The sequence below is a fragment of the Caballeronia sp. LZ035 genome (assembly GCF_031451175.1).
Taxonomy (GTDB): Bacteria; Pseudomonadota; Gammaproteobacteria; order Burkholderiales; family Burkholderiaceae; genus Caballeronia.
Map to the genome: position 1 here is coordinate 327230 of NZ_JARUXS010000001.1, position 112725 is coordinate 439954.

The 112725-nt window shown below is 64.0% G+C and carries 102 protein-coding genes and 2 tRNA genes (1 of these 104 running past the window's edge); 49 read left to right on the forward strand and 55 right to left on the reverse strand.

Annotated elements, in window-relative coordinates; translation table 11 throughout:
• Window positions 1-523: 523 nt before the first annotated feature.
• From QCE88_RS01570 to QCE88_RS01580, 3 genes are all read left to right on the forward strand, one after another.
• Window positions 524-748, forward strand: a complete 225-nt coding sequence (locus QCE88_RS01570) for a hypothetical protein (protein ID WP_309898607.1) — start codon at window positions 524-526, stop codon at window positions 746-748.
• Between the two features lie 20 nt (window positions 749-768).
• On the forward strand, window positions 769-3087 hold the full coding sequence (locus QCE88_RS01575) for a hypothetical protein (RefSeq protein ID WP_309898609.1): 2319 nt from the start codon (window positions 769-771) through the stop codon (window positions 3085-3087).
• Between the two features lie 469 nt (window positions 3088-3556).
• Window positions 3557-3988, forward strand: coding sequence for a VOC family protein (locus QCE88_RS01580; RefSeq protein WP_309898611.1), 432 nt, complete (start codon window positions 3557-3559; stop codon window positions 3986-3988).
• Here the strand turns inward: QCE88_RS01580 and QCE88_RS01585 are convergent.
• Entirely contained in the window at window positions 3978-4520 is a 543-nt protein-coding gene (locus tag QCE88_RS01585; protein ID WP_309898613.1) for a YaeQ family protein, read from the reverse strand. The genes QCE88_RS01580 and QCE88_RS01585 overlap by 11 nt on opposite strands.
• A 259-nt stretch (window positions 4521-4779) precedes the next feature.
• Window positions 4780-5124 carry a surface attachment protein Sap1 gene (sap1, locus tag QCE88_RS01590; protein ID WP_309829863.1) on the reverse strand — a complete coding sequence of 115 codons (345 nt, stop codon included), beginning with the start codon at window positions 5122-5124 and terminating at the stop codon, window positions 4780-4782.
• Between the two features lie 401 nt (window positions 5125-5525).
• On the opposite strand from sap1, the gene QCE88_RS01595 reads away from it, so the two are divergent.
• Complete coding sequence (locus QCE88_RS01595; RefSeq protein ID WP_309898616.1) at window positions 5526-6152, forward strand: LysE family translocator; 627 nt, start codon at window positions 5526-5528, stop codon at window positions 6150-6152.
• Entirely contained in the window at window positions 6134-6619 is a 486-nt protein-coding gene (locus tag QCE88_RS01600) for an SgcJ/EcaC family oxidoreductase (protein WP_309898618.1), read from the forward strand. The genes QCE88_RS01595 and QCE88_RS01600 overlap by 19 nt, the downstream gene beginning before the upstream one ends.
• 2 nt (window positions 6620-6621) lie before the next feature.
• Here QCE88_RS01600 and mnmE read toward each other — a convergent pair whose 3' ends face one another.
• Window positions 6622-8010, reverse strand: a complete 1389-nt coding sequence (gene mnmE / locus QCE88_RS01605; protein WP_309898620.1) for a tRNA uridine-5-carboxymethylaminomethyl(34) synthesis GTPase MnmE — start codon at window positions 8008-8010, stop codon at window positions 6622-6624.
• Window positions 8011-8318: 308 nt separating this feature from the next.
• Here mnmE and QCE88_RS01610 point away from each other — a divergent pair, with 308 nt between their 5' ends.
• Window positions 8319-8735 (forward strand): transcriptional regulator, encoded by a 417-nt coding sequence (locus QCE88_RS01610; RefSeq protein ID WP_309829868.1) that lies wholly within the window; start codon window positions 8319-8321, stop codon window positions 8733-8735.
• A 125-nt stretch (window positions 8736-8860) separates the two neighbouring features.
• On the opposite strand, the gene yidC is transcribed toward QCE88_RS01610, so the two are convergent.
• From yidC to rpmH, 4 genes are read right to left on the reverse strand one after another with little or no spacing between them, the layout of a single operon-like run.
• The gene (gene yidC, locus QCE88_RS01615) at window positions 8861-10528 is read right to left on the reverse strand and encodes a membrane protein insertase YidC (protein WP_309898622.1); all 1668 of its coding nucleotides are present in this window, start codon (window positions 10526-10528) and stop codon (window positions 8861-8863) included.
• A gap of 8 nt (window positions 10529-10536) precedes the next feature.
• Window positions 10537-10872, reverse strand: a complete 336-nt coding sequence (gene yidD, locus QCE88_RS01620; protein ID WP_309833637.1) for a membrane protein insertion efficiency factor YidD — start codon at window positions 10870-10872, stop codon at window positions 10537-10539.
• A gap of 57 nt (window positions 10873-10929) precedes the next feature.
• Entirely contained in the window at window positions 10930-11433 is a 504-nt protein-coding gene (gene rnpA / locus QCE88_RS01625) for a ribonuclease P protein component (protein WP_309898624.1), read from the reverse strand.
• A 56-nt stretch (window positions 11434-11489) separates the two neighbouring features.
• The gene (rpmH, locus tag QCE88_RS01630; protein WP_006998755.1) at window positions 11490-11624 is read right to left on the reverse strand and encodes a 50S ribosomal protein L34; all 135 of its coding nucleotides are present in this window, start codon (window positions 11622-11624) and stop codon (window positions 11490-11492) included.
• 415 nt (window positions 11625-12039) lie between these two features.
• On the opposite strand from rpmH, the gene dnaA reads away from it, so the two are divergent.
• From dnaA to QCE88_RS01650, 4 genes are all read left to right on the forward strand, one after another.
• The gene (gene dnaA, locus QCE88_RS01635; protein ID WP_309898625.1) at window positions 12040-13614 is read left to right on the forward strand and encodes a chromosomal replication initiator protein DnaA; all 1575 of its coding nucleotides are present in this window, start codon (window positions 12040-12042) and stop codon (window positions 13612-13614) included.
• A gap of 274 nt (window positions 13615-13888) precedes the next feature.
• Window positions 13889-14992: a DNA polymerase III subunit beta gene (gene dnaN, locus QCE88_RS01640; protein ID WP_309898627.1), complete on the forward strand. Its 1104-nt coding sequence runs from the start codon at window positions 13889-13891 to the stop codon at window positions 14990-14992.
• Window positions 14993-15105: 113 nt separating this feature from the next.
• Window positions 15106-17589 carry a DNA topoisomerase (ATP-hydrolyzing) subunit B gene (gyrB, locus tag QCE88_RS01645; RefSeq protein ID WP_309898629.1) on the forward strand — a complete coding sequence of 828 codons (2484 nt, stop codon included), beginning with the start codon at window positions 15106-15108 and terminating at the stop codon, window positions 17587-17589.
• A 90-nt stretch (window positions 17590-17679) separates the two neighbouring features.
• Window positions 17680-18603, forward strand: a complete 924-nt coding sequence (locus tag QCE88_RS01650; protein ID WP_309898631.1) for a phosphorothioated DNA-binding restriction endonuclease — start codon at window positions 17680-17682, stop codon at window positions 18601-18603.
• A 9-nt stretch (window positions 18604-18612) separates the two neighbouring features.
• Here the strand turns inward: QCE88_RS01650 and QCE88_RS01655 are convergent, their stop codons facing one another.
• Window positions 18613-18999: a DUF488 family protein gene (locus QCE88_RS01655; protein WP_309898633.1), complete on the reverse strand. Its 387-nt coding sequence runs from the start codon at window positions 18997-18999 to the stop codon at window positions 18613-18615.
• Between the two features lie 213 nt (window positions 19000-19212).
• Here QCE88_RS01655 and QCE88_RS01660 point away from each other — a divergent pair, with 213 nt between their 5' ends.
• Complete coding sequence (locus QCE88_RS01660; protein WP_309898635.1) at window positions 19213-20601, forward strand: MFS transporter; 1389 nt, start codon at window positions 19213-19215, stop codon at window positions 20599-20601.
• Window positions 20602-20607: 6 nt separating this feature from the next.
• Here the strand turns inward: QCE88_RS01660 and dbpA are convergent, their stop codons facing one another.
• On the reverse strand, window positions 20608-21990 hold the full coding sequence (gene dbpA / locus QCE88_RS01665; protein WP_309898637.1) for an ATP-dependent RNA helicase DbpA: 1383 nt from the start codon (window positions 21988-21990) through the stop codon (window positions 20608-20610).
• A gap of 6 nt (window positions 21991-21996) precedes the next feature.
• A complete protein-coding gene (locus QCE88_RS01670) occupies window positions 21997-22191 on the reverse strand; it encodes a hypothetical protein (protein WP_309898639.1) in 195 nt (64 codons plus the stop codon).
• Between the two features lie 185 nt (window positions 22192-22376).
• Here QCE88_RS01670 and QCE88_RS01675 point away from each other — a divergent pair, with 185 nt between their 5' ends.
• Complete coding sequence (locus tag QCE88_RS01675) at window positions 22377-23258, forward strand: AraC family transcriptional regulator (RefSeq protein ID WP_309903313.1); 882 nt, start codon at window positions 22377-22379, stop codon at window positions 23256-23258.
• Between the two features lie 60 nt (window positions 23259-23318).
• On the opposite strand, the gene QCE88_RS01680 is transcribed toward QCE88_RS01675, so the two are convergent.
• Window positions 23319-23394, reverse strand: a tRNA-Lys gene (locus tag QCE88_RS01680).
• A gap of 165 nt (window positions 23395-23559) precedes the next feature.
• Between QCE88_RS01680 and QCE88_RS01685 the strand changes: the two genes are divergently transcribed.
• From QCE88_RS01685 to QCE88_RS01695, 3 genes are read left to right on the forward strand one after another with little or no spacing between them, the layout of a single operon-like run.
• Window positions 23560-23967 (forward strand): PaaI family thioesterase, encoded by a 408-nt coding sequence (locus QCE88_RS01685; protein WP_309903315.1) that lies wholly within the window; start codon window positions 23560-23562, stop codon window positions 23965-23967.
• On the forward strand, window positions 23968-24843 hold the full coding sequence (locus QCE88_RS01690; RefSeq protein ID WP_309898640.1) for a patatin-like phospholipase family protein: 876 nt from the start codon (window positions 23968-23970) through the stop codon (window positions 24841-24843).
• Between the two features lie 10 nt (window positions 24844-24853).
• Window positions 24854-25330, forward strand: a complete 477-nt coding sequence (locus QCE88_RS01695) for an OsmC family protein (protein WP_309898642.1) — start codon at window positions 24854-24856, stop codon at window positions 25328-25330.
• 6 nt (window positions 25331-25336) lie between these two features.
• Here QCE88_RS01695 and QCE88_RS01700 read toward each other — a convergent pair whose 3' ends face one another.
• Entirely contained in the window at window positions 25337-26353 is a 1017-nt protein-coding gene (locus QCE88_RS01700) for a D-2-hydroxyacid dehydrogenase family protein (RefSeq protein WP_309898644.1), read from the reverse strand.
• 482 nt (window positions 26354-26835) lie between these two features.
• Here QCE88_RS01700 and QCE88_RS01705 point away from each other — a divergent pair, with 482 nt between their 5' ends.
• Window positions 26836-28707: a phosphoenolpyruvate carboxykinase (GTP) gene (locus tag QCE88_RS01705; RefSeq protein ID WP_309898646.1), complete on the forward strand. Its 1872-nt coding sequence runs from the start codon at window positions 26836-26838 to the stop codon at window positions 28705-28707.
• 362 nt (window positions 28708-29069) lie between these two features.
• Complete coding sequence (locus tag QCE88_RS01710; RefSeq protein WP_309898648.1) at window positions 29070-30158, forward strand: LysR family transcriptional regulator; 1089 nt, start codon at window positions 29070-29072, stop codon at window positions 30156-30158.
• Between the two features lie 472 nt (window positions 30159-30630).
• Here the strand turns inward: QCE88_RS01710 and QCE88_RS01715 are convergent, their stop codons facing one another.
• From QCE88_RS01715 to dprA, 3 genes are all read right to left on the reverse strand, one after another.
• On the reverse strand, window positions 30631-33285 hold the full coding sequence (locus tag QCE88_RS01715) for a DNA topoisomerase III (RefSeq protein WP_309898650.1): 2655 nt from the start codon (window positions 33283-33285) through the stop codon (window positions 30631-30633).
• Between the two features lie 240 nt (window positions 33286-33525).
• The gene (locus QCE88_RS01720; protein ID WP_309903316.1) at window positions 33526-33903 is read right to left on the reverse strand and encodes a thioredoxin family protein; all 378 of its coding nucleotides are present in this window, start codon (window positions 33901-33903) and stop codon (window positions 33526-33528) included.
• A 617-nt stretch (window positions 33904-34520) separates the two neighbouring features.
• On the reverse strand, window positions 34521-35726 hold the full coding sequence (dprA, locus tag QCE88_RS01725) for a DNA-processing protein DprA (RefSeq protein WP_309898652.1): 1206 nt from the start codon (window positions 35724-35726) through the stop codon (window positions 34521-34523).
• A 201-nt stretch (window positions 35727-35927) separates the two neighbouring features.
• Here dprA and def point away from each other — a divergent pair, with 201 nt between their 5' ends.
• The 14 genes from def (at window position 35928) to QCE88_RS01795 (ending at window position 48606) form a co-directional block, all read left to right on the forward strand.
• Window positions 35928-36431 carry a peptide deformylase gene (gene def / locus QCE88_RS01730; RefSeq protein WP_309898654.1) on the forward strand — a complete coding sequence of 168 codons (504 nt, stop codon included), beginning with the start codon at window positions 35928-35930 and terminating at the stop codon, window positions 36429-36431.
• 3 nt (window positions 36432-36434) lie between these two features.
• Complete coding sequence (gene fmt / locus QCE88_RS01735) at window positions 36435-37412, forward strand: methionyl-tRNA formyltransferase (protein ID WP_309898656.1); 978 nt, start codon at window positions 36435-36437, stop codon at window positions 37410-37412.
• A 70-nt stretch (window positions 37413-37482) separates the two neighbouring features.
• Window positions 37483-38130: a LysE family translocator gene (locus QCE88_RS01740; protein WP_309898658.1), complete on the forward strand. Its 648-nt coding sequence runs from the start codon at window positions 37483-37485 to the stop codon at window positions 38128-38130.
• A 132-nt stretch (window positions 38131-38262) separates the two neighbouring features.
• Window positions 38263-39117 (forward strand): zinc metalloprotease HtpX, encoded by an 855-nt coding sequence (htpX, locus tag QCE88_RS01745; protein WP_309898659.1) that lies wholly within the window; start codon window positions 38263-38265, stop codon window positions 39115-39117.
• Between the two features lie 165 nt (window positions 39118-39282).
• Complete coding sequence (gene rsmB, locus QCE88_RS01750; RefSeq protein ID WP_309898661.1) at window positions 39283-40737, forward strand: 16S rRNA (cytosine(967)-C(5))-methyltransferase RsmB; 1455 nt, start codon at window positions 39283-39285, stop codon at window positions 40735-40737.
• Complete coding sequence (locus tag QCE88_RS01755) at window positions 40734-41330, forward strand: DUF4390 domain-containing protein (RefSeq protein WP_309898663.1); 597 nt, start codon at window positions 40734-40736, stop codon at window positions 41328-41330. Before rsmB ends, QCE88_RS01755 begins: the two co-directional genes overlap by 4 nt.
• 22 nt (window positions 41331-41352) lie before the next feature.
• Window positions 41353-43782: a PAS domain-containing sensor histidine kinase gene (locus QCE88_RS01760; protein ID WP_309898665.1), complete on the forward strand. Its 2430-nt coding sequence runs from the start codon at window positions 41353-41355 to the stop codon at window positions 43780-43782.
• Window positions 43783-44496: a response regulator transcription factor EsaR gene (gene esaR / locus QCE88_RS01765; RefSeq protein WP_309898667.1), complete on the forward strand. Its 714-nt coding sequence runs from the start codon at window positions 43783-43785 to the stop codon at window positions 44494-44496. It abuts the gene before it with no gap.
• A 121-nt stretch (window positions 44497-44617) separates the two neighbouring features.
• A tRNA-Phe gene (locus QCE88_RS01770) sits at window positions 44618-44693 on the forward strand.
• Window positions 44694-45111: 418 nt separating this feature from the next.
• A complete protein-coding gene (gene queC / locus QCE88_RS01775) occupies window positions 45112-45846 on the forward strand; it encodes a 7-cyano-7-deazaguanine synthase QueC (protein WP_309898669.1) in 735 nt (244 codons plus the stop codon).
• Between the two features lie 28 nt (window positions 45847-45874).
• A complete protein-coding gene (gene queE / locus QCE88_RS01780) occupies window positions 45875-46507 on the forward strand; it encodes a 7-carboxy-7-deazaguanine synthase (RefSeq protein ID WP_309898671.1) in 633 nt (210 codons plus the stop codon).
• A gap of 6 nt (window positions 46508-46513) precedes the next feature.
• A complete protein-coding gene (gene queD, locus QCE88_RS01785) occupies window positions 46514-46960 on the forward strand; it encodes a 6-carboxytetrahydropterin synthase QueD (protein ID WP_309898673.1) in 447 nt (148 codons plus the stop codon).
• Between the two features lie 186 nt (window positions 46961-47146).
• Entirely contained in the window at window positions 47147-47929 is a 783-nt protein-coding gene (locus QCE88_RS01790) for an aldolase/citrate lyase family protein (RefSeq protein ID WP_309898675.1), read from the forward strand.
• Window positions 47926-48606, forward strand: a complete 681-nt coding sequence (locus QCE88_RS01795) for a tetratricopeptide repeat protein (RefSeq protein WP_309898676.1) — start codon at window positions 47926-47928, stop codon at window positions 48604-48606. Before QCE88_RS01790 ends, QCE88_RS01795 begins: the two co-directional genes overlap by 4 nt.
• An 18-nt stretch (window positions 48607-48624) precedes the next feature.
• On the opposite strand, the gene rodA is transcribed toward QCE88_RS01795, so the two are convergent.
• The 5 genes from rodA to QCE88_RS01820 all read right to left on the reverse strand — a co-directional run bounded on the left by rodA (window position 48625) and on the right by QCE88_RS01820 (window position 55108).
• Window positions 48625-49773, reverse strand: a complete 1149-nt coding sequence (gene rodA, locus QCE88_RS01800) for a rod shape-determining protein RodA (protein ID WP_309903319.1) — start codon at window positions 49771-49773, stop codon at window positions 48625-48627.
• A gap of 23 nt (window positions 49774-49796) precedes the next feature.
• On the reverse strand, window positions 49797-52064 hold the full coding sequence (mrdA, locus tag QCE88_RS01805) for a penicillin-binding protein 2 (RefSeq protein WP_309898678.1): 2268 nt from the start codon (window positions 52062-52064) through the stop codon (window positions 49797-49799).
• A gap of 122 nt (window positions 52065-52186) precedes the next feature.
• The gene (gene mreD, locus QCE88_RS01810; protein ID WP_309898680.1) at window positions 52187-52699 is read right to left on the reverse strand and encodes a rod shape-determining protein MreD; all 513 of its coding nucleotides are present in this window, start codon (window positions 52697-52699) and stop codon (window positions 52187-52189) included.
• A complete protein-coding gene (gene mreC, locus QCE88_RS01815; protein WP_309898683.1) occupies window positions 52696-53826 on the reverse strand; it encodes a rod shape-determining protein MreC in 1131 nt (376 codons plus the stop codon). Before mreC ends, mreD begins: the two co-directional genes overlap by 4 nt.
• 238 nt (window positions 53827-54064) lie before the next feature.
• Entirely contained in the window at window positions 54065-55108 is a 1044-nt protein-coding gene (locus QCE88_RS01820) for a rod shape-determining protein (protein ID WP_004189550.1), read from the reverse strand.
• Between the two features lie 377 nt (window positions 55109-55485).
• Here QCE88_RS01820 and gatC point away from each other — a divergent pair, with 377 nt between their 5' ends.
• The 5 genes from gatC to QCE88_RS01845 all read left to right on the forward strand — a co-directional run bounded on the left by gatC (window position 55486) and on the right by QCE88_RS01845 (window position 60591).
• Window positions 55486-55785, forward strand: a complete 300-nt coding sequence (gene gatC / locus QCE88_RS01825; RefSeq protein ID WP_309903321.1) for an Asp-tRNA(Asn)/Glu-tRNA(Gln) amidotransferase subunit GatC — start codon at window positions 55486-55488, stop codon at window positions 55783-55785.
• A gap of 92 nt (window positions 55786-55877) precedes the next feature.
• On the forward strand, window positions 55878-57374 hold the full coding sequence (gene gatA / locus QCE88_RS01830; RefSeq protein WP_309898685.1) for an Asp-tRNA(Asn)/Glu-tRNA(Gln) amidotransferase subunit GatA: 1497 nt from the start codon (window positions 55878-55880) through the stop codon (window positions 57372-57374).
• The gene (gene gatB, locus QCE88_RS01835; RefSeq protein WP_309903323.1) at window positions 57374-58846 is read left to right on the forward strand and encodes an Asp-tRNA(Asn)/Glu-tRNA(Gln) amidotransferase subunit GatB; all 1473 of its coding nucleotides are present in this window, start codon (window positions 57374-57376) and stop codon (window positions 58844-58846) included. The genes gatA and gatB overlap by 1 nt, the downstream gene beginning before the upstream one ends.
• A gap of 82 nt (window positions 58847-58928) precedes the next feature.
• A complete protein-coding gene (locus QCE88_RS01840) occupies window positions 58929-59768 on the forward strand; it encodes a PPK2 family polyphosphate kinase (protein WP_309898688.1) in 840 nt (279 codons plus the stop codon).
• Between the two features lie 37 nt (window positions 59769-59805).
• Window positions 59806-60591, forward strand: a complete 786-nt coding sequence (locus QCE88_RS01845) for an exodeoxyribonuclease III (protein WP_309898689.1) — start codon at window positions 59806-59808, stop codon at window positions 60589-60591.
• A gap of 21 nt (window positions 60592-60612) precedes the next feature.
• Here the strand turns inward: QCE88_RS01845 and QCE88_RS01850 are convergent, their stop codons facing one another.
• The 6 genes from QCE88_RS01850 to argB all read right to left on the reverse strand — a co-directional run bounded on the left by QCE88_RS01850 (window position 60613) and on the right by argB (window position 66554).
• On the reverse strand, window positions 60613-61527 hold the full coding sequence (locus QCE88_RS01850) for a M48 family metallopeptidase (RefSeq protein WP_309898691.1): 915 nt from the start codon (window positions 61525-61527) through the stop codon (window positions 60613-60615).
• Complete coding sequence (locus QCE88_RS01855; protein WP_309898693.1) at window positions 61524-62810, reverse strand: AmpG family muropeptide MFS transporter; 1287 nt, start codon at window positions 62808-62810, stop codon at window positions 61524-61526. The genes QCE88_RS01850 and QCE88_RS01855 overlap by 4 nt, the downstream gene beginning before the upstream one ends.
• Window positions 62811-62854: 44 nt before the next feature.
• Window positions 62855-63463, reverse strand: a complete 609-nt coding sequence (metW, locus tag QCE88_RS01860) for a methionine biosynthesis protein MetW (protein WP_309806948.1) — start codon at window positions 63461-63463, stop codon at window positions 62855-62857.
• On the reverse strand, window positions 63460-64605 hold the full coding sequence (locus QCE88_RS01865; RefSeq protein WP_309898696.1) for a homoserine O-acetyltransferase: 1146 nt from the start codon (window positions 64603-64605) through the stop codon (window positions 63460-63462). Before QCE88_RS01865 ends, metW begins: the two co-directional genes overlap by 4 nt.
• A gap of 232 nt (window positions 64606-64837) precedes the next feature.
• Entirely contained in the window at window positions 64838-65587 is a 750-nt protein-coding gene (locus QCE88_RS01870) for a pyrimidine 5'-nucleotidase (protein ID WP_309829977.1), read from the reverse strand.
• Between the two features lie 67 nt (window positions 65588-65654).
• Window positions 65655-66554, reverse strand: a complete 900-nt coding sequence (gene argB, locus QCE88_RS01875; RefSeq protein ID WP_309806951.1) for an acetylglutamate kinase — start codon at window positions 66552-66554, stop codon at window positions 65655-65657.
• A 154-nt stretch (window positions 66555-66708) separates the two neighbouring features.
• Here argB and QCE88_RS01880 point away from each other — a divergent pair, with 154 nt between their 5' ends.
• From QCE88_RS01880 to QCE88_RS01900, 5 genes are all read left to right on the forward strand, one after another.
• Window positions 66709-66936 carry a cysteine-rich CWC family protein gene (locus QCE88_RS01880; protein ID WP_309898698.1) on the forward strand — a complete coding sequence of 76 codons (228 nt, stop codon included), beginning with the start codon at window positions 66709-66711 and terminating at the stop codon, window positions 66934-66936.
• Between the two features lie 136 nt (window positions 66937-67072).
• Window positions 67073-68362 carry an ATP-binding protein gene (locus QCE88_RS01885; protein ID WP_309898699.1) on the forward strand — a complete coding sequence of 430 codons (1290 nt, stop codon included), beginning with the start codon at window positions 67073-67075 and terminating at the stop codon, window positions 68360-68362.
• A gap of 42 nt (window positions 68363-68404) precedes the next feature.
• Complete coding sequence (locus tag QCE88_RS01890; protein WP_309806955.1) at window positions 68405-68947, forward strand: response regulator transcription factor; 543 nt, start codon at window positions 68405-68407, stop codon at window positions 68945-68947.
• Window positions 68948-69942: 995 nt separating this feature from the next.
• A complete protein-coding gene (locus QCE88_RS01895) occupies window positions 69943-71499 on the forward strand; it encodes a methyl-accepting chemotaxis protein (RefSeq protein WP_309898702.1) in 1557 nt (518 codons plus the stop codon).
• A gap of 394 nt (window positions 71500-71893) precedes the next feature.
• Window positions 71894-73195, forward strand: a complete 1302-nt coding sequence (locus QCE88_RS01900; RefSeq protein WP_309898704.1) for a solute carrier family 23 protein — start codon at window positions 71894-71896, stop codon at window positions 73193-73195.
• Between the two features lie 51 nt (window positions 73196-73246).
• Here QCE88_RS01900 and QCE88_RS01905 read toward each other — a convergent pair whose 3' ends face one another.
• Window positions 73247-74914, reverse strand: a complete 1668-nt coding sequence (locus QCE88_RS01905; protein ID WP_309898706.1) for a Na+/H+ antiporter — start codon at window positions 74912-74914, stop codon at window positions 73247-73249.
• A 387-nt stretch (window positions 74915-75301) separates the two neighbouring features.
• Between QCE88_RS01905 and QCE88_RS01910 the strand changes: the two genes are divergently transcribed.
• Complete coding sequence (locus QCE88_RS01910) at window positions 75302-76621, forward strand: EAL domain-containing protein (RefSeq protein WP_309898708.1); 1320 nt, start codon at window positions 75302-75304, stop codon at window positions 76619-76621.
• 18 nt (window positions 76622-76639) lie between these two features.
• Here QCE88_RS01910 and QCE88_RS01915 read toward each other — a convergent pair whose 3' ends face one another.
• The gene (locus QCE88_RS01915; protein WP_309898710.1) at window positions 76640-80218 is read right to left on the reverse strand and encodes an indolepyruvate ferredoxin oxidoreductase family protein; all 3579 of its coding nucleotides are present in this window, start codon (window positions 80216-80218) and stop codon (window positions 76640-76642) included.
• 247 nt (window positions 80219-80465) lie between these two features.
• Between QCE88_RS01915 and QCE88_RS01920 the strand changes: the two genes are divergently transcribed.
• Entirely contained in the window at window positions 80466-81110 is a 645-nt protein-coding gene (locus QCE88_RS01920; protein ID WP_309898712.1) for a glutathione S-transferase, read from the forward strand.
• Between the two features lie 36 nt (window positions 81111-81146).
• Here QCE88_RS01920 and QCE88_RS01925 read toward each other — a convergent pair whose 3' ends face one another.
• The 9 genes from QCE88_RS01925 to QCE88_RS01965 form a co-directional block, all read right to left on the reverse strand.
• On the reverse strand, window positions 81147-81392 hold the full coding sequence (locus tag QCE88_RS01925) for a hypothetical protein (protein ID WP_309806962.1): 246 nt from the start codon (window positions 81390-81392) through the stop codon (window positions 81147-81149).
• 50 nt (window positions 81393-81442) lie between these two features.
• Window positions 81443-81664, reverse strand: coding sequence for a hypothetical protein (locus tag QCE88_RS01930; RefSeq protein WP_309898714.1), 222 nt, complete (start codon window positions 81662-81664; stop codon window positions 81443-81445).
• Window positions 81665-81741: 77 nt separating this feature from the next.
• Window positions 81742-82653 (reverse strand): carbohydrate kinase, encoded by a 912-nt coding sequence (locus QCE88_RS01935; protein WP_309898716.1) that lies wholly within the window; start codon window positions 82651-82653, stop codon window positions 81742-81744.
• 5 nt (window positions 82654-82658) lie between these two features.
• The gene (locus QCE88_RS01940) at window positions 82659-83912 is read right to left on the reverse strand and encodes an AGE family epimerase/isomerase (protein ID WP_309898718.1); all 1254 of its coding nucleotides are present in this window, start codon (window positions 83910-83912) and stop codon (window positions 82659-82661) included.
• The gene (locus QCE88_RS01945) at window positions 83909-84964 is read right to left on the reverse strand and encodes a LacI family DNA-binding transcriptional regulator (RefSeq protein WP_309898720.1); all 1056 of its coding nucleotides are present in this window, start codon (window positions 84962-84964) and stop codon (window positions 83909-83911) included. The genes QCE88_RS01940 and QCE88_RS01945 overlap by 4 nt, the downstream gene beginning before the upstream one ends.
• Window positions 84965-85163: 199 nt before the next feature.
• Window positions 85164-85775, reverse strand: coding sequence for an SAM-dependent methyltransferase (locus tag QCE88_RS01950; protein WP_309898722.1), 612 nt, complete (start codon window positions 85773-85775; stop codon window positions 85164-85166).
• Window positions 85772-86575, reverse strand: a complete 804-nt coding sequence (locus tag QCE88_RS01955) for a PIG-L deacetylase family protein (protein WP_309898723.1) — start codon at window positions 86573-86575, stop codon at window positions 85772-85774. Before QCE88_RS01955 ends, QCE88_RS01950 begins: the two co-directional genes overlap by 4 nt.
• Window positions 86563-87612, reverse strand: coding sequence for an acyl-CoA dehydrogenase (locus QCE88_RS01960; RefSeq protein WP_309898724.1), 1050 nt, complete (start codon window positions 87610-87612; stop codon window positions 86563-86565). The genes QCE88_RS01955 and QCE88_RS01960 overlap by 13 nt, the downstream gene beginning before the upstream one ends.
• A gap of 294 nt (window positions 87613-87906) precedes the next feature.
• On the reverse strand, window positions 87907-88926 hold the full coding sequence (locus QCE88_RS01965) for a bile acid:sodium symporter family protein (RefSeq protein WP_309898725.1): 1020 nt from the start codon (window positions 88924-88926) through the stop codon (window positions 87907-87909).
• A 518-nt stretch (window positions 88927-89444) separates the two neighbouring features.
• Between QCE88_RS01965 and QCE88_RS01970 the strand changes: the two genes are divergently transcribed.
• Both QCE88_RS01970 and QCE88_RS01975 read left to right on the forward strand, forming a co-directional pair.
• Window positions 89445-89813 (forward strand): hypothetical protein, encoded by a 369-nt coding sequence (locus tag QCE88_RS01970; RefSeq protein ID WP_309898726.1) that lies wholly within the window; start codon window positions 89445-89447, stop codon window positions 89811-89813.
• 515 nt (window positions 89814-90328) lie between these two features.
• Window positions 90329-91438: a porin gene (locus tag QCE88_RS01975; RefSeq protein WP_309898727.1), complete on the forward strand. Its 1110-nt coding sequence runs from the start codon at window positions 90329-90331 to the stop codon at window positions 91436-91438.
• Window positions 91439-91517: 79 nt separating this feature from the next.
• On the opposite strand, the gene QCE88_RS01980 is transcribed toward QCE88_RS01975, so the two are convergent.
• Window positions 91518-92474, reverse strand: a complete 957-nt coding sequence (locus tag QCE88_RS01980; protein WP_309898728.1) for a nitronate monooxygenase family protein — start codon at window positions 92472-92474, stop codon at window positions 91518-91520.
• Between the two features lie 241 nt (window positions 92475-92715).
• On the opposite strand from QCE88_RS01980, the gene QCE88_RS01985 reads away from it, so the two are divergent.
• Window positions 92716-93606, forward strand: a complete 891-nt coding sequence (locus QCE88_RS01985; protein WP_309898729.1) for an alpha/beta hydrolase — start codon at window positions 92716-92718, stop codon at window positions 93604-93606.
• Between the two features lie 203 nt (window positions 93607-93809).
• Here QCE88_RS01985 and QCE88_RS01990 read toward each other — a convergent pair whose 3' ends face one another.
• From QCE88_RS01990 to QCE88_RS02055, 14 genes are all read right to left on the reverse strand, one after another.
• On the reverse strand, window positions 93810-94733 hold the full coding sequence (locus tag QCE88_RS01990; protein ID WP_309898731.1) for an MBL fold metallo-hydrolase: 924 nt from the start codon (window positions 94731-94733) through the stop codon (window positions 93810-93812).
• Complete coding sequence (locus tag QCE88_RS01995) at window positions 94730-95287, reverse strand: DUF1289 domain-containing protein (RefSeq protein WP_309898733.1); 558 nt, start codon at window positions 95285-95287, stop codon at window positions 94730-94732. Before QCE88_RS01995 ends, QCE88_RS01990 begins: the two co-directional genes overlap by 4 nt.
• A gap of 35 nt (window positions 95288-95322) precedes the next feature.
• Complete coding sequence (locus tag QCE88_RS02000; RefSeq protein WP_309898735.1) at window positions 95323-95820, reverse strand: YbaK/EbsC family protein; 498 nt, start codon at window positions 95818-95820, stop codon at window positions 95323-95325.
• A gap of 15 nt (window positions 95821-95835) precedes the next feature.
• Complete coding sequence (locus QCE88_RS02005; RefSeq protein WP_309898737.1) at window positions 95836-96759, reverse strand: hydroxymethylglutaryl-CoA lyase; 924 nt, start codon at window positions 96757-96759, stop codon at window positions 95836-95838.
• A gap of 34 nt (window positions 96760-96793) precedes the next feature.
• A complete protein-coding gene (locus QCE88_RS02010; protein WP_309898739.1) occupies window positions 96794-97735 on the reverse strand; it encodes a glyoxylate/hydroxypyruvate reductase A in 942 nt (313 codons plus the stop codon).
• A 152-nt stretch (window positions 97736-97887) separates the two neighbouring features.
• Window positions 97888-99825, reverse strand: a complete 1938-nt coding sequence (locus QCE88_RS02015; protein ID WP_309898741.1) for a clostripain-related cysteine peptidase — start codon at window positions 99823-99825, stop codon at window positions 97888-97890.
• 251 nt (window positions 99826-100076) lie between these two features.
• On the reverse strand, window positions 100077-101126 hold the full coding sequence (gene bioB / locus QCE88_RS02020) for a biotin synthase BioB (RefSeq protein WP_309898743.1): 1050 nt from the start codon (window positions 101124-101126) through the stop codon (window positions 100077-100079).
• A gap of 4 nt (window positions 101127-101130) precedes the next feature.
• The gene (bioD, locus tag QCE88_RS02025; RefSeq protein ID WP_309898745.1) at window positions 101131-101832 is read right to left on the reverse strand and encodes a dethiobiotin synthase; all 702 of its coding nucleotides are present in this window, start codon (window positions 101830-101832) and stop codon (window positions 101131-101133) included.
• Window positions 101829-103019 (reverse strand): 8-amino-7-oxononanoate synthase, encoded by a 1191-nt coding sequence (gene bioF, locus QCE88_RS02030; protein ID WP_309898747.1) that lies wholly within the window; start codon window positions 103017-103019, stop codon window positions 101829-101831. The genes bioD and bioF overlap by 4 nt, the downstream gene beginning before the upstream one ends.
• Complete coding sequence (locus QCE88_RS02035) at window positions 103016-104323, reverse strand: adenosylmethionine--8-amino-7-oxononanoate transaminase (RefSeq protein WP_309898749.1); 1308 nt, start codon at window positions 104321-104323, stop codon at window positions 103016-103018. The genes bioF and QCE88_RS02035 overlap by 4 nt, the downstream gene beginning before the upstream one ends.
• Window positions 104324-104620: 297 nt before the next feature.
• Window positions 104621-105877 (reverse strand): prolyl oligopeptidase family serine peptidase, encoded by a 1257-nt coding sequence (locus QCE88_RS02040; protein WP_309898751.1) that lies wholly within the window; start codon window positions 105875-105877, stop codon window positions 104621-104623.
• 340 nt (window positions 105878-106217) lie between these two features.
• Complete coding sequence (locus QCE88_RS02045; RefSeq protein ID WP_309898753.1) at window positions 106218-106652, reverse strand: YchJ family protein; 435 nt, start codon at window positions 106650-106652, stop codon at window positions 106218-106220.
• Complete coding sequence (locus QCE88_RS02050; RefSeq protein ID WP_309898754.1) at window positions 106649-107254, reverse strand: glutathione S-transferase family protein; 606 nt, start codon at window positions 107252-107254, stop codon at window positions 106649-106651. The genes QCE88_RS02045 and QCE88_RS02050 overlap by 4 nt, the downstream gene beginning before the upstream one ends.
• Before the next feature lie 37 nt (window positions 107255-107291).
• Window positions 107292-107969: an SDR family oxidoreductase gene (locus QCE88_RS02055; protein ID WP_309898756.1), complete on the reverse strand. Its 678-nt coding sequence runs from the start codon at window positions 107967-107969 to the stop codon at window positions 107292-107294.
• 178 nt (window positions 107970-108147) lie between these two features.
• Here QCE88_RS02055 and QCE88_RS02060 point away from each other — a divergent pair, with 178 nt between their 5' ends.
• Genes QCE88_RS02060 through QCE88_RS02070 form a run of 3 tightly spaced genes read left to right on the forward strand, consistent with a single transcriptional unit; the run spans window position 108148 to window position 109077 of the window.
• Window positions 108148-108414, forward strand: coding sequence for a hypothetical protein (locus tag QCE88_RS02060; protein WP_309898758.1), 267 nt, complete (start codon window positions 108148-108150; stop codon window positions 108412-108414).
• Window positions 108414-108671: a hypothetical protein gene (locus QCE88_RS02065; RefSeq protein ID WP_309898760.1), complete on the forward strand. Its 258-nt coding sequence runs from the start codon at window positions 108414-108416 to the stop codon at window positions 108669-108671. Before QCE88_RS02060 ends, QCE88_RS02065 begins: the two co-directional genes overlap by 1 nt.
• Complete coding sequence (locus QCE88_RS02070) at window positions 108658-109077, forward strand: type II toxin-antitoxin system VapC family toxin (protein ID WP_309898762.1); 420 nt, start codon at window positions 108658-108660, stop codon at window positions 109075-109077. The genes QCE88_RS02065 and QCE88_RS02070 overlap by 14 nt, the downstream gene beginning before the upstream one ends.
• Window positions 109078-109122: 45 nt before the next feature.
• Here the strand turns inward: QCE88_RS02070 and QCE88_RS02075 are convergent, their stop codons facing one another.
• The 3 genes in view from QCE88_RS02075 to aceK are tightly spaced (at most 31 nt apart) and all read right to left on the reverse strand, a layout consistent with a single transcriptional unit that may run on beyond the window.
• Window positions 109123-110328, reverse strand: coding sequence for an acetyl-CoA C-acetyltransferase (locus QCE88_RS02075; RefSeq protein ID WP_309898763.1), 1206 nt, complete (start codon window positions 110326-110328; stop codon window positions 109123-109125).
• Entirely contained in the window at window positions 110321-111112 is a 792-nt protein-coding gene (gene can / locus QCE88_RS02080) for a carbonate dehydratase (RefSeq protein ID WP_309898765.1), read from the reverse strand. Before can ends, QCE88_RS02075 begins: the two co-directional genes overlap by 8 nt.
• A gap of 31 nt (window positions 111113-111143) precedes the next feature.
• Window positions 111144-112725, reverse strand: the 3' portion of a protein-coding gene (gene aceK / locus QCE88_RS02085; RefSeq protein ID WP_309898767.1) for a bifunctional isocitrate dehydrogenase kinase/phosphatase. It continues 221 nt past the right edge of the window; only the last 1582 of its 1803 coding nucleotides appear in the window; the start codon falls outside the window, past its right edge — the gene reads right to left on this strand; the stop codon is at window positions 111144-111146.

Genomic DNA, 112725 nt, shown 5'->3' on the forward strand with positions numbered 1-112725 from the left:
TGGCGGACTGTTGGCGAGCCTCGCGTAAGGCGTTGGGGCTCGCCTATAACTGGGCGCAAAATAACGCCTCTACGGAGCATGGACTGGGACGCCGACCAGTCGCGCATCGCAATGCAACGCGACCCAATTTAAGGTTGAGTTGGAGCGCAAGACGGTCAAGCGTACATCTGCGTCCTTCATTAAGGGCTGTAAGTTCCGGTTTGTCTCTTTTTAGAACAACCCGCAGGTCCTCACCTGTTCCGCCCGCAGGAACCGATCGGTTCTGATTTTTTTGCGCCTAAACATCGCCTCAGGAAATTAGGTTCTATCGGCCCATGACTTCATCTCGGTCGATCATCAAGCACATATGTGACCCCGTAAGCCGCACTCGTGCGAGGAAGCGTTCGTCGAAGGACTGCATCCGGCCAATCTGCGCGTACAATCTTGAAATATGCGACACATATTGGAAATATGACGCAGATTATAAAAATATTTTGACATTGCAATGATGTGTCTGTAGGATGAGTCGTATGTGGAGGATGTGATGGAAACCAAGAAGGAAAAATTTGTCCGACTTGCTAATGCCCGAGTGACGAGGGCGTTAAATGACATCCGGCTCATTGGCAATCTTTCAAACCGATCCCATTACGAGTATTCGGACGAGGATGTTAAGAAGATCGTGCGCGCGCTTGAAGACGAAATCAGGACCTTGAAGTCGCGGTTTGAAAGTGCGCCTGACACGCGCGCCACCGAGTTTTCTTTAGAGTGATCGGCCGGGGAGGATGGGAGATGGACGCACGTGATCTTTATGACGCGTTGATAAGCGCAAGCTCCGTCGCGGCGTTAGAGGCAACACTTACTGAGTGGCGAGAAGGTCATGCGACAGACGACGAGTTGCCCGTAGGCAAGCGTCCCAACAATCGCGGTGCCATCGAGGTCGCAGCAGACGCTGGGCGTTCGCTGATTGAGCGCGTCACCAATGCTCATGATGCGATCCTGGAGCTTGAACACAACGCCCACAACGGCGTTCCCGAGTGCCGCTCGCCGAGAGAGGCGGCGGAAGCTTGGCTTGGGGTGCCGCCGAATACCGGATTGGCCGGACTAACCGTGAAACGGCGGCAAGATCTCGCCGCGGGAACCATAGTCCGTTTGGAGCCAGGCGAGGGGTCGCAGTCTCGGCTTGTGTCTGTCATCGATCGGGGTGTGGGCATTGGCGCTGATCGGATGGAAGACACCATTCTGAGCCTCAACGAGAGCAATAAGATCCAGAAACATTATCTGGCTGGTACGTATGGTCAAGGCGGTTCGAGCACTTACGCCTTCTCAAAGTATGTGTTGATTGCCTCCCGCGCTATCGGATCAGATGATATTGCATTCACAGTCGTCCGCTATGCCGATCTTCCCGCAGAAGACTACAAGACTGGCCGGTACGTTTATCTGGCAGATGGTGGCAAAATTCTTTCAATCAAGGCGCGAGCGGGCGACATTGAGAATGGTACGCTTATTCGCCACTTCGGATTTGACCTGTCAAACTACGGTGCCTCGATAGGGCCGAAAAGTCTTTATGGAGTGTTGCAGCGAGTTCTTTTTGATCCCGTCGCGCCGATTCGCTTTGAAAATCAGGTGCATAAATGGAACCGTGTGATAAAAGGCTCGCGGAATGCACTAAACGGGGCGGTAGATGCGGATGATGATTCAAAAGGACCGGACCTTGATTACAGTTTGCCGCTGTTCAACATTACGTTGGGGGATCACGGTGACATCGCAATCGAATATTGGGTCTTAAAACAAAAAACCGATGAACATGGCAAGGTAAGCGGCGTACCCTCGGACTTGTTTGTTGATTCAAAGCGACCGATCGTGCTAACGCATAACGGCCAGAACCAGGGCGAAATCTCGGCCCTGCTCATTCGACGTGATGCCGACCTACCATTTCTGCGTAATCGTCTCATCTGCCATGTGAACTGCGATCGTCTTTCTGCTTCGGCAAAGAGGCAATTGTTTTCGTCAACGCGGGAACAGTCGCGAGAAGGATTCGTACTCGCGAGGATCGAAAAGGAACTGATCAGTATTCTCAAGACGGATGATGAACTTAAGCGCCTCAATGAAGAGGCGAAGGATCAGAGCCTGAGGGAAAGCAACGAATCCGCAGAAAAGCAGATGAGGCGGCAGGTGGCAAAGCTGCTCCGTATGGCAGGCGCAACTCCAACCGAGGCGGGGGCAAGCGCTTCGAAGGGTGCCGGAGATAACGCAGTAACGCCCAAGAAAGCGCGCGCGAAACTCGAACCAATAGTTCCCAGTGAGCCGCCCACCTATATTCAAATTGTCGTCGACGATGAACCGATCACGTTCTACGGAGGGCAACGCCGTTACATCAGGATTGAAACCGACGCGAACTCGGATTATCACGACGCGAGTGACTCTAAGAAGTCGAGAATCAACATAGCCGTTGGAGATGACCTGAGGGTCATCGGCACGAGCCCGCTGAGTGGGGGGCGTATGCGAATCGGCATCGAGTGTTCGACCACGGTTGCATCTCTGTCGAAAGGCAGTATTCGTGTCGAGCTGTACCGTCCCGGCCTGTCGGCATTGAGTGATGAGAAAGCGTACGAAGTCATTGATGCGCCTAGGCCGAAGGATCGCTCGCAGGCTGCGGTTTTTCCAGACTTCAAAGTAATCCCCGTGGCCGGCCCCGACGACGAGCGATGGTCGGATGTATCTGACGATAGCGGCAGCGTGGACGTTACGAAGCATGCGAGCGGCGCATTCATGGACAATGGGACGCTGCTGATCTACTACTCCGAGGTGTATCCACGATATGCGACGGAGCGCAAGAAGCTCGAGCAAAGATCACCAGCACTGGCCAATTCATTCTCGAAACGGTATGAGCTTTGGTTGGCGGTGCACGCCTTGCTCGTACAGCAAGCTCGTGAAGACGCCGACGCTGCCGTGCTTGATCCCGACGCTGCCGTGGTTGATCCCGATGATGACGATGCGAAAGAGCTTGGTCGCCAAGAGCGATGCAGACTTGCCACGATTGCCTCGATGGTTGCGGCACAGGAAGTCCGTACTGGCATCATGACGGAAGATTCAGACGCGGCGGCGTAGGCCTAGAAGCAGCCGGCTCGTCCTCGGGCCGATCGCTTTATGTGGCCAACCAATATTACGTGAAGCTCTCAGTCTCATTGGTCTTGCGACCGACAAACGGCACGGATCGGTTATAGATGAGGCCGTGCTCCAATTTCAACCATTCCGCGCGGCCTTCAAATTTGTGGGATGCGAGACGCCATACTCCTTCGCCAAGCCACGGGCCGTTGCGCCCGCCGCTAGCGGATAGGGCCAATACGCACAGCGACAACGCAACCGCGAACAATGGAGGCGAAGCCGGTAGGGGGCAACTATGGGGGCACCGTTAGAAAGAAGATGCTAAGGTTCGTTGGCTGGCAGGCGTTTGGTTCCTTAGTTGGATAGTCCTCCTCCCACGAATCCAAAAGGCCTGGCCTAACCCGCCAGGCCTTTCTCATTTCCGCCTACCCCGCGCTAAACTTCCTCGCACCCCCACCGCGAGCGCCCTGCCATGCCCTTCACCATCCGCGAAATCGATCACGTCGTGATCCGCTGCGCTGACCTCGACAACATGGTGAGCTTCTACCGCACCGTGCTGAATTGCCCGATCGAAAAGGAACAGCGCGACCTAGGCCTGATCCAAATGCGCGCCGGCCGCTCCCTGATCGACCTCCTGAGCGTAGGCGCAAAAATCGACCGACCGGACAGCGGCAACCCAAGGGCAGGCCGCAACATGGATCACCTCTGCGTACGCGTCGAGCCCTTCGACGCCCAAGCAATCCGCGCTCACCTCGAAAAACACAACGTGAACATCGGCGAAGAAGCGCGACGTTACGGCGCTAAGGGCTACGGCCCTTCCCTCTACCTCTTCGACCCCGAGGGCAACATGATCGAACTCAAGGGACCGCCTGAAGCGTCAGCCGACAAACCCATCACCCCTTAAGCACGCTCCACCGCAGCTCGACAGCATCGGCCGTCTCGCTACCCAGGGAAGCCTCCCCATCCTGCATCATCAACTGCAAGCGCATCGTCCGTTCGGCCAGCTTGCCGAGCGCGTCGCTGACGCCTTCCTCAAGCGACCAGACCGTCACATTGCGCAACCGCTCGATCTTGCCCTTCACACCCTGCCACCAGATGTCCGCCGTCCGGCCCGCATAAGCAATGACAATCACGCGCCCGGAGCGGCCGCTCGCCTTGGCAATGCGTCGTTCGTCCGGCTGACCCACCTCGATCCACGTCTCGATCTGCCCCGTGAGATCCTTCTGCCATAGATCGGGCTCATCGGTGTCGGAAAGGCCTTTGCAGAATTCCAATCGTTCGCTCGCGAAGAGCGCAAAGGCGGCAATGCGCACCATCATGCGTTCGTCCGTTTCGGACGGATGACGCGCGATGGTCAGGGAATGATCGCCGTAGTAGTGGCGATCCATGTCGGCAATCTGAAGCTCTGCCTTATAGATGGTGGATTTGAGAGCCATTCAGCGTCGGCGCCGGCTGCTTGGCCGGCGAATCAGGTGAGCAAAAGCGGTCGGTGCGGCGCACACGAACACGAACACGCGCGACCGGTATTGTGCGGGGAATCCGAGGGAAATGGGAAGACGTGACGACGCACGCGCACTAAAAAGTCCGACGCGTGGGAAAAGAAGACCTAAGCTGAAAGCCGAAGCAAAACACACCAACCGACGCGATTAGAAAATCGCGCCGTACAAATCAAATGCAAGTGAAATACGGACCAGATTATTGATCGATGAAACGATCCGTCGTCCACATGCCTTGTGTATCGCTGTTCGCCGCATTGACGAACTCGACGTCATGACCGACGACGCGTAATACACGGAAGTGAGAGTCGACTGGAGTCGAAATACACTCGAAGCCTTCGAAATACTGCTGCATCTTCTGATGCTCTCCGGCTTTCTGGTGCTGATCGGCCGAATCAAACTTGTCTTTCGACAAGCACCCATACGAATTAGGCCGGAAGGTGAAGGTCTGCTGGGGCTGAACAACGCTGTCCTGGGCTTGCGCGGTGGACACAATGGCGAAAAGGCCGACCATCGCAAAAAGAGCAGTGGCGCGTTTCTGCATATATTTAGCCTCCGAACGACTTATCACTCGAAATTAGCTACGTATTTAAAAGCGGTTGACCGCAAAAGTCATGCTAGTGGAGTGAGAAAAAGTTGCAAGCACAAGTTGTGTGCGTTCGCAACAAGGCAGAATGTCGCGGCGTGGCCGCTTGCCATCGGCTAACGGCAGCGATTAACCGAAAAAACCTGAAAGGCGGCCAATCGGAAATGAAAGATTTCGTACTGCGTCATTCCGTCGCTGAAAATCTCCCAAGAATGCTCATATTGCACCGCACGATTTTGCGTTCATCAGCGCGTCGGTAGCCCCGCGCAATCGCATCGAGCCGTCAAGCTGGCCAAGCGGCCTATTGCCACATCCTTGCGTTCATGGATAAATCGACGCTTCGACTTCAGGAGAAAACAATGACCCTTGCACAATGGTTGCCGTTTGCGATCGCCTCCGCGATTCTCGTCGCCATCCCCGGGCCCACCGTGTTGCTGGTTGTCTCTTACGCGCTCGGTCATGGGCGCAAGTTCGCGCTGGCCACTACGCTGGGCGTCGCACTGGGCGATCTCACCGCAATGACCGCGTCGATGCTTGGACTCGGCGTGCTGCTCGCGGCCTCGGCCGAATTGTTCATGCTCGTCAAATGGATCGGCGCGGCCTATCTCGTTTATCTCGGCGTGAAGCTGTGGCGGGCGCCGGTCATCGATACCGATGCCCCTCAACCCACAGGCGAGGTCCGCATGAGCCGCATCATCGCGCACGCATATGCCGTCACGACACTCAACCCGAAGAGCATCATTTTCTTCGTCGCGTTCGTGCCGCAATTCGTCGATCCGCATACCGCGAGTGTGTCGCAGATTGCGATTCTGGAGGCCACCTTCGTCGGTCTGGCCGCGGCCAACGCGTTCGCTTACGCGCTGCTTGCCTCCGGCGCGCGCAAGGCGATTCGCAAGCCATCGGTCCAGCGGGCCGTGAATCGCACCGGCGGGGCGCTCCTGATGGGAGCGGGCATCTTTGCCGCGGCATGGAAAAAGGCGGCATGAGCCAGTTGGAAGACTGGACGACGAGCGCGCGGCGGGTCTACTTCGGGCTGCTGGAAGACTGGAACCGCCAGGACGCCTGCGCACTGGCGGGGCGCTTTGCCGAACGCGGCAGCCTCGTCGGGTTCGACGGCAGTCCGGTTGATGGCCGCGCCTGTATCGAAGCTCATCTGCGGCCCATCTTCGAGCAACACCCAACGCCGCTCTTCGTCGCGAAAGTGCGCGAGGTGCGGTGCATGGCGAATGGGCACACGCTGCTCGTGCGCGCGATCGCGGGCATGTGGCCCCGTGGCGCGACCGCACTCGATCCAAAGCTGAACGCCATCCAGACAATGGTGCTTTCGCTGTGCGACGGCGTTTATCGGATCGAAACGTTTCAGAACACGCCTGCAGCGTTTCACGGGCGCCCGGAGGAGGTCGAGAGGCTCAGCAGCGAACTAACCGAAGTCGGCAAGCCGCACGGACTGTGAGCCTACTTGCCGATACAAAAGCGGCTGAAGATCACGCCGAGCAGGTCATCGGAGCTGAACTCGCCAGTAATCGCGTTGAGCTTCTCCTGCCCGAGCCGCAGCTCTTCGGCAAACAAATCGAGCACTTGCGAGCGCTGATCAGCATGTCCCGCAGCCAGCGCGAGATGTTCGCGAGCCTCGCGCAACGCAATCAGATGTCGCTCGCGTGCCAGATAGACACTCTCGGCGCCCGCCTGCCAGCCTGCGATCTTGAGCAACTCGTCACGCAGCAGCGCGATGCCGTCGCCATGCTTCGCTGAGAGTTGCACGACGCGAATGTGGCCGTCGGCATCGTGCGCAGCGGCGGGCATGCCGGCCAGATCGGTCTTGTTCATGATCCGCACGACCGGCACGCCTTGCGGAAAGCGCGCGGCGATCTCCTGGTCCGCGCTGTTCAAACCCTCGCGTGCGTCGAGCAGGTGCAGCACCACGTCGGCGCGCTCGATCTCGCCCCACGTCCGCTCGATGCCAATTCGCTCCACCTCGTCCAGCGTCTCGCGCAGACCCGCTGTGTCGATGATATGTAGCGGGATGCCTTCGACCTGAATCGTCTGCGCCACTTTGTCGCGCGTGGTTCCGGCAATCGGCGTGACGATGGCGAGTTCCGCGCCCGCCAGCGCATTCAACAGCGACGATTTGCCGACATTCGGTTGCCCCGCCAGTACCACTGAGAGACCTTCGCGCAACAACGCACCCTGGCGCGCGTCGGCGAGCACCGTCTCGAGTTGCTGCCGAATGCGCGCAAGCTTGCCGCGCGCATCGGCGGCTTCGAGAAAGTCGATTTCCTCCTCGGGAAAGTCGAGCGTTGCTTCCACCAGCATGCGCAGATTGATCACGTCCTCGACGAGCGCATGAATCTCACGTGAAAACGCGCCTTCCAGCGAACGCCCGGCTGAACGCGCAGCGGCCTCGGTACTGGCTTCGATCAGATCCGCGACGGCTTCGGCCTGGGCAAGATCGAGCTTGTCGTTCAGAAACGCGCGCCGGGTGAATTCGCCCGGCTCGGCCAACCGCAGCCCAAACGCCCGGCCCACTTCAATCGCACGCTGCAGCACCAGTTGCAGCACGATCGGACCGCCGTGCCCCTGCAATTCAAGCACATGCTCGCCCGTGTACGAGTGTGGAGCTGGGAAGTAAAGCGCGATGCCGCGATCGAGCGCTTCGCCTCCCGCATCCAGGAACGGCACGTAACTCGCATGCCGCGGCGACAGCGTCTCGCCGCACAGCGCCAGCATGACTTGCTGCGCCGCCGACGCCCCCGCTCGCCCTAACGACAGCCGCACCACTCCAATGCCGCCACGTCCGGGCGCGGTGGCGATTGCGACGATTGGATCGGTGTCGTTGCTCAACATGAAGGCAGTGAAAACGGAAGGATCAAGGGTGCGCGCATTGTAGCGCGACGACAAATCCGGACGACTTGCCATGCCAATAGGATGATTCTTGCGCTATCTTATTTGAGATACTCGACTGTAACGCTCGACTTGCCCGCGCTGATGATCGGATCGGCGTATAAGTCAACAATGAAGGACATTGTTGAGGAAATGATGCTGTCGAGAAGCAACAATCCGATCAACGTAAGCAAGATAAATGCGGACGAAACAAGCCATATCTAGCGCAGCTGGTTGACTTGTTGTCAGCGGATATTTCGCACAATTCGGTCATGCCTACACCACAAGAAAAGGCCGATTTTTCTGAGCGGCTGAAATTCTCGATGACCCGCGCACCTGAAAAGATGCGCGGCGCGACCGATCTCGCATTGCATTTCAATCTGCGCTATCGGGGCGAATCGGTTTCGCCTCAGACGGCGCACAAATGGTTGACCGCGCGGTCGATCCCGACCGCCGACAAGCTGAAGACGCTGTCCGAATGGTTCAAGGTCGATCAGCATTGGCTGCACTATGGCCCGCCGCCGAGCGGCAGTCCGAAGGGGCCGCCCAAACCTCTGGCTCGTGACGATAAATATCCGGCGTCGGGCGAGACGCTCGAGCTGGCGACCAAGATCGAGTCACTGTCGCCGCATCATCGGTATTTGCTCGAGGAGCTCATCGAGCAGTTCTATGGGGCGGTGAAGCGGTGAGGCGTCGTCGTCAAACTCCGGCGGAGCACAAGCGCTCACGCTGACTCATCGCCAGAAAGCCATCGCCCAAAAGAAAAACGCCCGGCCAAGCCGGGCGTTCTCACATGCGAATCACAACCGCGCGCTTACGCCGCTTTCTTGCGGTTCTTGCCCATCATGCGCGTGATGTAGTACTGCTGGGCGATCGACAACACGTTGTTCACCACGTAGTACAGCACCAGGCCGGCGGGGAAGAAGAAGAACATGACCGAAAAGGCGATCGGCATGAACATCATCATCTTGGCCTGCACGGGATCCGGCGGCGTCGGGTTCAGCTTGGTCTGTACGAACATCGAGACGGCCATCAGCACCGGCAGGATGAAGTACGGGTCCTGCTGCGACAGATCGTGAATCCACAGAATCCACGGCGCGCCGCGCATTTCCACCGACGACAGCAGCACCCAGTACAGCGAGATGAACACCGGAATCTGGATCACGACCGGCAGACAGCCGCCGAACGGATTCACCTTCTCGGTCTTGTACAGCTCCATCAGCTGCGCGTTCATCTTCTGCGGATCGCCCTTGAAGCGCTCGCGGATCTGCTGCATGCGCGGCGTGATTTCCTTCATGCGCGCCATCGACTTGTAGCTCGCCGCCGACAGCGGGAAGAACACCGCCTTGATGAGCAGCGTCAGCAGCACGATCGCCCAGCCCCAGTTGCCGACGTAGCTGTGGATCTTCTCCAGCAGCCAGAACAGCGGCTTGGCGATGATCGTCACCATGCCGTAGTCCTTCACCAGCTCCAGCCCCGGCGCGATGCCTTCCAGCATGCGCTCTTCTTCCGGACCGGCGAAGAGGCGGGCATCGACGTTGACGCTCTGTCCCGGCGCGATCGTCTGCGCGGGCAGCTTGACGCCGACGCGGTACAGATCCGGATCGATCTTCTCGACATAGATGTCGCGCTTCACGCCTTGTTGCGGGATGAACGCGGACGCGAAGTAATGCTGGACCATCGCAATCCAGCCGTTGTCGGCGGAGTTGACGTAGTCCTGCTTCTTCTTGTCGATGTCGCTGAAGTCGATCTTCTGGAAGTGCTTCTGATCCGTATAGACCGCCGGCCCGATGAACGTGTGCGAGAAGCGCGGCGTTTCCACCGGCGTGTTGTCGCGCACGAGCTCCATGTACACCGAGGGCGAAACCGGCGCCGTGCCGACGTTCTCGATCTTCGTATCGACGTTGATCACATAGCTGCCGCGCGTGAACGTGTAGGTCTTGATGACCTTCACGCCGCCCTTCACCGGCGATTCGAACGCGATCTTCAGCGTCTTCTCGTCGCCGGTCAGCGAGGTCTGGCCGGGAATCGGCGTGAAGACGTCGTTGTGGTTCGGGAAGTCGCCGCCGAGCAGGCCGGTGCGCGCCAGATAAGTATGGTTCGCGGTGTGATCGAACAGGGTGATGTAGAGGTTCGGCTGCTTGCCATCGCCTTCCTTCATCAACGCGAGTTTCGAAAGCGTGCCGCCGCGCGTGTCGATTTCACCCGAGTACACGTCCGTCGAGAACTTGACGACCTGCGCCTGGGCAGTGGCGGGCGGCGTCGTCGTGCCGGGGGCGGCGCCGGCCGGTGCGTTCGGCAGTTCGGAGGGTTGTGCGCCGGGCGTCGCCGATCCGGGTGCGGGGTTGGCGGCGGTCTTGGCCGGCTGCGTCGCGCTCGGGAAGAACATCGACGGGCGCCCATGGTCCCGTTGCCAGTTGTCGAACAGCAAGACAACTGACACGAAGAAGATGACCCATAGGACGGTGCGTTTGATATCCATGCGTTGTCTCAGTGTCGATCGGAAAGCGCTTCAGCGCCGTTTAGTGTTGAAAGCTTGTTGCGCGCGGACGGGTCCGACGATGCGGAATCCGGTTGCGAAGCTGGCTTGTCGGGTTCGCCGACGTGCCCCGGAGGAGCCGGCACGAGATCGATGCCGCCGGCCGAGAAAGGATGGCAGCGGCAGAGCCGTTTGACGGCGAGATACGTGCCGTGCGCGGCGCCATGATACTGGATTGCCTCGCGTGCGTAGTCGGAACAGGAAGGATAAAAGCGGCAGCGATTGCCGAGCAGGGGGCTCACGGCAAGCTTGTAGAAGCGCAACAACGCGATAAGTGCCGTTTGCATAAGCTTCGCGCTGCGCGCCGGGTTCGTCACGGAGACAAAACCTGGCGCATCTGCGCTTCATGACCCGGATGAGCCGCTCGGGCCGGATGAATCGTCGACGGCGGGCGCTTTTGGCGGCTCCGCCACGGAATCGGCCGAACGGCGCGCTGCTTCGCGCACTGCCCGGTCGAACAAGGCTTCCAGTTCCTGACCGATGAGCGCCCGAAGCGGCGGCGAACTCGCGCTCGGCATGGCCTTTCGGTCGATCTTCAAATGCAGCCGCACGAGGATGTCGAAGCCGTTCAACTGCTCGCGCCGCAGCCGGAACACATCGCGCGCCAGCCGCTTGACCAGGTTGCGCGTGACGGCGCGCGGCGCCTGCTTCTTGCCGATGACCAGTCCGAGCCGTGCTGCCTGGCCCGTTGGCTTGCCGTACAGGACGAAGTGCGGCGAACGTCGCCAGGGGCGCAAACGAAAAACGGATGAGAACTCATCCGTTTTCAGCAGCCTTGCGGCCTTGGGGAACGTGGCCTGCGCCGGCAACTGAACGATGTCCTGATTCAAGACTTCTGTGCGGCGCATGATCGGCTCGTCGGCAGGAACGCCGCGAGCGGCCATCTGCGGCAATGCCCGCAGACTCAGACTGCCAGGCGCTTGCGGCCCTTCGCGCGACGAGCGTTGATGACCTTGCGGCCACCCGCGGTCTTCATGCGAACGCGGAAGCCATGGGTGCGCTTGCGGCGCGTCACTGAAGGTTGGTAAGTACGTTTCATGGTGCTCTCACTTGAGTTGATTAACCGCGCGGGCTTGGCTCCAGTGTGATCACTGCAAGCGCGATGGCCGGAGGTTCAGGAATTCTGTTTTCGCGGAACCCGCTATTTAAACTGCTTTTCACTTGACCGTCAATAGCTTAGCGGCAAGCCAAGCGCGCTCAGACTGCTTTTGCAGGCTTCCGGGACCCTGATGTGTCCCTGTGGATAACTCGCGCGCCGGTCTCTTTTGGCGTTAGAATCTCGCCTTACTCCCAAATATCCGCCCGCTGCTTCGGCTCGCTGTCCGCCCGCAAACCCTTGCGGCGTAAGGCTCCGGAGCACGTCTGCTCGGCTGTGCCGGGACTTGCCGCCAACGGACGAACGTTCGGCAAGCACGGCCGTCAGGTGCGCGGAGCAACCAAAACGACCGCATTCGATGAACGATTTCTGGGAACATTGTTCCGCACTGCTGGCGCGCGAACTGACGCCGCAGCAGTACGTCACGTGGATCAAGCCGCTGACCCCGGTCGAATTCGATGCCGATGCGCACACTTTGCGCATCGCTGCTCCCAATCGTTTCAAACTCGACTGGGTGAAAAGCCAGTTCGCCGGACGCATCACCGACGTTGCGCGCGATTTCTTCAGCGCGCCCATCGACGTCCAGTTCGTCCTCGATCCGAAAGCGACCGCGCGCAACGCGCTTGGCGGCGGCCCGAACGCCGCGCCGCGGCCGAGCGCGCCCGTCGCGCCGCGCGCACCGGCGCCGGCGGCGGCCGTGCCGCCCGCACCTTCGGTTGTCGCGCACGCCAACGCGGCGGCGCACATCAACGCCCTCGCTGCCGAAGCCGCGCAGCACGCGCAGTCGACGCCCGAAGACCCGGCCGACCTCGACCTTCCGAGCCTCGATGCCAACGAAGCCGCCGCGGGCCGTCGTACGTGGCGTCCGGGCGGCGCTCCGCCGGCCGGCGGTGAAAACGATTCCGCCTACGAGCGTTCGAAGCTCAATCCGGTGCTGACCTTCGACAACTTCGTGACCGGCAAGGCGAACCAGCTCGCGCGCGCGGCGGCCATCCAGGTCGCGGACAATCCGGGCATCTCGTACAACCCGCTGTTCCTGTATGGCGGCGTGGGCCTCGGCAAGACGCACTTGATTCACGCGATCGGCAATCAGTTGCTGATGGACAAGGCCGGCGCGCGGATCCGCTACATCCACGCGGAGCAGTACGTCTCGGACGTCGTGAAGGCGTACCAGCGCAAGGCGTTCGATGACTTCAAGCGCTATTACCACTCGCTCGACCTGCTGCTGATCGACGATATCCAGTTCTTCTCCGGCAAGTCGCGCACCCAGGAAGAGTTCTTCTACGCGTTCGAGGCGCTGGTCGCCAACAAGGCGCAGGTCATCATCACGAGCGATACGTATCCGAAGGAAATCTCCGGCATCGACGACCGTCTGATCTCGCGCTTCGACTCCGGCCTGACCGTGGCGATCGAGCCGCCCGAGCTGGAAATGCGCGTCGCCATTTTGATGCGCAAGGCGCTGTCGGAAGGCGTGAGCCTGTCGGAGGACGTGGCGTTCTTCGTGGCCAAGCATCTGCGCTCGAACGTGCGCGAACTCGAAGGCGCGTTGCGCAAGATCCTCGCGTACTCGAAGTTCCATGGCCGCGACATCACCATCGAACTGACCAAGGAAGCGCTGAAGGACCTGCTGACGGTGCAGAACCGCCAGATCTCGGTGGAAAACATCCAGAAGACGGTGGCCGACTTCTACAACATCAAGGTCGCCGACATGTATTCGAAAAAAAGGCCGGCTAACATTGCCCGCCCGCGCCAGATCGCGATGTATCTCGCGAAGGAACTGACGCAGAAAAGCCTGCCCGAGATCGGCGAATTGTTCGGCGGCCGCGATCACACCACCGTGCTGCACGCCGTGCGCAAGATCGGGTCCGAGCGCAGCACCGATGCGCAGTTGAACCACGAACTGCACGTCCTCGAACAGACCTTGAAGGGCTAGCGCCCGATTAACGGAGCGCTGCGAGCGCACGCGTCAGATATTGCGCGCGCGGGCCTGTTTTTTGACGAAACGGCCCCCATTTTTAGGGAGCGCGGCCGTTTTGAGGCACAATACAGGTTTAGCCGCTCATGGCCTGGGCGGCTTGGCGTAAAGCTGTCGCGAGTGACCGGCGGGGGGCCGGCAACGCGGGTTACGAGGTTGTCCGTCGGTCAGGGTGGCAAACCCAGTGGTGGCGAAACCGGCGGACGGGCCGACACATCAACGAAGGAACTCTATGCAACTGGTCAAGACCGAACGAGATAATCTTCTAAGGCCGCTGCAAACCGTGAGCGGAATCGTAGAACGCCGCCACACGTTGCCGATCCTCGCCAATCTGCTGATCACCAAGAACGGCGCCGACGTGTCGTTCCTTTCGACCGACCTCGAACTCCAGATCACGACCCGCGCCGACTTCGGCGTCGGCAGCGACCAGGTCGCCACCACGGTCGCCGCGCGCAAGCTGCTGGACATCCTGCGTGCCATGCCTTCGGGTGAAGTCGTGCTCGACCTTTCCGACAAGCGCCTGACCGTGCGCTCCGGCAAGAGCCGTTTCGCGCTGCAAACCCTCGCCGCCGACGAATTCCCGACCGTCAACCAGGCTACTGACTTCGGCGCGAGCCTTTCGGTTCCGCAGAAGACGTTCCGCCAGCTGCTCGGCATGGTTTATTTCGCGATGGCGCAGCAGGACATCCGCTACTACCTGAACGGCATGTTGCTGGTAGTGGACGGCGACCAGCTGATGGCGGTCGCGACGGACGGCCACCGTCTCGCGTTCTCGTCGATGAAGATCGAAGGCTCGTTCCCGCGCCAGGAAGTCATCATTCCGCGCAAGACCATTCTCGAGTTGCAGCGCCTGCTGGAAGACATCGACGACGACTTGAAGATCGATATCGCCGCCACGCAGGTGAAGTTCAGCTTCGGCCAGGTGGAACTCGTGTCGAAGCTGGTCGAGGGCAAGTTCCCGGACTTCCAGCGCGTGATTCCGAAGTCGCACAAGAACAGCTTCGAGATCGGCCGTGAAGAACTCCAGCGCTCGCTGCAGCGCGCGGCCATCCTGACCTCGGACAAGTTCAAGGGCGTGCGCTGCCTCGTCGAGCCGGGCCAGCTCAAGATCATGTCCACGAACGCCGACCAGGAAGAGGCGCAGGAAGAACTGGAGATCGCGTATCAGGGCGATACGGTCGACATCGGTTTCAACGTCACGTACCTGCTCGACGTGCTCGCGAACCTGAAGGTCGACACGCTGACGGTCAGCCTCGGCGACGCCAATTCCAGCGCGCTCATCACGATTCCCGAGAACGAGGAATTCAAGTACGTGGTGATGCCGATGCGCATCTGACCCGCGCATTCACGTGAACACTCCAAGGGGCGGCGCGCCCCTTTGGCGTTTTTAATGGTGTTCAGAAAAGTTCGAGCGGTAACCCAGGCAGTGAAGCAGAACCGGAAAATTCCATGACTGAAAACACAAATTCGCAACCCGACAACACGCCCGACAACAGCTACGGCGCCTCGTCCATTCAGATCCTCGAGGGTCTGGAGGCGGTGCGCAAGCGGCCGGGCATGTATATCGGCGATACGTCGGATGGCACCGGTCTGCATCACCTCGTTTTCGAAGTGCTGGACAACTCCATCGACGAAGCGCTCGCCGGCTACTGCGACGACATTCACGTTGTGATCCACGCGGACAATTCGATTTCCGTGACCGACAACGGCCGCGGCGTGCCGACCGGCCTGAAGCGCGACGACAAGCACGATCCGAAGCGCAGCGCCGCCGAGATCGTCATGACCGAGTTGCACGCGGGCGGCAAGTTCGACCAGAACAGCTACAAGGTGTCGGGCGGCCTGCACGGCGTGGGCGTGTCGTGCGTGAACGCGCTGTCCGAATGGCTGCGCCTGACGGTGCGCCGCGACGGCAAGAAGCACTTCATGGAGTTCGCGCGCGGCGTGGCGCAGAACCGCGAGATCATCGAGGAAAACGGCGTGCAGTATTCGCCGATGCCGGTGGTTGGCGATACCGAGAACCGCGGCACCGAAGTGCATTTTCTGGCTGATGTGACCATTTTCGGCAATGTCGAGTTTCACTACGACATTCTCGCCAAGCGCATGCGCGAGCTTTCGTTCCTGAACAACGGCGTGCGCATCCGCCTGACGGATCAGCGCACGGGCAAGGAAGACGATTTCGCGTTCGGCGGCGGCGTGAAGGGCTTTGTCGAGTACATCAACAAGGCGAAGCAGGTGCTGCATCCGAACGTGTTCCATGCGGTGGGCGAGCGCGAGAACGTGACCGTCGAAGTGGCGATGCAGTGGAACGACAGCTTCAACGAAAGCGTGCTCTGCTTCACCAACAACATTCCGCAGCGCGACGGCGGCACCCACTTGACCGGCCTGCGCGCGGCGATGACGCGGGTCATCAACAAGTACATCGTCGACAACGATATTGCCAAGAAGGCCAAGGTCGAGACGACCGGCGACGACATGCGCGAAGGTTTGTCGTGCGTGCTTTCGGTGAAGGTGCCCGAGCCGAAGTTCAGCTCGCAGACCAAGGACAAGCTGGTGTCGTCCGAAGTGCGCGCGCCGGTGGAGGAAGTCGTCGCGAAGGCGCTCGAGGACTATCTGCAGGAAACGCCGAACGACGCGAAGATCATCACGAGCAAGATCGTCGATGCCGCGCGTGCCCGCGATGCAGCCCGCAAGGCGCGCGAGATGACGCGCCGCAAGGGCGTGCTCGACGGCATCGGGTTGCCGGGCAAGCTGGCCGATTGCCAGGAGAAGGATCCGGCGAAGTCGGAGATTTATATCGTCGAGGGTGACTCGGCGGGTGGCTCGGCGAAGCAGGGACGTGACCGCAAGTTCCAGGCGATCCTGCCGTTGCGCGGCAAGGTGCTGAATGTGGAGAAGGCGCGCTTCGACAAGCTGATCTCTTCGGAGCAGATCGTGACGCTGGTGACGGCGCTTGGGTGCGGTATCGGCAAGGACGATTACAACCTGGACAAGCTGCGCTATCACCGCATCATCATCATGACCGATGCGGACGTGGACGGCGCGCACATCCGGACGCTGCTGCTGACTTTCTTCTATCGGCAGATGCCGGAGATCGTCGAGCGCGGGTTCATTTATATCGCGCAGCCGCCGCTGTACAAGATCAAGGCGGGCAAGGACGAGCGGTATATGAAGGACGCGCATGAGCTGAATCAGCACATGCTGAAGCTCGCCTTGCAAGGCTCGGAACTGATCCCGGCCGAAGGCGCCGATGCAATCGCGGGCGATGCGCTCGGCGAACTGGCGCGGGCGTATCTGCTGGCGCAGGCGGTGATCGATCGGTTGAGCCGGATTTATGATTCGGCGTCGCTCGAGGCGGTGATGGATGGTGTCGTGCTCGATCTGTCGTCGCAAGAGGCGGCGGAGGAATCGGCGAAGCGTCTGGAAGCGCGCCTGCGGGCGGATCCGTTGAAGCCGGAAGTCAACGTCGTGCCGGCCTACGATCAGGTGCGCGAGCTGCGGTCGCTGCATATCAAGCGGCGTCATCATGGGAATGTGAAGGTCTCGGTGATCGATGAAGACCTTCAGTTGACGGCGGATTACAAGCAGCTCGTGTCGACGGCGGATACGTTCAAGGGCTTGATCGGCGAGGGTGCGTTGATCAAGCGCGGTGAGCGGTCGATGGCTGTGACAGACTTCAAGAGCGCGATGAAGTGGTTGATCGCGGATGCCGAACGCAATGTTTCGAAGCAGCGGTATAAGGGGTTGGGTGAGATGAACCCCGGGCAGCTGTGGGAAACGACCATGGATCCGAGTGTGCGGCGGTTGTTGCGCGTGCAGATCGAGGACGCGATCGCGGCGGATGGGATCTTTACTACGCTCATGGGCGATGATGTCGAGCCGCGCCGGGCCTTTATTGAAAGCAATGCGTTGCGGGCGGGGAATATTGATGTTTGAGGGTTAGACAGACCCCGTTTCCGGTTCCACAAACCCGTGATCGCACAATGCGTCACGGGTTTTTCTTTGTCGTCGAACATCTCCTGATCCATGACCGTCACCCGCCCGTCCGAGATTCTGCAAAGCTTCGAGCACTTGAATATCTGGCGGCGCAATGGCGAGCGTGCACCTCACAAGCCGCTGCTGATTCTGATGGCGCTTGCCTTGTTCCAGCGAGGCGTGCAGGACATACCTTTCTGCGAGTACGAGGCTCGGCTGAGCGACTTGCTTAGGGAGTTCGCGCCCCAGCGTCGCACGCTTCATCCCGAGCTTCCCTTCGTGCGCTTGAAGAATGACGCGGTCTGGGAGGTCACGCTCGGTACGAATCGCGAGCACGTCCTGCTTGAAAACGATTTGACGAAGGGGCAACTGCGAAACCTGAACGCAACGGGACATTTCTCAACCGGCGTTCAGACATTCCTGCAAAGCGACCCCAAGGCAATCACGATGATTGCCCGCGTACTGCTTACCGCTCATTTTCCGGAGAGCATCCATAGCGACATTCTTGATGCAGTCGGTCTTGCACTCGATGATGCAACCGCATACACGGATGGAGCTGACATCGCCGAAGCGAAACGCCGCCGCGACCCTGCATTCCGCGAAGCGGTTCTAACCGCCTATCAGTATCGATGCGCCCTATGCGATCTCGACCTGCGCATCGGCAACATCACGATCGGTCTCGAAGCGGCGCACATCAAGTGGCACCAAGCGAGCGGCCCGGATGTCGTCGAGAACGGCATCGCGCTGTGCTGCCTGCATCACAAGCTCTTCGATATCGGCGCCTTCACGCTCGGAGATCGTCGGCGCGTGCTGGTTTCGGAGAAAGCCCACGGCGGCCGAAGTTTCGAAGAGATTCTCCTGAGACACCACGGCGGCCAATTAAACGCACCCGTGCGAACCGAACACCACCCGGCGGGAAGCTTCGTCGAGTGGCATCGAGAACAGGTGTTCAAGGGCAGCGCGCGACCGCTCTGAAGCCCAAACTCAAACCACCTCCGCCCCCCGCGCCGTCAACAACTCCCGCAGCACCGAGCGATGACACCGCGCCTCATGCTCGCAATAGCATCCCAGCGCCATGTTCGTCTGATGCGACAGCGCCGCCAGCAGATCCAGCGTCCTGCTCGCATCGGGCGCGGCCATTTCCGCCTTGAACTTCTTCACGAACGCGCGCCAATCCTTGTCGGTTTCGGCATGAAGCGCCGCCGTCACCAGGTCCTGCGTCGGCGACAGCACCGGATACCACACGTCATAGAAATCCCGCGTCGCAAAATCCGCCTTCGGCACCCCACGCGGCGGCCTGCGCACCGTGCCGATACGCAAGCCTTCATCCTGCGCACGCGGCGTCCCCAGCCTCACGATTCGAATCGCCATCTCCCGGTCTCCCTTGATCGACGCCATCGCCCAAGCATACCCGCGCAGCCTTCCGGAAAGCCATCTGAAAGCCCTCCATCCCTGCCTCAGCGAAAACCCCCGCCTTCCCGTATCGTTTCGGATTATTCTTCTTCCGCTTAATCCGGATTCAGCGCCGTGCCCACCGAAGAACGCCCCCAAGACCAAGACCTGCCCCACGATCCCGACGCCCCGATGACCCCGCTCGAACGGCGCGGCATGGCGGCGATCCTGTTGTCGGTCGCGCTCGCGACGCTCGACACGGCCATTGCCAACACCGCACTGCCGGCCATCGCCGCCGACCTGCATACGACGCCCGCCGCGTCCGTGTGGATCATTAACGCGTATCAGCTCGCGATGGTCGCGACGCTGCTGCCGTTCGCCGCGCTCGGCGGCATCCTCGGGCATCGGCGCGTGTATCTGGGCGGGCTGGTGGTGTTCCTGATCTCGTCGGCGTTGTGCGCGTTCTCGTGGTCCTTGCCGACGCTCGTCGCCGCGCGCCTGCTTCAAGGTCTCGGCGCGAGCGCCATCATGAGCGTCAACGCCGCGCTCATCAGCGCCATCTTTCCGCCGCATCGACTGGGGCGCGGCGTCGGACTGAATGCGCTGGTCGTCGGTATCGCGTTCGCCGTCGGGCCGACGGTTGCGTCCATTGTGCTCTCGCTCGGCACCTGGCCGTGGCTGTTCGCAGTGAACCTGCCGGTTGGCGTGTTTGCACTGATGATCGCGTGGCCGTCGTTGCCGCGGACCAAACGGGCCGCGCACGGCTTCGATCGCGTGGCCGCCTTGCTCAACGTCGTGACGTTCGCGTCGCTGATCTTTGCGCTCGGCGAGGCGTCGCAGCGCGCGCCGACGCAGATCGTGCTCGCGTCGTTCGGCGTGACGCTGGTGGCGGGCGTGTTGCTCTTGCGCCGCGAACGCGGTCATCCGGCGCCGATGCTGCCCGTCGATCTCTTCCGCCGCCCCATGTTCGCCCTCTCGACGATGACCGCCATCTGCTCGTTCGCCGCGCAGGGGCTCGCGTTCGTGTCGTTGCCGTTCTTCTTCGAGAGTGTGCTCGGCCGCAGTCAGGTCGAAACCGGATTTCTGATGACGCCGTGGTCCGCGCTGGTCGCGCTGATGGCGCCGATCGCCGGCCGTCTGTCGGACCGGCAATCGCCAGGGCTGTTGGGCGGAATCGGACTCGCGCTGCTGTGCGTGGGCATGTTGTCGCTGGCCATGCTGCCCGCGCAGCCGCACGTGCTCGAGATCTGCATCCGCATGGCCATTTGCGGTGCGGGCTTCGGGTTCTTCCAGTCGCCGAACCTGAAGGCGTTCATGTCGAGCGCGCCGCGTGAACGCAGCGGTGGGGCGAGCGGTGTGATCGCGACCTCGCGTCTGATCGGACAGGCGACCGGCGCAGCGCTCGTGGCGTTGTGCTTCAGCCTTGCCGGCAAGCATGGACCGACGCTCGCGCTTTCGCTGGGCGCGGCCTTCGCGGGCGCGGGCAGCATTGCGAGCGGCCTGCGGCTGATGACGCGCAATCCCGCGAACTCAAGCTCCAAGCCGGACACCATCGCCGGCGATCCCTCGCAGAAAGTCTGAGCCTGACTACATGCGGCGCACTTTCACCTTGCGCCCCTTGAGCTTGCCGTTGCCGAGCCGGCGCACGGCGTCGTCGGCGACGCCGCGTTCGATCGCCACATAAGTGACCATGTCCATCACGTTGATCTTGCCGATCTGCTTGCCGTCGAAGCCCGCTTCGCCGGTGAGGGCGCCGAGCACGTCGCCGGGTCGGATCTTGTCCTTGCGGCCGCCGAGGATCTGAAGCGTCGCCATCGGCGGCTTGAGATGGCCGGGCGCAGCCGAGGTCAGTTCGGCAAGCGGATGCCACTCCACTTCCGCGCGCTGCGCCTGTTCGATCGATCCGACACGCCCCATCTCGTCCATGCTGGCCAGCGACAGCGCCCAGCCTTCCTGATCCGCCCGTCCCGTCCGCCCGATGCGATGCACATGCACTTCCGGATCCGGCGTGACATCGACGTTGATGACCGCTTCCAACTGGGCGATGTCGAGACCGCGCGCGGCGACATCGGTTGCCACCAGCACCGAGCAGCTGCGGTTGGCGAACTGCACGAGCACCTGATCGCGCTCGCGCTGTTCGAGTTCGCCGTGCAGCGTGAGCGCCTCGAAGCCTTGCGCGAGGAGGACGTCGAGCAGATCGCGGCATTGCTGCTTGGTGTTGCAGAACGCGAGCGTGCTGACCGGGCGATAGTGATCCAGCAACAGGCCGACCGCATGCAGGCGTTCGTGATCCGCGACTTCATAGAAGCGCTGCTTGATCTTCGCGTTGCTGTGTTGTTCGGCGAGCTTGATCTCGCGCGGATTGCGCAGGAACTGCTGGCTCAGCTTGACGATGCCTTCCGGATAGGTTGCCGAGAACAGCAAGGTCTGGCGATCCTTCGGACATTGACGCGCGACCGATGCGATGTCATCGAAGAAGCCCATGTCGAGCATGCGGTCGGCTTCGTCGAGCACGAGGGTGCGCACGGCGTCGAGTGCAAGCGTGCCGCGCCCGAGGTGATCCATGATGCGCCCCGGCGTGCCGACGGCAATATGCGCGCCGTGTTCGAGGCTCGCGATCTGCGGACGCATCGGTGTGCCGCCGCAGAGCGTCAGCACTTTCACGTTGTCCTCGGCGCGCGCGAGACGGCGGATTTCCTGCGTGACCTGGTCGGCGAGTTCGCGCGTCGGACAGAGCACGAGGGCTTGCACGGCGAATTGCTTCGGATCGAGCTTGGCGAGCAGCGGCAGCGTGAACGCGGCGGTCTTGCCGCTGCCGGTCTTCGCCTGCGCGATGAGATCGTGGCCCGCAAGCGCGGGCGGCAGGCTGGCGGCCTGGATCGGCGTCATCGATTGATAGCCGAGCTGCTGCAGATTCGCCTGCATCGCGGGCGTGAGCGGCAGGCTGCTGAAAGAGGTGTCGATAGTCATGTCGGATCAGCGCTCGCCATGGGGCGGGACGTCGCGCAGTTGTTCGTAGGAGACGTTGCCGTCGGGCGCTTCGTGACGGGCGACGTAATTGCGCGCGCCGCACATCGGGCAGCGGAACAAGAGGCCTTGGCCCTCGTTCTTGATGACGACGTCCGACGGCTCCCACTGTGCTTCGCAGGACTGGTTTCGGCAGGTGAACATGTTCGATGGTTCTCGTTGTTGCATCGCGCGGGGCGTGCGGTGTGCGCGGCGCGGCGTGATTGCGTCGGTTCAAAGACGGAAGTGTACGCGTCTCGCGAGGCGAGGCGGGCGGCGTGAGCTTCCAGGGAAGTGTGGAAAGTCAGCAAGAAATGCTAAAGCGGGTCGTGCTACTTTTTGGGCATCGTATGCACTTCTTCCTGGAGCGCAGCATGGGCGAAAAGCTTTACGAGACGCGGCTCGCGCGCGTGGTCGCTTATATCCACGATCATCTCGACGACGAACTCGATCTCAATCGTCTCGCCGAGGTGGCGTGTCTGTCGCCGTATCACTGGCACCGGATCTATCACGGATTCTATGGCGAGACGGCAGCGGCGACCGTGCGGCGCTTGCGGTTGCATCGTGCGGCGAACGAGTTGCTGCATGGTGAGGCGCAGATCGATGCGATCGCTGCGCGAGCCGGTTACAGCGGCGCGCAGGCGTTCTCGCGAGCGTTTCAGGCGAGTTACCGGATGGCGCCGGGACAGTTCAGGAACGAAGGCGGGGCGTCGATGTTCGGGGCGATCGATGGTTTCGGATCGGAGGAGGGAGCGATGCAACAACATCAGGTCGACATTCGTACGCAGGAAGGATTCAGTGTCGCGGCGATCGAGCATCGGGGCGATTACATGGGCATCGGTCGCGCGTTCGAGATGCTGTTTCACTGGCTGACGACACGTGGGCTCGTTGATCCGCGAGCGAGGTCGCTTGGGATTTACTTTGATGATCCTTCTGCGGTGCCGGCTGAGGAACTGCGCTCGATGGCGTGTTGCGAGTTGTTCGAGCCCGATGCGGTGAAGTTCGAGGCGCCGGTGTCGCGTGTCGAGGTTCCGGGTGGGGAGTTTGCCGTGCTCACGCATGTCGGACCGTATGCGCAGCTTTGTTTTGCGTATCAGTGGCTATATGGGGAGTGGCTGCCGAAGTCGGGCAGGGAAACGGGCGACGCGCCGGTGTTCGAGGTGTATCTCAATGACCCGAGGGAGACCGCGCCTGCGGATCTGGTGACGGAGATCTGGGTGGGGGTGAGGTAGGTGATGTTCTGGAAAGCAAAAAGCCCAGTCGCAAGGACTGGGCTTTTTGCATGAATCGGGTGGTGGGGCGTGAGTGACTCGAACACTCGACCTACGGATTAAGAGTCCGCTGCTCTACCAACTGAGCTAACGCCCCAACAGAAGGGAAATTATAGCGGTGATTTTCGAGCGCACGCAAGCCCCTTTTCGCAAATTTCTGAAAAATTCCGGCGCATCGCGCTATCGCAGAGAGGCGCAGCCCACCTCCGCATCCCGTTATCATGGGCGCATTCTCCCGCCCGAAGACTTCAAATCAAAGCTCATGGACGATCCCGCCATCCGCGCCTTGCTCGACAGCATCCTCGCGCCTTGGGTCAAAGACCTGCACCTCACGCCCGCCGCCATCGCCGACGACGCCATCACCCTGCGCCTGCCCCATTCCGATCACTTGCGTCACGCGGGCGGCGTCATCTGCGGCCAGGTCTTCATGGCTGCCGCCGATACCGCGATGGTCATCGCCATCTCGCACGTCATGGGCGGTTTCTCGCCGATGACCACCGTCTCCTTGAACGCTACCTTCATGCGCCCGGTGAAGTCCGGCGACATCCTCGTCACCGCCCGAGTGCAGAAGCGCGGCCGCAATCTCGTCTTCGGCGACATCGAAATGCGCGATGCACAAGGCGAACTCGCCGCCCACGCCACCACCACCTACGCGCTCTTCAATCAATAAATGTTCGACCAAGTCGTATTCGCGGGCGGCGGCAACCGCTGCTGGTGGCAAGCCGGCTTCTGGGACGTCATCCGGCCAGAACTGGATCTGAAGCCGCGCATCATCGCGGGCATTTCGGCGGGCGCCGCCACGGCCTGCATGCTCTACACGAACGAATCGCGCCGCGTGATGGCGTACTACGCCCACGTCCTGCGCGACAACACGAGAAACGCCTACTGGGGCAACCTGCTGCGCGGCGAGTCGGTGTTTCCGCACTACCGCATCTACCGTCAGGCACTGCTCGACATCTTTGCGGACCGCTTCCCCGAACTCCGGCATGCGCCCGAGATCCGCATCGGCGTGTCGCATCTGCCGCGCTGGCTCGGCGCGCGCAGTGCGGTCGCGGCCGGGATCATCGCGTACAACATCGAGAAGTACCTGCGCAAGACGCTGCATCCGACACTCGGCCAGACGCTCGGCTTCCATCCGGAGTTCGTGAAAGCACAGGACTGCGCCACAGTCGAGGATCTCGCCGACCTCATCCTGCAATCGTCGAGCACGCCGCCGTTCACGCCGATCCTGCGTCGCCACGGCCGTCCTGTGCTGGACGGCGGCATGGTCGACAACGTGCCCGTCTCGGCGCTCGATGCCGCGCCGGGTCTCGTCCTCGTCATGGTCACGCGGCTCTATCCGCGCGAGCGCATGTTCGTCGTGCCGCATGGCGCGCAGCGACGCATCTACGTTCAGCCATCGCGCAAGGTGCCGATTTCAAGCTGGGACTATACGAGTCCATCCCAGATGCAACATGCTTATGACCTGGGCCGCGCCGACGCCGAAGATTTCCTCGAGCGTCTGCCGTGTCTGATCGAAACCGCATCGCATGCTGACTTAGGATGAGGAGCACATCGTGGCGAAGCAGCACACGTATGAACTGACCGTCGACTGGACGGGCAACCTGGGTTCAGGCACTTCCGCCTACGACGCCTATTCGCGCGATCATCTCGTGCGCGTCGGCAGCAAGACGGCGATAGAAGGATCGAGCGATCCCGCCTTCCGCGGCAATCCCGCGCGTCACAATCCGGAGGAGTTGTTCGTGGCGTCGCTGTCGTCGTGCCACATGCTCTGGTATCTGCATCTGTGCGCGACGAATGGCATCGTCGTGACCGGCTACGTCGATGCAGCCGTCGGCACCATGCAGGAGGAAGCGCAAGGCGACGGCCGCTTCGTCGATGTGTTGCTGCGCCCGCGCGTGACCATCGGCGCAGGCGGCGACCAAGCTCTCGCGGCGCGCCTGCACGAAGAGGCGCACCGCTATTGCTTCATCGCCAACTCGGTGAACTGTCCGGTGCGTTGCGAACCGTCCATCGACATCTCGACGCTATAACGCCTCTCAGCGCCGCCGCGCGTGCTGCAACGCTTCCTTGTTCGAGACGCTCGACGTGTCGCCCGTGTTGAACGCGAGGATGTTCTTGAACGCGGCGCTGAAGTACAGCTCGTAGCTCTCGCGCTCCACATAGCCGATGTGCGGCGTGCAGATCACGTTCTCCAGCCGCAGCAGGCCATAGCCTTGCAGGATCGGCTCGCTTTCGAAGACATCCACCGCCACCATGCCCGGCCGGTTGTGATGCAGCGCGTTGAGCAGCGCATTGTCTTCCAGGAGTTCGGCGCGACTCGTGTTCACGAACAGCGCCGTGGGCTTCATGCGCATCAGATCGTCCTGCTTGACCATGCCCGTCGTCTCGTCGGACAGACGCAGATGCAGCGTCAGCACGTCGCTCTGTTCGAACAGCGCCTCACGGCTCTCGGCGACCGCATGACCATCTTCACGCGCGGCCGTCTGCGAATGCTCGCGGCCATACACGAGCACGTTCATGCCGAACGCCTTGCCGTAGCCCGCCACCAGCTTGCCGATCTTGCCGTAACCCCAGATGCCCAGCGTCTGACCGCGCAGCACCTGGCCGAGACCGAAGTTCGGCGGCAGCGCCGAAGTCTTCAGTCCGGATTGCTGCCACGCGCCCTGTTTGAGATTCGCGACGTACTGCGGAATGCGCCGCTGCGCCGCCATGATGAGCGCCCACGTCAGCTCGGCCGGCGCCACGGGTGAACCCGTGCCCTCGAGCACCGCGATGCCGCGTTCGGTACAGGCATCGAGGTCGATGTGTCCGCCGCCGGCTCGCCCCGTCTGGCTGATCATGCGCAGTTTCGGGCACTTGTCGAGCAGTTGCGAACTGATGCGCGTGCGTTCGCGAATCAGCACCAGCGCGTCGACTTCCGAAAGTCTGCTGGCCAACTGTCCGAGCCCGCGCACCGTGTTATTGAAGACTTTTACCTCATGGTCATCGAGCAGATGGAAGCAGTCGAGCTTCCGGACGGCGTCCTGGTAGTCGTCGAGGATGGCGATTTTCATGGGCATTGGTTGGCTTTTGTTAGGCATCAAACGTGCTGAATTTCGGGCAAGCGCGAGAATAGAGCACTTGAATTCGGGTAAATACCGATCATTTGTGCTCCGGCAGGCCTGTTGCGCTGCATCACGGCCGCTGCGCGATGCGATGTTATGCTTGACTCCCACATTTCAGGAGCCCTGTATCTCCGCGCCAAAAGAAAGAATTTCAGCGCAACTTGCGGAAACCACGGTGATCCGCAACGAGACCGGCCACTTAGTATCTCTTTTTAACAGTTTGTTCCTTCGCGACGCAAGCCGGGCAGCGGTCCGGCACATATGCTGAAGGATTCATGCCCGTGACGCCGCAATGGCTGGCGAACTGCATTTCGTGCGATGAATCCGTCCATCGGGACCGCACGAAAACGCCCGGCGGTTCGACTCGTAAGCCTCTCGCACGCAGCGTCAGAGGGCCCAGGTTTTCATTGCAGAGAACGGAGACAAGCTCGATGAACCAGCCCGCAGTAGTCGAAGATCACCATAACAAGTCCATCGAAGTCGATGCGCCGGCTCATGTCCGGCACCGCAAGCTCATCGAATGGGTGCAGCGCATCGCGGCCGTGACGAAGCCGGACCGTATCGAGTGGTGCGACGGCTCGCAGGAAGAATACGACCGGCTCTGCCAGCAGATGGTCGACGCCGGCACGATGAAGAAGCTCAATCCCCAGAAACGCCCCAACTCCTTCCTCGCGTGCTCGGATCCGTCCGACGTGGCGCGCGTCGAGGACCGCACCTTCATCTGCTCGCAGCGTCGCGAGGATGCTGGACCGACGAACAACTGGATCGAGCCGCAGGAAATGCGCGTCACGCTCGACGGCCTGTTCGACGGGTGCATGCGCGGCCGCACGATGTACGTCGTGCCGTTCTCGATGGGCCCGCTCGGCTCGCCGATCGCGCATATCGGCGTGGAGTTGTCGGACAGTCCGTACGTCGTGACGAACATGCGCATCATGACGCGCATGGGCCGCGCGGTGTACGACGTGCTCGGCGAGGATGGCGAGTTCGTGCCGTGCGTGCACTCGGTGGGCGCGCCGCTGGCGGATGGCCGCAAGGACGTGCCCTGGCCGTGCAACGATACGAAGTACATCGTCCACTTTCCGGAAACGCGCGAGATCTGGAGCTTCGGCTCCGGCTATGGCGGCAACGCGCTGCTCGGCAAGAAGTGCTTCGCGCTGCGCATCGCCTCGACGATGGGTCGCGACGAAGGCTGGCTCGCCGAACACATGCTGATCCTCGGCGTGACCTCGCCGCAGGGGCGCAAGTATCACGTCGCGGCGGCGTTTCCGTCGGCGTGCGGCAAGACCAACTTCGCGATGCTGATTCCGCCGAGCGACCTGAATGGCTGGAAGGTGACGACCATCGGCGACGACATCGCGTGGATCAAGCCGGGCCGCGACGGCCGCCTGTACGCGATCAATCCGGAAGCGGGTTATTTCGGTGTCGCGCCGGGCACGAGCGAGAAGACCAACTTCAACGCCATGGCCACGCTGAAGGAAAACGTGATCTTCACGAACGTCGCGCTCACCGACGATGGCGATGTCTGGTGGGAGGGCATGACGGATACGCCGCCCGCTCATCTGATCGACTGGCAGGGCCGCGACTGGACGCCTGCGATCGCGAAGGAAACGGGCGCGAAGGCCGCGCATCCGAACGCGCGATTCACGGCGCCGGCGTCGCAGTGTCCGTCGATCGACGCGGACTGGGAGAATCCGGCCGGCGTGCCGATCGACGCGTTCATCTTCGGCGGCCGCCGCTCCAACACGGTGCCGCTGGTGACGGAAGCACGCGACTGGAACGAAGGCGTCTACATGGCCGCGACGATGGGCTCCGAAACCACGGCGGCTGCGGCGGGGCAGCAGGGCGTCGTGCGCCGCGACCCGTTCGCGATGCTGCCGTTCTGCGGCTACAACATGGCGGACTATTTCGGCCACTGGCTCAAGATGGGCGAGCGCCTCGACGCGATGAACGCGAAGGTGCCGAAGTTCTTCTGCGTGAACTGGTTCCGCAAGGGCGACGACGGCAAGTTCGTGTGGCCGGGCTTCGGCGAGAACATGCGCGTGTTGAACTGGATGATTGGCCGGATCGAAGGCACGGCGCAGGGCGAGGAGCACGCGTTCGGCATTTCGCCGCGCTACGAGGACATCGACTGGGGCGCGCTCGGTTTCTCGCGCGAGCAGTTCGAACAGGTCATTTCCGTCAACGACACGGCCTGGCGCGACGAACTCGCGCTGCACGACGAGCTCTTCACGAAGTTGCAGCAGGGTCTCCCGGACGCCTTGCCTGAAGCCAAGGCGGGGATGGAGAAGCGTCTGGCGGCTTGAATCGGCTTGACTCGACTCGATCGGCGGGACCATTCGGCGAGCTTGCATGCCGGATTGGTAGCGCCGATCGAATCAATCCCCATTATCGGGCTCATTGCACCGGGCCCGATTTCTGCGCACCTACACCGTCAAAAACCGTCCCGCCAGCCTGGACAAAATTCCGCTTACAGGAATGCCGCCGATCAAGCGTTGTGTGATCCGCAACAATCGGTGATCTTTCATCTGCGTAACACGCCCCGCCGACCGTTTTTTTTCGACTTTTTCCTGTTTCCCGGCAACTTCTGCACGAAACGCCCAGTCCTAGGATAATCCTGAATTGCGTTGCAGCAGAATTCAAGCCGCATGGCGGCAGGAGTTGTCTTATGGATCATTTGCAGTCGATGAGAGTGTTCGTCCGCGTCGCCGACCTGGGGAGTTTCGCCCGGGCCGCGAGCGCGATGGACATCTCCAATGCAGTCGCGACGCGTCATGTTGCGGACCTCGAAGGCCGTCTCGGCACGCGTTTGCTGAATCGCACGACGCGCAGTCTCTCGCTCACCGAGTCCGGTCAGGTGTATCTGGAACGGGCGCGGCAAATTCTCGACGAGCTCGAAGACGTCGAACAAATGGTGGTGGCGCGCAATCACGAACCGCTGGGTTCGCTGCGAATCGTCGCGCCGGTGGTCTTCGGCTTGCACAATCTCGCTCCGGTGTTGCAGACCTACGCGCAGCGCTATCCGAAGGTCATTCCGGACGTGACGCTGGTGGACCGTCAGGTCGATCTGGTCGAGGAAGGTTTCGATGTCGGCATCGTCATCGCGCGGCAGGTGAAGAGCGCGAGCGTCGTCACGCGGCGCCTGACGACCGGATGCATGACCGTCTGCGCGACGCCCGCGTATCTCGAGAAACACGGCACGCCGACGCGCCCTGAGCATCTGCTCGAACATCCGTGCCTGAGCCTGCCTTCGGAGTACTGGGGCGACGAGCGCGTGTTCACGGGGCCGGAAGGCGAGGTGCGGGTGCGGCCGCAGAACGTGATCATCGCGAACAACACCGAGATGCTGAGGCAGTTCGCGCTGCTCGGCATGGGCATCGCGATCCTGCCGAGCTATCTGATCGGCAACGATACGACGCGCGGCCAGCTCGTGCGCCTGCTCGGCGACCATCAATTGCCGCAGGTCGAGATCAACGTCGCGTATCCGAGCCGCCGCCACTTGCCGGCGAAGGTGCGTACCTTCATCGATCATCTGGTCGAGCATTTCAGCCAGACGCCGAACCACCAGCTCGGCGAACAATGGATTCGCGATGGCCGTGGCCAGCCGGTCGCACCGGCGGCTCAGTCGCACTATGAACACGCCGACGACGAACCGGTTCCCCCTCCGCGTTCGCGTCCGATCGATGGTGAACTGGGGCCCAAGCTCGCGAAGCCCTCGAGGACGCGCGGGCGCGTGCCGGCTGCATCGCCGTTCTGAAAGGCCCGCGCCAAACGCAGATAGAAAAACAAAACCCCCGCGAAGACGCTTCGTGGGGGTTTTTGTTTGGAGCTGAATGAATCACCGGCGGAGCAGCCGGAAGGCCATTAGCTTGTCTTGCGCGCTGAGGTCTTCTTCGCGGGCGGGCTTTGGAGCCGGCGGAACTGCCGGCTACCGGCCATGCAACTGAAATGCGCTTAGCGCGTCTCGCGCACTGAGGTCTTCTTCGCAGGGGGGCTTTGGAGCCGGCGGAACTGCCGGCTACCGGCCATGCAACTGAAATACGCTCAGCGCGTCCTGCGAGCTGCGGTCTTCTTCGCGGGGACTTTGGAGCCGGCGGAACCGCCGTCTACCGGCCATGCAACTGAAATGCGCTCAGCGCGTCTTGCGAGCTGCGGTCTTCTTGGCGGGGGGGCTTTGGAGCCGGCGGAACAGAACCGCCGGCTCCCGCCCGCAGGCAGCCGAAACGCGCTCAACTCGTCTTGCGCGCCGTGGTCTTCTTCGCGGCGGCTTTCTTCGCGGGCGCCTTCTTGGCCGCGGCAGGCTTGGCGCGCGTGGTCTTGGCGGCCACGGCGACATCGCTGTCGCCCGCATCGTCGCCGCTGTCCGCTTGCGCTTCGGCGGCAGCCGCGCCGCGCTTGGCCGCAGCCGACTTCGCCGCCGGCTTGCCTTCCTTCTTCTCGAACTCGAAGCCGATCTTGCCGTCCGGCTGCTTGACGAGAAACGCCTTGAAGTTACGTCCGGTGCGCGACGACTTGAACCCCGTCAGCAGGTCCGTGCGGCCTTCGCCGAGCAGCTTCTGCATCTGCTCGCGCGCGATTTCCTGTTGCAGGATGACCTTGCCCGACCGGAAGTCGCAGGTCTTCGGATTCGCGACCGAGTTCTCGCACACGTAGCTCATGCCGTGCTCGAACACGCGCGACTGACACTTCGGACAGGCGCCGACCGGCGTCTGCTCCGAGAAATCGGGCGGTTCGCCGTCTTCGCCGCCGTTGTCCTGGCCGAAGTCGAATTCGAGCTTGTAGTTCTTGATTTCGTCGTCGAGCGCGAGCTTGAGAATGGCCGAGAACGGCCGGCCCATCTTGCTGCGGAAACCCGACAGCGGCCCGATGGTCTTCTCGCGCAGCAATTCCTCGACTTCCGGAATCTCGAACTGACGGCCGCCCGGAATCTTCGAGATCGAAAATTCGCACTTGGTGCAGGCGAAGCGGCGATAGTTTTCCTTCACCTGCGAACCGCAATGCGGGCAGGGCGTTTCGAGCGTCGCGTAATCGCCGGGGATCGTGTCGGAATCGTATTCCTTCGCCCGCTTGACGATGGTCTGCGTCATGCGCGCGATTTCCTGCATGAAGGCATCGCGATGCAGGTTGCCGCGTTCCATTTGCGAGAGCTTGTGCTCCCACTGACCCGTCAGCTCGGGCGCGGTGAGTTCCTCGACGCCGAGACCACGCAGAAGTGTCATCAACTGGAACGCCTTGGCGGTCGGAATCAGTTCGCGGCCTTCGCGCACCATGTACTTCTCGCCGAGCAGGCCTTCGATGATTGCCGCGCGCGTCGCCGGCGTGCCGAGACCCTTGGCGGCCATCGCATCGCGCAGTTCCTCGTCCTCGACGAGCTTGCCCGCGCCTTCCATGGCCGAGAGCAGCGAAGCCTCGTTATAGCGCGCCGGCGGCTTGGTCACGAGGCCGTGAGCGGCGACCTTCTCGACATCGACCTTTTCGTCCTTCTGCACCGGCACGAGATTGCCGTCCTCGCCCGCGGCTTCGCGGCCATAGATCTGCAGCCAGCCCGGCTCGACGAGCACCTTGCCTTCGGTCTTGAAGTGATGCCCGGCGACCTCGGTGATGCGCGTGGTCACGAGGAATTCCGCCGCCGGGAAAAACACGGCCAGGAAGCGCTTGACCACCAGGTCGTACAGCTTCTGCTCCGGCTCGGACAGCGCCTTCGGGGCCTGGAGCGTCGGGATGATGGCGAAGTGGTCGCTGATCTTCGAGTTGTCGAAAATGCGCTTGTTCGGCTTCACCCAGCCCTTGTCGAGCACCTGCTTGGCAAACGGCAGATAGTTATTGCTGTCCTTGAGCATGGTCATGGTGTCCTTGACCGTGCTCAGGTAGTCCTCGGGCAGCGCGCGTGCATCAGTACGCGGATAGGTGAGGACCTTGTGCTTTTCGTACAGCGCCTGCGCGAGACCGAGCGTGTTCTTGGCCGAGAAGCCAAAGCGGCCGTTGGCTTCGCGCTGGAGGCTCGTCAGGTCGAAGAGCAGCGGCGACATCTGCGTGGACGGCTTCGATTCTTCCGTGACGATGCCGGTCTTGCCGCGGCAGGCGGCCACGACCGATTCCGCCGCCGCGAGGCTCCACAGGCGCGAATCGCGCTGTTCGGGATCGTTTTCGACGCGCTTGAACTTCGGATCGAACCAGCGGCCTTCATACAGGCCCTTCGCGGCGATGAATTCGGCGCGCACTTCCCAGTAGTCGCGCGGCACGAAGCGGCGGATCTTCTCTTCCCGTTCAACGACGATCGACAAGGTTGGCGTCTGAACGCGTCCGACCGTTGTCAGGAAGAAGCCGCCGCCCTTGCTGTTGAACGCGGTCATCGCCCGCGTGCCGTTGATGCCGACCAGCCAGTCGGCTTCGGAACGGCAGCGGGCGGCGTCGGCGAGCGGTTGCATGTCGGCGTCGCTGCGCAGGTTCGCGAAGCCGTCGCGGATCGCGGCGGGCGTCATCGATTGCAGCCAGAGCCGCTGAACCGGATGCTTCGCCTTCGCATGCTGCGCGATCAGGCGGAAGATCAGTTCGCCCTCGCGCCCCGCGTCACATGCGTTGATGAGGCGGTCGACGTCCTTGCGCTTCATCAGCTTGGTCAGCACCTTCAGGCGCGACTCGCTTTTCGCGATCGGATTCAGGTCGAAATGCGGCGGAATGACCGGCAGATTGGCAAAGCTCCACTTGCCGCGCTTGACGTCGTATTCCTCGGGCGCAGCGATCTCCAGCAGGTGGCCGACGGCCGACGAGAGCACGTAGTCGTCGCTCTCGTAGTACTCGTCATGCTTGGTGAAGCCGCCCAGCGCCCGCGCGATGTCGTTCGCGACGGAGGGCTTCTCAGCGATGATCAGGGCTTTGGACATGACTCAATAAATTTGGTAACTGGCAGCGGCCCAGTTTGGGCTGCTTCAACGACCGCTTTATAGCACAGGCTTTGCGCGGTGGGCGCCGAAGCGCGATGGCGGCGTTGCAGCCGACTGCCTGAAAAGGTGAATTGAACATGGCGTTGCGCGCAATTCGTGCCCGCTTTTTGTCCGCTTCCTGTCCCTTTTTTGGATGGTTCTACACGCTCGCTCGAAGTCCCGTTTCCGAGCGGGCAACGGTCACGCCATGGCAAGGATGGGCCGCAACTTGGGCGCGCCAGCCATATTGGGCAGCGCAGTGAGGTCGGTCAGCAGACGCTGGACGATTGATGCTTGCGGCAGCACAGTGCCGAAGAAACGGGTCGTGACCGAGTCCTCGATGAGAATCGTCGGAAAATTTTCCACGTCGAGGTCGTCGAGGAGATCGGCATGATTTTCAATGTCGATCCATGCGAAACAGATCTCGGGATGCGTGTCGGCCAGCCCGTTGAAACCATCGAGATACTCGCGACACGTGCCGCACCATTCGGCGCACAGGCAGGCGACGAACAGCGTGCCGGGTTCGGCGATGCGCTCAGCGATGCGCTCGGCATCGGTATCGAGATTCAGCGCGGGCATGGTTTCAACGAAATCCTCTTGTTCGACGGCGGGGGACGGCACGATTTTTTCGCGAATGTAGCATGACACCGCGTTACGGTCGCGCCATGGCCGTGTAGGGGCTGTCCGGCAGCGACGTGATCTGACGGCACGTTACGGCTGCTCCACTGCCGTGCGTATGCCGCCCGGCCGTGACGGCACGGTATGGTTGCCCCACGGCCCAATAGGGGCCTCCCCGCAGCGGCGCGACCTGACGGCACAATGCGGTCGCTCGACCGCGGCGTGTAGGCCGCCCGGCCGTGACGGCACGGTATGGTTGCTCCACGGCCGAATAGCGGCCGCCGTGCAGCGGCGCGACCTGTCGGCGCCTATGGTTGCTGTACCGCCGTGCGTGGGCCGCTCGGCCGTGACGGCACGATATGGTTGCTCCACGGCCGAATAGGGGCCTCCCCGCAGCGGCGCGACGTGTCGGCACGTTACGTTTCTAGTGCCGTGTGGGCCGCCGGGCAATGACGGCACGTTTTGGGGGCTCCTCGGCCGAATAGCGGCCGCTCTGCAGCGACGCGACCTGACGGTACATTGCGGCTGCGCCGTTGCCGTGCATGGGCCGCCCCGCCGGGCGCGACCGTGATGGCACGTCACGCCCGGTCCACCGCCGTATACCGGCCGCCCGGCAGCGGCGTCACGCGGCCGCTCATCTCGAGTTGCAGCAGCAAACCTTGCAGCGCCGCGCTGTCGAACTGGGTGCGCGCGGCGAGTATTTCAAGGGTCGCCGGCGCGTGACCGAGGGCAGCGAGCACGCGTGCGGCCTGTTCGCCGGGCTCGTTCTCAGAGGGCAAGCGCGCCGAAGCCCACGCTGCGCTGACCGGCCGTGACGCCGTGCTGCGGCCAGCGGCGGCGGTAGCCGGCGTCGGAACGCCGAATTCCTCAAGGATCTCCTCGGGCGTTTCCACGAGCTTGGCCCCTTGTTTGATCAGCCGATGACAGCCCTGAGACAGCGGCGCGTGAATGGACCCGGGAAGCGCGAAGACGTCACGCCCCATTTCGTTGGCAAGGCGGGCCGTGATGAGCGAACCAGAGCGCATCGCGGCCTCGACGATCAGCACGCCGCCCGACAGGCCCGCGATCAACCGGTTGCGTTGCGGAAAGTTGGCGGACCGCGCAGGCGTGCCGAGTGGCCATTCGGACAGGATGGCCCCGTCCCGGGCGATCTCATGCGCGAGCGCGCGATGCGCGGACGGATAGACGAGGTCCGCGCCCGTGCCGATCACGGCGATGGTCCCGGCAGCGCTGCCTAGCGCCCCACGATGCGCGGCGGCGTCGATTCCAAGCGCCAGGCCCGACACCACGGCGAGCCCCGCGCCCGACAGCGCGAGTGCGAACCGGCGCGCGTCTTCGAGTCCCTGCGGCGTGGCGTGCCGGCTGCCGACGATGGCAACCGCACGTGCCTGCAGCCGCTCGAGCCGGCCTTTTGCGTACAGCAGCGCGGGCGGATCGGGCATGTTGAGCAGGGCCTGCGGGTAGTCGCTGTCGGCGAGCGTCAGGATGCGGTTGCCCGGCTCGGACGCCCACGCCAGCGCCCCTTCAATATAGTGGCCGAACGATGTCCCTTCGATCTCGGCGGGCGGCGCCAGCACGGCTTCGGCGACGCCCGGGCCAACGACCCGCGCGAGCGACGCAAAACTCTCCGCCAGCACTTCGCAGGGTCCGCCGAAGGCCGCGAGCAACTGGCGCAGTGCGAGTGGCCGCAATCCGGGGGCATGGGCGAGCCGCAGCCAGGCGCGAAGTTCTTCGGCGGCGGTCGTCGAGGCGTTGGCCTCGGTCGGCGGGGCGGCGGTCGTCATGTTAAGATTTTTGATCCGAAAGACATTGAGAAACGTCGCCCGGCCTCGCGCTCAGGCCTGATGCGACGCGTACGGGCCGCTTGCCGGCGGCGTTGAATCCAGCGGATTCACCCGCATATTTTTTGGCATGCCGCCCCTTCCCCGCAACCTGGCCGAATGGCCGATTTACACGCGTCGCGGCGCGCGTAGACAATCCGAATCATGGCTCTGCTCAAGATACTCAACTACCCGGACAAGCGCCTGAACAAGGTGGCGAAACCTGTCGCCGTCGTGGACGACCGCATCCGCAAGCTCGTCGCCGACATGGCCGAGACCATGTACGCCGCACCGGGCGTCGGCCTCGCCGCAACCCAGGTGGACGTGCATGAGCGCGTGATCGTGATCGACACCTCGGACGCGCATGACGAACTGATGGTCTTCATCAATCCGGAAATCATCTGGTCGAGCGAGGGCAAGAAAGAGTGGGAAGAGGGCTGTCTGTCGGTGCCGGGCATCTATGACTTCGTGGAGCGGCCGGACAAGGTCCGCGTGAGGGCACTCAACGCAAAGGGCGAAACCTTCGAGCTCGATTGCGACGAGCTCCTAGCCGTGTGCATCCAGCACGAAATGGATCACCTGGCGGGTCACGTGTTCGTCGAATACCTGTCCACGCTCAAGCAGACCCGTATTCGCGGCAAGATGAAGAAGCTGGAAAAGGCGCTGTAAGCCATGAGCCAGTCGCTGCGTGTGGTGTTCGCCGGTACGCCCGAATTCGCTTCCGCCGCGCTGGCGGCCATTCAGGCGGCGGGCTTTTCAGTGCCTCTGGTCCTGACACAGCCGGACCGGCCAGCGGGACGCGGCATGAAGCTGACGGCCAGCCCGGTCAAGCGCTTTGCCGTCGAGCACGGCTTGCCCGTCGCGCAGCCCACCTCGCTGCGCCGCGCGGGCAAGTATCCGCAGGAAGCGGCCGAAGCCATCGATCTGTTGAAGGCCACGCCGCATGACGTGATGGTGGTCGCCGCCTATGGCCTGATCCTGCCGCAGGAAGTACTCGACATCGCGCCGCGCGGTGCCATCAACATTCACGCGTCGCTGCTGCCGCGCTGGCGGGGCGCCGCGCCGATCCACCGGGCCATCGAGGCGGGCGACGCCGAAACCGGCATCACGCTGATGCAGATGGACGCCGGCCTCGACACGGGCGCGATGATACGCAAAGGGCGCACGCCCATTCTCCCCGCCGACTCCACCGCGTCGCTGCACGACCGGCTCGCGCAGATGGGCGCGGAGCTGATTGTGGCCGCGCTGCGCGACCTGGAACGCGACGGCGCGCTGCCGTCCACGCCCCAGCCGGAGGAGGGCGTCACGTATGCCGAAAAGATCGCCAAGAACGAAGCGGCGCTCGACTGGCGACGTTCCGCGCAGGAACTCGGACGCCAGGTGCGCGCGCTCGATCCTTTCCCCGGCGCATTCGGCACGCTGGACGGTGCGGCGATCAAGATCTGGGCGGCCCAGCCTGTCGATGCTGCCTCGATTCAGGGCGATGCCGGCACCATCGCGGAAGTCGGTCCGGACGGCATTGTCGTGACGTGCGGCAGCGGGGCGCTCAGGCTCACGCAGTTGCAAAAACCGGGCGGCAAGCGTCTGCCGGTGCGCGAGTTTCTTGCCGGCGCACCGCTGGTCAAGGGGCAGCGTTTCACGCTGATCTGAAGGACGTCCAAACAGGCGCGGCGCTAAAATAAATAGCTGTCAACACGCGTCTGTCTGTCTGGAGTTCCCGATGCTCGGCATTACCGGTTTCACCTTCTTCCTCATCGCTGTTTTCCTGCTGAACGTCACGCCGGGTCCCGACACGGCGTACATCGTCGGGCGGAGCGTCGCGCAGGGCCGTGGCGCGGGCGTCGTGTCGGCGCTCGGCATTTCCGCGGGGTGCATCGTGCATACGCTCGCCTGCGCGTTCGGTTTGACGGCGATTCTCGCCGCATCAGCAACGGCTTTTACGGTCGTCAAGATTGCCGGCGCGATCTATCTGATTTATCTCGGCGTCCGTTTGCTGTTTGCGAAGCACGAGGACACGGCCGCATCCCGCGACGCGCAAGCATCCGAAAAGGCCGCGCCCAAGCCGCTGCACCGGCTGTTCACGCAAGGTTTCATCACCAATGTGCTGAATCCGAAGGTCGTGCTGTTTTTCGTATCGTTCTTTCCGCAGTTTGTCGCGGCCGATAGTCAGCACAAGACGCTCGCGTTCCTGACTCTCGGCATGGTCTTCATTGCCATGAGCACGGTCTGGAACAGCTTCGTTGCCTGGATTGCGGGCAGCGTAACTGAACGCTTCGCAGGCAAGACGGGGGTGCGCAAGTGGCTTGACCGCACGGTCGGCGGCGCCTTTGTCGGGCTGGGCATCAAGCTCGCGACCTCGCATCGATAAAACTCGTCGCCGCCGATTGAATTATCGACGAACACCCATATCTAACATTTTGCTTACAATCGCTATACCGGCCGCATGGGCCGGGAGCACCGCGCCTCGCGCGCACCGTACACAGGGAGAGGAGTTCCGCATATGTTCAACTGGGTCAAAACCGCGATGCTGATGGCTGCGATCACGGCCCTCTTCGCCGTGATCGGCGGCGTGATCGGCGGGTCGAAGGGCATGATGCTCGCGCTGCTCATCGCGCTGGGCATGAATTTCTTTTCATACTGGTTCTCGGACAAGATGGTCCTGCGCATGTACAACGCGCAGGAAGTGGACGAGACCACCGCGCCGCAGTTCTATCGCATGGTGCGGGACCTGGCCACGCGGGCGCAGCTGCCGATGCCGCGCGTCTACCTGATCAACGAAGACGCGCCGAATGCGTTTGCCACGGGCCGCAATCCGGAGCACGCGGCGGTGGCGGCGACCACGGGCATTCTGCGGGTGCTGTCCGAGCGTGAAATGCGCGGCGTGATGGCGCACGAACTGGCGCACGTGAAGCACCGCGACATCCTGATCTCGACCATCTCGGCCACCATGGCCGGCGCCATTTCCGCGCTCGCGAACTTCGCGATGTTCTTCGGCGGGCGTGACTCGGAAGGCCGGCCGTCGAATCCCATCGCAAGCATTCTGGTGGCGATCCTCGCGCCGATCGCGGGCGCATTGATCCAGATGGCGATTTCGCGGGCGCGCGAATTCGAAGCGGATCGTGGCGGCGCGGAGATTTCGGGCGACCCGCAGTCGCTTGCGAGCGCGCTCGAGAAGATTCACGCCTATGCGTCCGGCGTGCCGTTCCCGGCGGCGGAAGCGCATCCGGCCACCGCGCAGATGATGATCATGAATCCGCTTTCGGGCGGCGGGATCGCCAATCTGTTCTCGACGCACCCGGCCACCGAAGAGCGCGTCGCGCGTTTGATGGAAATGGCGCGCACGGGCCGCTTCTGATGCTTCCAGGCGTGTGACGAAGGCCGTTCCGGTCGTAGCGGAACGGCCTTTTTTTGCGTGCCGAACGCGCCTCGCCCCCGCCTGTCCGGGCGCGCGAACCCTGCACGTTACAATCCCCGTTCCACGCAAGCTGTCCGCTTGTCGTCCGACCGTTTCCGTTTCCTCATGACCGAACAGCCTTCCCGCCGGCCCGCCGCCGCGCACTCACGCCTGAGCGCGCTTCGCCTCGCGCCCGATTCGCTCGGGTTCGCGCTCGATTGCGCGGCGCAGGCCGTCGGCGCGGTGCGTGCCGGCTCGTCGCTGCCGGCGGCGTTGCAGACGGTCATCGCGGCATCGAAGCAGACAAGTGCGCGCGGCGCGGTTCAGGACATCGCGTATCGCACGATGCGTCGCCTCGCTCTCGCCGACGCCCTGTTGCGCAAGCTCGTAAAGAAAGCACCGCCGCCGCACGTCGGCAACGTGCTGAGTTGCGCCTTTACCCTGCTCGCCGACGACGAAGCCCACGCGGCTTACGCGCCCTTCACCGTGGTGGATCAAGCGGTCGGTGCGATCGCGGCGCGCCGCGAATTCGCCTTCGCGAAGGGCCTCGTGAACGCGGTGCTGCGCGCTTTCCTGCGCGAGCGCGACGCGTTGATCGACGAAGCCCGCACGCAACCCGTCGTGCGCTGGAATTATCCGCAATGGTGGATCGACGCGGTGAAGCGCGGCCAGCCGGAAGCCTGGGAGCGCATTCTCGAAGCGGGCAATCATCAGGGGCCGCTGACCTTGCGCGTGAACGCGCGCCGCGCGAGCGTCGAAGCGTACCTGTCGCGCCTGCACGAAGCCCATATCGAAGCCGACCTGGCCGGCACGCATGCAGTGCGGCTGAGAACGCCGATTGCCGTGGACCGCATTCCCGGCTTTGACGAAGGCGTCGTCTCGGTGCAGGACGCGGGCGCGCAAGTCGCGGCGCAAGTGCTCGGCGTGCAGGACGGCATGCGTGTACTCGATGCCTGCGCGGCGCCGGGCGGCAAGACGGGTCACATACTTGAACTGGCGAACGTCGATCTGATCGCGCTGGAGAGCGACGCCGACCGGGCCACGCGCATCGCGCAGAATCTCGCGCGTCTGAAGCTCGAGGCGCACATCCAGACCGGCGACGCCGGCGACCCCGCGCACTGGTTCGACGGCAAGCCGTTCGACCGCATCCTCGCCGACGTGCCCTGTTCGGCCTCGGGTATCGTGCGTCGTCATCCGGACATCCGCTGGCTGCGGCGCGAGTCGGACATTGCCGCGCTCGTCGCCGAACAGCGGCGCATCCTGTCCGCGCTGTGGCCGTTGCTGGCGAAGGGCGGCGAGCTGCTCTACGTGACGTGCTCGATCTTTCCCGAGGAAGGCGAGGAGCAGGCCCGCTGGTTTGGAACGGTCCATGAAGATGCGGTACGATTGGACGCGCCGGGGCAATTGCTGCCGACAGCGGCGCACGCAAGCGCGGGCGCGGCGCACGGTTTACCGGATGGTACACATCTCGCAGGCTCTGTTCCGGTCGAGGCGCCAGGCGCCGGTTCATCGTCCGGTCGGCACGCGGCGGCCATCGCCGATCACGACGGATTCTTCTACGCGCGCTTTCAGAAACGGTGACGATCAAACGCTTTCTTCCGCTCAGGCTCGCGGCCGTCATCTGGACTGCGCTGGCGCTCTGGCTGAGTTTCGCCGCGCCTGATGCCGCCCACGCCGAAACCATCGGCGTGCAGCGCGCGTCGCTGCAGGCGGACAGCAACGGCTGGAGCCTCGACGCGCATTTCGACTTCGACCTCAACAGCAGCCTCGAAGAAGCCGTGAACCGCAGCGTCCCGCTCTATTTCACGATCGACTTCAATCTGTCGCGGCCACGCTGGTACTGGTTCGACGAAGAGCCGGTCAATGTCTCGCAGAGCATCCGCCTGTCCTATCAGCCGCTGACCAACGAATATCGCGTGTCCACTGGCGGCTTGCAGTTGCGTTTCGCCTCGCTCGACGAAGCGCTCGCGGTCATCCGCCACGTCACCTCGTGGCATGTGATCGACCGCAACCAGGTGCAGGGTGGGCAAACCTATACCGCATCGGTGCGCATGCAACTCGACATCGCGCTGATGCCCAAGCCGTTCCAGATCGACGCGGTGAACAACCGCGACTGGAATCTCGCTTCCGACTGGAAGCGCTTCACCTTTACGGCGGCAGAACGTGCGAAATAGATTTCGACGCGGCCGCACGGACATGAAGAGTTTCGTGGTCCGCTTGCTGGTCTCCACGGTGGCGGTCACGGCAGTGCTCCTGCTCGTGATGCTCGCGCTCGCGAGCGCGAATACGGAGTTCTTCGACCGCTATTACGGCTGGCTGTACGCGGCCAACGTCGCGGTGGCGATTGTCTTCATGCTGATCGTCATCAGCCTGTTCATCATCATCGTGACGCGGGTGAGACAGGGACGCTTCGGCACGCGTTTGCTTGCCAAGCTCGCGTTCATCTTCGCGCTCGTCGGCGTGGTGCCGGGCGCGATCATTTACGTGGTTTCGTATCAGTTCGTTTCGCGCAGCATCGAATCGTGGTTCGACGTGAACGTGGAAACCGCGCTTACGTCGGGTCTGACGCTCGGGCGCGGCATGCTCGAAACCTCGCTCGCCGACTTCAAGAACCGCGGCCGGCAAATGAGCGACCAGCTCGCGAGCGCGGACCCGTCGAGCCTCACGCTCGCGCTGCTGCGTCTGCGCGACCAGTACGGCGTGCAGGATGCGGTGGTGTTCGAGCGTCCGCGCGACCAGTACAACCGCGAGGATCTGTCGGTGAACGGCGGCTCGTCGCGCGTGCCGGGCTTGCGCACGGTCGCGCAGGCCTCGGGCAACTACTACGCGCTGCTGCCCGCCAACGAGCCCACCGGCACGATGCTCAAGCAGGCGCAGGATCATCCGTATGGCGCGATCGAAGGAGAGATCGACGGCGATCCGACCTCGAACGGGCCGAAGGGCGCACTGCGCCTGCGCGTGGTCACGAAGATTCCCGATCCGTCCACCACCACGGAATTCCAGCACGTCGACCGTTTCCTGCAGATCGAGCAGCCTGTGAGTCAGGAACTCGCGCGCAACGCGGACGCCGTGCAGCGCGCGTATCGCGAGTATCAGGAGAAGCGCCTCGGGCGCACGGGCTTGCGGAAGATGTATATCGGCACGCTGACGCTCGCGTTGTTCCTTGCCACCTTCATCGCGATGATGCTGGCGCTCGCGCTCGGCAATCAGCTCGCGCGGCCGCTGTTCCTGCTGGCACAAGGCACGAAGGAGGTCGCGGAAGGCGATTACACGCCGAAGCGGGAAATCAATTCGCGCGATGAACTCGGTTTCCTCACGCAGTCCTTCAACGCGATGACGCGCCAGTTGTCCGAAGCGCGCGCGGCGGTCGAGAACAATCGCATTGCCCTGGAGCATTCGAAGGCCTATCTGGAGAGTATTCTCGCGAACCTGACGGCGGGCGTGTTCGTGTTCGATCGCCAGTTCCGCCTCACGACCGTGAATCGCGGCGCGGAGCGCATCTTCCGCCAGCAGTTCGGCGCGCTGCTGAATCATCCGCTCGACCAGATCGGCGTGCTCGCCGAATTCGGAGCGATGGTGCGCAAGGCGTTCGCCGAACGCGATGCGGCGGCGGGCGGCAGCGATCATCGGATCGGCGACCGTGGCCACTGGCAGCAGCAGGTGGCGGTGACGGTGCCGGGCGAGAACGATCCGCTCACGCTGCTGGTGCGCGGCACGCAATTACTGGGGGTGAGCGAAGCCGATTCCGACGACGCGGAAACCACAGGCTACGTGGTCGTGTTCGACGACATCTCCGACGTGATCTCCGCTCAGCGTTCGGTGGCGTGGGGCGAGGTCGCGCGGCGGCTCGCGCACGAGATCAAGAACCCGCTCACGCCCATTCAGCTCTCGGCCGAGCGCCTGCAGATGAAGCTTGCCGACAAGCTCACGCAGCCTGACGCCGAGGTGCTGAAGCGCGCCTCGACCACCATCGTCAATCAGGTGCAGGCGATGAAGCAGATGGTCGATGATTTCCGCGAATATGCGCGCACGCCGCCCGCGGTGCTCGGCAACCTGCAACTGAACGATCTCGTCGCCGAAGTACTGACCTTGTACGGCATCGAAGACGGCAAGACGCCGATCAAGATCGACCTCACGAAGCTGCCGGTCATCCGTGGCGATGCCACGCAGATCCGCCAGGTGATTCACAACCTGTTGCAGAACGCACAGGATGCGGTGGCGGACGTCGCGGAGCCGCGCGTGCTGCTGGAAACGAGAACAGTAGAATATGGCGAGCCCGATGCCTCCGGACACGCGCGTGTCGCGGTCCGGCTGACGGTATCGGACAACGGCCCGGGCTTTCCGGCGCGCATTTTGTCGCGCGCATTCGAGCCTTACGTGACAACGAAGGCGAAAGGCACGGGCCTGGGACTTGCAACGGTGAAGAAGATCGTCGATGAGCACGGCGCGCGCATCGACATACGCAACCGCTCGAAGGCGGCGGATGTGGTTGAAGGCGCGCAGATATCGATCCTGTTTCTACAGCTGGCGGACGATACCGCGGCGCCCGGCGCCACGGCCTCGGGCAGCGGTGCGGCGGCAAGTCACGGAACGACAAAAGCAACAGTGCAGACAAGGGCAGCGTAAATGGCAACCATCCTGGTGGTAGACGATGAAATGGGGATCCGGGAACTGCTTTCGGAGATCCTGAGCGACGAGGGCCATGTCGTGGACGTGGCGGAAAACGCGCAGCACGCGCGCGACTACCGTCTGCAACAGACGCCCGATCTCGTGCTGCTCGACATCTGGATGCCCGATACCGACGGCGTCACCCTGCTCAAGGAGTGGGCCGCGCAGGGCAAGCTCACGATGCCGGTGATCATGATGTCGGGTCACGCGACCATCGACACGGCGGTCGAGGCGACGAAGATCGGGGCGCTCAATTTTCTGGAGAAACCGATCGCGCTGCAGAAGCTGCTGAAGGCCGTCGAGCAGGGGCTGGCTCACGGCACGGCGCCTTCGCCCGCGGCCATTCCGGCGAAGCCGCCGGTGGGCGCGGGTGCAGCGGGCGTGCCGGTGGCCGCGGCGCTGCCGAGCGCCATGGGCGCGGGCGCGGGTCTGTCGAGCGAGGCGGCGGCGGGCGCGCCAGGGCAGGCGGGACAAACGGCGTCCATTTCGTTCGACATCCCGTTGCGCGATGCCCGCGATGCCTTCGAACGCGCCTACTTCGAATATCACCTCGCGCGCGAAAACGGCAGCATGACGCGCGTGGCGGAGAAGACCGGGCTGGAACGCACGCACTTGTATCGCAAGCTCAAGCAACTGGGCGTGGATCTCGGCAAGAACAAGAACGAAGTCTGATTTCGCTGACTTCGTCGTGTGCGCCGTTCATTCCAACGCCGCTTCGAACCGCAGCGAGCAAAATTTGCGTTGAGGGGCTTGAGGCGTGTGTTGGATCCTGCTATAGTTTCACCTCTTCGTTGGCCCGGTAGCTCAGTTGGTAGAGCAGCGGATTGAAAATCCGCGTGTCGTTGGTTCGATTCCGACCCAGGCCACCAGAATGCTAAAAGCCCGAGAGTCTCATCGCTCTCGGGCTTTTTCTTTGTGGCGTGCCGCCAGACGTTCGTAGACCGGATCTTGCGAAGTCGCAGTGTCGGCCCCCGCGCCCAGCTCGGCGAATCTCTGCCCCGCATGCTAAAATTCGCGCCGAATTAAGGACTTGCCTCGTCCTCGGACCCGCAAGTCCTTTTCTTTTCGACGCTCCGAGTCGGTCGCACCGCGCATCGCGCGGCACAACGCGAGCTTCCCGTTCCGCTATCGACGGCATAAAAGGGCGTGCAGGTCCGGCGCAAGCCGCCGGCCTATACTGGACGCGCGGGGCGTCGCTGCCCGTGCCGCTCAGCGCGAAATCCGGTCCTTCCGACTTCCTGACGGCGCGCGACGCCATTCTCATACACGGAGTACGGAGTTTTCACGGTGACTCGGACAGACGCTAAAGACAGTGCGCTCGTGCTGTTCTCGGGCGGCCAGGATTCGGCCACGTGCCTGGCCTGGGCGCTCGAACGCTACAGAACAGTCGAAACGCTGGGGTTCGATTACGGGCAGCGGCATCGCGTCGAACTGGAATGCCGCGACGGTTTTCGCGCCGCGATCGCGCGTGAATTCCCGCACTGGAGCGAGCGTCTCGGCGAAGATCACATGGTCGATCTCTCGGTGCTCGGCGCGATCAGCGAAACCGCGATGACGCGCGAGATCGAGATCGAGGCCACCGCGAACGGCTTGCCGAATACCTTCGTGCCGGGCCGCAATCTGCTGTTCATGACGATTGCGGCGGCGCTGGCGTATCGGCGTGGATTGAAGGTGCTGGTCGGCGGCATGTGCGAGACGGATTTCTCGGGCTATCCCGATTGCCGCGACGACACCATGAAAGCGCTGCAGGTCGCGCTCAATCTGGGCATGGAGACGCGCTACGCGCTGGAGACGCCGCTCATGTGGCTCGACAAGGCCGACACCTGGCGTCTTGCGGAAACGCTCGGCGGCGAGGCGCTGGTCGAACTGGTGCGCGTCGAAACGCATACCTGCTACGTCGGCGAGCGCGCGGAACTGCATGACTGGGGCTTCGGCTGCGGCCAGTGTCCGGCATGCAAGCTGCGCAAGCGGGGTTACGAGGCTTATCGCGCGGGCGAGCAGGTCACCACGGCGCCGGTCTGATTTTTTATTCGAGGTTCACAGGGCAGTCATGACTTACGCGGTCAAGGAAATCTTCTACACGTTGCAGGGCGAAGGCGCCAACGCCGGGCGTCCGTCCGTGTTCTGCCGTTTCGCGGGCTGCAACCTGTGGTCGGGACGCGAGGAAGATCGCGCGGAAGCCGTCTGCCAGTTTTGCGACACCGATTTCGTCGGCACCGACGGCGAGAATGGCGGCAAGTACCGCACGCCCGCCGAACTCGTCGCGAAGATCGCCTCGCTGTGGCCGGAAGGCGCGCAACACAAGTTCGTCGTGTGCACCGGCGGCGAGCCGATGCTGCAGATCGACGCGCCCTTCGTCGACGCGCTGCATGAAGCCGGCTTCGAGATGGCGATCGAGACGAACGGCTCCTTGCCCGTGCTGGAGAGCATCGACTGGATCTGCGTGAGCCCGAAGGCGGACGCGCCGCTCGTCGTGACCCGGGGCAACGAACTGAAGGTCGTGGTGCCGCAGGACAACCAGCGTCTTGCCGACTACGAGAAGCTCGACTTCGAGTACTTCCTCGTCCAGCCGATGGACGGTCCGTCGCGCGACCTCAACACGAAGCTGGCAATCGACTGGTGCAAGCGTCATCCGAAGTGGCGGCTGTCGATGCAGACCCACAAATACCTGAACATCCCCTGAAACGCCGTGCAGACGATCACCCGAAAACTCGAATTCGACGCGGGCCACCGCATTCCCGATCACCGCAGCCAGTGCCGTAATCTGCATGGCCATCGCTACGTGCTCGAAATCACGCTGCAAGGCGATCTCGTCGATGTGGAAGGCGCGCCGGACCGCGGCATGGTGATGGACTTTGCCGACGTCAAGGCGCTCGCGATGGAGCATCTCGTCAACCAGTGGGATCATGCGTTCATCGTCTATTCGGGCGATACACAGGTGCGCGAGTTCCTGCACACGCTGACGGACCACAAGACCGTCGTGCTGGACCGCATTCCGACTGTCGAGAATCTGGCGGCCGTCGCGTTCGACATCCTCGCCAACGTCTACGACGCGCATTACGGCGTCAATCTGAAGCTGAAGCGTCTGCGTCTGTACGAGACGCCGAACTGCTGGGCCGACGTCGAGCGCAGCTGAAGCGTCGGGCCGTCGCGGGCGCAAGCACGTCCGACGCCCGCGCTTGTGTCACGGTATGATCGTCCGGTAAGTCGCCACCCTCCACGGCGACACGACACGGAGCGCACGCATGCCGTCACTTCTTCCGTCGTTCTTCTCCCTGCGGCCGAGCGCGGCGTCTGCCTCCATTGACGAGGAAGCCGCGCAATGAGCACCTTCACGAATCCCATCAAGCAGCGGCTCGCCGAGCCGGGTCCCCTGTTCGGCCTGTGGCTGTCGCTCGGCAGCGCCGATGCCGCCGAAGCGCTCGCGCACGCGGGCTTCGACTGGCTCTGCATCGACATGGAGCATTCCCCGAACGATAGCGTCGACGTGGTCGCGCAACTCCGCGCGATCGCCGCCGCGCATCTGCCGAGCGAGCCGATCGTGCGCGTGCCGTCCGGCGAAGGCTGGCTCGTGAAGCGCGCGCTCGATGCCGGCGCGCGTACGCTGATGTTCCCCAACGTGCAATCGGCGGAAGAGGCGGCGCGCATCGTGCGCCTCACGCAATATCCGACCGAGGCCGCGCTCGACGGCCTGCGCGGCGTCGCGGGCGCGGTACGCGCCGCGGCCTTCGGCATGCGTCGCGATTACGTGACCACGGCCAACGCGCAGATCGTGACCATCGTGCAGATCGAATCGGTGGCGGCGCTCGAGGCCGTCGATGAGATCGCGGCGACGCCGGGCATCGACTGTCTGTTCATCGGGCCGGCGGATCTGGCGGCGAGTCTCGGCCATCTGGGCGACGGCAAGCATCCCGACGTGCAGGCCGCCATCACGAAGATCGCCGACGCGGCGCAGCGCGCGGGCATCGCAAGCGGCATCTTCGCGATGGATGCCGCCAGCGCGAAACAGTACGCACAGGCGGGCATCAAGCTGGTCGCGATCGGCGCCGACGTGATGTGGCTGTTGAAGGCGACGCGCCAGGCGTTGCAGGAGGCGAGATCATGAACACCGCGCGGGCGTGGGTGATCGCGGCGATGAGTCTGTCGCTGGCGGTGGGTTGGGCGCATGCCGACACCGCGCCCAAGCCGACCGATCTCGCCACGCAAAATGCTGTCGCCGATTACAACGCCGGCAATCTCGTGGCGGCGCGTTCGGAGTTCCGTCGCGCGGCGCAGAAAGGCAGCCGTCTCGCCGAGTTCAACTACGCGATGATGCTGCTTAACGGCGAAGGCGGTCCGGCGGATGTGCCCGAAGGCAAGAAGTGGCTGCGCCGCGCGGCGGACGCCAACATGACGCATGCGCAGTACGTGTACGGCAAGATGTACGACGATGGCCAGTTCGTCGAGAAGGATCCGGCGGAAGCGCATCGCTGGTTCCTGCGCGCGGCGAATCAGGGGCACGTGCAGGCGGAACTGGCGCTTGCCAATCAGTTTCTCGATGGCCGCGGCACCGCGCGCGACAACACGCAGGCGTTCACCTGGTACAAGAAGGCCGCGCAGGGCGGCGACATGACGGCGCAGTACGTGGCGGGATCGTTCTATGAACGCGGTGGCGATGGCGTCGAACGCAATCTGAATGTGGCGCGGGCCTACTATGCGGCGGCGGCGGCGCAGGGCGATCCGGCCGCAAAGCTCAAGTATCTGCAACTGAGCGCCGAACTCGAACAACAGAAACCGCAATAAGGTGCGGAGCGGGCCAAGCTAGCTCTGCATTAGCCGCTTCTGCCGCGCAACGCTCATGATCAGTCCGACCGCCACGCCGAGCGTCGCGAGCGCCGTTCCGCCATAGCTCATGAACGGCAGCGGCACGCCGACCACCGGCAGGATCCCGCTCACCATGCCGATGTTCACGAACGCGTAGGTAAAGAACGCGAGCGTGAGCGACCCGGCCAGCAAGCGCCCGAAGAAGGTCGCGCCGTTCGCCGCGATAAACAGTCCGCGCGCGACCAGCGCCATGTAGAGAAACAGCAGCACGAGCCCGCCCGCGAGTCCGAACTCCTCCGAAAACACGGCGAAGATGAAGTCGGTGTGCTTCTCGGGAATGAACTCCAGGTGCGCCTGCGTGCCTTGCAGCCAGCCCTTGCCCAGCGTACCGCCCGAGCCGATGGCAATCACCGCCTGAATGGTGTGGAAGCCCTTGCCTAGCGGATCGGAGGTCGGGTCGAGCAGCGTGCAGATGCGGTGCTTCTGGTAGTCGTGCATCATCGGCCAGTTGACGTCCGGCTGGCAGATGCGGTCCTGGAACACCGCGACGCATGCGATCACCACGACGCCCGCCGCGAGCACCGGCAGGATCAGCTTGAAGCTGAGACCCGCGAAATAGATGACGAACACGCCCGCCGCGAACACGAGCACCGCCGTGCCGAGGTCGGGCTGCTTGGCGATCAGGGCAACTGGCAGCATCAGGATCACGAAGCCGACCACGTAGTCCCACCAGCGGATGTTGCTCTCGCGTTTCTGATAGTACCAGGCGAGCATCAGCGGCATCGCGATCTTCATGATCTCCGACGGCTGAATCACCACGCCGACATTGAGCCAGCGTTTCGCGCCCTTGCGCGTGAGTCCGAAGGTGGCGACCGCGATCAGCAGCGCGACGCCCACCGTATAGAGCGGCACGGCGAAGCGCATCAGCGTCTGCGGCGGGATATTGGCGAGCACCCACATCAGGCCGAAGGTCAGCATGATGTTGCGCAGCTGGTCTTCCACGCGTCCGGGCACGTCGAGACTCGCGCTGTACAGCGTCACAATGCCGACGCACATCAGCAGGAACACGATGAGCGCGAGCGGTTTGTCGAAGCCCGCGAACATGCGCTTGGCGCGGTCGAGCCACTCGCGCTTGTCGAATTGCATGTGCAGTTGCATCACGGTTTCCTTTATTCGTCGATGCCGCCGGTCGGCGCGAGCACGCGCACGCCGTCGTTCTCGTTGCCGCGCACCATCGACGGCGCGCCCTCCGCCGGGCGTTTCTTCGGCGCGGGCGTGCGGCCGGGCGCGGAAGCGGGCAAGGCGGCGGCGGCGGACGCGGCGCGCGGCTTCAGCGCTTTCGCCGCGGAGGCGGGCAGCGGCGGCGCCGAAGCGGCTTTCGCGACAGCGGGATTCGACGCCGCCTGCGGCGAAAACGCCGGCGATGACTTCGCGACCGACGCGGGCAATGCGGCTGCGGCGGGTGACTCGGTGCCGCCGATCATCGGCAGGCCGGCATCGGTGGTGGCGGACGCGGCGGCGGCCACCGCAGCCGCTTCGGCGCCCGGCTTGAGGCGGTCGACGAGATAGTAGTCGAGCACCTTGCGCGCGATCGGCCCCGCCGACTCCGCGCCCCAGCCGCCGTTCTCGACGATCAGCGCGAGTGCGATCGTCGGGTGGTCTGCCGGCGCGAACGCGGTGAACAGCGCGTGGTCGCGCAGATGTTCGGCGAGCGCATGCCCCTTGTAGTTCGAGCCCTGCAGCGAATAGACCTGTGCCGTGCCGGTCTTGCCCGCCGCCTGATACGGCGCGCCCGCGAAGACCTTGGCCGCCGTGCCGTTGTTGACGACGCCTTCCAGCGCGCGCTTGATGAAGTCGATGTCCTTCTGCTGCACGTTGATCTTGTTGCTCGGATCGCGCACGACGACGCGCATGGCCTTGCTGATCGGATTCTCGATGTCGCGCACGAGGTGCGGCTTCATCACGACGCCATCGTTCGCCAGTGTGGCCATGGCGTGCGCGAGCTGCAAAATCGTGAACGAGTTGTAGCCCTGGCCGATGCCCAGGCTGATGGTTTCGCCCTCATACCAGCGCTGCTGTTCCGGCCGGCGATACGCCTTGCGTTTCCATTCGGTGGACGGCAGGATGCCGCGCGCCTCGCCCGCGATGTCGATGCCGGTGATCTGGCCGAAGCCCCACGGCTTCATGAAGTTGGCCATCGCGTTCACGCCGAGGTCGTGGGCCAGCATGTAGAAGTAAGTGTCGTTGGACACGACGATCGCGCGGTTCATGTCCACCCAGCCCTGACCCGAACGCACGTCGTTGCGGAAGGTGTGGCCGCCGAAGGTGTACGAACCCGGATCCTGGAAGCCCCAGCCCGGCGTGCGCTTGTGCAGCGTGAGCGCGGCCAGCGCCATGAACGGCTTGTAGGTGGATCCCGGCGGATAGGTGCCGTGCAGCGGGCGGTTCAGCAGCGGGTGATCCGGCGAGTTGTTGAGCGCGTCCCAGTTCTGCTGGTCGATGCCGTCGACGAAGGAATTCGGATCGAAGCTCGGCGCCGACACGAACGCGAGCACGTCGCCAGTGGACGGCTCGATGGCGACGAGCGCGCCGCGCTTGCCCGCGAAGGCCTGCTCGGCCACCTGCTGCAAGCCGATGTCGAGCGACAGCACGAGATTGTTGCCGGGCGTGGCCTGCGTGCGCGACATCGTGCGCACCGGACGGCCGCCCGCCGTCACTTCCACTTCTTCGAAGCCCGTCAGCCCGTGCAGTTCCGTTTCGTAACTCTGCTCGACGCCGATCTTGCCGACGTAATCCGTGCCCTTGTAGTTGTTGGCATCGAGGCGCGGATCGTAGTGGTCGGAGTTTTCGTCGTTGGCGTCGCTGGCGTCGTCGATGCGTTCCTGATCGCGCTGCGAAATCCGCCCGATGTAACCGATCACGTGCGCCGCCGTCATGCCGAGCGGATACTGCCGGAACAGCCGGGCGCGCACTTCCACGCCCGGAAAGCGGAAGCGCTGTGCGGTGAACTTGGCGACTTCGTCGTCGGTGAGACGCGTGCGGATCGGCAGGCTTTCGAAGTTCGTCGAGTCTTCCAGCAGCTTCTTGAAGCGCCGGCGGTCGCGCGAGTCGATCGGGATGACCTGCGCGAGCTCGTCGATCACTTCATCGAGCGTGCCGTTGATCTTCGACGGCGTGATTTCGAGCGTGTAGGCCGAGTAGTTCTTTGCCAGGATCACGCCGTTGCGGTCGGTGATGATGCCGCGATTCGGTACGATCGGCGCCACCGAGATGCGGTTCTCGTTCGCCTGCAACGAATACTTGCTGAAGTGCCAGACCTGCAGATACAGGAAACGCAAGCCGATCAGCCCGAAGCAGACGAACACGAACAGGCCCGCCGCCGCGACGCGGAGGCGGAACCTGGACAACTGCTGCTCGGTGTTCTTGATTTCGGTCATGCGCGTTGTGTGCTTCTCGTGTGCTTCTCGTGCGATTGGTTTCGCTGGGGTCTCGCGATTCAAGTGTAGTCCGCGCGCGGACGCTTCATCGGCTGTCGCTGGATGGCGGCGGCAGGGTCGGGTCAGATCGGGCGGGTGTCGTCCGGATCGGCGGCGCGGCGCTGCGGCATCAGCAGGAAAAAGCTCGCGACCGGCCACAGCAGCGCTTCCACGAAACCGTTGACCAGATAGCTCCAGCCCGGAAAGGCGGCGCCCGTCATCAGGCGGATCACGAACGGCACCAGATGCGCGCCGACCAGCAAGGGCGCCACGACGAACATCTGCACCGGCAGCGCCATCCACAGCACGCGGCGGTGAATGGTGATCGCGCCGTAGGACAAGAGCGTGTAGGCCAGCGCGTGCTCGCCCAGCAGGTTGGCGTTGTGGACGTCCATCAGGATGCCCAGCATGAACGCGATGCCCATACCGACCTTGCGCGGCTGATGCACGTTCCAGAACAGCAGCACGAGCGCGACAAAGTCCGGCACGCCGATCAGGCGTCCCCACGGCATCAGGTTCAGCAGGAAGGCGGCGGCCAGGCTGAAGGTGATGAAGTACGGATTGACCGGCTGCAGGATGTATTGCGGGCGGTTCATCGCGCGGCTCCCGATGACGCGGGCTTGGGCATATGCGCTTTCTTCGACGGTCGCGCCGCCGGATTCGATGCCGCCTTGGGCGCCGCGGCCTTTGCGGCGGGTTTTTCAGCCGGCTTTTCTGCGGGCTTTTCCGCCGCGGCGGGCGCGGAGCCCGCAGCCGGCGCCGATGCGCCGCTCGCCCCGGCCGCCACCGCCGCCGCCGCCGATTTCGCCGCAGGCTTCTTCTTGCCCTTGTTTTCCTTCGCTTCCTTGGCCGCCGCAGCGGCTTCCACTTCGATCGGATTCGGCGGCTCGTTGCGGTTGTAGTGCAGCACGAGCAACTGGCGCGCGCCGCGCACCGCCGCCACCGGCACGCACACCACGCGCGCGAACGCCGTGTCGGCCTGCTTGTCGACGCGCAGCACCTTCGCGACCGGCAGCCCCGGCGGATAGATGCCGTCGAGGCCGCTGGTCACGAGGTCGTCACCGGCCTGCACGTCGGCGCTGATCGGCACGAAGCGCAGGTCGAGCGTGTCGCCCTTCGGCGTGCCGTAGATGACGCTGCGCAAGCCCGTGCGGGCGATCTGCACCGGCACGGCCTGATCCTTGTCCGTCAGCAGCGTGACTTCCGACTGCAACGGGAACACGCGCGTCACCTGACCGATCACGCCGTCTTCGGTGACCACCGGCGCGCCGTCCTGGATATTCTGCTGCGAACCCTTGCCGATCACGACCTTCTGCGTGAACGGATCGCGCGTGTCGTACTGGATCTCGGCGGGGGTTTCGTCGGTCGAGGCGCGCGACTGCAGGTTCAGCAGCGCGCGCAGATGCGCGTTCTCGACCGCGAGTTGCGCCGCGTCGCCGGCCTTCACGGAGAGTTCGAGATTCTTGTCGGCGAGCTTCTTGTTCTCGCTACGCAGCGTGGCGCTGGTCACGGCGAGATCCGCCGCGCCCATGAAGATGTCGCGCGGCACGAGCGCCGCGCGCTGCAGCGGATAGAGACCCGCGCCGAGCATGCCGCGCACGATTTCGAGCGTGCTGAAACGCGCGTCCGAAACCAGCAATGCGATCGCGAGGACCACAAAAAAGATCAGGCGCGCGAGCGCGGAAGGGCCTTGCTTGAAAAGGGGCGGCGGACTGTATTCCATGGTCGGCGCCGAGGGCGGGAACGGATGGATCGATGCTGCAGGCTTGGCCGCACGAAGCGGGGCCTGCCCTACGCGGGTTCGACAACGGCCCGGACACCTGCCGGGCCGTGCTCGCGTCGCGTTACGCGGGACATTGTAGTGGCCGCGCCGGTAGCCGCGCCGATTGCCCGCGAACAGCAGCGAGCGGGAGAATCAGCGGGCGTTGCGGCGGCATTGCCACGGAGCGGCACGGAGCGGCTTACTCGTAGGAGAAGATGCTGCCGAGCTTGTCCATGCGCTCGAGCGCCATGCCCGAGCCGCGCACCACGCAGGTCAGCGGATCTTCGGCGACGAGCACCGGCAGGCCGGTTTCCTCGGCGAGCAGGCGGTCGAGGTCGCGCAGGAGCGCGCCACCGCCCGTCAGCATCATGCCGCGCTCGGCGATGTCCGCGCCGAGTTCCGGCGGCGTCTGTTCCAGCGCGATCTTCACCGACGACACGATCTGGTTCAGCGGGTCCGTGAGCGCTTCGAGAATTTCATTGCTCGAAATAGTGAAGCTGCGCGGAATGCCTTCGGACAGGTTGCGGCCCTTGACTTCCATTTCCTTGACTTCGGAGCCGGGGAAGGCCGAACCGATTTCCTTCTTGATGGCTTCGGCCGTTTGCTCGCCGATCAGCATGCCGTAGTTGCGGCGGATGTAGTTGACGATGGCTTCGTCGAACTTGTCGCCGCCCACGCGCACCGAACCCTTGTACACGATGCCGCCCAGCGAGATGACGCCGACTTCCGTCGTGCCGCCGCCGATGTCGACCACCATCGAGCCGGTGGCTTCCGACACCGGCAGGCCCGCGCCGATGGCAGCGGCCATGGGTTCTTCGATCAGATACACCTGGGAGGCGCCGGCGCCGTGCGCGGCTTCCTTGATGGCGCGGCGTTCGACCTGGGTGGACCCGCACGGCACGCAGATGATGATGCGCGGCGACGGCGAGAACATGCGGGATTCGTGCGCGGTCTTGATGAACTGCTTGATCATCTGTTCCGTGACGGTGAAGTCAGCGATCACGCCATCCTTCATCGGCCGGATGGCTTCGATGTTGCCGGGCACCTTGCCGAGCATCTGCTTGGCTTCCTTGCCAACCGCCTGAATGGTCTTCTTGCCGTTGGGACCGCCTTCCTGGCGAATGGAAACGACCGAGGGCTCGTCGAGAACGATGCCTTTGCCGCGCATGTAGATCAGCGTGTTGGCGGTGCCGAGGTCAATGGCCAGGTCGTTGGAGAAATAGCTGCGCAAAAAACCGAACATTCAAAAATCCTGTCTCGCTGGGGATGGCCGTTCGTCGCTCGAAGCGCCGGAAACGGCAGCGGAAAAGTAACGGTTTGCCGGGCGGTGAACCGACGCCGCAGGCCGCAAAACCGGGAGAAAATCTACTGCTGAGCGGATGGTCCGATGCAAACGTTTCTCGCAAGGGACGAATCCAGGGAGAAAGCCGCTGACAGGCCGATCCAGAGGTGAGTCGAACGTGTAATGATACCTTATAATTTGGGGGCATCTACAGGAAATGGATGGCATCCGCCGTCATCCCAAAGCCTGCTTCCGAGGGCTCCTTCCAGGTTCGTAACTGGCTGACGCAGCTAGAGTTTTCGCAACTGGGGCGGTCCACGCTTTTCTCCGGTGATCCCATGTCTTTGACCCTGACCGACGTAAAACGCATCGCGCATCTGGCGCGGCTCGAACTGCCCGAACACGAAGCCGAACCCACACTCGCGCGGCTCAATGACTTCTTCGGCCTCGTCGAGCAGATGCAGGCTGTTGACACGACCGGCATCGAACCGCTTGCGCATCCGATCGAACAGATCGAGGAAGTCGCACTGCGTCTGCGCGACGACGCTGTTTCAGAGCGTGTTCAGCGCGAAGAGTTCCAGCGTTCCGCGCCTGCCGTGCAGGACGGACTGTATCTCGTGCCCAAGGTGATCGAATAAGTCAACGGCCGCCGGCGCCGCGCGCGCCGGACTTAGCCACACAGCGACACCGCGCGCGGCCACCTGACAGCCGCGCCCATCAGGGAACTGCAATGCATCAAAAAAGCTTGACCGAATTGCGCGCCGCGCTCGACTCGAAGGACATCTCCGCAGTCGAACTGGCGCAGACGTATCTGCAACGCATCGAGGCCGCGAAGGACCTGAATGCGTTCATCGGCGTGGATCGCGAACTCACGCTCGAACAGGCAAAGGCCGCCGACGCGCTCATCGCCCAAGGCAATGCCGGCGCGCTGACCGGCGTGCCGGTCGCGCACAAGGACGTGTTCGTCACGCGCGGCTGGGCGTCCACGGCCGGCTCCCGCATGCTGGAAAATTATGCGAGCCCGTTCGACGCCACCGTCGTCGCGCGCCTGAAGCAGGCCGGCATGGTCACGCTCGGCAAGACCAACATGGACGAGTTCGCAATGGGCTCGTCGAACGAAAACTCGTACTTCGGCGCGGTCAAGAACCCGTGGGACACGAAGGCCGTGCCAGGCGGCTCGTCGGGCGGATCGGCAGCGGCGGTGGCCGCGCGTCTCGCGCCTGCCGCCACCGGCACCGATACCGGCGGCTCCATTCGCCAGCCCGCGTCGTTCTCGGGCATCACGGGCATCAAGCCGACTTATGGCCGTGTGTCGCGCTACGGCATGATCGCGTTTGCGTCGTCGCTGGATCAGGGCGGCCCGATGGCACAGAGCGCCGCCGACTGCGCGCTCCTGCTCAACGCGATGTCCGGCTTCGACGAGCGCGATTCCACCAGCCTCCAGCGCGAGAACGAGGATTACACGCGGCATCTCGGCAAGGGCTGGAACGGTTCGGACGATGCGAGCCAGCCGCTCAAGGGCCTGCGCATCGGCTTGCCGAAGGAGTATTTCGGCGCCGGTCTGGCGGACGACGTACGCGCGTCCATCGACGCCGCGCTGAAGCAATATGAAACGCTCGGCGCCACGCTCGTCGACGTCTCGCTGCCGCAGACCGAGCTTTCGATTCCCGTGTACTACATCATTGCGCCGGCAGAAGCGTCGTCGAATCTGTCGCGTTTCGACGGCGTGCGCTACGGGCATCGCGCGGCCGATTACCGCGATTTGCTCGACATGTACAAGAAGTCGCGCGCCGAAGGCTTCGGGCCGGAAGTGAAGCGCCGCATCCTGGTGGGCGCCTACGTGCTGTCGCACGGCTACTACGACGCGTACTACCTGCAGGCGCAGAAGATCCGCCGCATCATCGCGCGCGACTTCCAGGACGCGTTCACGAAGTGCGACGTAATCATGGGGCCGGTGGCGCCCTCGGTGGCGTGGAATCTCGGCGAGAAGGCCGACGATCCCGTGCAAATGTATCTCGCCGACATCTACACGCTGTCCGTGAGCCTCGCGGGCCTGCCCGGCATGAGCGTGCCGTGCGGCTTCGGCGCGGGCGCGAACGCGCAGCGCCCGGTCGGCTTGCAGATCATCGGCAACTATTTCAACGAAGCCCGGATGCTCCAGGTCGCCGACGCGTATCAGCGCGCGACCGACTGGCACCGTAAGGCACCATCGGCAGCGGGAGTCTGATCATGCAGTGGGAAGTCGTCATCGGTCTGGAAACGCACGCGCAGCTTTCCACCGTCTCCAAGATTTTTTCCGGCACGGCCACGCAGTTCGGCGCGGCGCCGAACACGCAAGCCAGCCCCGTCGATCTCGCATTGCCCGGCGTGCTGCCGGTGATGAACCGCGGCGCCGTGGAGCGCGCGATCCGCTTCGGCCTCGCGATCGGCGCGCATATCGCGCCGCGCAGCATCTTCGCGCGCAAGAACTACTTCTATCCGGATCTGCCGAAGGGCTATCAGATCAGCCAGTACGAGATTCCGGTCGTGCAGGGCGGACAGCTGACGATCCAGGTGCCGGCCAACGAGAAGGCCGGCAAGGAAGCCTATTCGAAGACCGTCAACCTGACGCGCGCGCATCTGGAAGAGGACGCGGGCAAGTCGCTGCACGAAGACTTCGCGGGCATGACGGGCATCGATCTGAACCGCGCGGGCACGCCGCTGCTCGAGATCGTCACGGAGCCGGAGATGCGCAGCGCGGCAGAAGCGGTCGCGTATGCGAAGGCGCTGCACGGTCTCGTGATGTGGCTCGGCATCTGCGACGGGAACATGCAGGAAGGCTCGTTCCGCTGCGACGCGAACGTCTCGGTCCGGCCGATGGGGCAAGCGGAGTTCGGCACGCGCGCCGAGATCAAGAACCTGAACTCGTTCCGCTTTCTCGAAGAAGCCATCCAGTATGAAGTGCGCCGCCAGATCGAACTGATCGAGGACGGCGGCACGGTGGTGCAGGAAACGCGTCTGTACGACCCGGACAAGCGTGAAACGCGCTCGATGCGCAGCAAGGAAGACGCGCACGATTACCGCTATTTCCCGGACCCGGACCTGATGCCGCTGATGATCGAAGCGTCGTGGATCGATCGCGTGAAGGGCGAGATGCCGGAACTGCCGGCGGACATGCAGCAGCGCCTGGTCGAGTCCTACGGCCTCACGCCGTACGATGCCGGCGTGCTGACGGCGTCTAAGGCGATGGCGTCGTACTTCGAGGCGCTCGTGCAGAAGGCCGGCGCGAGCCAGGCGAAGATCGCCGCGAACTGGTTGATGGGCGATGTGTCGGCGCAGCTGAACCGCGAGTCGCTGGAGATCGGCGAGTCGCCGGTGTCGAGCGCGCAACTGGCGCTGATCATCCAGCGCATCGCGGACGGCACCATCTCGAACAAGATCGGCAAGGACATCTTCCTGTCGATCTGGGAAGAGAAGGCCACCGACGAAGGCGCAGCGGACCGCATCATCGAGGCGAAGGGGCTGAAGCAGATTTCCGACACCGGCGCGCTCGAAGCGATCATCGACGAAGTACTCGCGGCGAACCAGAAATCGGTCGAGGAATTCCGCGCCGGAAAGGAAAAGGCGTTCAACGCGCTGATCGGCCAGGCGATGAAGGCGACAAAGGGCAAAGCCAACCCACAGCAAGTCAACGAACTGCTGAAGAAGAAGCTATCCTGAGCGTCCGAATCATGCATGAACGGGCTGCTGCCGGTTAAGCCTGGCCGCAGCCCTTTTTCATTGGCGACGTCAAAGAACAGACATGGCAAAGAAACCTGAACTGGACGACTTCCGCATCCCTTTCTTCGACGCGGGCAAGAAGCTGAAGCCGTTCGACCTGAGCGCGGTGGATCCCGCTGCGAAGCCGTTTTCGCTCGGCTCGAAGGACGCGGACCGCGAGCGGCTCGCGGCGATCGGCGCGCAGCTCGACGACTTGCAGGAGAAGCTGCATGCGCAGCGCCGTCAACGGGTGTTGCTCGTGCTGCAAGGCATGGACACGAGCGGCAAGGACGGCACCGTGCGCGCGGTGTTCCATGACGTCGATCCGCTCGGCTTGCGTATCGTGCCGTTTCGCGCGCCGTCGGAACGCGAGGCCGCGCATGACTTCCTGTGGCGCGTGCATGCGCAGGCGCCGATGGCCGGCGAGTTCGCGGTCTTCAACCGCAGCCACTACGAAGACGTGCTCGTGCCGCGCGTGCTGAAGACCATCGACAGCGACGAATGCGAGCGCCGTTATCGCCATATGCGCGACTTCGAGGCGCTGCTTGTGGACAGCGGCACGACCATCGTCAAATGCTTCCTGCATATTTCGAAGGACGAGCAGCGCGAACGCTTGCAGGCGCGCATCGACGATCCGACCAAGCACTGGAAGTTCGATGTCTCCGACCTCGAAGCGCGCAAGCAATGGGACGCGTATCAGGACGCCTACGCCGCCGCGCTCGGCGCGACCTCGACGGACGAGGCGCCGTGGTACATCATTCCGGCCGACTCGAAGACGCATCGCAACCTGATGGTGGCCGAACTGCTGCTGCGCACGATGCAAGGCATGAAGCTGGAATTCCCGGCGGCGAAGGAATCGCTGAAGGGCGTGAAGGTCGAGTGAGCCGAACCCAGGAAACAAACTCAAATAAAGGAAGCGTATGTTTCGCGTGATCACCGCCAATCTCAACGGCATCCGTTCGGCCGCCAAGAAAGGCTTCTTCGACTGGTTCGGCGAGCAGAAATCCGATGTCGTGTGCGTGCAGGAAATCAAGTGCTCGCAGGACGACCTGACGCCCGAATTCCTCGCGCCGCACGGCTTTCAAGGCTACTTCCAGCACGCGGTGAAGAAGGGCTACAGCGGCGCGGGCCTGTACACGCGGCATGAACCGGATGACGTGATCATCGGCTTCGGGTCGGCGGAGTTCGATCCGGAAGGGCGCTACGTGGAAGCGCGTTTCGGCAAGCTCTCGGTCATCTCCGTGTACGTGCCGTCCGGCTCCAGCGGCGACGAGCGCCAGCAGGCGAAGTATCGGTTCATGGACGAGTTCATGCCGCATCTCACGGAACTCTCGCAAGAGCGTGAAGTGATCGTGTGCGGCGACGTGAATATCGTCCACAAGGAAATCGACATCAAGAACTGGAAGAGCAACCAGAAGAATTCAGGCTGCCTTCCCGAAGAGCGCGCGTGGCTCACGAAGCTCTTCGACGACGTCGGCTATGTCGACGTGTTCCGCACGCTCGACACGCGCCCCGAACAGTACACATGGTGGAGCAATCGCGGTCAGGCGTATGCGAAGAACGTCGGGTGGCGTATCGACTATCAGATCGCGACCCAGGAAGTGGCCGCCACGGCGAAGCAGACCTCCGTTTTCCGCGACATCAAGTTCAGCGATCACGCGCCGCTGATCATCGATTACGACTGGAAGCTCGGCAAGAAGAAGTAAGGCCGGCCGGACTCAGCGGCGCTAGCGGCCGGACTTCTTGAACCGGCCCAGTCCCGCGTAGTTCGGCAACTGGTCGATGGTCTTGCCCACCGCCTTCGCATACAGCGGCATCATGTCCGGCATGCGCTTGAGCAGATCCTGCCGGCGGTCCGGCCCGTAGGGATGCAGCCAGATGAAGCCGTCGTCGGTGCGGCGCGTGCCGGTATCGATCTTGTTCCACAGTGTGACGGCCGCGCGCGGATCGTAGCCCGCGCGCGAGGCAATCTCGCTGCCGATCACATCGGCTTCGGTTTCATCGGCGGGGGAATAGCGCATCGACATGAGCTGGTCGCCGACATCCGGCTGCTGCGACCCATAGTTCGACAAACCCAGATACTGCGGCATCGTGCCTGCGCCCAGTTGTGCGGCCTGCTGCCTGCCGAGCCGCTCGCGCGCATGCTCGCGCAGCGCGTGCGCGATGTCGTGGCCGATCATCATGCCGATCTCGTTGTCGTTCAGATGAAGTCGGTCGATCAGCCCGCTATAGACGATGATCTTCCCGCCCGGCAGACACACCATGCGCTCGTCGGACGACTTGATGACGTTGATTTCCCATTTCCAGTTCTTCGCGCGGTCGTTCCACTTGAGCGCGAACGGAATTTCATGATTCGCGATGTCGCGCACGCGCTTGACCAGCGGATTCGTGTCGGGCAGCAGCGTCTTGTCGCGCTGGGCGTCGTGGATGACCTGCGCGTATTCCTGCGCGGACTGGGCTTCGAGCGTTGCGGGCGGAATCAGATTGCGAAACAGTGCGGTATTGCCGAAACGAATCTGGTTGTTCGGCGCGGTGTACGGCGGCGGCGCGCTCTTCTCGTCCTGAGCGCGCGCGGACAAAGGCGCGCACGTCGCCCATGCCAGTACGCAAATCAGGGCGCGACGCGGATAAGACACCGTCATCGTTGAGTTCTCCAGGGCGCGATTTTGGGCAACAGTAACATGCCCGGCAGCGACAGCACGACGCAGATCAGGAAGTACGGAAACCAGCCGGCCTCGCTCACGAGATAGCCGCTGCCTGCCGCGGCGAAGGTGCGCGGCACGGCCGCGAGGCTCGTGAAGAGCGCGAATTGCGTGGCGGTGTAGCGCGGGTCCGTGGTGCTCGCAATGTACGCGGTGAACGTGGCAAGCGTGAGGCCGGTGGCGAAGGTTTCGAAGCCATAGAGCACCGCGAGCGCCAGCGGCGAAGGCCCGATCTTCGCGAGCCACGCGAAGCCGAGCGTCGCGACGATCTGCAATGCACCGAAGATCCACAACCCGCGCGCGATGCCGATCTTCACGAGCGCGATGCCGCCGAGCAGGCCGCCCGCGATGCTCGCCCAGAACGCGACCGCCTTGGCGATCACGCCGATCTGCGTGAGCGAAAAGCCGATGTCGAGGAAGAACTTGGTGGCGAGCGCGGTCGCCATGGTGTCGCCGAGCTTGTACAGGAAGATGAAGCCGAGCACGAGCAAGGCGGCGCGCCAGCCGTCGCGCGTGATGAATTCGTGAAACGGCTCGACGATCGCTTCGCGCAGGCTCTTCGGCGGCGTGCCGTGAATCTCCGGTTCCTTGACGACGAGCGTCATGATGAGCCCCGGCAGCATGAATGCGGCGGTGATGATGAAGACCGTCTTCCACGGCAGGAAGCCGGCAAGAATGAGTGACAGCGATCCGGGCACCAGCCCCGCGACCTTGTACGCATTCACGTGCACCGCGTTGCCGAGGCCCTGCTCCGTGTCGGCGAGCAATTCGCGCCGATAGGCGTCGATGACGATGTCCTGGCTCGCGCCGAAGAACGCCACCAGCGCAGCCACCGCTGCGACGGCCCAGATGTTCTGTTCCGGCGAGAAGAACCCGAACGAGCCGATCGCCAGCATGACGAGCACTTGCGTGACGAACATCCAGCCGCGCCGCCGGCCCGGACGCCAGCCTGGGAAGCGCGGGATGAAGCGGTCCATCAGCGGCGACCAGACGAACTTCCACGTGTAGGGCAGTCCGATCAGCGCGAACAGGCCGATCTCCTTCACATTGACGTGGGCCGTGGTGAGCCATGCCTGCAACAGGCTGAACAGCGTGAACAGCGGCAATCCGGAGGTGAAGCCGAGAAAGACGCAGATGAGGATGCGCTTGTTGAGAAACGCGCGCCAGCCTGGATGTTCTTCGTGAGCGGTTAGAGCGGGCGCCTCGTGTGGCGTATCGGGCATGTCGTGTACGGGCAGTGGTCGATGCGTGAGCGCACCGGCGGCGGTTACCGGCGCTTCACGCGATAGACCGCAAGACTACCACGCCAGTTCGCGCCCCAACGGACCACCTGCCCGCCATGCAGCACCACGCGATCCAGGATCTCGATGCCCACTTCCGGCGCCAGCGCCTCGAAGTCCTCGATGGTCAGCACGCGCACGTTCGGCGTGTTGTGCCACTGATAGGGCAGCGAGCGCGACACCGGCATGCGTCCCTGCAACACCGAAAGCCGGTGCTGCCAGTAACCGAAATTCGGAAACGACACAATGCATTGGCGCCCGACGCGCACGGTTTCGCGCAGGATCGCGGCCGTCTGGTGAATAGTCTGCAAGGTCTGCGAGAGGACCGCGAAGTCGAAGCTGTCGTCCTCGAAGAGCCGCAGGCCGTCTTCGAGATTCTGCTGGATCACGTTCACGCCCTTCTGCGCGCAGGCGAGCACGCCGGCGTCGTTGATCTCGATGCCATAGCCCGTCACGTCGAGTTCCTCGCCGAGCAGCGAGAGCAGCGAGCCGTCGCCGCAGCCGAGGTCGAGCACCGTCGAACGCGGCTCCACCCAGCGCGCGATGGCGCGAAAATCCGAACGCAGCGCGAGCGAATCGAGTGTGTTCTGGTTCATGCGCCGATCTCCGTGGCAATGCGCTCGTAATAGGCGCGCATCAGGTTGTGATAGCGCGCGTCGTCGAGCAGGAAGGCGTCGTGGCCGTGCGGCGCGTCGATCTCGGCGTAGCTGACCGTGCGCTTGTTGTCGAGCAGCGCCTTGACGATCTCGCGTGAGCGCGCAGGCGCGAAACGCCAGTCGGTCGTGAAACTCGTGACGAGATACTTGGCCTGCGTGTTGGCCAGCGCCTTCGTGAGATCGCCGTCGAAGGCCTTGGCGGGATCGAAATAATCCAGTGCGCGCGTGATCAGCAAGTAGGTGTTCGCGTCGAAGTATTCGGCGAACTTGTCCGCCTGATAGCGCAGATACGACTCCACCTCGAACTCGACGTCGAAGTTGAAGTTGTAGGCATCGAGCGCACCTTCGGCACGTCGCAGCGCGCGGCCGAATTTCACGGCCATGTCGTCGTCGGACAGATAGGTGATGTGGCCGATCATGCGTGCGACGCGCAGGCCGCGGCGCGGCTTCACGTCGTGCGCGTAGTAGTCGCCGCCGTGGAAGTCGGGATCCGAGAGAATCGCGGAGCGCGCCGTTTCGTTGAACGCGATATTCTGCGCGGAGAGCTTCGGCGTCGAGGCCACGACGATGCAATGCCCGAGCCGTTCCGGATACATCATGCTCCACGCCATCGCCTGCATGCCGCCGAGACTGCCGCCCATCACGGCCGCGAAGCGCTCGATGCCGAAGCGGTCGGCCACGCGGGCCTGCGCATGGACCCAGTCTTCCACCGTGATGACCGGGAAGCGCGCGCCGTAGGGCTTGCCGGTGGCGCCGTCGACGCTCATCGGGCCGGTCGAGCCAAAGCACGAGCCGAGATTGTTCACGCCGATGACGAAGAAGCGGTTCGTGTCGAGCGGTTTACCCGGGCCGACCATGTTGTCCCACCAGCCGACGTTCTTCGGCTCGCCGGCATACACGCCCGCGACGTGATGCGAGGCGTTCAGCGCATGGCACACGAGCACGGCGTTCGAGCGCGCGGCGTTGAGTTCGCCATAGGTTTCGACGACCAGTTCATAGTCGGCGAGCGACGAGCCGTTCTGCATGGCAAGCGGCTCGGTGAAACGCAGGGTCTGGGGCGTGACGATGCCGATCGATTCCATTCATTCCGCCTTGTTCGAGCGGCTAAACGGGTGTCGGCGATGCGCGAGGGAAAGCGTGCGCGGCTGACGACCTCTTTAGCCGCATTTATAGTGAACCCCGCGATGATGCCCTGTGAGGTTCGCGCGCCCGCAATCGAGTCAGCAAATCGGCGCGTGTGAGTGATACGAGAGAATCTCGTTAGCGAAGAAGTATAGCGGAAAACGTCATAAGGCCGCCGAGGCGGCGTAGGGTTCAGCGCATCGCGCCGCCGCGCATGCCGAGCGTCAATGCGCGCAACGAGCGCACCGTGCGGTCCACGTAATGCGGCCGTCCGATGCCCGGCAGGCGCGTCGACAAGCCGCCGCTCGACGTCTTCGCCACCGGCAAGTGCCCGACGATCCACACCGTGCGGATGCCGAGCCGCCGGTAACTCTTCAGATGGCCGCGCGTGTCCTCGACCAGGATCGCGTCGCGCAGATGCACGTGGGCGCGGCGCATTTCCCGGCGCAGCATCGTCGCGTCGGGCTTGGCGCGCCAGCGCTCGCCTTCGCGCATGTCCTCGATGGCGATCACGCGCTCGAACAGCCGGCCGATGCCCAGTTCCGCCATGACCGCGCGCGCATAGAGCGTCGGCGCGTTGGTGAGCACGATCTTGCGTCCGGGCAGCGCGCGCAGGATGCGCGTGAGGCCGCGCTCGGCGCGCACCATCGAAGGCAGGTCGGGGAAGGTGTGCACCACGCGCAGGAAGTCGGCGGGATCGACGCCATGGTGCTTGACGAGACCCAGCAGCGTCGCGCCGTAGCGCACCGTGTAGCCGACGCGCAGCCGGTTGGCCTCGTCGATGTCCACGCCCAGCCGGTCGATGATGTACTGCGTCATGCCGCGGTTGATCGCCGGGAAGATGGCGTGCGAAGCGTGATGAAGCGTGTTGTCGAGGTCGAAGAGCCAGACGGGGCCGCGCGTTTTCACGTGACGGCGGCGAGCGGGACGTTGCGGAGTCATGGTGGGGTGCCGGGCGCCAAAGAAAACGCCCGCGCGGGGGCGGGCGTCGGGAGGGATGCGATGCGGCTCAATGCGAGCGGATCATCGTGCCGAACGGCTGTTCGGTCAGGATTTCCAGCAGCACCGAATGTTCGATGCGGCCGTCGATGATGTGCACCGAACGCACGCCGCTCTTCGCGGCGTCGAGCGCGGAGGAGATTTTCGGCAGCATGCCGCCGGAGATGGTGCCGTCCGCGAACAGCGAGTCGATCTCGCGCGCGGAGAGGTCGGTGAGCAGGTTGCCTTCCTTGTCCATCACGCCGGGGATGTTCGTCATCATGACGAGCTTTTCCGCATTCAGCACGACGGCGAGCTTGCCCGCGACGAGGTCCGCGTTGATGTTGTACGAAAGGCCGTCTTCGCCAAAGCCGATGGGCGAGATGACCGGAATGAACGCGTCGTCCTGGAGCGCCTTCACGACGGCCGGATTGATCGCCTCGACTTCGCCGACCTGGCCGATGTCGATGAACTGGCCCGGATTATCGCGATCCGGCATCATCAGCTTGCGCGCGTGGATCAGCGCGCCGTCCTTGCCGGTCAGGCCCACCGCATGGCCACCGAAGTGATTGATCAGCGTGACGATGTCCTGCTGCACTTCGCCGCCGAGCACCCATTCGACGACTTCCATGGTTTCTTCGTCGGTGACGCGCATGCCCTGGATGAAGGTGCCCTGCTTGCCGATCTTCTTGAGCGCCTGGTCGATCTGCGGACCGCCGCCATGCACGATCACCGGATTGATGCCGACCAGCTTCAGCAGGATCACGTCGCGCGCGAAGCCCTGCTTGAGGCGTTCTTCGGTCATGGCATTGCCGCCGTATTTGATCACGACTGTCTTGCCGTGATACTGGCGGATATAGGGCAGCGCCTCGGCCAGGATTTCGGCCTTCAGGGTCGGGGCGATTTGCGTGAGGTCGGGAAGCTCGGACATGGCGGCAAATGAGGCGAGGAGCGTTTAAACACGCGGAATTGTACAGGACTGACGCGACGCAGCAGGACGAATTGCCGCGTGCCGCCTCAGCGTCTCCGGCGGGTGGCCGGGCATGCGATCATCGTTCGTACAGAACCGTGACGAGATGATGAACATGGCTTTCGAAAAGATCGCCGCGCAGGCGCCGCAAGCCACGTCGGCCGTTGCACAGACCTGCGCCCGCTGCGGCGCGGCGTTTCGCTGCGGCGTGCTGGCAGGCGACGCGGCCTGCTGGTGCGCGGACCTTCCGAAACTGCCGTTCGACCAACTGCAAACAAGCGCGACATGCATGTGTCCGTCGTGTCTTGCGGCTTCGATCGAGCGTGACGGTCTTTCCGATTAGCAGAACCCATGCCGTGCCGCCGAGGTGCGACAAATCGCGCCAGATGCCGCTGCAAGCCTGATGCAAGCGGGATAATGTCGCCAGGGCGCATGTCAGCGCTCGGCGTTCCGCCACGCGTCGACGGATACTCACTCAGATGCATCGCATAACCACCACCGGACGGGTCAATCTCGGTCATCTCTTCTGGCTTCGCTCGCTCGCGATCATCGGCCAGCTGACGAGCATCGCCGTCGTGCAGATCTTCTACGGCGCGAAACTGCCGCTGCCGGCGATGCTGCTCGTGATCGCGCTCGAAATGGTGTTCAACGGTCTCACGTGGCTGCGCGTCGCGCGGGCGCGGCCGGAAACCAACATGGAGCTGTTCGGGCAGATGTGCGTCGATCTCGGCGCGCTCTCGGCCCTGCTGTTCCTTTCGGGCGGCGCGACCAATCCATTCGTCACGCTCTATCTGCCGTCGCTGGCGATCGCCGCCGCCGTGCTGCCGTGGGGCATGATGACCTGCCTCGCGCTGTTCGCCGTCGCGTGCTACGCGCTGCTCAGCTACAACTACGTGCCGCTCAATATCGAGAATCCGGCCAACCTGTTCGATTATTTCCGCATGGGGCTGTGGGTCAACTTCATGGTGAGCGTCGGGCTGATCGGCTGGTTCGTCGCGCGCATGTCGCGGGCGCTGCGCGTGCGCGACGCCGCTCTCGCCGATGCCCAGCAGCGCCACTTGCGCGACGAACGGGCCGTGGCGCTCGGCGTCCAGGCCGCGACGGTGGCGCACGAAATGGGCACGCCGCTGTCGACCATCGCGATGCTGTCCGAGGAACTGCGCGATTCCGCCGCCCACGATCGCAACCTCGCGCCCTACGCCGCGGATTTCGAACTGCTCGAACAGCAGATGGCGCTGTGCACCTCGGCGCTCGCGCGCCTGCGCAGCCGCGCGACCGGGCCGTCCAGCCGCCAGGCGCTGGACGAATGGCTCGCCAGCTTCATCGAGCAATGGCGGCTGCGGCATCCGCAGGTGAAGTTCGCGCAGATCGGCGCGGCGCCGGCGGAGGCGTCGATCGACGACCCGGTGGCGGTCGGCCAGATCCTCACCATCCTGCTCGACAACGCGGCGCGCGCCAGCAGCGAATCGGTGACCTTGCAGGCGAGCGCCGAAACCATCGATGCCACGCCGTGCGTGCGTTTCGATGTCACCGACCGCGGCCCCGGCATTCCGCCCGCGTTGCGCGTGGCGCTCGGCGCGGCGCCGGTGGACAGCACGCAGGGCGGACATGGCGTCGGCCTGTATCTGGCGTTCGCGGCGGCGGCGCGGCTGGGCGGATCGATCGAACTGCACGATGGCGAGCCGCACGGCACGCGCGCGGTGCTGCGTCTGCCGAACCGCGGCGCAGCGGTGCAGGCGGGACGAACTGAACGAAGCAAGGCGGCCTGAACTCGAATCGGGACGCTACGGGTGAATCACGGAGAAAACAGCATGAGCGATACCAACTTTCTGATCATCGACGACGACGAAGTCTTCGCCGGCATCCTCGCCCGCGGACTCACGCGGCGCGGCTACACCGCGCATCAGGCGCACGACGCGGATGAAGCACTGAAGCTCGCGAACCAGCACAAGTTCGGGCAGATCACGGTGGACCTGCATCTGGGCAACGATTCCGGCCTGCGGCTGGTCGCGCCGCTGCGCGATCTGCAACCCGATGCGCGCATTCTGGTGCTGACCGGTTATGCGAGCATCGCGACGGCGGTGCAGGCCGTGAAGGACGGCGCGGACAACTATCTCGCGAAGCCGGCGAACGTCGAGACGATTCTCGCGGCGCTTCACGAGCAGGCCAGCGAGCAGACGGCCGAGGAAGCCATCGAGAATCCGACGCTGCTTTCCGTGGCGCGGCTCGAATGGGAACACATCCAGCGGGCGCTGGCCGAGAACAACGGCAATATTTCCGCGACGGCGCGCGCGCTGAACATGCATCGACGTACGCTGCAGAGAAAGCTGGCGAAGAAGCCGGTGCGGCAATAAGGCGGGAAGGGGTTGGGGGCGTGGCTGTGGCGGGCATCCGCGACAGCCGCGGCGCAAGACCAGGACGCGGAGGGCAGAGGCCGCAGTGCGGAGGCCGAAACGCAGAGGCCGAAGCGCGGGAGCCGCAACGCAGAGGCCGAAGCGCAGAAGCCGAAGCGCAGAGGCCGAAACGCAGAGGCCGAAGCGCAGAGGCCGAAGCGCAGAAGCCGAAACGCAGAAGCCGAAGCGCAGAAGCCGAAACGCAGAAGCCGAAGCGTAGAGGCCAGAACGCAGAAGCCAAAACGCAAAAGCCAAAACGTAGAGGCCAGAACGCAGAAGCCAAAACGCACAGGCCAAAACGCAGAGGCCAGAACGCGAAGCCAAAACGTAGAGGCCGAAACGTAGAGGCCAAAACGTAGAGGCCAAAACGTAGAGGCCAAAACGTAGAGGCCAAAACGTAGAGGCCAAAACGTAGAGGCCAGAACGTAGAGGCCAAAACGTAGAGGCCAGAACGTAGAGGCCAAAACGCAGAAGCCAAAACGCAGAAGCCAAAACGCAGAAGCCAAAACGCAAAGATCAAAGCGCAGAGGCGAGAGCGCATCTGCCAAACCCACCGCCCCAAAAAAAGAACCGCCCAAGCCGGGGGAGCCAAGGGCGGGAATCGGAGAGTTGCAACGACTACATGCGCAAAGTGATGTGCCAACTTCATGCGCGAACATCGACACACGCGCACAAACAGCATACGTGCCGCCTCTCTCCCTCCCCATCAGAGAACTCTTAATCAAGAGAAGCAAGCGAAGGTTGTGATCCGCCGCTGCCTGTCAGCGCGGCGTGAAATCCCATACTGAGGCGCACTTGCTTACACGCCCCTTCCAGCGCGTATCCCACCCGTGTTATCTCCTGCATACGCGCTCAAGAACGCCCCACACCGGGCCGTAACCACGCTGTGCGCGGACCGGCGTTCGCGCTGCGCTGTCCATGGACGCCGTCCGTGGAGCGTGCAAGAGGAGACATCGATGAAATGGTTTGACCGCCTGTCCGTGCTCAACAAGCTGTTGCTGTCGTTCGCGGTGGTGATCCTGTTCACTGCGTGCGTGGGCGCTACCGGCGTGGTGTCGCTCGCGAAGATGAACGGCCTGATCGGTGAAATCGGCGAACGTCATCTGGACGGGCTTTATTGGGTCGAGGAAATCAACAAGCACAAGCTCGACACGGATCTCGCCGCCGCGAACCTGACTTTCGCCGACGACGCCGGCAAGACCAAACTGAAGGAAGGCATGTCGACGTCGCTCGATGACATGCACCGCGCGTTCGAACGCGTGCGCCCGACGATTCTCTCCGCCGAAGGCACGGCGCTCTACGACGCCGCGCATCAAGCGGTGTCCGCATGGGAGGACATCGTGCTGATGCAGATGGGAAGGAAGGCCATGCCGGTCGACGTCGATCAGATGGGCCTCATTGCCCGCGCGATCGCGTCGAGCGAGAAAGCGCGCGCCGCGCTGGAGCATCTCGCCGACTTCAAGCGCAAGCGCGCCACGGAGGCGCGCCAGCATGCGGCGTCGGAGTACGAGACCATGCGCGCCGTGATGCTGGCGCTGGTGTTCGGCGCGATGGCCGCGGGCGCGTTGCTCGCGGTGCTGATTGGCCGGCGCCTGGCGGCGCAGCTCGGCGGCGAGCCGGGTTATGCGGCGGACATCGCCGACCGCATCGCGCGGGGCGACCTGACCACGCGCGTCGCCACGCGTCCCGGCGACGAGCGCAGCATGATCGCGAGTCTCGGCAACATGAGCGCGAAGCTTTCGGACATCGTCGGCGGCATTCGTCATTCGAGCGATTCGATCCTGCATGCGTCGCGCGAGATCGCGCAGGGCAATACAGATCTGTCGCAGCGCACCGAGGAACAGGCGGCGTCGCTTGCGGAGACCGCGTCGAGCATGGAGCAGCTCACGCAGACGGTGCGCCAGAACGCCAGTCACGCGGACGAGGCCAGCGGTCTCGCACGCGGCGCGTCCGACGTCTCGGCGCGCGGCAGCGAACTCGTCGGCGACGTGGCCGGCACCATGCGTGAACTGGCCGCCGGATCCCGGCGCATGACGGACATCATCGGCGTGATCGAGGGCATCGCGTTCCAGACCAATATTCTCGCGCTGAATGCGGCGGTGGAAGCGGCGCGTGCCGGCGAGGAAGGGCGCGGCTTCGCGGTGGTCGCGGGCGAAGTGCGTGCGCTGGCGCAGCGCAGCGCGACCTCGGCAAAGGAAATCAAGGAGCTGATCGAGGCATCCACGGCGCGCGTCGACAGCGGCGCGGCGCTCGCCGAACGCGCCGGCTCGACGATGGCTGAAGTCACGCATGCGGTGCAGCGCGTGACGGACATCATGGCGCAGATATCGCAGGCGTCGCACGAGCAGAGTTCGGGCATCGAGCAGGTGAATCTGGCTGTCGCGCAGATGGACCAGGTGACGCAGCAGAACGCGGCGCTGGTCGAAGAGGCCGCCGCGGCCGCCGGCGCGATGGCCGACCAGGCCGAGCAATTGAAGCACGCGGTGGCGGTGTTCAGGTTGCAGCAGGCCTGAATACACGGGGGCGTACGGGGCGCACGGCGCGTGCGGCGCGTGCGGTACGAACGGCACGAACGGCACGAACGGCACGCACGGCACGAACGGCACGAACGGCACGAACCGCCCGAACCGCCCGAACCGCACGAACCGCACGAACCGCACGAACCGCACGAACCGCACGAACCGCACGAACCGCACGAACCGCACGAACCGCACGAACCGCACGAACCGCCCGAACCGCCCGAACCGCCCGAACCGCACGAACCGCACGCGTGGCCGGCAGGCGACGCCCAAACGGCCGTATCATCGGCTCGCTTGCCACTCGACAGCCCGCTCCGTACACTCGCGCCTGATTTTTCATCAGTGCGCCGCACGGACGGCGCTTCATCGCCGCACAGGAGGCCCGCCGATGTCCGATTCCTTCTTCCCCCGCTGGCCGGTCCAGCCCGATGCCCGCGAGGGCCGCGTGGTCGCGCCTGACGAGCGTCTGCCCTGGCCGCAGATGATCGCGATGGGCGTGCAGCACGTCGTCGCGATGTTCGGCTCCACCGTGCTCGCGCCGCTCCTGATGGGCTTCGATCCCAATCTGTGCATCTTCATGTCGGGCATCGGCACGCTGCTGTTCTTCGTGCTCGTCGGCGGGCGCGTGCCGAGCTATCTCGGTTCGAGCTTCGCGTTCATCGGGCTCGTGATCGCGGTAACGGGCTACGGCGGCCATGGGCCGAACCTGAACATTCCGGTCGCGCTGGGCGGGATCATCGCGTGCGGCGTGGCTTACGCGATCATCGGCGTGATCGTCGCGGCGGTCGGCACGAAGTGGATCGAGGCGCTGATGCCGCCGGTGGTGACGGGTTCCATCGTCTGCGTGATCGGGCTGAATCTCGCGCCGATCGCCGTCAAGGGCGTTATGGGCAGCAGCTTCGAGTCCTGGATGGCGCTGGTCACCGTGCTGTGCGTCGGCGCGGTCGCAGTGTTCGCGCGCGGCATGGCGCAGCGCCTCCTGATCCTGATCGGCCTCGCCATCGCGTACCTCATCTATGCGGCGCTGACCAACGGCATGAGCATGGGCAAGCCCATCGACTTCGCGGTGGTCGCGAATGCGGCCTGGTTCGGCATGCCGCACTTCACCGCGCCTGTCTTCGAGGCGCCCGCGATGACCCTGCTCGCGCCCGTCGCGATCATCCTGGTCGCGGAGAATCTCGGCCACATCAAGGCGGTCGGCGCGATGACCGGCAAGAGCCTCGACCCGTACATCGGCCGGGCGTTCATCGGCGACGGTCTCGCGACGATCGTTTCCGGCTTCGCAGGCGGCACCGGCGTGACGACCTATGCCGAGAACATCGGCGTGATGGCGGTCACCAAGATCTATTCGACGCTCGTGTTCGTGATCGCCGCATTGTTCGCGATCGTGCTCGGTTTCTCGCCGAAGTTCGGTGCGCTGATCCAGACGATTCCGGGTCCGGTGCTGGGCGGCGTGTCGATCGTCGTGTTCGGGCTGATCGCGGTGACGGGCGCGCGCATCTGGGTGGTCAACAAGGTCGACTTCTCCGACAACCGCAATCTGATTGTCGCGGCGGTCACGCTCGTGCTCGGCACCGGCGATTTCACGCTGAAGCTCGGCGGTTTTGCGCTCGGGGGAATCGGGACCGCTACGTTCGGCGCGATCATTTTCTATGCGCTGCTGCGTCGGCGCGGGGCGGGCGTGGTCTGAGCGCTTCCACGGCCGGCCAGCGCGACCTCCAGAAAAAGGCGGGCCGGCGCCTCAACCCGCCGTCCCCCGCTTCCGGTTCACAATCGCCGTCTCCGACAAATCCACTTCCCGCAGCAGCTTGTTCAAGGTCTCGTCGTTGATGTCCTGCGCGGCGCGCAGCCGGAGCAGTTCGGCCCGCTCCGCGCGCAGCGCCGCCATCTTCAGCCGCGTCTCCATCAATTCGCTTTTCTTCGCGGCCACGCGCGGCGCTTCGTCTTCGCCGAGCGACTCCAGCCTGCGCCGGTACATGCCCATCACGCGCGCGGTGGAATCGGCGCAGCGCGCGGACGCAGCCGCATCCATCTCCTCGATCATTTCGTCATGACTTTCGTCGATGGCGCGAATCGCCGCCTGCGCCGCGCGGCGGCGCGCCATGCGTTCCTCCGCCGCGTGCGGATTGCGTTCGCGCTCGATCCCGCTCAGCATCACCGGCAGCCCGATCACCGCGATCAGCAGCGACACCAGGATGACCGCCGACGCAATGAAGATCGCCAGATCGCGTCCGGCGAGCGGCGTGCCGTTGTCGAGCGTCACCGGCAGCGAGAGCACGCCCGCGAGCGTCACCGCGCCGCGCACGCCGCTGATCGTCGTCAGCGCGAGCGTCCGAAAGCCCGGCTCGGCGCTTTCGAGTCCCTGCTTCGCCGTCCGGCGCGCCGCGAGCCAGCGCAGCGAATACACCCACACGAAGCGCAGCGCATACAGCGCGACCAGGGTAGCGAGCACATAACCGAGCAGCAGGCCGACCTGCGCGTTGCCGTCGCGATGCGCCTCGATCAGCGCCCGCCCGAGGATGTGCGGAAACTGCAGGCCGAGCAGGATGAAGACCATGCCGTTGAAGACGAACTCGATCATCGTCCAGGTGCTCGTCATGCGCACCCGCACCGCGCTCGGGATGCTGGGCCGCAGGCTCTGGATGTTCATCACCATGCCCGCCGACACAGCCGCCAGGATGCCCGAGCAGCCCGCGCGCTCGGCGACGACATAGGCGGCGAACGGAATCAGGATGGTCAGGATGACGCCCGCGGCGGGGTCGTCGTCCTCGGAGAACTTGAGCAGGCGCGCGGGAATCTCGGTGACGGCCCAGCTGATCACCGCGCCAATCGACAGCCCGCCCGCCGCGATGATGAAGAAGCTGACGGTGGCGTCGCGCATCGAGAATACGCCGGTCAGCGCGGCGGCGATCGCGAATTTCAGCGCGACGAGGCCGGACGCGTCGTTCATCAGCGCCTCGCCTTCGAGGATGTTCATGAGGCTGGCCGGAATCCGCTTGCGTCCGGCAATGCCGGTCAGTGCGACGGCATCGGTCGGCGAAAGCACGGCGGCGAGCGCGAAGGCGACGGGCAGCGGCATCGACGGAATCATCGCGTGGAGAAACCAGCCGAGCACGCCGACGGTGATGAACACGAGCCCGAGCGCGAGCATCAGGATCGCGCGGCGCTGCAAATAGAGCTCGCGTTTCGGAATGCGCCAGCCGTCCGCGAACAGCAGCGGCGGGATGAACAGCAGCATGAACAGTTCGGGGTCGAAGGTGACGTGCAGCCCGAACGTCGGCCAGGCGAGACACGCGCCGATCGCGATCTGGATCAGCGGCAGCGGCAGCTTGACCGGCAGCAGGCTCAGGCCGAGGCCCGACAGCGCCACGGCCAGCAGCAGGATGAGGACGGTAAAGACGATTTCCATATGTGCGCTACAGCACGACGCCTGCGCCCGGCGGGCGCGCGCGGCGTCTAGCATTGACTCGATGAGCCGAAAGTTTAGCCCGTGCGTGCGCGAGAGGCAGCGACGGGGGCCACTTCGGCCTTTGCACCGATACGGTGCGGTTGCACGACAAATCGCCTGCCGACGGTGCATTCCAGACGCAAAAGCACGACGAAACCGGCCGCGCTCCGAGCATGGAGCTTGCTTTAACGAGAGCCACGGGACACCGAGACTCCCGACGAGATCATCGAGGGCTGTTCTTATGAAGACGTTACGGGACGGATCCGCCAAGGGTCCGGTGGCATCAACGACGCAAGGCACGCGCAGGTCGAGCGCGCTTCGCCGAACGCAGCAGGCGAGGGTATCGACATGGTGATCGCAAACCCCGAGAAGTCGACGATTTCCGCACGCAGTTTCGAACTGGGCGTGATGTCGGGTTTCGACCGTTATTCGGTCGAGCATGGCGGCTTGACGCTCTCGAGCGTGTTCCAGCCGGTCTTCAGCCTGTCGCACATGCGCGCGGTCGGCTATGAAGGCCTGCTGCGCGCGCACGATGGCTTCGATCGGCCGGTGTCGCCGCTCGACGTGTTCGGCCAGGCATCGCGCGTCGGCGAGGCGTTGCAAATCGACCGGCTCGCGCAGGCCCTGCACCTCGAAAACTTCAAGATGCTCGGCGCCCAGACCGAGTGGCTGTTCCTCAACGTGCATCCCGGCGCGCTGACCGAGCCGTACCACGCCGCCGCGCTGATGGCGAACCTCAAGCGCCTGCACATCGAGCCGCGCCGCGTGGTGCTGGAAGTGCTGGAGCAGAGCGCGGAAGACATCGAGCGGCTCGCGCTCGCCGTGCAGCAGTTCCGCGAGCAGGGCTTTCTGATCGCGCTCGACGACTTCGGCGCCGGGCACACCAACATCGAGCGCATCTGGCAACTCGATCCGGATATCGTCAAGCTCGACCGCGTGATGCTGTCGCACGCCGGCCATAACGTGCATGCGCCGCTGTCGCCGCGCTCGCTCAAGCAGCGGCAGAACATGGAAGCGGTGCTGTCGGGCATCGTGTCGCTGCTGCACGAGGCGGGCAAGCTCGTGTTGATCGAAGGCGTCGAGACGGAGCATGAAGCGCAACTCGCACTCGCCAGCGGCGCCGACTTCGTGCAGGGCTTCTTTTTCGCGCGGCCGCATCCGGGGCTCGCGGACGGCGCCCACGCGCAGACGGTGATCGGCGAGCTGACGGAACGCTACCGCTTGCAGACGGAAGCGCGCGAACGGCGCGTCGCCACGCGGCTGCAACCGTATATCCGCGCCTTCGAGCGCGCGGCCGAACGGCTCGCCGCGGGCGAGCCGCTCGACGAAGTCTGCTGGAACTTCCTGGCGCTCGACAACGCCGCGCGGTGTTTCCTGCTCGACCAGAACGGCAAGCAGAGCGGCCGCAATGTCGTGCTGCGCGCAGACCGCGCGGCGCACGAGGCGCGCTTCCTGCCGCTGATCGACGCGCAAGGCGCCAACTGGCTGCGCCGTCCGTATTTCCGCGCGGCGCTCGGCGACCCGGAGCGGGTCCACGTGACGAAGCCGTATCTGTCGATCAACGAGGCGATGCCGTGCGTCACGCTGTCCGTGGAGACGCGCTCCGGGGGGCGCCGCTGCGTGCTGTGCGGCGACATCGACTGGTTGCCCGACGATCTCGCCGACTGAGCACGCGGCTTATGTCGCTTACTTCGCCACCACGACCGGAATGCCCTTGAGCGACGCCGCGCCCTTCATCGTTTCGATGGCGTAGCGCACGGCGTCGCCCGTCGCTGCCTCGATACCGATGCGTGCCGCCACGTCACGCTCGCTGCGCTTGACCATCGCGACATTGGCCAGCTTCACGTGACCATAGCCGCGCACGCGTTCGTACAGTGAGGCAAGAGCTTGCACGTCCTGGGCGTTCGCGCCGTCGAGCCGGGCCAGCGCGCGCGTCATGGTGATCTCGAAGTCGTCGGCCAGACGGCGTTCCATGCGGCGTTCGAGCGTCCGGCCGAACACATCGAGCGGCGTGCCGCGCAGCATGCGCAGCTTCGCAAGGCCGCCGAAAACCGGCCACATCCACTGGCCGAACACCTTCTTCTTCGGCACGCCGCCATGCACCGCGTGCGACAAAGTTGGCGGCGCGAGATTGAACTTGACGGTGTAGCTTTCGCCCGCCGTGCCTTCGAACTGCGCGGCCAGCGCGGCGCGGAACGACGGGTCCGCATGCAGGCGCGCCACCTCGTACTCGTCCTTCACCGCGAGCAGCTTGTAGAACGAGATCGCGATGGCACGTGCCAGCGCTTCGTTGCCCGCCGCCGCATTCACCAGCTTGCGGAAACGCGCGACGTATTTCGTGCCGCCGTAGGCGAGCAAGCGCTCTTCGCGATCGCGGACGAGTTCCGGCAGCGACATCTGTTCCATCGTCACGTGCGGCGCGCTCACCTGCGCGGTCAATGCTTCGAGCGCCGTTGCGTCCGCGGCCGCCAGACGGCCGATGCTAAACGCCAGCTTGTTCGCGCCGACCGCGACGTTGTTCAGTTCGAGGGCACGCATCAGCGCCGCGAGCGAGAGCGGCACGAGGCCGAGTTGCCACGCGAAGCCCAGCATCAGGATGTTCGCGCCGATGGTGTCGCCGAGGAAGCGCTGCGCGAGCGCCTGGGCATCGCAACTGCGCATGGCATCGTGCGCGCCGGGACCGGCTGCGTGGCGCAGCTTGTCGAGCAGGGCGTCCGCGTGAAGACTGGCTTCGGGGTTCTGCACGAAGGTCGCATTCGGAATCGCGTGCGTGTTCACGACGAGCTTCGTGCGGTCGTGCCGCACCGTCTGCAAGGCCTCCGGACTTGCGCCGACCACCAGGTCGCAGGCGAGCAGCAGGTCGGCCTGCTGCGTATCGATGCGCACCTGGTTGAGCAGCGCATCGGTGGCCGCGAAGCGCACGAACGACAACACCGAGCCGCCCTTCTGCGCAAAGCCCATGAAGTCGAGCACCGACGCGCTCTTGTTTTCCAGATGCGCCGCCATGCTGATCAGCGCGCCGACCGTCACGACGCCGGTACCGCCGACGCCCGTCACGAGAATGTCGTAGGGCGCGTCGTCGAGCCGGGTTGCGGGCGGCGTCAACGCTTCGACGCGGCGCGCGAGTTCCGCCGGATCGAACGCGTGGCCTTCAGCCTTCTTCAGCTTCGCGCCTTCGAGCGTGACGAAGCTCGGACAGAAGCCGTTCACGCACGAATAGTCCTTGTTGCACGACGACTGGTCGATGCGGCGCTTGCGTCCCAGTTCCGTCTCGACCGGCTCCACCGACAAACAGTTCGACTGCACGCCGCAGTCGCCGCAGCCTTCGCAGACGGCTTCGTTGATGAACAGGCGCTTGTCCGGATCGGGAAATTCGCCTTTCTTGCGGCGGCGACGCTTTTCCGCCGCGCAGGTCTGGTCGTAGATGAGCACGGTCACGCCGGGCGTGTCGCGCAGGCGGCGCTGGACCTCGTCGAGCTGGCCGCGATGATGGAAGGTCGTGCCGCGCGGAAACTGGTCCTCGTGACCCTGGTACTTCTCCGGTTCGTCGCTTACGACCATCAGCAGCGCAATCCCTTCCGCTTCCACCTGACGCGCGATCTGCGGCACGGAAATGCTGCCGTCGACCGGCTGGCCGCCGGTCATCGCGACGGCGTCGTTATAGAGGATCTTGTAGGTGATATTGGCCTTCGCCGCCACCGCCTGACGGATCGCGAGAATGCCCGAATGGAAGTAGGTGCCGTCGCCGAGATTCTGGAACACGTGCGGCGTTTTCGTGAACATCGAGTGCGATGCCCAGTCCACGCCTTCCCCGCCCATCTGGATCAGGCCGGTCGTGTCGCGCTCCATCCACGACGCCATGAAATGGCAGCCGATGCCCGCATGCGCAATCGATCCTTCCGGCACCTTCGTCGACGTGTTGTGCGGACAGCCCGAGCAGAAGTAGGGCGTGCGCTTCACGGCGTCGGCGACATTCGAGAGAATCTGCGGCGCGACCAGATCGACCACCTTGTCGCGGCGATCCAGCGCGGGCTTGTGGTGCGCGAGCCATTGCGCGAACACCGGCAGCACGCGCGACGGCCGCAGTTCGCCCAGCGCGCTCAGCAGCGCGGCGCCGTCCCGTGCATGCTTGCCGATCACCACCGGGCGCGCGCCGTCGGTGCGGTTATACAGATGCTCCTTGATCTGCTGCTCGATGACCGGTCCTTTTTCCTCGATCACGAGCACTTCGCTCAGGCCGTCGACGAACTGTTCGAGACGCGTGGTTTCGAGCGGATACGACAGCCCGACCTTGTAGATGCGCACGCCGGCGGCGTCGAGATCGGCGACGGTCAGGTCCAGGCGGCGCAGCGCTTCCATCAGGTCGAGATGCGCCTTGCCGCAGGTGACGATGCCCACGTTGGCGCGCGCACTCGGCGCGATCCACTTGTCGATGCTGTTTGTGCGCGCGAAGTGGCGCACTGCGTCGAGCTTGGCGGCGAGGCGTGCTTCGATCGTCAGGCTCGGCAGATCCGGCCAGCGGTTGTGCAGGCCGCCGGCGGGCGGCGTGAAGTCGGCGGGAGCGGGCCAGTCGCGGCGGACGGCGTCGAGATCGACGGTCGAGCCGGATTCCACCGTCTCCGAAATCGCCTTGAAGCCGACCCACGCGCCCGAGAAGCGCGACAGCGCCCAGCCGTACAGGCCGAACTCCAGCATGTCCGCAACGTTCGACGGATTCACCACCGGCATGTGCCACGAGATCATCGTCTGGTCGCTTTGATGCGGCATCGACGACGACACGCAGCCGTGGTCGTCGCCCGCCACGACGAGCACGCCGCCATGCGGCGACGAGCCGTAGGCGTTGCCGTGCTTGAGAGCGTCGCCGGCGCGGTCGACGCCCGGTCCCTTGCCGTACCACATCGCGAACACGCCATCGACGGTGCGCTCCGGGTCGGACTCCACGCGCTGCGTGCCGAGCACCGCGGTGCCGCCGAGTTCCTCGTTGATGGCGGGCAGAAAGCGCACGTCGTGCGACGCGAGCAGTTTCTTCGCCTTCCACAGTTGCTGGTCCACCATGCCGAGCGGCGAGCCGCGATAGCCGCTGATAAAGCCGGCCGTGTTCAGGTTCGCGGCGCGGTCCTGTTCGCGCTGCATCAGCACGAGGCGCACGAGCGCTTGCGTGCCGGTCAGGAAGATGCGGCCATGCGTGGCGCTCAGGTTGTCGCCGAGCTGGTAATCGGACAGCGCGGGAGTCAGGCAGGCATCGGCGGGGACGCGAGCGTTCATGGAATCTCCGGTCTCGTTTTGGTATGTGGGGCGATGCGTCATTCTTTGCCGCCGAAAGCGGAATGTTTTTGCGCACTGTCCGGGATTCGGCCGGAATCGGGAAACAGATGGAGCAAATGCCGGCGATGCGAGAGAAATCTTCTCGATCTGGCGCGCGTGCGCGTTAACCCGGATCTTTCAGACCACGTGTGAGAGAGTTTTGGGACTACCCTGAACGACACTGAAACCAGCGAAGAAGACGAGACCGATGAAGCTCTACTACTGGCCGAAGACGCGCGCCTTTCGCGCGCTGTGGATGCTCGAGGAAATGCGCGTGCCGTACGAACTCGAGTACGTGAACATCCGCGCGGGTGCGCAGAACGGCCCTGACTTCAACCGCGTCAATCCGATGTCGAAACTGCCCGCGCTCGAGGACGGCAGCGTGCGGGTGGCGGAATCGGGCGCGGTATTGCTATACCTGGCGGATCGCTATCCGGAAAGCGGCCTGGGCGTGCCCGTCGACGATCCGGCGCGCGGCCGTTTCCTGCAATGGATGTTTTTCACCGGTTCCTGCCTGGAACCCGCGATGGCCGAGCGCATGACCGGCGCGCCGGGCAACACGGTGAGTTTCGGCTGGGGCGACCTGGTGCGGGTCGAGCACGCGATCGAAAGCGCGCTGGAGGAAGGACCGTGGCTGCTCGGCGAACAGTTCACCGCCGCCGATGTCCTCGCGGCAAGCACGCTGCAGATCGCGCTGGTCGCGAAACTGATTCCGCCGGAAGGCGTGCTGTTCGAGTATGTCGAGCGCTCGCTGGCGCGCGAGGGTCATGAGCGTGCGTCGGCGATCGATCGCCGCGAGGCCGCGCGGCTCGCGCCCGCTTCTCAAGCGGGCGTGGCGCACGCGTCACGCTGAGCGGGTCGCCGTGCGTGTTTGCGCGCGGGCTGAAGATCAGGGAAAGGCGCGTGGCTTCGGAATGCCCGCGCCGGCTTCGATATCCGCAACGCCGCGCTGATGCGCCAGCTCGACGGCTTCGGCACGATCAACCAGCCCTTCGTCGCCGCCCACTGTCTGCCACGCCTGCACCGCCTTGTCGTGATGGCGGATCTCGTACTCCGCGTCCCAGCGCGAGCCTTGCAGCTCGACCGGCCGCACGTGGATCGCATAGACGCCGTATAGGAAGATCTGCTCCGGCATGGTGTCCTCCATTGCAGTGAGCGGGCGCAAGACCAGGCGCCGCCTGACCGCTACAGTTCGATTTCCCCGAGGATGCGGTGCGCGAGCGCGCGCGCTTCATCGAGCGCTTCTTCTTCATTGCCCGAGGCGGCTTCCACTTCGTAGAGCGTCGCCTCGGTGTCCTCGCCGTCGTCGCGCGTGAGCGAAACGAGGCCCTGGAACTGACCGTCGTCGATGGCGCGCACGCCGATCTTCGCGGTGTAGATGCCTTTCGTGTAGGTGGTGTCTTCCATGGTGGATACGCCTCCGGGCAAGGACGAAACCATGCTAGCACGCAGCCATGTAACGCGTACGACGCCCACTTGCCGCTTTATTTCAGCAGCGCTTCGACTTCGTCGAGCGTCGGCGAATGCGCGCCGGAATGACGGCAGGCCGCCGCGCCCGCCGCGAGCGCGAACTTCAGATGCTCCGGCCAGTCGCCGTGGCGTGCCATCAAGCTGTAAAGCAATCCGCCGATGGACGCATCGCCGGCCCCGACCGTATCCGCCACTTCCACGCTCGGCGGACGCGCGCTGAATTGCTCGTCTCCGGCGTAGAGCGTGGCCTGCGCGGAGCCGCGCGTGACGAGCACGGTGGCGTGCGGATTCATCGCGCGAATTGCGGCGAGCGCATCCGGCTCGGACTTGTCCTTGAACAGCATGTGCAGGTCTTCGTCCGACACCTTGATGAGGTCCGCGAGGCCGGCCATGTTGCGCAGGATCGGCTCGTAGCCGTGTTCCATCAGATTGCGGTAGTTCGGGTCGAAGCTGATCTTCACGCCGTGCTCGCGCAACTGCCGGGCGAGCGCCGCCAGCGTGGCGCCGAGCGGCTGGCGCACGAGGCTGATGCAGCCGAAATGCGCCCACTTCACCCGCTCCATCCACCCTTGCGGCAGGCGGGACGGATCGAACGCGAGATCGGCGCCGTTCTCGCCCATGAAGTAGTAGGTCGGCGGCTGCGTCTTGTGGACGATGGCCAGCAGCGGCGGGCGCTCGACGCGTTGCATGAAGCGCATGTCGAGGCCGGATGCGACGCTGGCGTCCCACAGGTCGTCGGAAAAGTTGTCGGTGCCGAGCGAGCCGGCGCAGGCGGTCGGCAGGCCCAGGCGCGCGACCGCGCGGGCCACGTTCCAGCCCGCGCCGCCCGGACGCGAGAGCCAGCTCGACACGTCCGTGCGGATCATGTCGGTGAGGATGTCGCCGGCGGAGACGAATTGCGGAAAGGTGCTGTGCTCGCTTGCCATCGATTTCACCGTGAATGTTGTGACGGGGCGAGCGCGTTCAGCACTTCGTAGCACGCGCCCATGGTGTGATAGTCGGTCTTGCCGGCCGGACTTTTTTCGTCGCCGTACTTGCGGTTGTCGCAGGTCAGGATGCGATACCACGCGCCGTATTCGTGATCGACGAAATGCTGCCAGCTGTAGCGCCAGAGTTCGTCGTAGCAGTCCCAGAAACGCTCCCGGCCCGTGCGCGCGCCGAGCAGCGCCGCCGCCGCGAAGCTCTCCGCCTGGACCCAGAAATACTTGTCGTGGTCGCAGATCGTGTCGTCGGGACCAAAGCCGTAGTACAGGCCGCCGTGCCGGCTGTCCCACGCGCGGTTGAAACCGGCGTCGAACAATTCGACCGCGCGCGGCGCGAGCCACGGCAGCGCACGATGCCGCTCCAGAATCAGCAGGAGCTTCGCCCATTCCGTCTGATGACCCGGCTGGAAGCCCCACGGACGAAAGATGTTCGAACTGTCCGACTCGTTGTAGTGCCAGTCCACCGACCAGTCGGGCCGGAAGTGCTCCCACACGAGTCCGTTCGACAGCCGCGCCTGGCGCAGCGTGATATTGCCCGCAATCTTCTCGGCGCGATCCAGGTAGACCACGTGGCCGGTCGCCTCGTACGCGGCCAGCAGCGCCTCGGTCGCGTGCATGTTGGCGTTCTGCCCGCGATAGTCGGAAAGACGCCAGTCGGGCGTGGCTTCGTCGGCGTACAGGCCGGCGTCGGCGTCCCAGAAACGGCGTTCCATCAGCGCGAAGGTTTCATCGATCATCGGCCGGGCTTCGTCGATGCCCGCCATCGCCGCGTGCGCGCACGCCAGCAGCACGAAGGCCATGCCGTAGCAGTGCCGCGTGCCGTCGAGGGTGCGTTTCTGGCCGTCGCGCCACTCGATTTCCCAGTCGTAGCCTTCCAGCGCCGCGTCCCAGTGCGCTGCGCGCAGGAAGCCGAACGCGTGTCGCGCGTCGTCCTGATAGCGCGCGTCGCCGAACTGCCGGTAAGCCATCGCATAGTTGAAGACGAAACGCGTGCTGCTGACGAGGTGGCGCGTCGTGTGGTTGTAGACGCTGCCGTCGTCCTTGAAGAAGTGGAAGAAGCCGCCGGACGGGTCGCGGGCGTGGGGCGCGTAGAACGCGAGCGTGTCGCGCACGTGCGCGAGCAGGAAGTCTTGGCTGCGAAAGTCGATCGCGCGTTCTGCCGGCGCTGCTTCCGCGAGGGCGGGTGAGGCAGTCATGTTCATGGCGTGCTGATGTCCTGGTTCGCGTGCTGTCTTGATGCCGGTTTCCCCTGAGGGCCCGCGCCGGAACTCGCGCGCGGGATGAAGTCGACTGCGACGAGCGTGTCGGCCTGATTCGGCGGCCCCGACGTATCCTCCAGCAGCAGCTCGACGCCGCGGCGCCCGAGTGCTTCCTTGTCGATGGCAACAGTCGAGAGCGGCGGTGTGCTCTGCGCGGCGGCGGGAATGTCGTCGAAACCCACGAACGCGATGTCTTCCGGCACGCGCAGGCCATGAGCGACGCAGACACGCATTGCCGCGAGGGCCGCTGCATCGTTATAGGCGAAAACGGCGTCGGGCAGCGGCGCGGATTGCACACGCGCGTCGGCGATCAGGCGTTCCATGGCGTCGGCGGCGGCGAGATCCGCCGGCAGGCCGGGCTGGGTCATGATTTCGAGCATCGGATCGAACAGGAGACCCGCGTCGAAATAAGCCTTGCGATACCCCAGCGCGCGCTGCGCGATGCTGTGATGCGCGAGCGATCCGCCAATGAACGCGATGCGCCGCCGTCCGGACGCGAACAGATGCTGCATCGCGAGCGAGGCGCCTCGGGCGTTGTCGATATTGACGGAGCGGAAACCCGGCGCGCGCAGGTCGATGAGCACGGTCGGGCGCGCGAGCGCATGCAGGTGCGCGAGCAATTCCGGCTCGACGAAACCCGCGACCGCGATGGCGTCGGGCGCATGAAGCCGCATCTGTTGCGCGAGATCCTGGGTGGGGCCGGCGGTGAGCACGGACGGCACCAGCCGACGTTCGCGGCAGGCTTCCTCGAAGCCGTTCAGCACGTGCGAGAAGAACGGGCTGACGGCGAAGTTGTTGTGTTGCCGGTGCAGCAGGAAGGTCACGCGACGGATGCGTGTGCGCAATTGCGCGGAGTCGTAGCCCAGTTGCTGTGCCACTTCGACGACGCGCACGCGCGTGGCCTCGGACAGCCCGGGTTGGTTCTTGAGTGCGCGCGAAACGGTGCCGATTGAGACGCTGGCGGCGCGTGCGACATCGCGAATGGTGGTGGCCATCGTAGTGTTCCTGTCTCCGCTATGCCGGCGTCGCTTGGTGTGTGCGGTGTTTATCGCGACTGCCGGATTATTCTGGTCTTGGCGATTGTATAGTAAAAATCGCGGCAAAAGACCTGAATCAAGCTAGGAGAAAACCAGTATCACCCTGATGGATAAGCGATTCCTTGCGGTTTGTTTGTTTAGTAAAGGCGCGAAAACATCATTCAAGACCTTCGCGTTCATGGACGGATCGCGCGTCGCGCGTCCACACGTCAAGCACCAGATCGTCGTCCTGATAGCGACAGAGATGCGGCAGGCTCAGGCGGTCGCGCAGCGTGGCATGGACGGCGTCGCCATTGCGCGGCCAGCCCGCGATGTCCTTGCGCCAATGACACGCGACGACCGCACCGGAAGCGGACAGGCGTTCGTGCAGGAATTCGGCGACGCGCAGGAGTTGCGGTTCGTCCAGGTAATAGCCGATCTCGCTCATCACGACGAGATCCACGGTGCCGGAAGGCCAGACGTCCGGCCATTGCATCTGCTCGACTTTCACGTTCAGCACACGCGAGATGCGCCGGTGCGTGAGCGCCACGGCGTGTTCCGCGATGTCGGCGGCAAGAAGTTCGCCGCAGCGCGGCGCGAGCAGCGCGGTCAGTTCGCCATTGCCGCAGCCCGGTTCGAAGGCACGCGCGTAATACTCGTCGGGCAGCGCCGCGAGCGTGAGCGCCCGCTTGCGCCGTTCGTACCAGCGCTGTCTGATTTGCCAGGGATCGTCGCTGTCCTGATACAGGCTGTCGAAGTGCTGCTTGCGCTCATGGCCGGGTGCGCTCATATGAGAACGACCTCGAAAGGCCGCGTCAGCCGCGCCAGCACATGGTCCGGCAAGACCGGTGTGCGGCCCATGGCTGCGTCCGGCTCGATCTGACTGCGGAACGCCTGCACGGCTCGCAGTTTCCGCGCATGGGTTGCCTCGTCGAGCACGATCCGGCGTGCACGGCTCCAGGGCACGCGCGTATCGTCGGGCGACGCCCAGTGCCAGGTCCAGAGCGGCACCTCGACACAGGGAAGCTCCAGCGCGCCGGCAGCCTCATGCACGGCACGTCCGGCGGCTTCGTGATCGGGATGGCCGTCGTTGCGCCAGGTCGTGAACACTACATCCCCGGGTTGGAGAAGCTGCGACAGGCGCTCTGCCAGCACCGGTTCGAACTGCCTGGCCCCGCCGTCCTGCAGTCCGAGCCGGACAACCTGCACCTGGCGCAGATGCAGACGCTGCAACGCGTCCCTGGTTTCTTGCGGGCGTTCCTTTGCGAGCCGTTCGGCGGGCCAGCCGTGGGAGTCCGGATGGCTGGCGGTGCCGTCGGTAACGGCGACGATGAGGATGCTCCGGCTGAGTTGCGAAAGCCGCGCGAGCAGGCCGCCGGTGCCGAGCACTTCGTCGTCCGGATGGGGCGCGACGACGACCGCGCGCGCGCCGAATGGCACGAGCTCCGCTGGCTCGACCTCCGGCAGGGCACTGAGGCGCGCCCAGCCTTGCCACGCGGCTTCGGGCGTGCCGTCGCCGACGATGGCGCGGTCGTTGTCGCTGGTGTCGTGTTCGGTTTCGGCTGGCGCTCTCGTGGTCACACTTGCCATGAAATCTCTTCCTCCTCGATGACGCATTCAGCGAGCGCGGCTTCGTCGCGCTCGGCGTGGCTTTGTCGAATGAATACCGGCAGATCCGCCATCAGCTGCGCGAAGTGCGGGTCGCGGCACAGCGGCCCGGCGCCCAGCGCACGTCCGGCGCGCTCGATGACGCACGCTGCCGCGTGTTCCGCTGCGAGACGCGCGCGCATCGCGTGTGCCATGGCATGTGCGTGCGGCTCGCGATCAATGTGTGCTGCGGTCTCGCGCAGCAGGGCGGCCGTTGCACTGAGCGTCGTGTCGATTGCGCCGAGATGCGCGAGCTTGTAGGGCGCGGGGCGCTTGCGCACGTCGCGCGCGACGAACTGCGCGATGGCCGCCGCAGCACCGAACCAGCATGCGGCGATACCCGCGCCGCCCTGCCAGAAACCAGGGCGCTCGAGATAGGCGCGCGCGCCACCGATGCGCCGTGCCGGCACGCGCTCGAAGCGCACTTCGACGCTCGCGCTGGCCCGCATGCCGACAGCGCTCCAGCCGGAACCGGTGACCTTTACGCCGGGATGATCCAGTGCGACGGCGGCGAGTATCGGCTCGCCTTCTTCGTTCCAGGCGGTCACGAGCGCGTGCGTGACGGAAGCGGCGCCGGAGCACCAGGCCTTCGTGCCTTGCAGCAGGATGGATCCGGCGCTTGCATCGCCGAGGGCGGAGAGCCGCGCATCCGGCGGTTCAGCTGCCCACACGGCCCAGGCACTGTCTGCTTCGGGCTCATGCCCATCAAGTTCGGCGAGGATGGCGACAGCATCGGTGTGGCCTTCGTACAGCTTGACGACCGAGAGGTCGAAGCCGGCGACCGCGCCGAGCGCGCGCCACCTCGCAGCGGTTTCGCCCTGACCGGGCAGTGGCGGGCGGTCCAGCTGCGCGTCGATCAGCGCGCGCAGTGCTCGGCCCGTTGCCTCGGCGCTGCCGCGTTCGAACGACAGTGTGGAAAGGAATGTGCGCAAGGCGCCGGCTTCCGCGCGAGGCGTGCTGAGTGTTTCTGCCCGATTCATTGCTTCCGCCTTGGCTGGTGCGGTGCGAGTGCTATACGCATGATTCCCTCATGGTTCCTGCTGCGTGTCTTGAACAGAAGTGTGGCAAGGGACATGCCCGGCCGCCATTCGGCCAAAAGACATAGGCAAAAGCGCCGGACGTAAGTCAGCGGAACTTCGTGAATGCTTGAATGAAGGCCGATGTTTCGGCCTATGCCATCCGGCCGAATCGACAGCGACGCGCGGCCGGCGTCAAATGACACAAAGGCCGCGCGGGGCGGCCTTGTCAGGGAGGAAGCGGAAAGCAGAAAAGGGTCAGCGGCGCGCGGGCGCTGCGGCGCTCTCACTCTTGCGCACGGGTTCGGCGGCGGTCTTGCGTGCACCCCAGCGTTGCGCGAGCACGGCGCAGACCATCAACTGGATCTGATGGAACAGCATCAACGGCAGGACTACCGCGCCCACGGCGTGCGAAGCGAAGATCACTTTGGCCATCGGAATGCCTGAGGCCAGGCTCTTTTTCGAGCCGCAGAAAATGATGGTGATCTGGTCTGCGCGGCTGAAGCCCAGACGTTTCGCCGTGAATGCGGTGATAAAGAGCGCTGCCGCCAGCAGCAGGATGTTCACGGCCACGAGGCCCGCTAGCGTGGCCAGGGAGATCGAATGCCAGATGCCTTCGTTCACGGCCTCGCTGAAGGCCACGTAGACGACCAGCAGGATCGAGCCCTGATCCACGAACTTGAGGATCGCGCGATGCGCGTCCACCCATCTGCCGATCGCCGGGCGCAGTAGTTGTCCCGCAATGAACGGCACCAGCAGTTGCAGCGTGATATTGCCGACCGTGTGCCATGGCGAGCCCGTTGTCGCGCCGTGATTGCTCACCACGAGACCGACGAGCGCCGGGGTGATGAAAATGCCGAGCAGGCTCGAGGCGGACGCGCTGCATACAGCGGCCGGCACGTTGCCCTTGGCCATCGACGTGAAGGCAATGGAGGACTGCACCGTGGAGGGCAAGGTGCACAGGAACAGGATGCCGGTATAGAGCGCCGGCGTGACGAGCGGCATCAGCACCGGTTTGAGCACGAGTCCGAGCAGGGGAAACAGCGCGAAGGTGCTGAGCAGGACAACGAGGTGGAGTCGCCAGTGCGTGGCGCCCGCCACAATGGCTTCGCGTGAGAGCTTCGCGCCGTGCAGGAAAAACAGCAATCCAATGGCGACGTTGGTGATCCAGTTGAAGGCACCGGCTGCGCTGCCGCGGCACGGCAGGAGGCTGGCGAGAAGGACGGGGCCGACGAGCGCCAGCGTGAAGTTGTCGGGAAGGAGTTTGGGCCGGGCCATTCAGAATTCTCGCGCGTGGGGGAGCCGGTCGTCTGTGCGGCGCGGTTCCAGCGTCGTATTAGTGAAAACCATGATTCTCGCCCGGGGAGGATTGAAATGGCAAATTCATTTGCTGGAGTTATTGATGCATCTGGCGCATGGAAGTTTTCCAGTCCACTACCCTGAAGCTTGTCCAATGCGCGCGTGACCGACCACCATGCAACACCAAAGATTCACTCGATTTTCCTCACATGATTAAGCGTCCAAAACGGCCGGTCGGAAGGAAAAACTCTGACGTAACATGGTGTTACAACCATCGAGCAGGCATAACACTTTTTGGCTCGACGGCCGTCGCAGCGCCCAATAAATTGTTGAATACACCGGTTTGCAGGTCATGCCTATCCGTTTTCAGCGGCATGGGCTGATCCCTCCGACCAGAGCCGGTGATTCGCTGAATGGGCAAATCAAGGCGCAAGCATCGAGCCACGAATGCACCTGTTTGCGAATGAGGATATCGGTCGGACCTTGGCAGTTTCGACATGACGCTCACAGGCTTTCGCAACATGACCCGGCTCTTCGCAACCGCTGCGCTCGGCGCACTCGCGGTGGCGGGTTCGCTCGCGTTGGCGGGGCCGCGTGTCGAATGGCTGTCGCCTGCGGTCTTCGACAATTCCGCTGCCAGCAGGCAATCGTTGCGCTACACGCCTATTTCGTCGAAAGACGGCCTGACGCCCGTCAGCGCCGAAGTTCGCACGGTGCCGCAGGTCGATCAGGCGGCTCCGCTGCGCGGTTCCGGATCCATCCGCGCCGACATCACGCGCTACAACGAAGAACGTAGCTTGCCGCGCCCGCCCGGACGTCCGTCGGATGCCGGTCGCGCCCCTGCCAACGGCAATTTCCGCAACTGATCGCTTGATGCTTCATCGCGTGCCCTGAACCGGCACGTTGGGCGTGCTCGTCGGCGGGCGGAACGACAAAAAAATTTCTCCGTCCAGTTCTGCCGTCACATTGACGCAATCTCGCCACAGTTAAGCGTCCGCTTTCTCATAAATATTTCCCTCGTTTATCTGCACAAGGACAATGCGCCCTGCGCGGATGAATGTCGCGTTTCCGTACTTCGCCAAGCCTTCGTTCCCTCGATCAGGCGCGCCCCTGCTGGCCGCGCGCCGACACGGTCCGCGAGCCCCGCACGTGCGCGGGCGATGCGGTTCGCATGCGTCCCGGGCGCGCGCGGCACGAAGTATCCGAATCGCTATACCCGCAATAACCAAAAACATTTTTGACCGGAAAAATGGTCCGTAAAGATGGTGCCGCTCCACATGCGATGCCTCTCTCGCCCATTCACCGTCAACCGGTCAGACGAGGCGAGTGCAACGTTCCTCGCCCGCCAAGCATTCAATTTTCGACAAAGACAGGAGAGTTCATGAAGCCAACCGTCAACCGTGCGCCGAAGACTACGGTGAAGACAACGGTCAAGGCCACAGTCGTCGCTGCAGCGATGCTCGGCATGTTCGCGGCGGGATCCGCGCAAGCGCAGTCGAGTGTTTCGCTCTACGGCCAGGTCGACGAATGGGTCGGCGCCACCAAGTTTCCGGGCAGCGATCGCGCATGGAATGTGAGCGGCGGCGGCATGTCGACGTCGTACTGGGGCATGAAGGGCGCCGAAGATCTGGGCGGCGGCTACAAGGCCATCTTCACGTTGGAGAGCTTCTTCCGCGCGCAAAACGGTCAGTACGGCCGCTTCCAGGGCGACACTTTCTTCGCGCGCAACTCCTATGTCGGCATTCAAGGCCCGATCGGCACGTTCACGGCGGGCCGCCTGACCACGCAACTCTTCGTCTCGACGATCCTGTTCAATCCGTTCGTCGATTCGTATGTGTTCTCGCCGATGGTCTATCACGTGTTCCTTGGCCAAGGCACGTTCCCGACCTACACGACGGACCAGGGCGTAACGGGCGATTCAGGCTGGAACAACGCGGTGCAGTACTCGTCGCCTGACTTCAACGGCCTGTCGGGCAGCGTGATGTACGCGTTCGGCAACAACGCCGGCGATGGCCGCTCCAAGAAGTACAGCGCGCAGTTCCTGTATTTCCACGGCCCGTTTGCGGCAACCGGCGTCTACCAGTACGTCAACTTCAACAACACGCCGGGCGACTTGCCGACTTCCAACGCCTTCACGATCCCTGGCTTCAAGAGCCAGAGCGTGGCGCAACTGGGCGCGTCCTACGACATGAAGTTCGTCAAGTTCTTCGCGCAGTACATGTACACGAAGAACGACATCGACGTCGGCACCTTCCACGTCAACACGGGACAAGGCGGCGTGACCGTGCCGCTCGGCCCGGGCACGGTGATGGCGTCCTACGCGTACTCGCGCAGCAACGGCGGCCTCGACCAGACGCACAAGAGCTGGGCGCTCGGCTACGACTATCCGCTCTCGAAGCGCACCGATGTCTACGCGGCCTACCTGAACGACAAGTACACCAGCATCTCGTCGGGCGATACGTTCGGCGTCGGCATTCGCGCGAAGTTCTGACGCGCGCGTCTTTCGCCTCGTCAAATGCAAAACACCGCGCCTTGTGCGCGGTGTTTTGTTTTTCAGCAAGCGATCAAGCTCAGCCGATCGCCAGACGCGCCTTCGCGTCGTCGTATTCGTGCTTCAGACGAGCCACCAGTTCCGCGACGCTCGGCACGTCGTTCATCAACCCGACACCTTGTCCCGCACCCCAGATGTCCTTCCACGCCTTCGCCTTGGGGTCGGCGAAATTCATCGCGGTCTTGTCGGAGACGGGCAGCGCGTCGGGGTCCAGTCCCGCGTTGACGATGCTTTCGCGAATGTAGTTGCCGTGTACGCCGGTGAAGAGATTCGTGTAGATGATGTCGGAAGCACTCGCCTCGACGATCGCGCGCTTGTAGCTTTCCTGCGCATGCGCCTCCTGCGTGGCGATGAAGCGCGTGCCCATGTACGCGAGATCGGCGCCCATGGCCTGCGCGGCCAGAATCGAGCCGCCGTTGGCAATGGCGCCCGACAGCACGATGGGACCGTCGAACATGCGCCGCACTTCACCGACGAGCGCGAAAGGAGAGGTCGTGCCCGCGTGTCCGCCCGCGCCGGCCGCGACGAGGATCAGTCCGTCGACGCCTGCTTCGAGCGCCTTCTGCGCGTGCCTGATATTGATGACGTCATGCAGCACGATGCCGCCATACGAGTGCACAGCGTCAATCATTTCCTTGACCGGCGCGCGCAGGCTCGTGATGAAGATCGGCACCTGGTGCTCGACGCACACGCGCACGTCCTGTTCGAGCCGCGCGTTCGACTGGTGAACGATCTGGTTCACCGCAACCGGCCCAATGACCGCCTCAGGATTCGCTGCCTTGTACTCCGCGAGCGACGCCTGGATCTGGGTGAGCCATTCGTCGAGCATTTCGGCGGGGCGGGCGTTGAGCGCCGGAAACGAACCGACGATGCCTGCCTTGCACTGCGCCAGCACCAGTTCCGGATAACTGACGATGAACATGGGAGAACCGACGACCGGCAAGGCGAGGTGCTGCAGGATGGCGGGCAGGGCCATGGCGCAAGTCTCCTGAATGGGGCGCAAGCGGTGTTGAGTGATTTTACGAGCACGGGTCACGGCGCGTCACGCACGATACCGTACTTCGAACGGTCGTTCGATTGTAAATGAAGCGGGCCGCCTGACCACTGGGGTCGTTCCCGAAGAAGTCCTCGGTTTTGGGGCTACATGGCGCAGCCGCCATCAGGCACGGAACCCCCGCGCCTACAATGTTCCACAACGCCACGAACCCACCACAACCATGTCTTTCACAGACTACCAATCGTTCAGCGTGGCTGCAGGAGACGTCGATATCGTCGGAGTGAAGGGCGGCGACGGACCTCCGCTCCTGCTGTTGCACGGACATCCGCAAACCCACGAGATCTGGCATCGATGCGCCGACGAACTGGCGCGGCATTTCACCGTCATCGCCACCGATCTGCGCGGTTACGGCGCCTCGGGCAAGCCGCCGAGCGACACGCAGCACACGCCCTATTCGAAGCGCGCCATGGCCGCCGATCAGGTCGCGGTGATGCGTCATTTCGGCTTCGACCGTTTCCTGGTGTGCGCGCACGATCGCGGCGCGCGGGTCGCGCATCGCATGGCCATGGATTTTCCCGACGCAGTGGACCGGCTGATGCTGCTGGACATCGCGCCGACGCTCGCCATGTATGAAGCCACCGATCGCGCCTTCGCGACCGCCTACTTCCACTGGTTCTTTCTGATCCAGCCGTCGCCGTTGCCGGAGCTGCTGATCGAAGGTAATCCCAACGCCTATATCGATCGCGTGATGGGCAACCGTCACGCGGGCCTCGCGCCGTTCGCGCCGCATGCGCTCCAGGCGTATCGCGACGCGCTGGCATCGCCCGGCGCGATCTTCGGCATGTGCGAGGACTATCGCGCATCGGCGGGCATCGATCTCGACCACGATCGCGCCGATCTCGAACGCGGCTTGAAGATCGGCTGTCCGTTGCGCGTGCTGTGGGGACAGGAAGGCGTGATTGCGCAGTGCTTCGATGCGCTTGCCGAATGGCGGCGCGTGGCGCGCGACGTGAGCGGCCGCGCGTTGCCGTGCGGGCACTATATTCCGGAGGAACAGCCGGACGCGTTGCTCGCCGAGATGCTTGCGTTCTTCGCTGCCGAATCCGCCTGACACGCGTACCGGCGCCTTGTCTTACGCGAGGTCAGGTAAGCGCAAAAGTTCTGTAGGGAAAGCACCGATGCACGTGCAAATGTGTCGCGCTACGATACGCTGGACGTTGATCACGTCCCTATGATTCCGCCGCTTGCCGTAGCTGACAAGCGGCTTTCTTTTTGAGCGCGTGGTCCCGGCGGTGCGCTTGGCAGAGCGCCTGTTCAGGCCGCCGACACACCCTCGCCGCTCACCTTCACCGCACCGCCGCGCGCCAGATCCCCGACGATCTTTTCAATCAACGCCCGCTGTTGCGCGACAGGCGCGAGCGCTTCGGCGGCGGCGCGCATCGCGCGGGCCTCCGCGGTCATCGCCACGATGGCGTCGAGCGTCATCGTGCGGACTTCCATCAGCCGGAAGACAATCAGCACCTTGAGCGCGTTCTTCGCGTTGCGGGCCGGGTCGGCTTGCAGATAGTCGAGTCGCGACACGGCCGTGTCGAGCGCGCGCGCCACATCGGTGAACGGTGCGCCGTGGCCGGGAATCACGACATCGATATCGAGCGTGGCGATCAGATCGAGCACCGCGCGCGCTTCCACGAAACCGCTCTCGCCTTCCAGTTCCGGAAAGATCACCCCGAAGCCGTTTTCCCACAACGCGTCGGCGCTGATCAGCACGCGCATCTCCGGGCAATACAGCATCAGCGAATGCGGATCGTGACCTGGCGCGCCGAGCGCGTGCCACTCGAAGCCGCCGAGCGCGAGCGTCGCGCCGTGCGCGAGCGTGCCGCTCAGGGCAAAGCGCTCGCAGTGCTGACCGGTAGCGCGAAAGGACAACGCCTCTTCGTCCCAGGCGCGCACGGCCTGCGCGTCGCCGGCGGGCACCCGCGTGTCGCACGCGTAGGTCCGTTGCAGCAGCGCGTTGCCGCCGCAGTGGTCCGAGTGGAGATGCGTATTGACGATCAGGTCGAGCGGACGCGCGCCGAGCGTCTGCTGCACCAGTGCGAGCGTCTGCGGCGCGTGCGCAGCATAGCCGGTATCGACGATGGCCGTGCCTTCGGCGCTCGCGAACAGCACGTTGTTCGACGAGAGCCAGCCCCGTTCGAACACCGTCATGGATTCACGCAACGGCTGCGGCAAGGGGTTCATGTCGCGCGCTCCAGCGGCATCACGACGATGGTCGCGGTCGCCTCCACGACCGTCTCGCCGAACTGATTGCGCGCGCCGCCTTCGAGTTTCACCAGGTCGCCGTTGAGGCTGGCTTTCCATTTCGCCTCGACGACCTGCCAGCGCATCGTCAGCGTGTCGTTCGCTTTCACCGCGCGCTTGAGCCGGATGCCGAACTCGAGGCCGAGCGGCTGCGCGAAGGTCGAGAAATGCGCAGCGATCAACGCCAGCAGATGCGCGGTCGGCTGCGTGCCCGACGCGATCAGCGAGCCGAAGCGGCTGGCGCGCGCGTAGGCGTCGTCGTGATGCAGCGGGTTCGTGTCGTTGACGAGCGTGGCGAACTGCCGGATCGAGTCGGGCGGCAGCGCGAGCGCCGCTTCGAACGAGGCGCCGATCGTCACGACGCGCGCGCCCTGGCGACGGCTCTCCACACGCGCCAGTACCGCGCGCTTCTCGCTGTCGTCGCACGACGCCCACGCGGCGATTTCGTCGATCGTGCGCAGGCAGCCTTCGCAGAAACCCGTTTCCGGGTTCATGCGGCAGACGTCCACGCACGGCGACGCCACCGCGCTCATGATTCCGCGGTTTCGCGCAGGGCGACGTCGGCCACCGGCGCGCCGGTCAGCTCGACCAGTTCCTGCGGCGACAGATTGAACACCGCATGCGGATGGCCCGCCGCGGCCCACAGGCTGTCGAGCGCGAGCAGGTCGGCGTCGATCAGCGTGACCGGCTCGACCGCATGGCCGATCGGACAGACGCCGCCGATCGCGTAGCCGGTCTTCTCGCGCACGAACTTCGCGTCCGCGCGTGCCAGCTCGCCGACGCGCGCGGCCACCTTCGCTTCATCGACGCGATTCGCGCCGCTCGCGATCACCAGCACGGGCGCGTCGTCCTTGCGTCGGCGAAAGAGAATCGACTTGGCGATCTGCGCGACCGAGCAGCCGAGCCCGGCCGCTGCTTCGGCCGAGGTCTTGCCGGTCTCGGGCAGCATCACGACATCGTGGGGATGGCCGCGTTCCTTGAGTAACAGCGCGACCCGGCGCGCGGATTCAGGCAATTGATCGATCATTGAGGTTTCCGAGGTTCAGACACAGGCTGCGGCGCCGTCGCGTTTCTTGGTAAGGAGCGCCCGGCCCGCGCGCGAAGAACTGGTCTTGCCGATCGCGCGTGAAATGAAGTCGCCGATTTCGATGAGTTCATCGAGATCGATGCCCGTCTCGATGCCCAGGCCGTTCAGCAGATACACGACGTCTTCCGTCGCAACGTTGCCGGTCGCGCCCTTCGCGTACGGGCAGCCGCCCAACCCCGCCACCGACGCGTGAAAGATCTCGATGCCTTCGAGCAGCGACGCATAGACATTGCCGACGGCCTGGCCATAGGTGTCGTGGAAGTGTCCGGACAGGCGCTCGCGCGGAAAGACCTTGGCCGCCGCCGCCATTACTTCCCGCGTGCGCCCGGCCGTGCCGACGCCGATCGTATCGGCGATATCGATTTCGTCGCAGCCGAGCGCCTTGAAGCGTTCGACCACGTCCACCACGGACGCGATGCTCACTTCGCCCTGGTAAGGACAGCCGAGCGCACACGAGACGCTGCCTCGCAGAAGGATGCCCGCTTCCTTGGCGGCTCGCGCAACCGGTTCGAAGCGCGCGACGCTCTCGGCGATGCTGCAGTTGATGTTCTTCTGCGAGAAGGCTTCGCTGGCCGCGCCGAAGATCACGATCTCGTCGGCCTTCGCTTCGAGCGCGCCTTCGAAGCCGCGCATATTCGGCGTGAGCACGGAGTAGATCGTGCCCGGACGACGCTCGATGCCGGCCATGACGGCGCTGGCGTCGGCCATCTGCGGCACCCATTTCGGCGACACGAACGAGGTGGTCTCGACATTCACGAGTCCCGCCCGCGCGAGCCGGTCGACCAGTTCGATCTTGGTCTCGGTGGGCACGAACTCCTTCTCGTTCTGCAGGCCGTCGCGCGGCCCGACTTCGACGATCTTCACTTTGGCTGGAATCATGTCTGTCTCCTCCTTGAATGGGCGAATAGCTTGTTCAGTAACCGCGCGTGATATCGACGACGCCGCTGATCGGTTCGCCGCGTGCCAGCGCCCGGATCTTGCCGGCGATCTGCACGATGCTCTCGTTCTGCAGCGTCTCCGCCGCAATGTGCGGCGTGACCGACACGCGCGGATGCGTCCAGTACGGATGATCCTGCGGCAGCGGCTCGGTGTGGAATACATCGAGCGTCGCGGCGGCGACCTGGCCGCTGTCGAGCGCGGCGAGCAGGTCTGCATCGACGAGATGCGGGCCGCGCGCCAGGTTCACCACGTAGGCGCCGCGCGCGAGCCTGCCGAACGTGCGAGCGTTCAGGATACCCTCGGTGTCCGGCGTATGCGGCAACAGGTTGATGAGCACCTTCACGCCGTCGAGGAACGTGTCGAACTGCTCGTGCCCCGCGTACACCTGCACGCCTTCAATGTCCTTGGCCGAACGGCTGTAGCCGCGCACCGGCACGCCGAGTGCAAGGAGGCGCCGCGCGACTTCCGCACCCAGCACGCCGAGACCCAGCACGCCGACCGTGAACGACTCGCGCGCGTGCTGCTCCAGCTTCTTCCAGCGCCCTTCGCGCTGCAATAGATCATATTCGTCGAAGCGGCGCAGATAGCGCAGCACGCAGTAGACCGCGTATTCGATCATCTGCTGCGACATGCCGGTGTCTTCAAGGCGCACGAGTTGCGCATTGGGCGGCAGCGTGCCCGGCTGCTGGCGTTCCACGTCGAGGATCGCATCGACGCCTGCACCGAGATTGAACACCGCCTTCAGGTCCGGCCGATTCGCGAACAACTCGCGCGGCGCTTTCCAGACGATGGCGTAATCGGCGGGCGCGGTATCGCCCGGTTGCCAGAGACGCAAGTCGGCGTCGGGCAACTCGCGCTTCAGGCCGCCAAGCCAGGCATCGACGTCCGTGCCGTGTTCGTAGAAGATGATTTTCATATCGTTCGAAGATGGGTGGGCGCAATTCGTGACATTTTATGCGAGGCCGCCCGATTCGACGCCGATTGGAAAACAGGCCGGCCCATTGCGGGCCGGCCTGCTTGTGCTCAAGAGCGTCCGCGGTCAGAAGCCGAAGACGCGTGTGGATGAGCTCAGAAGTTCACGGGAAGCGCTGCCGACAAGTCGGTCGATCCGGAGTAGCTCTGAGTGATGAGGTGCAGAGGGTTGCCGTTGGTCGCGAGGTATTCCAGCGTGATGCCCATGTCGGCCGCCGCGAACGACACACTCGACGCCACCATGCCGGCGTATGTCTTCTTGCTCACGTCGTATCTGATGTCTGCCAGCGTGATGACGGTCTCGCGATTGACTCCATCGACCAGGCGACCGGCACCCGGACCGTCTGAATCGTCCCATGTCTCGACGAAACGGAATTCATCCGAGTCCATGTTTCTTTCGAAGATGAGGGAAACCGGTGTGTCGCCGAGGAAGGCCGGCACACTGTAAGTGCCGAACCTGCGCTTTGTGCCGTCGTCGACGCGTTCTTCTTCCGATGTCTTGAAGATGGAAACGATATGTCCGTTCAAGAATACCCAGCCGCGGTCCATTGACGCGGAGATGCCATGGGAGGCGGGTCCCAGGTCGATGGGCTGAGCCGCGGTGATGCGAATGACGTGGCTGTCGTCAGGGTCTCGCGCCGTCAGCGCGAGCATGGCGAACTGCACGCCGAACGTGCTGTTGACCGAGGCATTCAGAACGGTGGCGGTCGAACGGCTGATATCCACGCTGAGCACGTCCGGCTGCTCGGATGGATACGCAATGTAGTCACGCAGGAAGGACTTGTACTCCTCCGGGAAATCCATGGCGGCGAACTTGGTCTTGTAGATCGTGTCGTTCATTTGCCGCAGCGGGAAATAGATGTTCATGCCCGCGGCGAGCGCTGCCTGCGCGCCATTGGCGCGATACATGACCGCCTGTCTGACGGCGGCCGACAGCACGCGGCTGGCTTCCGGAACGATATTGTTCGACGCGAGCCGGTCGGCGAACACGCCGAGGTCCACGGCGTCCATGGCGTTGTCCTGCCTGGTCGTGTCTCCACCGAAGCTCGGCGTCAATGCGCGCTGTTTGGCCACGGCCACCCAGTTTTCCGGCGATTGCTGCACGTATGCAGTCAGGGCCATGGAGAAGGACTTCAGCGAACGGGCCACGGCGTCCATGCGGCTCAGATCGATCACGGAGAACGTGAGAAATTCGTCTTCGACTGTGGCGTAGCCTTCTGCGCGTTGCTGCACGGCGGTCTGCTGCTGGAATGCCACATAGCTGTCGGCGATGATGCGGCCCAGTTGCTCACTGCTCATCCCGGGATGGTGGGCGAGCGCGGAAAGCACGGCTTTGTAGTCCCAGCCCGAGCCGGGTTCGAGTTCTTCGGACGCGGCAAGATACCTGGCATAAGGCGCGAACGTGTGGGCGACTTCGGCGCTGGCCATCAGGCATGCGTCAAAGCCGATCATGTCGAAAAGAATGCCGGTTTGCGCACGTGCTTGTTCAAGCGCCGAGCGCATGACCGGCAGTGACATGCTCTGGTACTTGTCGAAGTTCTCGTCGACGCCATAGCCCGCGTAGCCGGCGCCGTGATCCCAGAAGATCAGGTGATAGGCGTTCGCGGGGAAACTGGTTTTCGCCCAGACGATGAAATCCGTCAGCGTGCCGGGCTCTACCATGTTCTTCTTGCCCAGGTCGGCCAGCAACTCCAGTTTGCCATTGCGCAGGGCGTAGCGCCGCAGGGTGCGCCAGTCGGATACGGGATCGTTGGGGTTGGCTTTGTCGGCGCCGCCGGTGGTGATGATGACATTGACTTCGTCCGAGGACGCCGCCGCCATCATCTGCTTCAGGTTAGCCGTGGCCGCTGCGCCTTTCGATTCCAGATCGGAGCCGTCCAGATAGATCATGACGGTGGTCGCGGCGACTTTTGCGGCAGGCGCATTGCTTTTGTTATCGACAGCCGGGTTAGTGTCGTTGCTGCCGCCGCAAGCAGTCAGCAACGTGGTGATCAGCAGGACAAGCAGCCACCCTGCAAGGCTATTTTTTCTCATTATTTCTCCTTTCATAAAAGCTTGAGTTGCCTTTCGCAAGGCATACAGCTTTTATCAGGAGAGCGTTACCCTGATGAATCGGAATTCCCTGAATGCGCCCTCGGTGGGGCGCTTTTCAGAGATATGCGTAGATGCGCGATTTGCACCTACCGATTGGGGAGAATCTCATTGCCGATGAGGGCAGGCTGTGTTCAGCCCGCATCACCGTTCCCGACGCAATTCAGCAGTATCCGTCTCAACAGGCAAGGCGCTTATTGCGCATGCACGGACATGCCGTCGCACTCATGTTTCGCGTGCGGCGCCCGCACCTCCCGAGGCGCCTCCGCGCGCATGCCCAGCCGTTCGATCAGCCTGCGGTCGGCTTCCGCCTGCGGATTGCTCGTCGTTAGCAACTGGTCGCCGTAGAAGATCGAATTCGCGCCGGCGGCGAAGCACAGCGCCTGCAACGCTTCGTCCATCTGTTCGCGGCCGGCCGAGAGACGCACCATGGCGCGCGGCATCGTGATGCGCGCAACGGCGATCGTGCGCACGAACTCGAACGGATCCAGCGCTTCGGTGCCGGTGAGCGGCGTCCCCGCGACCTGCACGAGATTGTTGATCGGCACGGATTCCGGATACGGGCTCAGGTTGGCGAGCTGCGAGATCAGTCCCGCGCGTTCGCGGCGCGATTCACCCATGCCGACGATGCCGCCGCAGCACACGTTGATGCCCGCGTCGCGCACGTGTTCGAGCGTATCGAGCCGGTCCTGATAGGTGCGCGTGGAAATGATCTGGCCGTAGAACTCCGGCGACGTATCGAGGTTGTGGTTGTAGTAATCGAGGCCCGCGTCGCGCAGACCTTGCGCCTGATGCGCTTCCAGCATGCCGAGCGTCACGCAGGTTTCGAGGCCCATCGCCTTCACGCCGCGGATCATGTCCTTGATCGGTTCGAGATGGCGGTCCTTCGGATTGCGCCACGCGGCGCCCATGCAGAAGCGCGTCGCGCCGTTGGACTTCGCGAGCTCGGCCGACTTCAGCACCTCGTCGACATCCATCAGCTTTTCGGCCTTGAGGCCGGTGTCGTGATGCACCGACTGCGGGCAATAGGCGCAGTCTTCCTCGCAGCCGCCGGTCTTGATCGACAGCAGCGTGGACAGTTGCACGGCGTTCGGATCGAAGTGCTCGCGATGCACGGTCTGCGCGCGATACAGCAGGTCGTTGAACGGCAGGTCGTACAGCGCGACGATATCGGCGACTCTCCAGCGTTGCAGCGGTTGCGAGGTGAGCGTGACGGTCGTCTCGGTGGCGGTGTGCTGGGTCATGAAATCAATCCTTGTGTTGAAACGGGTGTTTCAGGGCGCCGATGTCGAGCGCGGCGGCGGCGCGGCTCGAATCTGGCGGCGCGAGATGCGGAATCACGCCGAGCAGCGGCGCATGCAGGCGTTGTTTGAGCGTGGCGATGTTCTCGTCAGGGTAGAGCATGTCCGGGTCCACGCGGTTCGCGACCCAGCCCGCGAGCGTCAGGCCGCGCGCGGTGATCGCTTCGGCGGTCAGCAGCGCATGGCTGATGCAGCCGAGCCGCATGCCGACGACGAGCACCACCGGCAAGTTCAGCGCGACAGCGAGATCGGCGGTGTCGTGCGTATCATCGAGCGGCACGCGAAAGCCGCCGACGCCCTCCACCACGACGACATCCGCCTGCGTCACCGCAAAGCGATGCGCCTCGACAATCCGGCCGATATCCAGCGCGATGCCCTCGCGCGCGGCGGCGATATGCGGCGCGATCGGCTCGCGCATCATGAACGGCGTACGGATCTCGTTAGGCAACGGGACGTTCGCGGCGGCGTCGAGCTGATCGGCGTCTTCGTTGTGCAGCACGCCGTCGCGCAGGACGGCGCCCGAGGCGATCGGCTTCATCGCGGCGGCGCGCAATCCGGCGTTCGCGAAGCCGTGCAGCAGCGCGGCGGAGACGAGCGTCTTGCCGATCTCCGTATCGGTTCCGGCGACGAAATAGGAGAGAGCGGTCATAGCGTGGTCAAGGCGTGGTCGAGGCGCGCGAGATCGTCCTCTCTGTGCGCGGCGGACAATGAAATGCGCAGGCGCGAAGTGCCGGCGGGCACGGTCGGCGGACGGATCGCGGGCACCCAGAGACCCTGGCGGTCGAGCGCGGCGGCGATGCCGAGCGTTTCGTCGTTGCTGCCGATCACGAGCGGTTGCACGGCCGTATGGGAATCGACCGGCAGCCAGCGCGTGCGGTTCAGGATCGCGCGCGTGGTCTCGATGAGCGAAGCAAGATGCGCGCGGCGCGCGTCGCCTTCCTCGCCCGCGATGATCTTCACGCTCGCCGACACCGCATGCGCGACCGCCGGCGGCGACGCGGTCGTGAAGATGTACGGACGCGCGCGCTGCACGAGCCATTCGATCACCGTCTCATGCGCGGCGACGAATGCGCCGGAGACGCCCGCCGCCTTGCCGAGCGTGCCGACATAGACGAGATGCGGCGAACGCAGCGCGAGTGCCGCGAGCGCGCCGCGCCCTTGCGGACCGAGCACGCCGAAGCCGTGCGCATCGTCGACGATGAGCCACGCGCCATACCGTTCCGCCAGTTCGACGAGACGCGCAAGCGGGGCGATGTCGCCGTCCATGCTGAACACGGTGTCGGTCACGATGAGCCGGGTCGCGGCTTCGTCGCGCGAGGCGTCGAGCATGGCGTCGAGCGCTTCCATGTCGGCGTGCGGATAGATCTGCGTCTGTGCGCGCGCCAGCCGCACGCCGTCGATCAGCGACGCGTGATTCAGCGCGTCCGAAAACACCAGCGTATCGCGTCCGGCGAGTGCAGTGACGATCGCGAGATTGGCCATGTAGCCGGTGCTGAAGTACAGCGCGCGCGGGGTGTCGACGAAGCCGCCCGAGAATGCGGCAAGCTCGTCCTCGAGACGCGCGTGCGCACGGGAGTGGCCGCCCAGCAAGTGCGAGCCGCCGCTGCCCGCGCCATACAGCGACGCGCCTTCCGCCAGCGCCGCCCGCAGCGCTTCATGCGCGGCGAGACCGAGATAGTCGTTGCTCGCAAATCCGATAATGTCGCGGCCGTCTACATTGAGATGCGCCGAGCACGCGCCGTCGATGATCTTGCGGCGACGCCGCAGACCGCGCGCGTCGATGTCGGCGAGGCCTTGCGTCAGCGTGTCGTAGAGCGCCTGCGAGGTGTTCTTCATACGGCCTCTCCGGCCAGCGTGGCATCGAGCGTCTCGCGCGTGCGTCGGGCGAGCAGCAAGAGTTCGTCATCGCTCAGGATGTACGGCGGCATCAGATAGACCGTCTTGCCGATCGGCCGCATCAGCAGTTCGCGCTGCAAGCCTTGCGCGAAGAAACGGCGCGAGAACGTGGGGTCGTCGGTGCTCACGTCGAACGCGAAGATCGTGCCGCGCTCGCGCAGATTGCTCACGCGCGGATGCGCGGCGAGCGGCTGCAACGCTTCACGCAGCAACGCCGACTTGCGACGGTTCTCCGTCAGCACGCCGTCGCGCTCGAACAGGTCCAGCGTGGCCAGCGCGGCGCGGCAGGCGAGCGGATTGCCAGTGTACGAATGCGAATGCAGGAAGCCGCGCGTGACATCGTCGTCATAGAAGGCGGCGTAGATGTCGTCGCGGGTCAGCACGATGGACAGCGGCAGGTAACCGCCGCTGATGCCCTTCGACAGGCAGATGAAATCCGGCCACACGCCGGCCTGCTCGCACGCGAAGAAGGTGCCGGTGCGGCCGCAGCCGACCGCGATTTCATCGGCGATCAGATGCACGTCGAAGGCGTCGCACAGCGCGCGCAGGCGTGTGAGATAGGACGCGTCGTACATTGCCATGCCGGCGGCGCACTGCACCAGCGGCTCGACGATCACCGCCGCCAACTGCGGCGCGCGCTGCTCGAAGAGCGCGCGCATGGCGTCGAGCGCCGCGTCTTCGCCGACCGCCGCCGGCGACGCCACCACGTGCGCGTGGCGGATCAGCGGGTCGTAGGCGTCCTTGAAGAGGGCGACATCGGTCACACCGAGCGCGCCGATGGTTTCGCCGTGATAGCTGTTCGCGAGACACACGAATTCGCGCTTCTCGCTCCGGCCGCGATTGCGCCACGCATGAAAGCTCATTTTCAGCGCGATCTCGACGGCCGACGCGCCATCCGACGCGAAGAACGCGTGGCCGAGCGTGTGCTGCGTCAGTGCCGAGAGACGCTCGGCCAGTTCGATGGCGGGCGCATGCGTGCAGCCCGCGAGCATCGCGTGTTCGAGCGTGTCGAGTTGCTCCTTGAGTGCCCGGTTGATGTCGTCGTTTGCGTGGCCGAAGAGATTGACCCACCACGAACTGATCGCGTCGAGATAGCGCGTGCCCTGCGGATCGTAGAGCCACGCGCCCTTGCCGCGCGCGATCGGTACGAGCGGCACGCGCTCGTGATGTTTCATCTGGGTGCACGGATGCCACACGGCTGCAAGCGAGCGGGCAACCCAGTCCTGATTGGCTTCGATAGTCAAAAAAACGGCTCCCAGGCCCGCACGCGCAGCGGGCCGGATACGTCGCGCAGGCGCTGGGTGCCTGCATGGCGGTTGAATTGCGGGGGGAAACTGCGCCTCTCAATTATCGCTAAAAGCGCCGCAACCTTCCGTAATCGGAAGGTTTTTAGGCCGCGCACCGGCGCGCAATGGAAATGCAAGAAAGCACTATGGGCCGTAACTTCGCCGATTTCGTCGCGTAACCGGACGATCGGGCGCGGAAGATGTGAAAACGCCGGCACGAAGGCCGGCGTTGGAAAGAAACGGAAACGTGGACGTTCAGCGCGACGCGGTCTGCGTCTGAGCCTGTTGATCGTTCCAGACCACGCGATTGTTCACCGCATACAGCTTGCACGGGTCGGCGCTTTGCCGCTCGCAGCTGGCAATGGCCACGGACATCGGGTCGTCGCCGCCTTCGGCCCACGACCACGCGCCGGAATCCGACACCGCGAACGCGCGGCTCGAGTACTGCGACAGGAAATTGCGATAGCCGGCACGACCGTTTTCGTCGATGAACGGCACGGATTGCACGGCATCGAGATTGGCGAAGTCGCTGGCCTTCGGCATGCTCGGCTCCGACACCTGGTACTGCACGGCGGTCGGCATGCCGATCTGCGTGAGGAACGCTTTCACGCGCGGCCACCAGATCTGCACGCCGTCGCGATCGCCGACCAGACGATGCGCGTCGTTCTTGTAGTTGCCGAAATCGATCAGGTTGGCGCGCGCGCCGTGCGACGTAAAGGCCGTGAACATTTGCGCGGACAGATCGCCTTGCCAGACGGAATCGTTGTCGCCGTAGAGCCACAGCGACGGCAGGCGCACATTCTGGCCGTAGTCGCCGAATGCGCTGACGAGATTTTTTTGCCAGCCCTCGCATTCGTCCTGGCGCAGGCCGCCGGAGAAGTTGATGAGGCCGCGCACGCCCGGGGCGGCGATGGCGTCGCGTGCACCGTAGGCGATGGTCGTCAGGCCGCCGTGCGAAGTGCCCGCCACGACGATATGCGTCTTGTCGATGTAGGACTGCGCGCTCATGTAGGCGACCGTCGCGGTGACGTCCTCGGCCTGGGCGAAGCCGTTTGCCTCGACATCGCAGCCATGGCCGGCGTAGTCGCCGCCCGAACCTGCAAATCCGCGGCGGTTCGGCACGACCACGACATAGCCGTGACGCACGAATTCACGGGCCAGCGCGACGGGCCGGTTGCGCGGTTGCGCGTGCGAGTCGCCGGGAAGCTTGCCGTGGTTGAAGACGATCATCGGAAACGGGCCTGCGCCGTCCGGCTTGAACACGGTGGTCTGGAGCGCGATGTCGGCTTCGGGAATGTCGATGACGGCTTCGTTCAGACCGCTCGCGGCGGCGGGCAGGCCGGCGTCGAGGGAATCGGGAATCTGCGGGAGCGCCTGGCCAAACGCGGGAGCCTGGAGACCTTCGGACTGACGCACCCCGCCGATGGGTTCAGCGCGCGCGCCGGATGTGACGAACGACGTCGCGAGCGAGCACACCACGCTGCATCCGACTAACCAGGTTCTGATCGCCATCCGTGAACTCCGACCGCACTTTCCAATGAAACATTGATACGGCTTGGCCCCAACGTGCGTTTTTGAAGTCACAAACCTGTCGCGCTGCTCTGCGTGAGCAGTATCGGTGGCGGGTTCCGGGAGTCATGCCCTGAACAGGCATGACAAATGGCTTCAAAACAAGACTTCCGTACGGGGCTTCGCTGCGAGCGCCGGGCGCGGGAATGACTACGCCCTGACGTGAACAGATTAACTGTTCAAAATTGCGCTGCACAATAAGCGTTACCCCGTAACTGTTTAATCTGAAAGGATTATCAGGAAATTAATACCGTGGTAGAGCGCACGTTTCTTAAAGGTATATTTACTTTTCCTGAATCTTTCCGTCGACATAAAGCCAGTCGCCTGCGCCGTTCCGCTCGAAGCGGCTCGCTTCATGAAGACGATGCGCTCGTCCGTCTACCTTGTAGCGCGCGACGAACTCCACTTCCGCGTGAGATTCCTCGATCTGCTGGTGGCGCTTGATCTGCAAACCGAGCCAGCGGGTGCGGGTGGTGTCGGAGGCATCGAGGTCGGGCGGGCAGGTCGACGCGGCCCAGGTGGCGCGCAACCAGGCCGTGTTGCCGAGCACGTAGGCGGTGTAGCGCGAACGCATCAGTTCCAGTGCGGTGGCGGGTTTCTCTCCACGGTCGATGAAGCGGCCGCAGCAGGCTTCGTAGCGCGGTGCGGGCGCCCTTGGTGCGTTGGGTCGTGCATCCGGCGCCGCGCCGCCGCAGGGACAGTCCAGGGGCGCAGTCATGCGACACCCGGCATCGCGACATAACGCGGTTGCGCGCGCACGCGTTCGAGCCACGCACAGATGGCCGGATAGCGCGACAGGTCGACGTTCGCTTCATCGGCGACATGCGTGTAGGCATGAAGCGCGATATCGGCGACCGTGTAGCGCTCGCCGACGAAGAACGTCCGCGTCGCGAGATGCTGCTCCATCACGTCGAGCGCGCGGTAGGAGCCGGCAATCCTGTCGGGCAGGCGTGCGTCGTCGGGCTGCTTCAGGAATTGCAGGATGAATCGCGCGACCGCGATATACGGCTCATGGCTGTATTGCTCGAAGAACATCCACTGCAAGGCCTGCGCACGCTCCAGACGGTCATCGGGCAGGAGCGGCGTGCCATCGGCGAGATAACACAGGATCGCGTTCGATTCGGACAGGATCGTCTGTTCGTCGATGACGAGCACCGGCACCTTGCCGTTCGGATTGATCTTGCGAAAGGCCTCGGTGCGGGTCGCGCCGTTCATCATGTCGACTTCGTGCCAGACATACGGCAGGCCCAGTTGTTCGAGCGCGAGGCGCACCTTGTGGCAATTGCCGGACGGCGAGACGCCGTGGACGTGATAGGTCACGAGCGGGTTTCCTTTGATTTCCTTCGGTTGTGTCTGATCACCATTCGAGCTTCGTGCCATCGTACTGGACGAAGGTTCCATTGAACTGGTCGCGCATGGCGCGGGCTTCGGCGATCACCGCGCGCATGCCGGACACGCTGTGCGCGACGTCGATCGCCGCGCTCGGGCCGCCCATTTCCGTGCGCACCCAGCCGGGATGCAGCGCAATGCAGGTCGAATGGCGCGACTCGAGCGACGCCGTCTTCAGCGCCGAATTGAGCGCCGCCTTGCTCGCGCGATACAGCCAGCCGGTCGTGCCGCTCGCCTCGCCGATGCTGCCCATCTTGCTCGACACGACCGCGAGCACGCCATGGGCGGCGTCGGTGAGCGGCAGGAGCACGGGGATCAACTGCATCGGGCCGCGGACGTTGGTGTGCATGACCTGATCGAAGTCGTCGGCGCTGATTGTCTCGACGCCTTCGCTGCGCGGTCCGTAGACGCCCGAGACGAGGATCGCGACATCGATGCGCTCTTCGTCGAGTTGCCACGCCAGCGCGCCGATCTGCTCGGGCTGGGTGACGTCGACGGAGAAGGTTTGCGCGCCGAGCGCGTCGAGCGCGGAGAGCGAGGCCTTGTCGCGGGCGGTGGCGAGCACGCGCCAGCCGTCGCGGCAATACTCGCGTGCGAATTCGTGGCCGAGGCCGCGGGAAGCACCGACGATCAGAACGGTTTTCATGAGCGAAGCTTTCCTTGGGGGTGATTTTCGGAATATAGCGCGTGAGAAGCGCTCGCGCTTTCGGCTAGGATGCGTCGGGGGATAGGCGGGGCGCAACCTGGCCGTTCGGATGACTAGTCATGCTGATTGATTTCGCGAAAGATGAAGCGTCCGGGGCCGCTTTGGAAGGAGGAAGGTGATGGATAGGGTTGAATTCAAGGTGGTGAAGCAGGAGTGGCCGGCTCACATCAGCAAGGAATGGGTTGAGGAGCTACGCGCGGAAGTCAAGGCCGAGCGAGAGGCACTGGCATTGGCTCGGAAAATTCTGGGAAAGGAGGATCCACCGGATCTGAACGAGCGCTTCATCGACCATCTCATGAATTTTCCCGAGATCGACTGCGAAGACGACATCTTCGCGCGGCATCCAGATCAACCGGCCGTGGTGGCCATGGAAGAAGGAAAGTAATGGATAGAGTTGAATTCAAGGTAGTGCAGCACGAGTGGCCGTCTTGGCTCAGCAAGGAATGGGTTGAGGAGCTGCGTGAGCGCGGAAAGGCCGAGCGAGAGGCGCTGGCATTGGCTCGGAAGATTCTTGGAAAAGAAGATCCGCCGGATCTGAACGAGCGCTTCATCGACGCTCTTTTGAATTTTCCCGAGATCGACTGCGAAGACAACATCTTTGCAAGACATCCCGGCCGGGGAGACTCGGATGTATCTGGCTGACACGAACGTCATCAGTGAGACCAGACGACTGCATCGCGCGAACAAAGGCGTTCGCGCGTTCTTTCGGCAGGCTAAGGTCGACCGCCGCGCCATTCACTTGTCCTCCATTACAGTTGGAGAACTTCGCCGCGGCGTCGAGCAGCTTCGTCGGCGCCGCGACGTTGCACAGGCTGAAAGGATCGACATTTGGTTGAAGGGCGTTCTGACTGAGTACGAGGGCAAAATTCTGCCGGTCGACAGGCGGATTGGTGAACTGTGGGGCACCCTGCGCGCACCGCACCCTGAGCCCGCACTGGACAAGCTCATTGCCGCCACGGCGATTACTCACGGCCTGACCGTCGTCACCCGCAACGTCCGGGACTTCGAGCGAACGGGCGTCGAGATGATCAACCCCTTCGAAGACTGACGCGGCCGGTCCGGCCCCCGCTCCAACCAGACCGGCCCGCGACACTCAAACCATCTCCACGCCCATCGCCGTCGCTTCCCCGCCGCCGATACACAGACTCGCCACCCCGCGCTTCAACCCGCGCGCCTGCAACGCGCCGAGCAGCGTCACCAGAATCCGCGCACCGGATGCGCCAATCGGATGCCCAAGCGCACACGCGCCGCCATTCACATTCACCTTGTCGTGCGGCAGATCGTGCTCACGCATCGCAGCCATGGCCACAACAGCAAAGGCTTCGTTGATCTCATAAAGATCCACGTCCCCCGCGCGCCAGCCGTTCTTCTCGAACAGCGCGCGAATCGCCCCGACCGGCGCCGTCGTGAACAGCGCCGGCTGTTGCGCAAACGTGCTGTGCCCAACGACGCGCGCGAGCGGCGTGACGCCGAACCGCTCTGCCGTCGATTCGCGCATCATCACGAGCGCCGCCGCGCCATCCGAGATCGACGAAGAATTGGCCGCCGTCACCGTGCCGTCCTTCGCGAACGCCGGCTTGAGCGACGGGATCTTCTCCACATTCGCCTTGAACGGCTGCTCGTCGCGCTCGATCACCACCTCGCCCTTCCTGCCCTGCACCGTCACCGGCGCGATCTCCCAGCCGAACGAACCGTCTTCGTTCGCCCGCCGCGCGCGGCTCAGCGATTCGATCGCAAACGCATCCTGCGACTCGCGCGAAAACGCGTACGACGACGCGCACTGCTCGGCGAAAGTGCCCATCAATCGGCCTTTCTCGTACGCGTCCTCGAGCCCGTCGAGGAACATGTGATCCAGCACCTGGCCGTGTCCCATGCGCATGCCGCCGCGCGCCTTCGGCAGCAGATAGGGCGCGTTGGTCATGCTTTCCATGCCGCCCGCGACGATCACCTCGGCCGAGCCCGCCAGCAGCATGTCGTGCGCGAACATCGCGGCGCGCATGCCCGAGCCGCACATCTTGTTGATGGTCGTGCAGCCGGTGGCAAGCGGCAGGCCGGCGCCGAGCGCCGCCTGACGCGCGGGCGCCTGTCCCTGTCCGGCCGGCAGCACGCAGCCCATGATCGCTTCCTGAATCTGCTCGGGCGCGATGCCGGCGCGCTCGCGCGCCGCGGCGATCGCCGCCGCACCGAGCTGCGCCGCCGTCAGCGACGAGAATTCGCCCTGAAACGCGGCCATCGGCGTACGTGCCGCCGCCACAATGACGACCGGATCGACTGCCGGATCCCTGCGTGTCTCACTCATGTTTAAGCTCCTTGATGACGCCTTGAATGACGGCGGGAACGTCGCCCAGACGCGCGGCCAGCGCCGCATCGGACGCGAGGACGTCGTTCTCCGCGGAATGCGCGCCGCTGCGGCTCATCGCGGCGATGCACGACTGATACACCGGATCGACCTCGGCCGGCCCACTGATCAACATGCCCATGTTGCGCAGCCGGCCATCGTGCACGCCGTAGGTCCAGCCGTGCACGGTGAGCGTCTGGCCGCGTGCCCATGCGTCGCCGACGATGGTCGTGCGGCACACGTTGATGGCCTGCTCGATCGTGTTCAATTCCACCAGCCGGCGATGCCGCGCCTCGCCCATCGGCCATTCGTCGAGCAGCGCGGCGTGTTTCTCGCGCACGTCCTCGACGTGACGCAGCCAGTTATCGGCGAGGCCCACGCGCCGGCCCACCAGCGCGGCGCCCACGCCTGAGCAGCCGTAGTGCCCGACGACCATGATGTGCTTCACCTTCAGCACGTCGACGGCAAACTGGATCACCGAGAGGCAATTGAGGTCCGAGTGCACGACCACGTTCGCGATGTTCCGGTGCACGAACACCTCGCCTGGCGGCAAGCCGATGATCTGGTTGGCCGGCACGCGCGAGTCCGAGCAGCCGATCCACAGGTACTCGGGCGCCTGCTGATGCGCGAGGCGCTGGAAGAACTCGGCGTCTTCCGCCAGCTTGCGCTCGACCCAGCTTTGATTGTTCGAGAACAGATGGGCGAGGGGATTGGAAGCGTCGTCGTGGTCGTGATTGGAGTTCATGTTCGATGGTCGATGCAGGGATGCGCGGCCGTCAGGCGCCGGGCGCATCCGTTCGGCCGGATGCGCCGAACCGTTCCGGATAGCGGATACAGAATCGGACATCGCGGTCATAGGGAAAAAAGTCGGCGAGTTCGCCGCGCAGCAACTGGTCCTTGTGACGCTGCCAGAGCGCGGGATCGAAGAAATCCGCGTGATGGCGCATGAACGCTGCGCGCACGCGCGGATCGCCGAGCAGAAACGTGCCGTACGTCTCGGGAAAGATGTCGTGCGGCCCGACGGTATACCACGGTTCGCTCGAAAGCTCGTCTTCCTCGTGGCGCGGCGGCGGCACGCGGCGGACGTTGCAGTCGGTCAGGTACTCGATTTCATCGTAGTCGTAGAACACCACGCGGCCATGGCGCGTCACGCCGAAATTCTTGTACAGCATGTCGCCGGGAAAGATGTTCGCCTGGATCAGCTGCTTGATCGCGTCGCCGTATTCCTTGATGCCGTGCTCGACCGCTTCGTCGCTGCCGTTCTGCAGGAATAGATTGAGCGGCACCATGCGGCGCTCGATATACACATGGCGGATGACCAGGTTGTTCCCTTCGACTTCGATCATCGAAGGCGCGTCCCGTTCGAGTTCGCGAATCAGCGCGTCGTCGAGACGCGCGAGCGGCAGCGCGACGCTCGAATATTCGAGGGTGTCGGCCATGCGGCCGAGGCGGTCGTGCCGTTTCACGAGCTGATAGCGGTCCTGGATCTTCTCGCGCGTGGTTTCCTTCGGCGGCGGAAACGCGTCCTTGATGAGCTTGAACACGTACGGGAACGAAGGCAGCGTGAAGACGATCATCACGAGGCCCTTGATGCCGGGCGCGACGATGAAGCGGTCGCTCGAATGCGACAGATGGTGCAGCAGGTCGCGATAGAAATCGTTCTTGCCCTGCTTCTGCAAGCCCACCGACGTGTAGATCTCGGCCTTCGGCTTGCGCGGCATGATGGTGCTCAGGAACTGCACGAACGCGGACGGCACCTCCATGTCGACGAGAAAGTACGAGTGCGAGAAGCTGAAGATGATCAGCACCTGTTCGGGCGACAGCAGCACGGTATCGAGCGCGAGCCGTCCGGGATGCGCATGACGGATGGCGATGGTGAACGGCAGCAGCGCATCGCCGTTGATGATGCGGCCAACGATATACGCGGCCTTGTTGCGGAAGAACAGCGACGACAGCACATGAATCTGGAAGTTGGGCGCGGGCGTCAGCGTGCCGAAGGCGTCGCGCAGTGCCTGCAGGATGCATTGCACATCGCGCGTGAGGTCTTCGAACGGCGTCTCCAGCTGGAAGTTCGTGACGATGCGCTCGAGCGTCCCGGCAAGTCCGTCTTTCTCGGGGTAATACGCGCGATACGTGGGCTTCGCGGCGGGCTCGTCGTTTTCGATGTACTCCGTCGAAATCGCGGGCCGCACGAAGATGAAATCGTTGTTGAAGTACGAGCGATGCAGGATCTTGCAGCACACCGAGTTGAAGAAGGTCTCGGCGCATTCCGGCTGGCGGTGCGTCGTCAACAGGCCGATGTAGTGCAGCTTGATCTGCTGCCAGACCTCGTCGTCAATATTCTCGGCGTCGTATTCG

What these genes read in the sequence shown, in the direction of transcription:
- QCE88_RS01685 (WP_309903315.1), top strand. Translation starts at nt 23,560, where the DNA reads ATGGACGATCCCGCCATCCGCGCCTTGCTCGACAGCATCCTCGCGCCT.
- QCE88_RS01660 (WP_309898635.1), top strand. Translation starts at nt 19,213, where the DNA reads ATGACCCCGCTCGAACGGCGCGGCATGGCGGCGATCCTGTTGTCGGTC.
- QCE88_RS01870 (WP_309829977.1), bottom strand. Translation starts at nt 65,587, where the DNA reads ATGACTCCGCAACGTCCCGCTCGCCGCCGTCACGTGAAAACGCGCGGC.
- gyrB (WP_309898629.1), top strand. Translation starts at nt 15,106, where the DNA reads ATGACTGAAAACACAAATTCGCAACCCGACAACACGCCCGACAACAGC.
- can (WP_309898765.1), bottom strand. Translation starts at nt 111,112, where the DNA reads ATGAACTCCAATCACGACCACGACGACGCTTCCAATCCCCTCGCCCAT.
- QCE88_RS01890 (WP_309806955.1), top strand. Translation starts at nt 68,405, where the DNA reads ATGAGCGATACCAACTTTCTGATCATCGACGACGACGAAGTCTTCGCC.
- QCE88_RS01925 (WP_309806962.1), bottom strand. Translation starts at nt 81,392, where the DNA reads ATGCCGGAGCAGATCTTCCTATACGGCGTCTATGCGATCCACGTGCGG.
- QCE88_RS01595 (WP_309898616.1), top strand. Translation starts at nt 5,526, where the DNA reads ATGACCCTTGCACAATGGTTGCCGTTTGCGATCGCCTCCGCGATTCTC.
- QCE88_RS01720 (WP_309903316.1), bottom strand. Translation starts at nt 33,903, where the DNA reads ATGCCCGCGCTGAATCTCGATACCGATGCCGAGCGCATCGCTGAGCGC.
- QCE88_RS01580 (WP_309898611.1), top strand. Translation starts at nt 3,557, where the DNA reads ATGCCCTTCACCATCCGCGAAATCGATCACGTCGTGATCCGCTGCGCT.
- sap1 (WP_309829863.1), bottom strand. Translation starts at nt 5,124, where the DNA reads ATGCAGAAACGCGCCACTGCTCTTTTTGCGATGGTCGGCCTTTTCGCC.
- gatA (WP_309898685.1), top strand. Translation starts at nt 55,878, where the DNA reads ATGCATCAAAAAAGCTTGACCGAATTGCGCGCCGCGCTCGACTCGAAG.
- QCE88_RS02055 (WP_309898756.1), bottom strand. Translation starts at nt 107,969, where the DNA reads ATGAAAACCGTTCTGATCGTCGGTGCTTCCCGCGGCCTCGGCCACGAA.
- QCE88_RS01995 (WP_309898733.1), bottom strand. Translation starts at nt 95,287, where the DNA reads ATGAACCCGGAAACGGGTTTCTGCGAAGGCTGCCTGCGCACGATCGAC.
- QCE88_RS01845 (WP_309898689.1), top strand. Translation starts at nt 59,806, where the DNA reads ATGTTTCGCGTGATCACCGCCAATCTCAACGGCATCCGTTCGGCCGCC.
- mnmE (WP_309898620.1), bottom strand. Translation starts at nt 8,010, where the DNA reads ATGTTGAGCAACGACACCGATCCAATCGTCGCAATCGCCACCGCGCCC.
- QCE88_RS01740 (WP_309898658.1), top strand. Translation starts at nt 37,483, where the DNA reads ATGCTCGGCATTACCGGTTTCACCTTCTTCCTCATCGCTGTTTTCCTG.
- QCE88_RS01970 (WP_309898726.1), top strand. Translation starts at nt 89,445, where the DNA reads ATGACGCTCACAGGCTTTCGCAACATGACCCGGCTCTTCGCAACCGCT.
- bioD (WP_309898745.1), bottom strand. Translation starts at nt 101,832, where the DNA reads ATGACCGCTCTCTCCTATTTCGTCGCCGGAACCGATACGGAGATCGGC.
- QCE88_RS01920 (WP_309898712.1), top strand. Translation starts at nt 80,466, where the DNA reads ATGAAGCTCTACTACTGGCCGAAGACGCGCGCCTTTCGCGCGCTGTGG.
- QCE88_RS01675 (WP_309903313.1), top strand. Translation starts at nt 22,377, where the DNA reads ATGCACTTCTTCCTGGAGCGCAGCATGGGCGAAAAGCTTTACGAGACG.
- htpX (WP_309898659.1), top strand. Translation starts at nt 38,263, where the DNA reads ATGTTCAACTGGGTCAAAACCGCGATGCTGATGGCTGCGATCACGGCC.
- QCE88_RS01985 (WP_309898729.1), top strand. Translation starts at nt 92,716, where the DNA reads ATGTCTTTCACAGACTACCAATCGTTCAGCGTGGCTGCAGGAGACGTC.
- QCE88_RS01960 (WP_309898724.1), bottom strand. Translation starts at nt 87,612, where the DNA reads ATGAATCGGGCAGAAACACTCAGCACGCCTCGCGCGGAAGCCGGCGCC.
- QCE88_RS02060 (WP_309898758.1), top strand. Translation starts at nt 108,148, where the DNA reads ATGGATAGGGTTGAATTCAAGGTGGTGAAGCAGGAGTGGCCGGCTCAC.
- QCE88_RS01600 (WP_309898618.1), top strand. Translation starts at nt 6,134, where the DNA reads ATGGAAAAAGGCGGCATGAGCCAGTTGGAAGACTGGACGACGAGCGCG.
- QCE88_RS02005 (WP_309898737.1), bottom strand. Translation starts at nt 96,759, where the DNA reads ATGATTCCAGCCAAAGTGAAGATCGTCGAAGTCGGGCCGCGCGACGGC.
- rnpA (WP_309898624.1), bottom strand. Translation starts at nt 11,433, where the DNA reads ATGCGCCGCACAGAAGTCTTGAATCAGGACATCGTTCAGTTGCCGGCG.
- QCE88_RS02070 (WP_309898762.1), top strand. Translation starts at nt 108,658, where the DNA reads ATGTATCTGGCTGACACGAACGTCATCAGTGAGACCAGACGACTGCAT.
- QCE88_RS01575 (WP_309898609.1), top strand. Translation starts at nt 769, where the DNA reads ATGGACGCACGTGATCTTTATGACGCGTTGATAAGCGCAAGCTCCGTC.
- argB (WP_309806951.1), bottom strand. Translation starts at nt 66,554, where the DNA reads ATGTCCGAGCTTCCCGACCTCACGCAAATCGCCCCGACCCTGAAGGCC.
- QCE88_RS01915 (WP_309898710.1), bottom strand. Translation starts at nt 80,218, where the DNA reads ATGAACGCTCGCGTCCCCGCCGATGCCTGCCTGACTCCCGCGCTGTCC.
- fmt (WP_309898656.1), top strand. Translation starts at nt 36,435, where the DNA reads ATGAGCCAGTCGCTGCGTGTGGTGTTCGCCGGTACGCCCGAATTCGCT.
- QCE88_RS01610 (WP_309829868.1), top strand. Translation starts at nt 8,319, where the DNA reads ATGCCTACACCACAAGAAAAGGCCGATTTTTCTGAGCGGCTGAAATTC.
- QCE88_RS01990 (WP_309898731.1), bottom strand. Translation starts at nt 94,733, where the DNA reads ATGAACCCCTTGCCGCAGCCGTTGCGTGAATCCATGACGGTGTTCGAA.
- gatC (WP_309903321.1), top strand. Translation starts at nt 55,486, where the DNA reads ATGTCTTTGACCCTGACCGACGTAAAACGCATCGCGCATCTGGCGCGG.
- def (WP_309898654.1), top strand. Translation starts at nt 35,928, where the DNA reads ATGGCTCTGCTCAAGATACTCAACTACCCGGACAAGCGCCTGAACAAG.
- dprA (WP_309898652.1), bottom strand. Translation starts at nt 35,726, where the DNA reads ATGACGACCGCCGCCCCGCCGACCGAGGCCAACGCCTCGACGACCGCC.
- QCE88_RS01940 (WP_309898718.1), bottom strand. Translation starts at nt 83,912, where the DNA reads ATGAACATGACTGCCTCACCCGCCCTCGCGGAAGCAGCGCCGGCAGAA.
- QCE88_RS01840 (WP_309898688.1), top strand. Translation starts at nt 58,929, where the DNA reads ATGGCAAAGAAACCTGAACTGGACGACTTCCGCATCCCTTTCTTCGAC.
- QCE88_RS01795 (WP_309898676.1), top strand. Translation starts at nt 47,926, where the DNA reads ATGAACACCGCGCGGGCGTGGGTGATCGCGGCGATGAGTCTGTCGCTG.
- QCE88_RS01650 (WP_309898631.1), top strand. Translation starts at nt 17,680, where the DNA reads ATGACCGTCACCCGCCCGTCCGAGATTCTGCAAAGCTTCGAGCACTTG.
- QCE88_RS01900 (WP_309898704.1), top strand. Translation starts at nt 71,894, where the DNA reads ATGTCCGATTCCTTCTTCCCCCGCTGGCCGGTCCAGCCCGATGCCCGC.
- QCE88_RS01910 (WP_309898708.1), top strand. Translation starts at nt 75,302, where the DNA reads ATGGTGATCGCAAACCCCGAGAAGTCGACGATTTCCGCACGCAGTTTC.
- queE (WP_309898671.1), top strand. Translation starts at nt 45,875, where the DNA reads ATGACTTACGCGGTCAAGGAAATCTTCTACACGTTGCAGGGCGAAGGC.
- QCE88_RS01690 (WP_309898640.1), top strand. Translation starts at nt 23,968, where the DNA reads ATGTTCGACCAAGTCGTATTCGCGGGCGGCGGCAACCGCTGCTGGTGG.
- rpmH (WP_006998755.1), bottom strand. Translation starts at nt 11,624, where the DNA reads ATGAAACGTACTTACCAACCTTCAGTGACGCGCCGCAAGCGCACCCAT.
- bioB (WP_309898743.1), bottom strand. Translation starts at nt 101,126, where the DNA reads ATGACCCAGCACACCGCCACCGAGACGACCGTCACGCTCACCTCGCAA.
- QCE88_RS01905 (WP_309898706.1), bottom strand. Translation starts at nt 74,914, where the DNA reads ATGGAAATCGTCTTTACCGTCCTCATCCTGCTGCTGGCCGTGGCGCTG.
- dnaN (WP_309898627.1), top strand. Translation starts at nt 13,889, where the DNA reads ATGCAACTGGTCAAGACCGAACGAGATAATCTTCTAAGGCCGCTGCAA.
- QCE88_RS01655 (WP_309898633.1), bottom strand. Translation starts at nt 18,999, where the DNA reads ATGGCGATTCGAATCGTGAGGCTGGGGACGCCGCGTGCGCAGGATGAA.
- QCE88_RS02010 (WP_309898739.1), bottom strand. Translation starts at nt 97,735, where the DNA reads ATGAAAATCATCTTCTACGAACACGGCACGGACGTCGATGCCTGGCTT.
- QCE88_RS01585 (WP_309898613.1), bottom strand. Translation starts at nt 4,520, where the DNA reads ATGGCTCTCAAATCCACCATCTATAAGGCAGAGCTTCAGATTGCCGAC.
- QCE88_RS01885 (WP_309898699.1), top strand. Translation starts at nt 67,073, where the DNA reads ATGCATCGCATAACCACCACCGGACGGGTCAATCTCGGTCATCTCTTC.
- QCE88_RS01760 (WP_309898665.1), top strand. Translation starts at nt 41,353, where the DNA reads ATGAAGAGTTTCGTGGTCCGCTTGCTGGTCTCCACGGTGGCGGTCACG.
- QCE88_RS01965 (WP_309898725.1), bottom strand. Translation starts at nt 88,926, where the DNA reads ATGGCCCGGCCCAAACTCCTTCCCGACAACTTCACGCTGGCGCTCGTC.
- esaR (WP_309898667.1), top strand. Translation starts at nt 43,783, where the DNA reads ATGGCAACCATCCTGGTGGTAGACGATGAAATGGGGATCCGGGAACTG.
- QCE88_RS01975 (WP_309898727.1), top strand. Translation starts at nt 90,329, where the DNA reads ATGAAGCCAACCGTCAACCGTGCGCCGAAGACTACGGTGAAGACAACG.
- mreC (WP_309898683.1), bottom strand. Translation starts at nt 53,826, where the DNA reads ATGGAATACAGTCCGCCGCCCCTTTTCAAGCAAGGCCCTTCCGCGCTC.
- QCE88_RS01955 (WP_309898723.1), bottom strand. Translation starts at nt 86,575, where the DNA reads ATGGCAAGTGTGACCACGAGAGCGCCAGCCGAAACCGAACACGACACC.
- dbpA (WP_309898637.1), bottom strand. Translation starts at nt 21,990, where the DNA reads ATGACTATCGACACCTCTTTCAGCAGCCTGCCGCTCACGCCCGCGATG.
- QCE88_RS01790 (WP_309898675.1), top strand. Translation starts at nt 47,147, where the DNA reads ATGAGCACCTTCACGAATCCCATCAAGCAGCGGCTCGCCGAGCCGGGT.
- QCE88_RS01570 (WP_309898607.1), top strand. Translation starts at nt 524, where the DNA reads ATGGAAACCAAGAAGGAAAAATTTGTCCGACTTGCTAATGCCCGAGTG.
- QCE88_RS02075 (WP_309898763.1), bottom strand. Translation starts at nt 110,328, where the DNA reads ATGAGTGAGACACGCAGGGATCCGGCAGTCGATCCGGTCGTCATTGTG.
- mrdA (WP_309898678.1), bottom strand. Translation starts at nt 52,064, where the DNA reads ATGACCGAAATCAAGAACACCGAGCAGCAGTTGTCCAGGTTCCGCCTC.
- QCE88_RS01820 (WP_004189550.1), bottom strand. Translation starts at nt 55,108, where the DNA reads ATGTTCGGTTTTTTGCGCAGCTATTTCTCCAACGACCTGGCCATTGAC.
- QCE88_RS01710 (WP_309898648.1), top strand. Translation starts at nt 29,070, where the DNA reads ATGGATCATTTGCAGTCGATGAGAGTGTTCGTCCGCGTCGCCGACCTG.
- QCE88_RS01715 (WP_309898650.1), bottom strand. Translation starts at nt 33,285, where the DNA reads ATGTCCAAAGCCCTGATCATCGCTGAGAAGCCCTCCGTCGCGAACGAC.
- QCE88_RS01945 (WP_309898720.1), bottom strand. Translation starts at nt 84,964, where the DNA reads ATGGCCACCACCATTCGCGATGTCGCACGCGCCGCCAGCGTCTCAATC.
- QCE88_RS01670 (WP_309898639.1), bottom strand. Translation starts at nt 22,191, where the DNA reads ATGTTCACCTGCCGAAACCAGTCCTGCGAAGCACAGTGGGAGCCGTCG.
- QCE88_RS02015 (WP_309898741.1), bottom strand. Translation starts at nt 99,825, where the DNA reads ATGAGAAAAAATAGCCTTGCAGGGTGGCTGCTTGTCCTGCTGATCACC.
- QCE88_RS01705 (WP_309898646.1), top strand. Translation starts at nt 26,836, where the DNA reads ATGAACCAGCCCGCAGTAGTCGAAGATCACCATAACAAGTCCATCGAA.
- metW (WP_309806948.1), bottom strand. Translation starts at nt 63,463, where the DNA reads ATGAACCAGAACACACTCGATTCGCTCGCGCTGCGTTCGGATTTTCGC.
- rsmB (WP_309898661.1), top strand. Translation starts at nt 39,283, where the DNA reads ATGACCGAACAGCCTTCCCGCCGGCCCGCCGCCGCGCACTCACGCCTG.
- rodA (WP_309903319.1), bottom strand. Translation starts at nt 49,773, where the DNA reads ATGCAATTCGACAAGCGCGAGTGGCTCGACCGCGCCAAGCGCATGTTC.
- bioF (WP_309898747.1), bottom strand. Translation starts at nt 103,019, where the DNA reads ATGAAGAACACCTCGCAGGCGCTCTACGACACGCTGACGCAAGGCCTC.
- QCE88_RS01865 (WP_309898696.1), bottom strand. Translation starts at nt 64,605, where the DNA reads ATGGAATCGATCGGCATCGTCACGCCCCAGACCCTGCGTTTCACCGAG.
- QCE88_RS02065 (WP_309898760.1), top strand. Translation starts at nt 108,414, where the DNA reads ATGGATAGAGTTGAATTCAAGGTAGTGCAGCACGAGTGGCCGTCTTGG.
- QCE88_RS01895 (WP_309898702.1), top strand. Translation starts at nt 69,943, where the DNA reads ATGAAATGGTTTGACCGCCTGTCCGTGCTCAACAAGCTGTTGCTGTCG.
- QCE88_RS02000 (WP_309898735.1), bottom strand. Translation starts at nt 95,820, where the DNA reads ATGATCGATCAATTGCCTGAATCCGCGCGCCGGGTCGCGCTGTTACTC.
- QCE88_RS01980 (WP_309898728.1), bottom strand. Translation starts at nt 92,474, where the DNA reads ATGGCCCTGCCCGCCATCCTGCAGCACCTCGCCTTGCCGGTCGTCGGT.
- QCE88_RS01700 (WP_309898644.1), bottom strand. Translation starts at nt 26,353, where the DNA reads ATGAAAATCGCCATCCTCGACGACTACCAGGACGCCGTCCGGAAGCTC.
- QCE88_RS01935 (WP_309898716.1), bottom strand. Translation starts at nt 82,653, where the DNA reads ATGGCAAGCGAGCACAGCACCTTTCCGCAATTCGTCTCCGCCGGCGAC.
- mreD (WP_309898680.1), bottom strand. Translation starts at nt 52,699, where the DNA reads ATGAACCGCCCGCAATACATCCTGCAGCCGGTCAATCCGTACTTCATC.
- QCE88_RS01950 (WP_309898722.1), bottom strand. Translation starts at nt 85,775, where the DNA reads ATGAGCGCACCCGGCCATGAGCGCAAGCAGCACTTCGACAGCCTGTAT.
- QCE88_RS01850 (WP_309898691.1), bottom strand. Translation starts at nt 61,527, where the DNA reads ATGACGGTGTCTTATCCGCGTCGCGCCCTGATTTGCGTACTGGCATGG.
- yidD (WP_309833637.1), bottom strand. Translation starts at nt 10,872, where the DNA reads ATGCAAACGGCACTTATCGCGTTGTTGCGCTTCTACAAGCTTGCCGTG.
- QCE88_RS02045 (WP_309898753.1), bottom strand. Translation starts at nt 106,652, where the DNA reads ATGACTGCGCCCCTGGACTGTCCCTGCGGCGGCGCGGCGCCGGATGCA.
- QCE88_RS01880 (WP_309898698.1), top strand. Translation starts at nt 66,709, where the DNA reads ATGGCTTTCGAAAAGATCGCCGCGCAGGCGCCGCAAGCCACGTCGGCC.
- QCE88_RS01855 (WP_309898693.1), bottom strand. Translation starts at nt 62,810, where the DNA reads ATGCCCGATACGCCACACGAGGCGCCCGCTCTAACCGCTCACGAAGAA.
- QCE88_RS02040 (WP_309898751.1), bottom strand. Translation starts at nt 105,877, where the DNA reads ATGGCGATCAGAACCTGGTTAGTCGGATGCAGCGTGGTGTGCTCGCTC.
- yidC (WP_309898622.1), bottom strand. Translation starts at nt 10,528, where the DNA reads ATGGATATCAAACGCACCGTCCTATGGGTCATCTTCTTCGTGTCAGTT.
- QCE88_RS01930 (WP_309898714.1), bottom strand. Translation starts at nt 81,664, where the DNA reads ATGGAAGACACCACCTACACGAAAGGCATCTACACCGCGAAGATCGGC.
- dnaA (WP_309898625.1), top strand. Translation starts at nt 12,040, where the DNA reads ATGAACGATTTCTGGGAACATTGTTCCGCACTGCTGGCGCGCGAACTG.